Origin of the sequence: Massilia phyllostachyos, from assembly GCF_021044825.1 — a bacterium.
Classification (GTDB): domain Bacteria; phylum Pseudomonadota; class Gammaproteobacteria; order Burkholderiales; family Burkholderiaceae_D; genus Telluria; species Telluria phyllostachyos.
This window is the reverse complement of sequence record NZ_JAJNOC010000006.1, coordinates 221905-319718: the sequence shown is the minus strand read 5'-3', so window position 1 is coordinate 319718 and position 97814 is coordinate 221905. Positions and strand designations below refer to the sequence as shown.

Here is a 97814-nt window from a genome sequence, read left to right as displayed (position 1 = left end):
ACCATAGCAAGTCGGTCCCACCCCTTCCCATCCCGAACAGGACCGTGAAACGACTTTGCGCCGATGATAGTGCTGCAACCAGTGTGAAAGTAGGTTATCGTCAGGCTAGTTATATGAAAAACCCCGCAGAGTGATCTCTGCGGGGTTTTTTGCTTTGTGCGCGCGTTATCTCATCAAGCATACGCTTTCACTATTCCACGGAATTGGGTGAACGATGCCAGTGGCATCGTTCACGCCTTCGCCGGAGCAACGGCTTTGCGGGTAACGCAGGGAACCAGTGCGGCATCCCTTCACCACCAACCCCTGAACCGTCGCACCGGCGCAGGCCGGTGCCTAAGTTGACTTTGGCGTTCGCAGCATGAAAAAAGCCCGCTCATCAATCGAGCGGGCTTTTTTCAAGTATGTGAGTCAAACCCCGATCACACCCCCCACAACACATCCGTCTTGTTATCCCGCGCCGAGCGCAGCATTTCCAGCAGCGGATAAGCGCGCGTCGAGAAGGTGACGACCTCGATCGGCTCGTGCTCGTTGTCCTCTTTCTCGCCATGATGAGCGTGGACGTCGCGTTCCACCTGCTCCGAGATCTGGTGCTTGCGGCTTTCCTCGATCTCGCCCTCGAGCAGGGCGACGGCACGGGGGGCTTCCTCGGCGGTGATGACGCCGCGTTCCAGATCCTTATGCAGCAGGTCCAGGATGCGTTTGGCATGTTCCTGGTACATCAGGACCTCAGGATAGGATTTGCATTTGAAAGTAATCAGCATAGCTATTCCGTTCTTCAGTTAGTGACTAAACGATAACACGTCTTGAAAAACGGGTCATCCCGCGCACGCACTGAGCACCTGTCCCGGCAGGTTCTCAGGGGCGGGGCCGCCGCATCAACCACGCCATGCCCAGCACCACGCCCGTCCCCATGGCGGAAAATGCGGCGCCGACCAGATAAGTGTCGGTGTAACTTCCCCCTGCGATTGTACTCAAGCAGAATGCCAGCCCGCCCCACGCCAGGCTGTTCGCGCCCTCCATCACCGAGGTCAGGGTGTCGCTTTTTCCCCGTGTCGTCAACTCGCCGCGCGTCGCCGGCTTGCCGCACCAGTGCACGATGACGGCGGCGGTGCAGGTCGCGCCGCTCACCGTGAAGCAGGCGAGCAGCCCCGCCAGCGGCTCGCGCACGACCAGCCAGGCCAGGGGCAGGAAGGCGATCGCCAGCGCCGGCATCGCACCCGCCGCCAGCTTGGCGAAGCGGATCATGGCGGTGGACGCGGGCGCCATGGTCAGGAGGTCGGGCGCGTCTTCCGCCGACACGATGATCCACGCCAGCGCGGCGGTCAGGGAGGCGCACAGCAGCGTCATGCCGGCCGACACGGCCGGGTAACGGACATCGTGTTTGCCGAACACCACGAAGAAGATCGGCAGCAGGTAGATCAGTTGCAGCGCCACCTGCGAGATCAAGTGCGGATCGCGCCGGATCAGGCGCCACTCCTTGCGCACGATGGTGTCGAACAGGCTGGCCCCGAAGCGGTGGCGCAATGGGCGGCTCGGGCGCGCAGCGGCGCGCGATGACGATGCCGCCTGCTGCAGGCCGTGCACGAAAAAGCGATGCGTGCGTCCCGCCGTCAGCGCGAACGCCGCGCCGGCGAGCAGCACCAGGCCTGCGACCGGCAGCGGCTCGCCCAGCAGCGCGCGGCCCGGCAGCCACAGGGGACTGGCCGCGCCCAGCACCCCGCTGGAGGAAAACGCCTGGGCGAACGCCTGCGCCGCTTCCGCTTCGCGCGAGCCCGAGAAATAATTGAAGGCCTGCGCCAGGATGAACAGCAGCGCCCCGGCCAGGGCCCCGATGACCTGGGCCACCACGCGCGTCTTGCGCGCGCCGAGCAAGCGCACCAGCCCCAGCGTCAGCAGCATCGCCGCGCAGGCAATCACGGTCGCGCAGCCCAGCAGCACCGGATACACCGCCAGCCAGCCCACATGCCCCAGCAGCGCACCGGCATGCGCGAACGGCGTCAGCAGCAACAGGTACAGGGCCGCGGTGCCCGCCACCACGACGCCGAGGCGCACGGTGAAGATGCTGCGCGAGGACAGCGGCGACGACAGCAGCAGATCGAGGTCGCCCCGTTCGAACAGCACCAGAACGCTCGAGCTGAGCGCGGTCGACAGCATGAAGGTCATGCAGCCGTACAGCAGCGCCGTGACCGCGACCAGCACGCGCGGGTCGCTCGTATCGATGCCTTGCGTGCGCGCGACGATGAAGAAGGCGACGCCGTGCAGCGCCAGCCATGCCAGCGCGATCGTCGCCAGGCCACCGGCGCCGGGGCGCCGCATGGCCTTCGATTTTCCGGATCCAAGGTTGTACCAGGCCAGCTTGACCTCGTGGCGCAGCAGCCAGCCGATGCTGCCGGGCGCGCCCATCATGGCTGCGCGGTCAGCTGCAGGAACACGTCCTCCAGGCTGGCCCCACTGGTGCGTTCGCGCAGTTCAGCCAGCGTGCCCTCGGCGATCAGGCGTCCCTGGCGGATGATGCCGATGCGCTCGGCCAGGCGCTCCGCCACCTCGAGGATGTGGGTGGTCAGGATCACCGTGCCGCCCTTGGCCACGTGCGACAGCAGCAGGTCCTTCACCTGGCGCGCGGCGGCGGCATCGAGTCCGGTCAGCGGCTCGTCGAGAATGAGCAGTTCGGGATCGTGGATCAGCGCACCGGCCAGCGCCAGCTTCTGCTTCATCCCGCGCGAAAATCCTTCGGTCAGCTCGTGCGCATGCTGGCTCAGGTCGAGCCAGTCGAGCAGCGCGCGGGCGCGTCCCTCGGCCGCCCGTGCATCCACGCCCCACAGGCCGGCGACGAATTCCAGGTACTCGAAGGGCTTGAGCTTCCCGTACAACATGGGGTCATCCGGCAGGTAGGCCAGCCTGTGCTTGGCCTCCACCGGCGCCTGCGCCAGGTCGATGCCCAGCACCTCGATGCGGCCAATGTCCGGCGCCACCAGCCCGGACACCATGCGCAGCGTGGTCGTCTTGCCGGCGCCGTTGGGGCCGAGCAGCGCGTACAACTCGCCGCGCCGGACCAGCAGGTCGAGTCCATCGACGGCGGGACGGCCGTAGGATTTGTGCAGGCCGGCGATGCGCAGCGCGGGAGGAGCGTCGTTGGTCGTCATTGCGGTGCGAAGGAAGAGAGGAATTGTTCGGTTTGTTCAGGGGGCATCGCGTTCGGCTTGCCGACCACGATGACCTGGTAGACGCGCGCGCCCTTCGCCACGAAGCGCCCCACCAGGCGCACCGGCCCGCCGTTGCCCTTGCCGGTCGCGTCGACCGCGAGCGGCTTGCCCGGCTCCGGCGCGGGCGCCTCTGGGGTAGCGCCGATATTGCGCAGCAGCGCCTGGCGCATCGCGGGCAGGGTCGCCTGCGCCATGGCGGCATCCGGCGCCACCGCGGTGCCGACGGCGAAGGTGTTGCCCTCGACCTCGGCCGCCGTCATCGTCATCTCGACCCGGATGCCGCCCAGGTCGATGCTGCGCGTGTGCGTCGACGGCTTGGCCGGGAACAGGATGCGGTAGGCGCCGTCGGGGCTGGCGTAGTCGCGCCAGTTATAGGTCGGGGAGCATCCGCACAGCAGGGCGGCGGCGACGGAAGCGGTGAATAAGTGTCGGATGTGCATGTCCCCGATGGTAGCAGGAGGCGCGCGCCGTGCGTGCATCCCGGACCGCGATCATCCGCCCTGGATGGTGTAGATGTCGTAGGCCAGCGGACTGCTGCGCGCGATGCGTTCGCGCAGCAGGGGCAGGCAGGCGTCCATGTCGTCGACCGGCAGGCCACGCATGATCTCGAGCGGGTAGTTCCACCACTGCAGCGCCAGCAGCGCCGCGACCTGCTCCTGCGGGAAGCGGTAGCGCAGCACCTTCGCCGGCGTGCCCGCCACGATGGAGTAGGGCGGCACGTCCTGCAACACCAGGGAGCCGGCGCCGACGATGGCGCCGTCGCCGATCGTCACGCCGCGCGCGATCACGGCGCGGGTGCCGATCCAGACGTCGTTGCCGATGCTGGGTGAGTGCTTGATGACGTCCTGGGTGCGCGCCACGCCCATCCCGGGCGGATTCCACGGCGCGAACATGGCGGCGCTGCGGAAGAACAGCGGGTGGGTGCTGAGGTAGTCCGTCGGATGGTTGCCCAGGCCGATCGTCACGTCCGGCGCCACCGAGCAGAAACGCCCGATGCGCTCCAGGGTGCCGATCCGGCAGCCCTGGCCGAAATAGGAATACGCGCCGATCGACGTGCTGCTGGAAATCGACACCCCGTCCAGGTGCACCGGGGATTCGTAGCTGATCACGACCTCGGGCGGAGCCGAGCAGTTGAGAAAGGTCGCGGGGTCGGTCATGGGGCATCCTGGTATCGAAAACGAATCCACCGATTCTAGCGGCAGGTGCGCGTTCGGGCCAGATGCGGCCCCCTCAATGCTCCCGCAGCGCGCGCCGGTACTGGATCGCCTCGGCAATGTGCTCTCCCGCGACCTGCCGCGCCTGCGCGAGGTCGGCGATGGTGCGCGCCACCTTGAGCACGCGGTGGTAGGCGCGCGCCGACCAGTGCAGCTGCTGCATGGCCGTGCGCAGCAGCCGGTCGCCGGCGGCGTCCGGGCGGCAGTGCAGGTCGATTTCGCGCGGCGCCAGGCGCTGGTTGGGCTTGCCCTGGCGCGCCAGCTGCAGCGCATGGGCGCGCGCGACCCGCTCGGCGATCAGGCCGCTCGCTTCGCCTTCGAGCTGGGCCCCGATGCTCTCGGCCGGCATGGCGGCCACCGGCAGCTGGATGTCGATGCGGTCCAGCAAAGGGCCGGAGATGCGTCCCTGGTAGCGCTGCGCCGCTTCCGGGGTACAGCGGCATTTGCCGGACGCGTGCCCGAGCCAGCCGCAGGGACAGGGATTCATCGCCGCGATCAGCTGGAAGCGGGCAGGGAAGTCGGCCTGGTGCGCCGCGCGCGAGATCGTGATGTGGCCGGATTCGAGCGGCTCGCGCAGTACCTCGAGCACGCGCCGGTCGAATTCCGGCAGCTCGTCCAGGAACAGCACGCCGTGGTGCGCCAGCGAAACTTCCCCGGGCCGCGGCACGTTGCCGCCGCCGACCAGCGCCACCCCGGAACTCGTATGGTGCGGACTGCGGAACGGCCGCCGGCGCCAGCGCTCGGGAGAGAAGGTGCCGGCGATCGACTGCACCGCGGCCGACTCCAGCGCCTCGTCCTCGCTCATCGGCGGCAGCAGGCCGGGAAAGCGCGCCGCCAGCATGCTCTTGCCCGCGCCGGGTGGCCCGATCAGCAATACCGAATGGGTGCCCGCCGCCGCCACCTCGAGCGCGCGCTTGGCCGTCTGCTGCCCCTTGACCTCGGCGAAGTCCGGATAGTCGGGCGCCGCCAGCACCGCGCTACCCTGGTGGCGCGCCAGCCGCATATCGCCGGCCCCCTGGGCGAAGTGGGCGCACACCTCGAGCAGGGTGCGCGCCGGATAGATCGCCGCGTCGCTCACCAGCGCCGCCTCGTTCGCATTCGCGAGCGGCAGGATGAAGGCGCGCCGTGCGCCGCCGTCGCTGTGGCGGTGCATCGCGAACGTCATCGCCAGTGCGCCGCGGATCGGACGCAGCTCGCCCGACAGCGACAGCTCGCCGGCGAACTCGTAGCGCGCCAGTTGTTCGGACGGGATCATCTGCGCCGCCGCCAGGATGCCGAGCGCGATCGGCAGGTCGAAGCGGCCCGATTCCTTCGGCAGGTCGGCCGGCGCCAGATTGACGGTGATGCGCCGCGGCGGGATGGTGAAGCCGGAATTCTGCAGCGCCGCGCGCACCCGGTCCTTCGCTTCGCGCACTTCGGCATCGGGCAGGCCGACGATGGCGAACGAGGGCAGGCCGTTGGCCAGGTGGACTTCGACATTGACGGCGGGCGCCGCCATGCCGGCGAGCGCGCGGCTGCGCAATACGGCGAGGCTCATGGGATTCCTGTCAGTAGGGACTGGCAGGATGGTGGCATCGCCCGGCAAGCCGCTCCTTGAGCGCACCCAAGCGTGCGCCGGGTGGGGGAGGAATCAGACGTCGCGCAGCGTCACGACCGGCATCGTCAGCGCGCGCTTGTCCTTGAAGAAAGCGATATCGAACAGGGCCGCGGCGCCGACCACGTCCTTGCCCAGCCGGCGCAACAGGCTTGCCGCCGCTTCGATGGTGCCGCCGGTCGCCAGCACATCGTCGACGATCAGCACGCGCTGGCCCTTGATGCGCTCCGGCTGGATCTCGATGGTGGCGCTGCCGTACTCGCGCTTGTAGTCGATGCCGATCGCATGGCCGGGCAATTTCCCCGCCTTGCGCGCCATGGCGAAGCCGACCTTGTGCTCCAGCGCCAGTGCCCCGGCAAGCATGAAGCCGCGCGCGTCCATGGCCAGGATGAAGTCGAAGTGCAGCTCGTCTGTCTTGGCGTGCAAGGTGTCGATGGCAAGACGCCAGTGTTCGGGATTGTCGAAGATGCAGCCGACGTCGATAAAATTGACGCCAGGTTCCGGATAGTCCTGGAAAAATTCCAGGGGAACGTCGTTGAAATCGTTCATGTGCGTGGATGTGGGTGAGCCGAATGAAGGATTATCGCCGGTCTGCGCAAACGCTGCGCAAGCCACGATTGCGAGAATTGGAGACTTTCCCATCAGCATCGCCGTGCTACGCTTGTTTTTTTTTGCTGGAGAATGTTGTGGGACTGAAGTGCTTTCCCATCGCGCTGGCCCTGCTATGCGTGGTGGCTGCCGCCGATGGCCATGCCCAGGTCTATAAATGGGTCGATGCGGCGGGGCGGGTGCATTATGGCGACCATCCCGAACCCGGCGGTGCGAAAGTGGAACAGGTGAAAACCCCGCCGCCAGCCCCGGTGGCGGCCGCCCGCCAGCCGAGCTGGCAGCAGCGCGAAGCGGAATACAAGCGGCGCCAGGCCCAGCCCAAACCCTGGAGTCCGCCGCAGTTCCGCGGCGTGTCGTCATCGAAGCCGTACTACGGCAACGAGGTTGAAACCGACGCCAACCGCTGCCGGCTGGCGCGCGACGTCCTCAGCGGCGCGGCGCGCCATTCGAACGGCAAGCCCACCGACCAGAACGACCGCGACATCGCCCAGAGTGACGTCGGCAGCTTCTGCCGCTAGCCGCCATTCGTTCCACCATTTCCGCAACTGGCGACAAAGCCTGTGCCGGCGCCAGGTGGGGCCCGTAGATTGGAGATCGTCTACTCCAACCCGGGCCCACCATGCACCTCCCGCTGCCGCACCTCCTGAATCTCGCCCTCCAGGTCGGCGCCGGCATCGCTGCAATCGTCGTCGGCCTGGGGTTGCTGGCCAAGACCAAGGGCACGCCCACGCACCGCAGGCGAGGACGGATCTTCGTCGCCTTCACGCTGCTGGTCTGCGCCACCGGCATCATCGGCAGCGTGTTGTTCCGCTTCATCCCGCTGTTCGCCGTCCTGACCCTGCTGGTCACGTACCAGCTGCTGAGCGGCTGGCACGCGGTCCACACCAAAGCGGCGGGGCCGGACCGGATCGACGCGCTGTTGCTGGCGCTACGAGCATACCTACAAGATGGTGGCCTCGCTGTTCGGGATGCTGTCCTCGGCCACCGGCAACCTGGTGCGCGTCGGCCAGCCCTGGTCGCAGCTGGCGCCGTCCCTGCTGGGCATGGTGGTCATCACCGTGTGCATCTGGCGCGAGCACCATGCCAGTACAAGCGCCAAGCTCACCCCACCGGACGGACCGGCTTCGGCGACGGGGAAAGGATGCGCCGCGCGTTCGTGCGCACCCTGGGCAAGCCGCCCCAGGCCGTGCTGCGCGAGGCGCGCCAGCAGCGGCTACGACGTGCCGGAATTCGGCATGGCCATGTAACGCGGTATGTCCGTATGCATGGCGCATTGCGGCGCTTGCAAACCGCGGTTAGTATGGGCCATCATCCATTCATTGTGAGGGCGTCATGAAGAAACTGGTGGGCTTCCTGGTATTGGCAGCAGCGGCAAGCGCAGGCAATGCGGCGGAGCAGGACGCGGCATACTGGACGTCGAGCTATGCGGGGCCGTCCGCCGGCGCCCTGCGCTGCGTGGCGCCCGCCGTGCCCGCGGTGTCGGAAGTGAGCCAGCGCATCCGTCACGTGGCGCGCTCGATCAAGCAGTGGCAGAACTGCCACCGCGGCGTGCTGGCTTCGCTCGATCCGGCGCAGGCGGCGCAGCATATCCCACACGATAGCCTGGTTCGCATGTCGCCGGACGAGCGCGAAGCCGCAATCCGTCATGTGCGCGAAGTACACACGAAGCTCGCCGACGCCATCCAGCTGGAAGCCGTGCCGGTCATCGCGCAGCATGACACCTGGTTCGGTAATACGCTCGCCTATGTCGCCAAGCAGAACGGCCCTAGTGCCGGCGACCTTGCTGCCTACCGCAACGCGCAGATCGCCCGCCAGGAGCGAGCCGGTGAAATGCGCCAGCGGAAGCAGGCGGCTGGCCAGATCGTGTATTGAAGCAGCGGGGACGCGGCCCTCAGCCGCACTCTCCGACGTAATGGCACTCGCCGCAGCGGGTGCACCCATCCACCTTGCGCAGGGCCCGGGCGCCGCACTCCGGGCACTTGGCCCCGCTCACCGCGGGCAGGGCGCCGGCGCTGGTGGCCGGCTGCGGCGCCGTCTCCGGCGGCACCCCGTCGCAGCGCTCGGCGAAACGGCGCGCCAGTTCCGGCACCGCCACCTGGTTCCCCCACGCGTCCAGGAAACCGCGCCGTATCAAGACCCGCTGCAGCATGAAGGCGATCGCCGCCACTTCGGAATCGTGGTACACCGGCACCTGCACGCCATCTTCGCGGGTCAGGTGGCCGCAGCGCACCGGACCCTTTTCCCACACCACGTCGCGCATGTCCGCCAGCGCCCGCGCTGTTCCGCCGCCGGCGCGCGCCACCATCGACAGCAGGCGCATCGAGGCGGTGATCCATTGCTGGCCGTCGGTGCGCTGGTTCGAGGGCATGAAGAATTCGAAGGGCCGCTCGATGGTCACCGGCCTGCCCTCGTGGACGCCGTCGGCGCGGATGAAGCTCACCGTCAGGTAGGCTGTCCTGCGGCCTTCCTGGGTCGCGTACTCGATCTTCGACGTCACCGATTCCAGTTCGCCCAGCGGGCGCCGCTCGAAGCGCTTGCGCAGCGGGTCTTCGTCAAGCAGCGCGGCTTGCTGCGCCGCGCTCGAGGTGGACAGCACGCTGCCCAGCACCGTGTTCGGGCGGTAGGTCGCCAGGCCCTTCAGGCCCGCATGCCAGGCCTGGCTGTACAGGTCGCGGAAGTCGGCGAAGGGATAATCCTCGGGTACGTTGACGGTCTTCGAGATCGCGGTGTCGACGAAAGGCTGCACCGCCTGCACCATGCGCAGGTGCTCGATGGCGCGCATCTCGAGTGCGGTCACGAAAGCGGGCGGCAGCGCATCGACGTCGTAGCCCATCTGCCGGTACAGGCGCCAGGCATGGTCCTCGACGTCGTAGCTGCGCATCGAGCCGTCCGCCATGCGCTTCTTGCGCTGGTAGGTCCAGGAGTAGGGCGGTTCGATGCCATTGGACGCGTTGTCGGCGAAGGCCAGCGAGATGGTGCCGGTCGGCGCGATCGACAGCAGGTGCGAGTTGCGGATGCCGTACATGCGGATCGCTTCGCGCAGCCAGTCCGGCAACCGCCCCACGAACTGGCCGTCGAGATAGCGGTCCGCATCGAACAGCGGGAACGGCCCTTTCTCGCGCGCCAGCGCCACCGAGGTGGCATAGGCCGCATCGCGCAGGGTCTCGGCGATGCGTGCGGCCATGGCGCGGCCCTCGTCGGAATCGTAGCGCAGCCCCAGCATGACAAGGGCGCTGCCCAGGCCCAGGAAGCCGAGGCCGACGCGGCGCTTGGCCTGGGATTCGGCGGCCTGTTGCGGCAGCGGCCATTCGGTCGCGTCCAGCACCAGGTCGAGCATGCGCACGCCGACTGCCGCGACTTCGCACATGCGTTCGAAGTCGAAGGAAGGCTGCGCGCCGAACGGGTCGTCGACGAAGGCGGTCAGGTTCACCGAACCGAGGTCGCAGCAGCCGTAGGCGGGCAGCGGCTGCTCGCCGCAGGGATTGGTGGCGTGCAGCCGCTCGGCGTACCAGAGGTTGTTCTCCGCATTCATGCGGTCGATGAACAGCACCCCCGGCTCGGCGTGGTCGTAGGTCGACGCAATGATCCGGTCCCACAGTTCGCGCGCGCGGACCTGGCGGTAGGCCCAGCGGCCGTCGTCCAGCCGGCGGGCGGTCGCCATGTCCTCGTCCCCCGGCTCGGCGCGGTGCACCAGGTCGAACATGGCGTCGCTTTCCACCGCCCGCATGAAGTCGTCGGTCACGCCGACCGAAATGTTGAAGTTGGTGAGCCCACCCGCGTCCTTGGCGGCGATGAAGCGTTCGATGTCCGGGTGGTCGATGCGCAGCACGCCCATCTGGGCGCCGCGCCGCGCGCCGGCCGATTCGACCGTGCGGCAGGAGGCGTCGAACACTTCCATGTACGAGACCGGCCCGGAGGCGCGCGAGCGGGTCCCATGGACTTTGCTGCCATTGGGCCGGATGGCAGAGAAATCGTAGCCGACCCCGCCGCCGCGGCGCATGGTCTCGGCGGCTTCCGCCAGGGCGGTATAGATGCCGGGAAGCGCGCCGTCGTTGCCCGAGATCGAGTCGCCGACCGGCTGCACGAAGCAGTTGATGAGGGTGGCCTGCAGGCCCAGGCCGGCGGCCGAAGCGATGCGCCCGGCCGGCACGAAGCCCTGTTCCTGGGCCCACAGGAAGCGCGCCTCGAACTCGTCGCGCCGGTCCTCGGGTTCGAGCGCGGCGAGGGCGCGCGCCACGCGGCGGCGCACGTCGAGGATGCCGGCTTCAAGGCCCTTGGCGTACTTCTCGCGCAAGACGTCGAGCGAGACTTCCTGCGGCGGCAAGCCGCCCGGCGCGGTGTCGATTGCATTCATGGCATGAATGCGGGCGCCGGCTTATGGCTTGTCGAGGATGACGTGCGGCGCGGCAGGATCGGTGGCGCCCGGCAGCGGACCGGCGGCCGATGAGGTAGCCGCGGTGGCCGCGGACGCACCGGACTGGCCGCTCAGGCGCGCTTCCAGTTCCACCACGCGCAGCTCCAGCGCTTCCAGGCGGGCGCGGGTCTTGGCCAGCACCTGGGCCTGGATGTCGAATTCTTCGCGGGTGACCAGGTCGAGCTTGGAGAAGCCCTGGGTCATCATCGCCTTGACGTTGCGCTCGATGTCCTTGGCCGGACCGCTTTCCAGGGCCTGGTTGATCTTGCCCTGGATGTCGTTGAAGAGATTGTTCATATCCATTTCCTGATGTGACGGAGCGCTGCACCACGGTGGTGCGGCGCCATCCGCTTTGGTGCGTGACGCGATGGCGCAGGCCTCGCGCGCGGGTTTTTCGGTTGATCCACATCGCAAATGGGGCGAATGGTCGAGAAAACAAGCACCCGAGCCACCCCTTGCAACGGTTTTCATGCTGGCACGCATCCTGCTAAAGAGTTATCAGGCGTGCAGCAAACGAGATTGTAAACCGCAACCGCTCCTCCGGGAGCCAAGTTGACCATAAGGGGATGTCCATGAAGTACAAGACCAGTGCAGCAGCAGTGTGTTGGGCCATCCTGGCCCTGTCCAGCGTTCCCGCCTTTGCGCAAGAAGCAACGCCTGACCACTCGGTCAGCTACAACGCCTCGATCACCAGCGATTACCGTTACCGCGGCCTGTCGCAGACCCGCCTGAACGGCGCCGTACAAGGCGGCGTCGACTACACCCACAACCCGACCGGGGTGTACGTGGGCACCTGGCTGTCCACCATCCGCTGGACCAAGGACCTCGGCGGCGACGGCAATATCGAATGGGATGTGTACGGCGGCAAGCGCGGCAACCTCACCGAGAATCTCACCTACGACGTCGGCGGCCTGTATTACTACTACCCGTCGAACGACCTGAACCCGAGCGCCAACACCTTCGAACTCTACGCCCGCCTCGGCTTCGGCCCGGCCTACGTGAAGTACTCGCACTCGACCACCAACCTGTTCGGCACCGCGAACAGCAAGCGCAGCGGCTACCTGGACCTGGGCGCCGACATCGACATCGGCGACAAGATGCTGCTGAACCTGCATGCGGGCCGCCAGGAAGTGAACAACAACGGCATCTATTCGTACACCGACTACAAGGCCGGCATCACCAAGGACTTCGGCGTCGCCAGCGTGTCCTTCGCCTGGGTCCGGGCTTCCACCAAGGCCTACCTGAGCCCGGAAGGCAAGGACCTGGGCCGGTCGACGGTGGTGCTGAGCCTGTCCAAAACTTTCTGATCGTTTAAAGAGGTATCACCATGAAAATGATTACCGCCATCATCAAGCCCTTCAAGCTGGACGAAGTCCGCGAAGCGCTGTCGGAGATCAACGTGCAGGGCATGACGGTCACCGAAGTGAAGGGCTTCGGCCGCCAGAAGGGCCACACCGAGCTGTACCGCGGCGCGGAATACGTGGTCGACTTCCTGCCGAAGATCAAGATCGAGGCTGCCGTCGACGACGCCGTGGCCGAACAGGTCATCGACGCCATCTCCGGCGCCGCCCGCACCGGCAAGATCGGCGACGGCAAGATCTTCGTGGCCGACCTGAACCAGGTCATCCGTATCCGTACCGGCGAGACCGGCAACGACGCACTGTAAGAGGAACCCGATGAAATCCACCCTTACCAAAATCCTGGCCGGCGTCGCTTGCGCCAGCCTGGCGCTGCCGGCCCTGGCCGCTCCGAGCATCAACAAGGGCGACACCGCCTGGATGTTCGTGGCGACCCTGCTCGTCATCATGATGGCCATCCCGGGCCTGGCCCTGTTCTACGGCGGCCTGGTGCGCGCCAAGAACATGCTGTCGGTGCTGATGCAGGTGTTCATGGTGTTCTCCCTGATCATCGTGCTGTGGTGCCTGTACGGCTATTCGCTGGCCTTCACCCAAGGGGGCACCGCCTTCATCGGCGGCTTCGACCGCGCCTTCCTGAACGGCATCTACGACGCCGCCGCCGGCACCTTCAGCCAGGCCGCGACCTTCAGCAAGGAGACGATGATCCCCGAGTTCATTTTTGTGGCCTTCCAGGGCACCTTCGCGGCCATCACCTGCGGCCTGATCGTCGGCGCGTTCGCCGAGCGCGTGCGCTTCTCGGCGGTGCTGGCCTTCATGGTGATCTGGTTCACCTTCGGCTACCTGCCGGTGGCCCACATGGTCTGGTTCTGGGCCGGCCCGGACGCGATCCTGGATGCCGCCTCGCTGGCCAAGGTCACCGCCGACGCCGGCTTCCTGTGGCAGAAGGGCGCGCTCGACTTCGCGGGCGGCACCGTGGTGCACATCAATGCGGCGGTGGCCGGCCTGGTCGGCGCCTACGTGATCGGCAAGCGTACCGGCCTGGGCCGTGAATCGATGGCCCCGCACTCCCTGACGATGACCATGATCGGCGCTTCGCTGCTGTGGGTCGGCTGGTTCGGCTTCAACGCCGGCTCGGCGCTGGAAGCGGGCGACGTGGCGGCCCTGGCCTTCATCAACACCCTGCTGGCGACCGCCGCCTCGGCCGTGTCGTGGATGTTCGGCGAGTGGATCTTCAAGCGCAAGCCGTCGCTGCTGGGCGCGGTGTCGGGCGCGGTCTCGGGCCTGGTGGCGATCACCCCGGCGGCCGGCTTCGTCGGCCCGATGGGCGGCCTGGTCATCGGCCTGCTGGCCGGCGTGGTCTGCCTGTGGGGCGTGACCGGCCTGAAGCGCCTGCTGGGCGCCGACGACTCGCTCGACGTGTTCGGCGTCCATGGCGTGGGCGGCATCCTGGGCGCGCTGCTGACCGGCGTGTTCGCTTCGCCGCAACTGGGCGGGCAGGGCATCTGGGACTACATCGCGAATAAAGGTTCGCCGGATTACTCGATCGCCGGCCAGGTGTGGGTGCAGGCGCAGGCGGTGGGCATCACCATCGTGTGGTCGGCTGTCGTGGCGTTCGTGGCGTTCAAGCTGGTGGACGTGGTGATCGGGCTGCGCGTGCCGGTGGAGCAGGAGCGCGAGGGGCTGGACATTACCAGCCATGGCGAGTCGGCTTACCACTCGTGATTTGAATAACAACCGGCTTGATTCTCTGAGCCTCAAGTAGCACGTCATCCCGGCGCAGGCCGGGATCCAAGTTCTGCCAGCGTTATCGATACGCATGCAAAATTGGATCCCGGCCTTCGCCGGGATGACGGTTTTTAGGGTAGCAAAAGAATAGCAATGAATATCGGCGGGCGTTTCGACCAGCCTTTTGCGCCAGTCTCGATCATTCGTCTTTAAAATGGCAACATCGTCCCCACCTATGCGCGACGATATAATTCAAACAAGCCATCACTAGGACGTCCACCCCATGGTTCCGCACCTCGCCACCGCCCTGACCGGTCCTCTTCTCGACCTCGAAAAGAAAATCCTCGAAGCCACGCCCGCGATCGAGCGCTGGTTCCGGCTCGAGTGGCAGGAGCATACGCCGCCGTTTTATTGCTCGGTGGACTTGAGGAATGCCGGATACAAGCTGGCGCCGGTGGATACCAACCTGTTCCCGGGCGGTTTCAACAACCTGTCGACCGAGATGCTGCCGCTGGCGGTGCAGGCGGCGATGGCGGCGATCGACAAGTATTGCCCGGATGCGCGCAACCTCCTGATGATTCCGGAAACCCACACGCGCAACCCGATGTACCTGCAGAACGTGGCGCGCCTGATGCAGATCTTCCGCCAGACCGGCCTGCACGTGCGCCTGGGTTCGCTGTCGCCGGACGTCACCCAGCCGACGCCGCTGGCGCTGCCTGACGGTAACATGCTGGTGGTCGAGCCGCTGGTGCGCTCGCCGAACGGCCGCCGCGTCGGCCTGGCCGACTTCGACCCCTGCACCATCCTGCTGAACAATGACTTGAGCGCAGGCATCCCCTCGATCCTGGAAAACATCCACGAGCAGTCGCTGCTGCCGCCGGTCCACGCCGGCTGGGCGCTGCGCCGCAAGAGCAACCACCTGAAGGCCTTCGACGAGGTGGCGAAGAAGTTCGGCAAGCTGATCGAAATCGACCCATGGCTGGTCAATCCGCTGCACAGCAAGGTGGGCGAGGTCGACCTGCAGGAAGACGTGGGCACCGAGCAGCTGGCGGACGCGGTCTCGGCGCTGCTCTCGAAGATCAAGAAGAAATACAAGGAATACGGCATGAAGGAGCAGAAGCCCTTCGTGATCGTGAAACCGGACGCCGGCACCTACGGCATGGGCGTATTGAGCGTCAAGGACGCCAGCGAGGTGAAGGACCTGAGCCGCGCCCAGCGCGCCAAAATGACGGTCATCAAGGATGGCGTCGCCGTCACCGACATGATCGTGCAGGAAGGCGTGCCTACTTTTGAAAACATCAACGACGCGGTGGCCGAGCCGGTGGTGTACATGATCGACCGCTACGTGGTGGGCGGCTTCTACCGCGTGCATGCCGAGCGCGGCATCGACCAGAACCTGAACGCGCCGGGTTCCCAGTACGTGCCGCTGGCTTTTGCACAGCAGCACGCGGTTCCGGACCTGAAGGCCAAGCCGGGCACGGCGGCGCCGAACCGCTTCTACGTCTACGGCGTGGTGGCGCGCCTGGGCCTGCTCGCGGCCTCGCTCGAGATGGAGCGTACCGACCCGAACCCGGAGGTGTATTAAGCCTCAGGTATCGGTGCCGACGGCGTCCCAGTCGTCCTCGTCGCCGTAGCGGGTCATCCAGTTCACGGCGTGGTGCCATTCGAGCACCATGCCCGGGTTCAGGCCGGGCGGCGGCGCCTCGCGCTTCAGGTGGGCTTCGCGCACCGCCCAGTGCAGGCGGTAGAGCCGGTCGGCCCAGTCGAGGATTTCCTCCTTCGGCCGCACCCGGATCGCCTCGCGCAGCATCACGGCGTCGCCCAGGTCGTGCGGATACAGCGGCAGGATGTCTTCCGCGCTCGAAGGTTCCGAGGGCAGGCCGGGGTCGTCCACCAGCCCGGCGCACCAGGCCAGGAACATCAGCGCTTCCAGGCGCCAGGAAAACTGGATCCGGTCCTGCTCGTCCGGTTCGTCGTTGAACAGGAAGGCCGCTTCGTCGTTCGAGAGCAGGGCGCGCCGCTCGGGCGGGGTGAAATACTCCTTGAACCAGGCGTTCTCGCGCATCATCGCGGTGCCGACCACGCCCCACAGCGCCACCAGCCGGCCCCACAGTTCCTCTTCGCTGCGCAAGGTGACGGCGTCGCCGTCCTCGATCATCGGCAGGTGCGGGTTGATCGGAATCCCATGCTCCTGCAACAGCTTTTCGTTCGCTTCCCGGCGCGCTTCCGGCGTCATGTGTGCCTCCCTGGATGGTATGACCGGACAGTAGCATCGAATGCGAGCGAGCGCCCACCCCCCTGCAAACGGGGCCGCGGTCCGCGAGATTTCACGTTTCCGGCTAAAATCAAGGCATTCCCTGCTTTGGACCGCCCATGAAAATCGCCTTCCTCGCCGACCCGATCTCCACCTTCAAGATCTACAAGGATTCGACCTTCGCGATGATGCGCGAAGCGGCGAAGCGCGGCCATGCCGTGTATGCCTTCGAGCAGCGCGACATGGTGCTGGAAGAGGGCGTCGTCACCGCCGAAGTCACCCGCATCCACCTGACCGGCGAGAACGACCCTTGGTACCGCGCCGAGGCGCCGGAAATCGTGGAGCTGAACGTGTTCGACGCCATCATCGAGCGCAAGGACCCGCCGTTTGACATGGAATATGTCTACGGCACCTATCTGCTGGAACTGGCCGAGCGCCAGGGGGCGCGCGTGTTCAACCGCGCCGGCGCGATCCGCGACCATAACGAGAAACTGACCATTGGCCAGTTCAGCCAGTACACCTCGCCGACGCTGGTGTCCTCGAATCCGGCGCGCCTGCGCGCCTTCCACGAGAAGCACGGCGACGTGATCTTCAAGCCGCTCGACGGCATGGGCGGCGCCGGCATCTTCCGGGTCAAGGACGACGGCATGAACCTGGGCTCGGTGATCGAGTCGCTGAGCGTGAACGGCACCCAGACCATCATGGCCCAGAAATATATCCCAGCGATCAAGGAGGGCGACAAGCGTGTGCTGGTGATCAATGGTGTACCAGTGCCATTCACCCTGGCCCGCATCCCGCAGGGCAATGAAGTGCGCGGCAACCTGGCGGCCGGCGGCAAGGGTGTCGCCATGCCGATCACCGAACGCGAGCGGGCGATTGCCGAGGCGATCGGCCCGGAACTGGCGGCCCGTGGCCTGTTGCTGGTAGGATTGGATGTGATTGGCGATTTCTTGACGGAAGTAAATGTTACTAGCCCGACTTGCTTCCAGGAGATCGCCGACCAGACCGGATTCGACGTGGCCGCGATGTTCATCGACGCGGTCGAATTGAAAGCAAAAGAGAAGTAACGACATGGTAGGCATCCTGCTGATGACCCACGCACCGCTGGGCCAGGCATTCATTTCCGCGGTCGCCCACGTATTCCGTGGCCCGACCGAGCGTTTCGAGGCGATCGACGTGACCGCCGACCAGGACCTGGCGCAGGTGAACTGCCTGGCCAAGGAAGCGATCGCGCGCCTGGACGAAGGCGACGGCGTGCTGGTGATCACCGACATCAAGGGCGGCACGCCCTCGAACTGCTGCAATTCGCTGCACGACGCCGGCCATGTGGAAATCATCGCCGGCATCAGCCTGCCGATGCTGCTGCGCGCGATCACCTATCGCCGCGACACCCTCGACGTGGTGGTCGAGATGGCCCTCGCCGGCGCCCAGAACGGCGCCGTGCGGGTCGATAACCGGATCCGTGTCGGATCGAGTTGAAACGATTTATATTATTTATTTGGCCACGGGTTAATACAACGACAATATGATTCAACAAGAACTCGAAATCATCAACAAACTGGGCCTCCACGCCCGCGCCTCCGCCAAATTCACCCAACTGGCCGCCAGGTTCAAGAGCGACGTCTGGCTCACCCGCAACGGCCGCCGCATCAATGCCAAGTCGATCATGGGCGTCATGATGCTTGCCGCCGGCAAGGGCGCCAAGGTGCTGCTCGAAGCCGACGGCGAGGACGAAGAAGCATGCATCGCCGCGCTGGCGGGCCTGGTCAACGACAAGTTCGGCGAAGGCGAGTAATGCCGCGCGAAGCGGCCACCCCTCGCCACACGGGACCCTCCATGGCATCGTTCACGCTCCACGGCATTCCGGTTTCGCGCGGCATCTCGATCGGCCGCGCCCACCTGCTCACGCCGGCCGCCCTCGACGTCAAGCACTACCTGGTCCCGGAAGAGCAGGTCGAGGCGGAAGTGAAGCGCCTGCAGCACGCGATCGCCGAAGTGCACCGCGGCCTCCAGGCCCTGTGGACCGAGCTGCCCAAGGACGCCCCGACCGAACTGGGCGCCTTCATCGACGTGCACGCCCTGATCCTGTCGGACCCGATGATCTCGGAAGCGCCGCTCGACATCATCCGCTCGCGCCACTACAACGCCGAATGGGCGCTGGTGACCCAGATCGACGAGCTCTCGGCCCAGTTCGACGAGATCGAGGACGAGTACCTGCGCGAGCGCAAGCACGACATCCAGCAGGTCGCCGAGCGCGTATTGAAGGTCCTGATGGGCACCGCGCTCGCCATCGCCCCGGTGGCGGCCGACGGCGAGCAGGCGCTGCCTTCGATGATCGTGGTGGCCCACGACATCTCGCCGGCCGACATGCTGGCCTTCCGCGACCGCTCCTTCGCCGGCTTCGTCACCGACGTCGGCGGCCAGAACTCGCACACGGCCATCGTCGCGCGTTCGCTCGACATCCCGGCGGCGGTCGGCATGAGCCAGGCGTCGCGCCTGATCGAGCAGGACGACTGGGTCATCATCGACGGCGACGCCGGCGTGGTGATCTGCAATCCGAGCCAGCTGGTGCTGGAACAGTACCGCGCGCGCCAGGCCGCGATGACCAAGGCGCGCAAGCGCCTGCTGAAGCTCAAGAAGACCCCGGCGGTAACAAAAGACGGCACCGCGATCACGCTGCTGGCCAATATCGAGCTGCCCGACGACTGCCCGGCCGCGCTCGACGCCGGCGCCAACGGCGTGGGCCTGTTCCGTTCCGAATTCCTGTTCATGGGCCGCGGCGCCACCGTGCTGAAGGTGCCGGGCGAGGACGAGCAGTTCGAGCAGTACCGCAAGGCGGTGGTGGCGATGAAGGGCCGCCCGGTGACGATCCGCACGCTGGACGTCGGCGCCGACAAGCCGCTCGACACCACCGAGCACACCGCGCTCAACCCCGCGCTGGGCCTGCGCGCGATCCGCTACTGCCTGGCCGAGCCGCAGCTGTTCCTGACCCAGCTGCGCGCGATCCTGCGCGCATCAAGCTTCGGCAAGGTGCGGATCCTGATCCCGATGCTGGCGCACGCCTTCGAGATCGACCAGACCCTGTCCATGATCGAGCAGGCCAAGCTTCAATTGCGCGACGAGGGCGTCAAGTACGACGAGGCGGTGGAAGTCGGCGCCATGATCGAGATCCCGGCCGCCGCGCTGGCGCTGCCCATGTTCGTCAAGCGCATGGACTTCCTGTCGATCGGCACCAATGACCTGATCCAGTACACGCTGGCGATCGACCGGGTCGACTACGAAGTGGCGCACCTGTACAATCCGCTGCATCCGGCGGTCCTGATGCTGATCGCCCAGACCATCGCGGTCGGCCAGAAGGCCGGCCTGGACGTCGCCGTGTGCGGCGAGATGGCGGGCGACGTCAAGCTGACCCGCCTGCTGCTCGGCATGGGCCTGCGCGAATTCTCGATGCATCCGGCGCAGCTGCTGGCGGTGAAGCAGGAAATCCTGAACAGCGACCTGGCCGCCATCACCAGCCGCACGCGCCGCATCCTGCGCTCGTTCGAGCCGAACGAGATCGCCACCGCGGTGGAACAGCTGCAGTCCCTCTGATTTACCCGGCAGCCGCGCGCTGCCGCCATTACACGTACTACACGAACACCATCCATGGGATCGATCGGAACAGTCACACCGCAGGCGATGCACTTCGCCGAGCCGCTGCGCCTGCAAAGCGGCGCCAGCATCGGCGACTACACACTGATGTATGAAACCTACGGCACCCTGAACGCGGACAAATCGAACGCGGTCCTGATCTGCCACGCCCTGAACGCCTCGCACCACGTGGCCGGCACCTATGCCGACAAGCCGAAGAGCGCGGGCTGGTGGGACAATATGGTCGGCCCGGGCAAGCCGGTCGACACCAACCGCTTCTTCGTCATCGGCGTGAACAACCTCGGCTCCTGCTTCGGCTCGACCGGGCCGATGCACACCAATCCGGCCACCGGCAAGCCGTATGGCGCGGCGTTTCCGCTGCTGACCGTGGAAGACTGGGTGGCTGCCCAGGCGCGGCTGGCCGACCGTCTCGGCATCGACTGTTTCGCCGCCGTGATGGGCGGCTCGCTGGGCGGCATGCAGGCGCTCTCCTGGAGCATCATGTTCCCGGAACGCCTGCGCCACTGCATCGTGATCGCCTCGACGCCGAAGCTCTCGGCCCAGAACATCGCCTTCAACGACGTCGCACGCCAGGCCATCCTGACCGATCCGGACTACCACGGCGGCGACTTCTACGAACACGGCGTGGTGCCGAAGAACGGCCTGAAGGTGGCGCGCATGGTCGGCCACATCACGTATTTGTCGAACGACGACATGGCCGAGAAATTCGGACGCAAGCTGCGCAACGAAGCCGAGACCAACGACTACGCCTTCGACTTCGGCGTCGACTTCGAGATCGAATCCTACCTGCGCTACCAGGGCGACAAGTTCTCGGAATACTTCGACGCGAATACCTACTTGTTGATCACCAAGGCGCTCGACTATTTCGACCCGGCGCGCGCGCATGGCGGCGACCTGACCAAGGCCCTTGAAGGGACCCGCGCGCAGTTCCTGATCGCCTCCTTCACCACCGACTGGCGCTTCTCGCCGGAGCGCAGCCGCGAGATCGTGGAAGCCCTGATCTCGAACCGCCGCAAGGTCAGCTACGCCGAGATCGACGCGCCGCACGGGCACGACGCCTTCCTGCTGGAAGATCCGCGCTACCTGGGCGTGGTGCGCGCGTATTACGACCGGATTGCACAGGAGTTGGCAACCGAGCTGGCAGGGGAGGCCGCATGAATTTCGACGACCTGAACTCCCTGCGGCCTGACCTGGCCTTCATCGCCCACTGGGTGCGCGAAGGCTCGCACGTGCTGGACGTCGGCTGCGGCGACGGCGCCATGCTGCGCTACCTGGAACTGGGAAAAAACTGCAGCGGCTACGGCGTCGAGATCGCCGACGACAAGGTGCTGGAAAGCACCCGGCGCGGCATCAGCGTGATCCAGCACGATATGGAACAGGGACTCGACCTGTTCCGCGACAACGCCTTCGACATGGTGCTGTGCCTGTCCTCGCTGCAGATGATGCAGCACGTCGAGGCGCGCCTGCGCGACATCGTGCGCGTGGGGCAGGAAGCGATCGTGTCCTTCCCCAACTTCGCCTACTGGCCGCACCGCGTGGCCCTGATCCGCGGCCGCATGCCGGTCTCGCGCTCGCTGCCTTACCAGTGGTTCGATACGCCCAACGTGCGCTACGCGACCATCCACGACTTCAAGGACCTGGCGGAGAAGTGCGGGCTGGAGGTGCTGGAGTATGTGGCGCTGGCGGAGGGCAAGGTGGTGACCTTCCTGCCGAACCTGCGCGGCAGCTTGGCGGTGTTTCGTTTACGCAAGAAGGCGGGCGTGGTCGAGTGAGTGCTTATGTGCGGTGGCGGCTTGTCGAGCTGCTCGCCATCCGCGATAGTCACGCTGTCGAGAACCGTTCGAGGGTGAGAAAATGAGAAAACTGAAGCATCTGGCCGCCTGTGTGTCGATGTTTGCCGTGCTCGGCGCCGGGCATGCCGGCATGGCGGCGGCGCAGGACAGCCGCAATGCCACGGTGCAGGATGGCATCGCGGTGCGGCCGCTGTCGCGCCTGACCAAGTATGTTCCAGCGGAAACGATCAACGAAGCGGCGGCGCAGCAGTACACGCAGATGATGAGCCAGGCGCAGCAGAGGGGCGTGCTGCTGCCGCCCTCGCACCCGGAAGTGCAGCGCCTGCGCGCCATCGCCAAGCGCATCATTCCGCATGCATCGCGCTGGAACAAGGATGCGAGCCAGTGGCAGTGGCAAGTCAACGTCATCGATTCGAAGGACGTGAACGCATTCTGCATGCCGGGCGGACGCATCGGTTTCTTTACCGGCATCCTGACCTCGCTGAAGCTGACAGACGACGAAGTCGCGGCCGTGATGGGCCACGAGATTTCCCACGCACTGCGTGAGCACAGCCGCGAAAAAATGGCCAAGCAAACGGTGACCAACGGACTGGCCCGCCTGGGCGGCTTTGCGGCGTCCGCGATCTTCGGGGTCGACCCGAGTTTCTCCGACATGCTCGCCAGTTACGGCGCCCAGCTCTATGGCTTGAAGTTCTCGCGCGACGACGAACGCGAAGCCGACCTGGTCGGCCTCGACATCGCCGCCCGCGCCGGCTACGACCCGCGCGCCGGCGTCGTCCTGTGGCGCAAGATGGCCGCCCTGAACAAGCGCGCGCCGATCGAGCTGCTCTCGACCCACCCGGGTGGCGAATCCCGCATCGCCGACATGAATGCGCACATGAACCTGCTGCTGCCGGTGTATGCGCGCGCCAAGGGCACCACCGTCGCTCGGCTGCCGGCCTACCAGACCAACGTCGCCCTGCGTTGAATGGGAAGTAGCAGGAAAGGCCACCAGGCCGAAGCCAACGCCTACGTGCCGCTGCCGACCCGCGACGGCGTCGCCCCCAGCTACCTGTGGCTGACCGAGACCGTCGCCGGCGGCATGCTGCGCTTCCTGGTGGCGCGCTTCCCGGACGTGTCGGAAGCCGCCTGGGCCCAGCGCCTGGCGCGCGGCGAGATCGTCGACGCGAAGGGCGAGCCGCTGCACGCGTTCAGCCACGTGCGCCAGGGCATGCGCATCTGGTACTACCGTGAACTGGAAGCGCCCGAGACCCCGGTTCCTTTCAAGGAAAGCGTGCTGCACCTGGACGAGCACCTGCTGGTGGCCGACAAGCCGCACTTCCTGCCGACCATCCCGACCGGCCGCTTCCTGCACGAGACCCTGCTCGTGCGACTCAGGAAGCAATACGACCTGCCGCACCTGACCCCGATCCACCGCCTCGACCGCGAGACCGCCGGCGTGGTGATCTTCTCGCACAACCCGGCCTCGCGCGGGGCCTACCAGTCGATGTTCCAGAAGCGCGTGGTGACCAAGGTCTACGAGGCGCTGGCGGGGCCGATCGAGGGACGCGGCTTCCCCTTCACCTACCGCAGCCGCATGCAGGACGCCGAGCAGTTCTTCGTCAGCGAGGAGGTGGAGGGCGAGCCGAATTCGGAAACGATGATCGAACTGATCGCGCGCCGCGGCGACGTCTGCCACTACCGCCTGCATCCGCACACCGGCCGCAAGCACCAGCTGCGCCTGCACCTCTCGACGCTCGGCGCGCCGATCCTGAACGACGCCTTCTATCCGGTGGCGCTGCCCTGCAAGGGCGACGACTTCAGCGCGCCGCTGCAGCTGCTGGCGCGCTCGATCGCCTTCGACGACCCCCTGAGCGGGGAAGCGCGCCGCTTCGAGAGCAGCTTCCGGCTGGATTGGCCCTGAACGGGCTTACAGCTCGAAATCCCAGATCCCGAGACCGACGATGGCGGCGTTGCCGGCCAGATCGGTGACGCTGCCGTTATTCCACTGCATGCGCAGCAGGCCGCTCAGCGAAATGTTGAAGTTCAGGACCGACAGGTCGCCGTGGCTGTCCGCAGCGATGCTCCAGCCGCTGCTGCTGTTGCCCCAGAACGAATCGCGCTGGGCGCCGCCCTGGAACAGGTTGAAGCTGCCGCCCGGCTGGAACACGATGGCTTCGCTGAAGGGCAGGACGAACCTGGCGCCGCCGGCCAGGCTGATCGAGGCCGTGCCCGCGCTCGGGCCGACGTTGTCGACCGTGATCGACAGCGCGCCCGAATCGCCGCTCATGTTGCCGGCGAGGTCGAACTGGCGCACCGTGATCGCATGCACGCCGTCGGCCAGGGCCTTGGCGCCGGGGACCGTGGCGCTCCAGTTGCCCGCGGCGTCGGCGGTGGTGCGGACGATCTCGACGCCGTCCGCGAACAGCGCCACGCCGCTGTCGGCGAGCGCGCCGCCGCCGTTGAAGGTCGGCGTGCGCACGCTGGTGATGTTGTCGGTGTTCGAGACCCCGCTGTCGCTGGCGGCGGCCAGGTCGGGCGTGCCGACCGGCGCGCCGGGCGCGCTGCGGTCGAGCGTGAAGGTGAGCGGCGGCGAATCGGCGCTGACGTTGCCGGCCACGTCGACCTGGCGCACCGTGTAGGTGTGGCTGCCGTCCGCCGGGTTGCCGCCGAGGGCCACGCTCCAGTTGCCGCTGGCGTCGGCGCTGCCGCCGCCGACCACCACGCCATCGCGCATGATCTGGATCAGGGCGTTCGCTTCCGCGCCGCTGCCCTTGAGCGTCGCATCGCGGGTGATGCGGTCGGCCGCGGAGCTGCCGGTGTCGTTGGCCAGCACCGGCGCCGCCAGGCTGGCCGCTTCAAGGTCGATGGTCAAGGCATAGGCGGTGCCGGCGCTGTCGTTGCCGGCGCGGTCGGTCTGCTTGATGGTGAGGTTGTGCAGGCCGTGCGCCAGTGCGGCATCGACCGCCGCCGACCAGTGGCCTGCGGCGTCGGCCCGGGCGCCGCCCAGGTAGGTGCTGCCTTCGTAGATGCCGACCCAGGTGCGCGCTTCGGCGGTCCCGGTCAGGGTCGGCATGCGCTCGTTGGTGAGATGGTCGCCCAGGATGCCCGAGTCGCTGGACGTGGCGAGGGCAGGCGCGGCCGGTGCGTTCGGGGCCACCGTGTCGACCACGATGTCGACCGGCAGGTAGCCGTAGCCGTAGCCCGTGTACTGGTACTGCTCGATGCCGTCGAAGATGATGTGCGCGGCGTCGAGCGCGTTGGCGTCGAAGTCCTCGATGTTGGCGGTCAGTAGCGAGGTATCGGTGATGGTGAGGTCGTCGGTGTCGACGCCGGCGCCGGCCGCGACCACGTATTCGAATCCGATTTCCTTGTCGGAGACGTAGCTGACGATGGCGCGCTGGTCGTTGCTCAGGCCGACCGACAGGACCGCGTCCGATGTGATGCGGATCGCTTCGCTGAACTGGATGCGGAAGGCGATCGTGTCGCCCGCCTTGTAAAACAGGTTGCCGTCGACCAGGGCGTGGGTGGCGCTTGGCGCGCCGTTGTCGGCGCCCGTCCGGAAGGCGATGGTGGTGTCGGCGAGGCGGTTGCCGGCCAGGTCGGTCAGGTTGTCGGGCAAGGTGATCTCGTAGCGCTTGCCCGGCTCCAGGCCGAGTGCGCCCGGGTCGAGCGTGAGCAGGGTGCCGCCGCCGTCCATGAAGGCCGCGGCGCTGACGCTGACGTGGTCGATGGTCTCGTCGTCGAGGTTGGTGACCTTGATCGGCATGGTGCTGCTTTCCCAGTCGATCCAGTACATCTTCTCCTTGAAGGTGATCACGATGTCCTGGCTCAGGGGCAGCGCCGCGTCGCCTTCAGGGCTGGTCTCGAATTCTGGGCGGACCGTGTCGACCACGATGGTGGCGACATGCCCGGCGCTGCTGTGGTGGCCGGCGTCCACGACGCGCACCACGACGGCGTTGTTGCCTTCATCGAGGACCGGCGCGTCGTCGCCTTCGCCCGGCACGTAGGACCAGGTCCAGAGTCCATCCGCCTGGCTGACGGTGATGCGGGCAGGGTCGACCGCCTTGCCGTTGACGAGCACTTCGATGGTTTCGGACCCGCCCAGCGCGCCGGAGAGCGTGCCGGTGAGGGCGGGCGCGGCGTGGTTGATGACGTTGTCCTCGTCGGACGCGCCGGTATCCCAGGTGACGCCGGCCCCGGACACCCAGGCGCCGACCAGCGTGTCCACCGCATACGACGGCGAGGTCGCGACGCCGCTGCCGTGCACGCCGGGCGCGGTCTCGACCTTGGTCAAGTCCAGGCGCAGCACGTTCTCGGCGTCGGCCACGGGGCCGCTCCTGGTCAGCACGACTTTCCACTGCAAGGGATTCTCGGTTCGGGTCACGCTCAGCACCGACGCGTTCTCGGCGCTGAAGGCGTTCGGGGCCAGCGTGGCGACGGCTTGCGACAGGGTGACGAAGACGGTCAGGTCATGGCCGGACCTCAGGATGGCCTCCTCGACCGCGAAGCTGGCGCTCAGGCCGGGCGCCGGCGCGGCGGCCACGTCGAAGGCGACCTGGTTCGGCACGGTGTAGCCGGCGAAGGACGCGCCGCCGCTGGTCAGGGTACCGGCGCCCATGTAGATGTTGTAGTGCTTGCCTGCGGCCAGGCCGGTGGCGTCGAAGCTGACGTGGCTGCCGGTGATGGTCACTGCGTCGAGCGAAATCTCCCTGGTGACCGTGGCGCCGACCACGCGCAGCTTCGGCTCGCCGGTAACGCGGTCGATCACGGTCTGGACCGCGCCGTCGGTGACGAAGATGGTGCCGCGCCCCTTGGCCATCGCCGCCGAGAATGCAAGGTCGATATGGGTCACGCCGGCAGTGGTGGTGACGGTCTTGGAGAGCAGGGAGGTGGTCATGGTTGCTTGATATTCCGACAAGGAACATTCTGAATAGAAAGTTACCAGACGGATAGTATCAAGAAAACCTTTTGCCATTTCGCCAAAGGGCCGGGATGCAGCCAATTAGCATCACTTCTGAAGGCACATCCCCCCTGGGATGGGGGGGCGATATATAGGCTTTGCCAATAAAAGCAATGCTTCCATCGGCAAAGCTTATGGATGAGTTACAGCTTGTAGTCGATGATCAAGGGTGCGTGGTCGCTGAACTTTTCGTCCTTGTAGATCGACACCGCATGGGCGGTGGCGGCGATGCCCGGGGTGGCGACGTGATAATCGATGCGCCAGCCGACGTTCTTCGCGTACGCCTGGCCGCGGTTGCTCCACCAGGTGTAATGCTCGGCGTCCGGATGCACCTTGCGGTGCACGTCGACCAGGCCGATCTCGTCGAAGATGCGCGTCATCCAGGCGCGCTCTTCCGGCAGGAAGCCCGAATTCTTGAGGTTGCCTTTCCAGTTCTTGAGATCGATTTCCTTGTGAGCGATGTTCCAGTCGCCGCAGATCACCACTTCGCGGCCTTCGGCCTTGAGTTCCTGCAGGTGCGGCAGGAACACTTCCATGAAGCGGAACTTGGCCAGCTGGCGCTCGGGCGAGGACGAGCCGGATGGGCAGTAGACCGAGATGATGGTCAGGTTGCCGAAATCGCAGCGGGTGTAGCGGCCCTCGGCGTCGAACTCGAGGCAGCCGAAGCCGATGCGCTTGTTGTCAGGCGCGCTGCGGCTGTAGACGCCGGTGCCGGAATAGCCCTTCTTTTCGGCGTAGTGGAAGTGGCCGTGGTAGCCGTGCGGGGACAAGAATTCCTCGGTCATGTCGGCTTCCTGCGCCTTCAGTTCCTGCACGCAGATGTAGTCGGCGGACTGGGTGGCGAGCCAGTTGAAGAAACCCTTCTTGTGGGCCGAACGGATGCCGTTCAGGTTGGCGGAAATAATTCGTGGCATGGATCGTGGTGGACTAGGGATGGCGGCCGGAACGGCCTGGAAGTATCCGACAGTGTAGCGCGTTTTGTATCCACCAGGAACTTTGACGCTAGTCGAAAGTCCTGAAGGTAATATTGCTCCGCAATAGGGTACGCTGTTTATCCGTGTTGGGTAAGAAATTTCCGGTCACCGGCATGGCATTCGACAGACATTCATGGATACCGATACCCGCAGCGCGCGCCCCGACGGCGATGGCTCCAATGGTTCCCACAGCGTCCGCTTTTACGCGGACGATGCCGCCTTGCTGGATGAGGCAGCGGGTTTCGCCGACGCGGCCCTGTCCGTGGGCGGCGCCGCCATCGTGATCGCGACCAATGCCCACTGCGCCGGTATCCGGCGCCAACTGGCGGCCCCTGATCGCGCGCGCTTTCTCGATGCAGATTTAACCCTGGCGCTGCTGCTGGCGGACGGCTGGCCGGACGAAGCGCGCTTCCACCACGTGTTCGGGCCGCTGCTGGCCGAGGCCGGGCCTGGCCCGGTGCACATGTTCTGCGAAATGCCCGCGCTGCTGTGCGCCCAGGGACGCTACCAGGCCGCAGTGCGCCTCGAACAGCTGTCGCATGCGCTGTGCGCGGACCGGCGCGTCTCGCTGTTCTGCGCCTACCCTTGGCGCCTGTTCCCGGACGCGGCCCAGGCCCAGGCCTTCGAGGACATCTGCGCCGAACATGGCCGCGCCTGCGGCAGGACGGTGCACGGCGCCGATCTCGACCTGAAGGGACGCTCGCTGGCGCAGGCGCGCCGCGAACAGAAGGCGCCGGAGGGCGAGGCGTCGCGCCGGCGCGAACCGGCGCCGCACGTCGGACGCGAGCAGCGCCGGCAGCCGCGCGAGGCGGCCGACGGCGGCGCCCGTCAGGGCGAGGGCATGCACCGCGTGGGCCCCGACGGCACCATCCTGTGGGCCAGCCGCGCCGAACTGCAGATGCTCGGCTACCGCTGGGAAGAATACGTCGGCCGCCACATCGCCAACTTCCACGTCGACGCCGAGCTGGTCGACCTGATCCTGGACACCCTGCTGTCCGGCGGCAGCCTGGCCGGCCAGCCGGCGCGCCTGCGCTGCAGGGACGGATCGATCCGCCACGTGCGGATGCGCGCGAGCGCCTGTTTCGAGGACGGCCGGCTGCGCTACGGCGCCTGTTTCACGCGCGACGACCCCGCACGCCACGACGCCGCCGGCGCGCTGCTGCGGCGCGACAGCCAGCTGCTCAACGCTCCGGTGGCGGTGGCCCTCCTGATGGCGCCCGACCTGCGCATCCGCCAGGCCAACCGGCACTTCCGCGAACTGTTCGGCCGCCGCGAGCTGACCGGCAAGCGCCTGGTCGAAGCCCTGCCGCAGCTGCGCCACGGCGCCCTTGAGGCCGCGCTCGAGCAGGTGTTCGAGACCGGCGAACCGTACTGCGAACCGGCGCTGGGCCTGGTGCTGGCGGATGCCGCCGGCATGCCGGTCGAGCGCTACTTCACGGTCAACCTGGAAGCCCTGTACAACGCCGGTGGCGAGCGCCATGGCGTGATGGCGGTGGTGGTCGATGTGAGCACGCACCTGCGCGCGCGCCGCGCCGGCCCGGCGCCCGCGCCTTCGACTTCGTCTCGGGAGCAGGCCGCCGACGGCAAGGACGAGGGGCGCCGGCCCGGCCGCCAGTGAGCCGCGCGCTCCGGCATGGCCAGCCCGGGCAGGGGACTGCATGCGCCGGCCGGTTTACAATACGCGCTTTCGAACCAGTTCTAGGGGAAGCACGTGAGCGATCTGCGCCAGGAATTTATTGCATTTTCGGTCGAAGCCGAGGTTTTGCGTTTCGGTGAATTCACCACCAAGGCCGGCCGCCTGTCGCCGTACTTCTTCAACGCCGGCCTGTTCCACGACGGCGCCACGCTCGGCAAGCTGGCCCAGTTCTACGCCCAGACCCTGCTCGACTCCGGCGTCGCCTTCGACATGCTGTTCGGCCCGGCCTACAAGGGCATCACCCTGGCCTCCGCGACCGCCGTCGCCCTGGCCGCCAAGGGCCGCAATACGTCGTTCGCCTACAACCGCAAGGAAGCCAAGGACCACGGCGAAGGCGGCACCATCGTCGGCGCCAAACTGTCCGGCAAGGTCGTCATCATCGACGACGTGATCTCGGCCGGCACCTCGGTGCGCGAATCGGTCGACATGATCCGCGCCGCCGGCGCCGAACCGGCCGCCGTGCTGATCGCACTGGACCGCATGGAACGCTCCGGCAAGGACGGCGACCTGTCCGAGCACTCGGCGGTGCAGCAGGTATCGCAGGAATTCGGCATCCCGGTGATCGCGATCGCCAACCTCGACGACCTGTTCACCTACCTGTCGACCGGCGCCGCTGCCGCCGACCTCGGCGCCCATAAGGACGCCGTCGCCGCCTACCGCACCCGCTACGGCGTCTGACCCTAATTGGGGTCAGAGTCAAATTATTGAGCAATTACCTAAAGTTGCCTGCAATTCGACTCCGACCCTAATTATCCTGTCCCGCCGGTTCTTCCTTCCTAATTGGGTCAGAGTCGAATTATTTGCCAAAAGTTTTAAAGCTACTGGTCTCGAGCCATTTTTGATGGCTTTTAGATAGGTTCTGGAATCAATTGGCGAATAATTTGACTCTGACCCCATTTACCTTGGACCGAGCCGCATTGCTTGCGCTTGGATCAGTCAGGTTCGATCAAGGCGAATTTTGCCTTGCGCATCGCAGCGCCCGGCTTCCAGGGCGGGTTGATCACGGTGATGTCGCGCACGCCGAAGCGGGCGAAGCCTTCCAGCGAATAGGTCCAGCCGAGCATGTTCGAATCGTTCTCGTAACGTGCCTGATAGCGCTCCCGCTGGCCCAGCGTCGACAGGTCTTCGCGTACGCCGAGCCAGCGCAGAAAGGCGCGCTCCTGCTCGCCATCGAGCTTGATGGTCTTGTCGAGGTCGTCCATGAAGGCCTTGCGCTGGGCGGGCGGCATCGCATCGAGCATTTTCTTGGTGGCGTCGTCGAACTGGACTTGCCCGCTGCTTGGGCCGCCGTGGTAGCCGATCACTGCGAAATTGCTGACCACTTTCTGCCGCGCCGCGGGGAACACATAGTTCGCGCAGGAGGAGAAGCAGAATTCCAGCACCTTGATGTCGAGCTTGCGTTCGCGCACCCAGCGCCCGAGCGCCATGCCCGGGCCGACCGCGCCGCCCACGCTACGGATCGACAGCACCGTGGGCTTGTCCGCCAGGCTGTCGTAGAGGGCGAACAGGCGCTTGTTCGCGTCCTCGTTCACGCCACCCATGTAATTCAGTTCGCCATTGCCGAGGTAGACCTGGGTCGTCTCATCAACGGACTGGTCAAGGGGGCTGGCGGCGAGCAGGGACAGCAGGGCGAGAGAGGCGAGGTGGCGCATGATGGGCTTTACCAAGAGAAGATGCCCGATTATAAGGAGCCCGTCTCCCTGCAAATCTCACCGAAGTCCACACCCGGCGTCATGCCGCCCTGGGCGCCTGTCCGTACAGGGCCAGCTGATCGGCCAGCGCTTTCCCGAAGGCCGGGCGGTCCATGCAGCGGTCGCGGTAGGCGCGCAGCCTGTCATGGCGTTCGACCAGCTCCATGCCGTCCAGCAGACGCAGCACGGTCGTCATCAGGATGTCGGCCGCGCTGAACTCCCCCGCCAGCCAGCCGCGTCCCTCGAGCCAGTCGTCCAGGTCGCGCAGGCGCTTGCGCACCATTTCCTCGGCGGCGGGGCGTGCGCCGGCAGCCCAGTCCTCGTCGCCATGGAACAGATTCAGGGTGACGAGTTCGGCAAGGTAGGGCTCGACCGAATTGAGCGCGGCAAACATCCACACCGTCACTTGGGCGCGGGCGTGCGCATCCTGTGGCAAGAGAAGCGGGCAGCGCTGGGCGAGGTGGAGCAGGATCGCGCCGGACTCGAACAGCCGCAGGTCGCCATCCTGCAGCATCGGAATCTGGCTGAAGGGCTGTTCCTTGCGGTAGGCGGGCAGGGCGGCGTCCTGGAAATCGAGCAGGCGCAGTTCGTAGGGCAGGCCGGCCTCCTCCAGCGCCCAGCGCACGCGCAGGTCGCGCACATAGCCGGCCGCGAACGGCGGAACACTGCGGAAAGTGGTCAAAGTAAGCATCGCGTTTCCTCTTCGTGGTGTGGTGGAAGCGACGATACGCGTGACCATATTATGTTCAAGAACATAATATCGATCGGCGCATAATGCTTGTCCGAGGAGCGGACCTCCAGTCATGCCTTTGGTGTCTCACGCTACGTAAGTTGGCGTGTAGGCGCACCATCGAAATGACTCAGCTATGCCGCGAAAACCAAGCGACGGAGATGAGAATGATGAATGTGCATAACTTACAGGTAAGTAAGGAGGTGGTAGTGGGAACGCGGTTCGCCACCGACGCCCTCGCGGCGACAACGGCGCTACCCGTGGCGAGTCTGACGGCAACGTCAGGCACTGCCGCCGGCATACTGCTGGTGGGAGGCGGGAAAGTCACGCCTGTCAGATACGAGCACGGTCAACAAGACGGTTCGGGGCAGGAAGAGGACGCTGAGCACCTTTGTTCACGTCTCTGATAGCAGGATCCACATGCCCTACAGCAGCGAGCACAAGGCCCAGACCCGCGAGCGCATCGTCAGCGCCGCGCGCAGGCTGTTCAACCGGCACGGCTTCGAGCAGGTGTCGATCGACCGCGTCATGCTGGAAGCCGGCCTGACCCGCGGCGGCTTCTACCACCACTTCGGCAGCAAGGACGAGCTCTACGCCGCCGCCGTGGCCAGCTTCACCAACTGCAACCCCTTCCGCGCCGACCTCGAGCACAATCCGCTACCCGAGCCCGACGAGATGGCGCGCATGCTGCTCGACATTTATCTCAGCGACGAGGTGTTCGACAACGTCGACTTCCACTGTCCCCTGTACGCTCTGCCGGGCGACGTGGCGCGCGCCGGCCTGTCGCCGCAAAAGGCCTACACCCAGCTGATCCGCAACCTGACGCAGATCTACGCCAGCGCCCTGGCCGGTGAGCCCGACGGCGAAGAGCGGGCCCAGGCGATCGTCGCCCTCTGCGTCGGCGGCATGGTGCTGGCCCGCACCACCGACGACCCATCCCTGCGCCGCTCCCTGCGCGCCGCCGCCCGCCAGCAAGCACTGACTCTGCTGTCGCCCACCACCGCACACCCCATCCAATTAGGGTCAGAGTCAAATTATTGAGCAATTGCCCATAACAGGGGCGTAATTCGACTCCGACCCTAATTGCCGGAAATTAAATGCCCCGAAAATGAATGAGGGTCAGAGTCGAATTAATGGGAAATTTAACAAAGTTTCCCAACAATTCGACTCTGACCCTCATTGAGGGGCAATTCGACTCTGACCCTCATTGAGGGGTGGTCAAGGTTTAGACGGCGAGTTTTTGCTTCAGCAGCTCGGTGACTTGCGCAGGATTGGCCTTGCCCTTCGAGGCCTTCATGGCCTGGCCGATCAGCGCGTTGATCGCCGCTTCCTTGCCAGCGCGGTATTGTTCCACCGACTTGGCATTGGCGGCCAGCACCTCGTCGACGATCGCCGCCAAGGCGCCGGTATCCGAGATCTGCTTCAGGCCCTTCTGCTCGATCACGGCGTCGGCCAGGTTGACATCATCCGACTTGGCTTCCCACATCGCCGCGAACACTTCCTTGCCCGCCTTGTTCGAGATCGTGCCGTCGGCGATGCGCTTCAGGAGCAGGGCCAGCTGGGCCGCGCTCACCGGCGAAGCGTCGAGTTCCACGCCTTCGCGGTTCAGGGTCGACGAGACGTCGCCCATCATCCAGTTCGCGGCCGCCTTGGCGTTTTCCTTGCCGGCCGTGGCCACCACGGCTTCGTAATAGGTCGCCATCGCTTTCGACGAGGTCAGCACCAGGCTGTCGTATTCCGGCAGGCCGTAGTCGCCGGTGAAGCGTGCGCGCAGGGCGCCCGGCAGTTCGGGCATCTCGCCCTGGATGCGGTCGATCCAGTCCTGGCCGATCACCAAGGGAGGCAGGTCCGGGTCCGGGAAGTAGCGGTAGTCCTGCGCGTCTTCCTTGGTGCGCATCGAGCGGGTTTCCTTCTTGTCCGGATCCCACAGGCGGGTCGCCTGGATCACCTTGCCGCCGTCTTCGATCAGCTCGATCTGGCGCCGCACTTCGTAGTGGATCGCCTCTTCCATGAAGCGGAAGGAGTTCAGGTTCTTGATCTCGCAGCGGGTGCCGAATTCCTTCTGGCCCATCGGGCGCACCGAGACGTTGACGTCGCAGCGGAAGGAGCCTTCCTGCATATTGCCGTCGCAGACGCCCAGCCACACGACCAGCGAGTGCAGCGCTTTCGCATACGCCACCGCCTCGTTCGCGCTGCGCATCTCCGGCTCGGACACGATCTCGAGCAGCGGCGTGCCGGCGCGGTTCAGGTCGATGCCGCTCATGCCGGCATAGTCCTCGTGCAGCGATTTGCCGGCGTCTTCCTCGAGATGGGCGCGGGTCAGGTTGACGGTCTTGGTCTCCAGCTTGCCGTCCTTCTCGTAGGCGAAGCTGATGGTGCCGCCCTGGACCACCGGGTCTTCGAACTGGCTGATCTGGTAGCCCTTCGGCAGGTCGGGGTAGAAGTAGTTCTTGCGTGCGAAGACCGATTGCGGCGCGATTTTTGCGCCGACGGCCAGGCCGAAGCGGATCGCGCGCTCGACGGCGCCGCGGTTCAGGACCGGCAGCACGCCCGGCAGCGCCAGGTCGACCGGGCTGGCCTGGGTGTTCGGCTCGGCGCCGAAGCGGATCGAGCTGCCGCTGAAGATTTTCGATTGGGTCGTGAGCTGCACGTGGTTCTCAAGACCGATGACGACTTCCCATTGCATGATGTGTTCTCTCTTTTGTTCGCTTGCCGCCGCAGTGAGTTGCTGTTGTTCTGCGCGGCGGCTGGTTGAACGCGTGGGCGGGACCGCCCACGCTACGTTTTCGCGGCGTTACACGCCGTGCCGGTTAGACGCCTTCCGGGGCGCATTGGTGCCAATCGGTCACTTGCTGATACTGGTGCGCGATGTTCAGCAGCTTCGCCTCATTGAAGTAGTTGCCGATGATTTGCAGGCCGACCGGGCGCTTGGCATTCTTCTCGCCCTGGCCGAAACCGCAAGGGATCGACATGCCCGGCAGGCCGGCCAGGCTGGTCGACAGGGTGAAGATGTCGGCCAGGTAGTTCGCCACCGGGTCGTTGGATTTCGAGCCCAGGTCCCAGGCCACGGTCGGGGCCACCGGGCCCATGATCACGTCGCACTTGTCGGCGAAGGCCGCCTGGAAGTCGTCCGCGATCAGGCGGCGGATTTTTTGCGCTTGCACGTAGTAGGCGTCGTAGTAGCCGTGGCACAGCACGTAGGTGCCGACCATGATGCGGCGCTGGACCTCGCGCCCGAAACCTTCGGCGCGGGTTTTGCGGTACATGTCCTGCAAATCCTTGTACTCCGCGGCGCGGTGGCCGTAGCGCACGCCGTCGAAGCGCGACAGGTTCGACGAAGCTTCCGCCGGAGCGATGATGTAGTAGGTCGGGATCGACAGCGCGGTCTTCGGCAGCGAGATGTCGACCAGGGTCGCGCCCAGTTTCACGAACTGTTCCAACGCGGCGCGCACGGCTGCTTCCACATCGGCCGCCAGGCCTTCGCCGAAGTATTCGGTCGGCACGCCGATGCGCAGGCCGTTCAAGGGCTGGTTCAGGTCGCGCGTATAGTCTTCCGCCACGTTGCCCTGTTCGACGGTCAGGCTGGTCGAGTCGCGCTCGTCGAAGCCGATCATCTCGTTCAGCAGCAGCGCGCAGTCCTCGGCGGTCTGGGCGATCGGGCCGCCCTGGTCGAGCGAGGAAGCGAAGGCGATCATGCCGAAGCGCGAGACGCGGCCGTAGGTCGGCTTGATGCCGGTGACGCCGCAGAAGGCGGCCGGCTGGCGGATCGAGCCGCCGGTGTCGGTGGCCGTCGCCGCCGGCGCCAGGCGCGCGGCCACTGCCGCGGCCGAGCCGCCCGAGGAGCCGCCCGGCACCGCCAGCGGATCCCAGGGATTCGAAACAGCGCCGAAGGCCGAGTTCTCGTTGGCCGAGCCCATCGCGAATTCGTCGAGGTTGACCTTGCCGAGGGTGACCATGCCGGCCCTGGCGAAGCGGTCGACCACGGTGGCGTCGAACGGGCTGACATACCCGGCCAGCATCTTCGAGCCGGCCGTGGTGCGCCAGCCGCGGGTGACGAAGATGTCCTTGTGCGCGAGCGGCACGCCGGTCAGCGGGCCGGCGTTGCCGGCGGCGATGCGCGCGTCGGCGGCGGCTGCCTGCGCCAGGGTGCGCTCGCGGTCCACGTGCAGGAAGGCGTTGTGGGTGCTCGCCTCGATGCGGCCGAGGTAGTGGGTGGTCAGCTCGACGCTCGAGACCTGCTTCGATTGCAGGAGCGCGGACAGCTCTTTGATGGTCTTGTTATGCATGGGCGTAGACGTGTTGGATTCGTTGATTACTCGATGACCTTCGGCACCAGGTACAAGCCGTCCTGGGTCTTCGGCGCCGGCGCCTGGTAGTCCTCGCGGCGGTTCTCTTCGGTGACGACGTCGGTGCGCAGGCGCAGCGGCAGCGCCATGATGGCGGCCAGCGGCTGTGACAGGGGCGCGACACCGCTGGTGTCCACCGCCTGCATCTGTTCGGCCAGGGCGAAGATGCCGTTCAGCTCCGCCAGGGCGGTCTCGGCGTGTGCCTCATCCATCTCGAGCTGGGCCAGGTTGGCGATGCGTTTTACGTCTGAAAGTGTCAGGGACATGGCAAAAAGGCGCGGCGCGGGCCGCGTGCAAAATGTGGTTGAGCGAATAACGGAAGTTGGCAAAGCAGTCAGCGAACGGCATGCTACGTCCGATAAAACCTTGGAAACACCGTCGATCTCGCCTTGGAATTGGGGGTGAAAACCGCCCGTTTTCAGCATGTAATCGACAAATTATAAGGTAGAATGGCGGGCTAATGCGCTGTCGGGCCGAAAGCCGGTCCGCCGCAGGAAAGACCGCGATGCAGGCATCACACGAGAGCAGCAGGCGCGGCGAAGACAACCCGATCAATCTTCACGCGCACCCGGTGCGCAATCAGGACACCCATGTTTGGTTTTTTACGCAGCTACTTCTCGAATGACCTGGCGATCGACCTCGGCACCGCCAACACCCTGATTTACGTGCGCGGCCTGGGCATCGTGCTGGACGAGCCGTCGGTGGTGGCGATCCGCCAGGAAGGCGGCCCGAACGGCAAGAAGACCATCCAGGCGGTCGGCAAGGAAGCCAAGCAGATGCTGGGCAAGGTGCCGGGCAATATCGAAGCGATCCGCCCGATGAAGGACGGCGTGATCGCCGACTTCACCGTCACCGAGCAGATGCTCAAGCAGTTCATCCGCATGGTGCACGACTCGAAATTCTTCCGTCCCTCGCCGCGCATCATCATCTGCGTGCCGTGCGGCTCGACCCAGGTCGAGCGCCGCGCGATCCGCGAATCGGCCCTCGGCGCCGGCGCCTCGCAGGTCTACCTGATCGAAGAGCCGATGGCGGCCGCGATCGGCGCCGGCCTGCCGGTCTCCGACGCGACCGGCTCGATGGTGGTCGACATCGGCGGCGGCACCACCGAAGTCGGCATCATCTCGCTCGGCGGCATGGTCTACAAAGGCTCGGTACGCGTGGGCGGCGACAAGTTCGATGAAGCGATCGTCAATTACATCCGCCGCAACTACGGCATGCTGATCGGCGAACAGACCGCCGAAGCGATCAAGAAGGCCATCGGTTCGGCCTTCCCGGGTTCGGAAGTCAAGGAAATGGAAGTCAAGGGCCGCAACCTGTCCGAAGGCATCCCGCGCTCGTTCACCATCTCGAGCAACGAGATCCTGGAAGCGCTGACCGATCCGCTGAACCAGATCGTCTCGGCCGTCAAGAACGCGCTCGAGCAGGCCCCGCCGGAACTGGGCGCCGACATCGCCGAGAAGGGCATGATGCTGACCGGCGGCGGCGCGCTGCTGCGCGACCTCGATCGCCTCCTGATGGAAGAAACCGGCCTGCCGGTGCTGGCCGCCGAAGACCCGCTGACCTGCGTGGTGCGCGGTTCGGGCATGGCGCTGGAACGCATGGACAAGCTGGGCTCGATCTTCTCCTACGAATAAACCCATCGCCGGCCGATGTCGCAGCGGGCAGAGCGCACAAGTGCGCGTCTGCCCGCAATAGCATCGGCACGCGCCGCAGTCTTCCAGACCAGACGCCACACAGGACACCAACCAGGACATGGAATACAGTCCTCCGCCGCTTTTCAAACAAGGCGCCCCGGCGCGGGTCAAGGCGATCGTCTTCGCCCTGATCTCCATCGTGCTGCTGGTGGTCGACGCCCGCTACCAGACCCTGGCCTCGGTACGCCAGGTGGCCGCCACCGTCCTGTATCCGCTGCAGATGGCGGCCCTGATGCCGCGCGAGGCGCTCGGCAATATGGGCGGCTATTTTTCCTCGATCTCGACCCTGCAGCGCGAAGTGCGCGAACTCAAGACCCAGCAGCTGGCGCAGGCGCGCGTGCTGCAGCAGGCCCAGCTCCAGATGGCCGAGAACGCCCAGCTGCGCCGCCTGATGGACGCGCGCCAGCACCTGCCGCTCAAGGCCCAGCTGACCGAAATCCTGTACGACGCGCGTGATCCGTCCACCCGCCGCATCGTGATCGACCGCGGCTCGCGCGACGACGTCGTGCCCGGCCTGCCGGTGATCGACCATGCCGGCGTGGTCGGCCAGGTCACCCGCGTGTTCCCGTTTACGTCCGAAGTCACCCTGCTGACCGACCGCGACCAGGCGATTCCGGTGCAGGTGCTGAGGAGCGGCCTGCGCAGCATCGCCTACGGCCGCGGCCAGTCCGGCCTGCTCGACCTGCGCTTCGTGGTCGCCAACGCCGACATCCAGGTCGGCGACGTGCTGGTGACCTCGGGCCTGGACGGCATGTATCCGGCCGGTCTCGCAGTGGCCAAGGTGGTGCAGGTCGAGAACGTCGCCGCCGGCGCCTTCGGCCGCGTGGTGTGCCAGCCGCTGGCCGGCATCGACCGTAACCGCCAGCTCCTGATCATCATGTCGCAGTCCGACCTGCCGCCGCGCCCGGCGGCGGAAGTGGCGCCGCCCGCCACCACGGCGCGCCGCAAGCTGCCGGACATGGCGCCGATCCCGGCGCCGCCGCTGCCGGCCTCGCCGCTGCCGCCGCAGGGCGCGCCGATGACGGGGCAGGGCATCGCACCGAACACCGCGCCCGCCGCGGCGCCGGTGAATGACGCCGCGCCTGCCACGACTTCCGCGAACGGCGGCGCGAACGGTGTAACGCCGCCGGCCCGTCCGGCCGCGACCACCGCCGCCCCGGCCGCACCGTCGGCCGCCGCGCCGCGGACGCAGTCCGCAACCCCGCAACCAGGAGGACCGGCCAATGCCCGGTAACCGCCCGCACTACATCCTGCTGCCCGTCAGCCCGCTGTTCATCACCTTCAGCCTGGTGTGCGCCTTCATGCTCAACCTGCTGCCGATGGGACGCTGGGTCGGCGCGCCCGACTTTGTCGCGCTGGTGCTGGTGTTCTGGGGCATCCACCAGCCGCGCAAGGTCGGCATCGGCGTCGCCTTCGTCATGGGCCTGCTGATGGACGTGCACGACGCCAGCCTGCTGGGCGAGAACGCGCTGGCCTACACCCTGCTGTCCTACCTCGCCATCATGATCCACCGCCGGGTGCTGTGGTTCCGCCTGATGACCCAGGCCGTGCACGTGTTCCCGCTGCTGCTGCTGGCCCAGGCGGTGCAGGCCTTCGTGCACTTCACGGCTTCGGGACGCTTCCCCGGCCTGCTGCACTTCGCCGAAAGCCTGGTGGCCGTCGCCCTGTGGCCGGTGATCACCTGGCTGCTGCTGGCGCCGCAGCGCCGCGCCGTCGACCGCGACCACACCCGCCCGATCTGATCCGCAGCTTCATTCACATCTATCGAGTTTCCGCGCTGTGACCGAATTCAAGGACAACGACCGCGAGATCCACCAGTTCCGCATGCGCCTGACGGCGCTGGTGGGGCTCGTCTTCATCTGCTTCGGCCTGCTGGTCGCGCGCTTCGTGTGGCTGCAGGTCCTGCAGCACGACAAGTTCGCGCTGCAGGCCGAGGGCAACCGCATCGCGCTGGTGCCGATCGTGCCGAACCGCGGCCTGATCGTGGACCGCAACGGCGTGGTCCTGGCCCGCAACTACTCCGCCTACACGCTCGAGATCACGCCCTCGAAACTGCAGTCGAACATGGAATCCGTGATCGACGAGCTGGCCAAGCTGGTCACCATCGAGCAGCGCGACCGGCGCCGCTTCAAGCGCCTGCTGGAGGAGTCGCGCAGCTTCGCCAGCGTGCCGCTGCGCACCCGCCTGACCGACGACGAGGTCGCGCGCTTCACCGCCCAGCGCTTCCGCTTCCCTGGCGTGGAAGTGCAGGCGCGCCTGTTCCGCCAGTACCCGCTGGGAGAAACGGCCTCGCACGTGATCGGCTACATCGGCCGCATCAACCAGAAGGAAGCGGCGCGGCTGGAAGAAGAGGGCCTGGACGCCAACTACAACGGCACCGAACACATGGGCAAGGAAGGCGTCGAGAAGAAGTATGAAAGCTACCTGCACGGCACCACCGGCTACGAGCAGGTCGAGCGCACCGCCGGCGGACGCGCGATCCGCACCCTGTCGCGCACCGCGCCGACCCCGGGCAGCAACCTGATCCTGTCGATCGACATCGAGCTGCAGAAGGTGGTCGAGGAGGCCTTCGGCGAGAACCGCGGCGCCCTGGTGGCGATCGAACCCTCCACCGGCGACGTGCTGGCCTACGTTTCTCGCCCCGGCTACGACCCCAACCTGTTCGTGGACGGCATCGACACCCAGAGCTGGAACGAGCTGAACACCTCGCTCGACAAGCCGCTGATGAACCGTCCGCTGTCGGGCACCTATCCCCCTGGCTCGACCTTCAAGCCCTTCATGTCGCTGGCGGCGCTGGAACTGGGCTTCCGCAAGCCGTCGGACGCGATCCGCGACCCCGGCTTCTTCATGCTGGGCGGGCACCGCTTCAACGACGACAAGCCCGGCGGCCACGGCTACGTCGACATGTACCGCTCGATCGCCGAATCCTGCGACACCTATTACTACCAGCTCGGCAACGAGATGGGCATCGATAACATCGCGAACTTCATGGGCCAGTTCGGCTTCGGCCATCCGACCGGCATCGACCTGGAGCACGAGAAGACCGGCGTGCTGCCGTCCAAGGAATGGAAGGCGAAACGGTTCGCCAGGAACCGCGCGGCCCAGAAGTGGGTGGGCGGCGACACCATCTCGGTGTCGATCGGGCAGGGCTTCAACAACTACTCGATGATCCAGCTGGCGCACGCGGTGTCGACCCTGGCCAACAACGGCGTCGTGATGAAGCCGCACCTGGTCAAGATCATCGAGGACGGCGCGACCAAGCAGCGTTCGCTGACGGTGCCGAAGGAAACCAAGCGCATCCCGCTGAAGCAGGAGAACATCGACTTCATCAAGCGCGCGATGGTCGGCGTGACCCAGGAAGCCTACGGCACCGGCCGCCGCGCCTTCGCCGGCGCCGAGTACATCTCGGCGGGCAAGACCGGCACCGCGCAGGTGATCGGCCTGAAGGGCCAGAAGTACAACGCCCACGCGATCGACGAACGGCATCGCGACAACGCGCTCTACGTCGCCTTCGCCCCGGCCGACAAGCCGACGATCGCGCTGGCGCTGATCGTCGAAAACGTCGGCTTCGGCGCCTCGTTCGCCGCGCCGATCGCGCGCAAGGCGATCGACTACCACCTGCTGGGCAAGCGCCCGGCGCCGCCCAAGCCCAAGGATCCGGTCCCCGGTGCGCCTGCCGCGCCGGCCGCGCCCAAGCCCACAGCGCCCGCGGCGCAGCCGGCCGCGCCGATCATCCAGGCCGCGGCCGCAGTGTCCGCGCCCGCCCCCGCCACCCGAAAGGAATAAGCCGATGGCGCACATTCCAGAACGCCGCTCGCTGCGGCGCCGCCTGCGTCCCTATTTCACGGTCTTCGACTGGCCGCTCGGCCTGGTGCTGTTCGTGCTGATGATGACCAGCGTGATCACCATGACCTCGGCCGGCGCCGACTTCCCGGACCGCGTCGAGCACCAGATCCGCAACTTCCTGCTGGCCTTCGGCGTCATGTGGATCGCCGCCAACGTGCCGCCCCAGACCCTGATGCGGCTCGCCGTGCCGATCTACACGATCGGGGTGACCCTGCTCATCGCGGTGGCCCTGTTCGGCATCATCAAGAAGGGCGCGCGCCGCTGGCTGCACGTGGGCGTCGACATCCAGCCTTCCGAGATCCTCAAGATCGCCACGCCCTTGATGCTGGCCTGGTACTTCCACCAGCGCGCGAACCTGAGCAGCTGGAAGAACTACCTGGTGGGCGCGGTGCTGCTCTTGATCCCGTTCACCCTGATCGCCAAGCAGCCCGACCTCGGCACCGCGCTGATGGTCGGCGCCTCGGGCTTCTACGTGATCTTCCTGGCCGGCCTGCCGTGGAAGGCGCTGGTCGGGCTGGCCCTCACCGGCGCCGCGGCGCTGCCGGTGGCCTGGTCGATGCTGCACGACTACCAGCGCGAGCGGGTGATGACGCTGATCGACCCGACCTCCGACCCGCTGGGCAAGGGCTTCCACATCATCCAGTCCGAGATCGCCATCGGCTCCGGCGGCCTGATGGGCAAGGGCTACGGCAAGGGCACCCAAGGCTACCTGGAATTCATTCCGGAACAGACCACCGACTTCCTGTTCTCGGTGTATTCGGAAGAATTCGGCATGATCGGCAACCTGTTCCTGCTGTTCGTCTACCTGCTCCTGATCGGCCGCGGCCTGATGATCGCGGCGAATGCGCCGAACACGTTTACCCGCTTGCTGGCCGGCGCGATCACGATGATTTTCTTCACCTATGCCTTCGTCAACATGGGCATGGTGAGCGGCATCCTGCCGGTCGTGGGCGTTCCCTTGCCCTTCATGAGCTATGGCGGAACCGCCTTCATTACCCTGGGCCTCGGCGCTGGTATATTGATGAGTATCCAAAGACACCGTAAACTGGTGCAGACGTAAACGATGGAGGACCGCGTATGGCCGTTCCAAGAAGACAACTTCCCACGGTCATTGCACTGGCCACACTCCTCGCCGGCTGCGGCACCACCGAGACCGGCGAACACAAGAGTCTGATCCCGCTTCCCTGGAAGCACCATCCCACGGCGAAAAACACGGCCGTGCCCAAGCTGCCGCCGGCCAACTCCGGCCGCGGCGGCTACTACAAGGACGACGGCCCCGGCGACAATCCCCCGCCCGGCCTGATGGACCTGCCCGACGCGGTGGTCAAGGCCGAGCCCTATGCCAAATGGGCGAACCGTCCGTACTCGGTGTTCGGCACCACCTACACCCCGATCCTGCACGAGGACCCCTTCGTCCAGAGCGGCGTCGCCAGCTGGTACGGCGTGAAGTTCCACGGCCAGAAGACTTCCTCGGGCGAGCTGTACGACATGTACAAGATGACGGCGGCGCACCCGACCCTGCCGATTCCCTCCTACGCCCGCGTGACCAGCGTCGAAACCGGCAAGTCGGTGGTGGTGCGCATCAACGACCGCGGCCCCTTCCACGCCAGCCGCATCATCGACGTGTCGTACACGGCGGCCCTGAAACTGGGCTTGCTGGGCAAGGGCAGCCACCAGGTCGAGATCGAGCGCCTGTTCCCGAACGACCCGACCCGCATCGCCACGGTGCGCCGCGCCATCACGTCGGAGCAGCAGTCGGCGCCGCCGGAGATCGCGGCCCTGATGCTGGAAGACCGCGTGCAGACCGACAGCGCGGCCGTGGCACAAGTCGGCCCGCCGGTTGCCAAGCTGGTGCCGCGCAACGGCTTCTACGTGCAGCTCGGGGCTTACGGGCGCGCCGGCACCGCCGAAGCCATGGGCGAGCGCCTGAATGCCGCCGGGGTCGAAGTCGGCAAGCTGGAGGTCGTGAAGGTGGGATCGGTGAATCGCCTGTTCGGCGGGCCGTTCGAGACGCGCGAGGATGCTTCGGCGGCGGCGCGCGCGGTGCCGGCCTCGTTCGGGCTGAAGCCGATCGTCGTCAAGCGCTGACGCATTCAATGGTCCCCGAGGTTGAAATATCGCAGAGGGTCGCGAAGCGCGCTAACCGACCCGTAGCGATCAGTCCCACCAAAGGTAGAGCCCTTTTCTTTTCTGGATGTCTTGTTCAAGAGCCTTCTGAGAACCTGCACCCTGATCGACAATATCCGGGCAGAATTTGTACACCTCCTTCGCAAAGGACTGCACGTTGCTCGGCATACGAGTAAAGCGTAGTTGTATCGTGTCGGTTTCGGCCTGCCAGATATCTATGCCGTAAGCTTCATGCCAACGCGCTAATCTGCGTTTGAGATCCTCGTTGTTCATGTTGTAATTCACCGCGTCAGTCTGTGCGATGTGGAGGATGTCAAGTGGCCCGCTTCCTTTCCCGACGACGAGTTCGACTCCACGAGCAGATGGTTTCGTCAGGCTGCGCGTGGTACCGATAAATGCGACCAGCCCAGCAGGAAGTTCATTGCGTAGCGCAATGAGCATGGCTTCTGCTCTGGTTTCGTCTACCAAAGCTGAAATCGCTCCATCGTATCGATCTCGGCCGAAGTCTCGTGTGGAATAGGGCCGGACATGCGCACCAGAGATACGCTGCAGCAGCGTGGAGGCCTGTTCCAATGGCTTGCTCGGCTCCGCTCGGCAGCTTGCACCAGCCAGCACCATGAAAAACAACGCGATTGAGCGAGCAATTCTGAAGAGGTTCATATGTGTGTAGAACACTTATTAAGGGGGACAACCACTCGTTCGAGTGATCGTTTGTGACCAAACATGGCCGTTAGCGACGGACCGGATCCGACCTGAAGTGGGCGGTGCGTTTCTTCCGATGCTGACGAAATCCAAGCCGTTCTACTTAGGCGTGCCCGTCCACCATCCTAACTTTGACTGTGGCTTGTCTCGCTTATCGTGGGTCCGGCCTGTATGGCCTCACACCTTGGAGAGTCTGCTTTTAGCCGATGACTTCCTCTTAGCTCAGCATATCAGGTCGCCAGGGCGGGAAAATTCCGAAGCAATCGTGTTCACAGTTGAATCTATTTGCGGCGCGCGCCGAACAATCCTACAGTGTAGCCGGCGTCCTTCAAGAATCTTGTGGCTTTCCCGTTCAAAATCAGGAGGGCGACGAGACCCACATAGGGAATCCAAAGCAGAACTAGCCATTTCCCTCCGCCCCCTGTTGCAAAGCCATCCTTATGCGTTTGCAGCGCATCACCCAGGTTATATACCGCCCAGTAGGACAGGCCGACGCCTGCCAGATAAAAAAACCATCCAATATCTGGCACGATGCCGGCAATTTGCAGCATTACTGCAATGAGCAGTGCTTTTTGAGCGCGGACGACACTCCAGCCGTAACCAGGATTAGTATTGAAATCGATTGGACTACCTTGCACTGCTGTTGCTGGAGAGTAGGAATTTTCTTCTTTAATCTGAATTCCTTGCTATCGTTATCAAAGTTCCGCTTCTGGCCGAACATGGCCACCATGCTCAGCATAGCAGGTCGCCAGGGTCGAAAAATCGCAGATTGTCACGAAAGCAGGAACCCACCCGTAGTAGAGATTCACCACCATCCTACTGACACTCAGCGCAACATTACAAAGATGATGAGGAGAGCCACAGCAATCGATATCCAGTAGCAAATCTTTTCAAATTTCGATGACTCCGCGTACCGTTGATCTCTAGTCTTGGTGAAAGTTTCCTTCAGCTGCTGCTTGTAAGGCTTTTTCATGGCTTCTTCAATAAATCGTCGCTGATGACAGGAGCTATCAACATTCAACGTCCGCTTCTGGCAATCTCGGCCGTTGGACTCCGCTTGGCAAGATGGTCAGGTTGAAAGGTCGTGGACTGTGACGAAAGACCGGATCCGACCCAAGGCGGACTTGTGCGGTGATCAGAATTTGGTTTGACTCGGCGCCTTCTGCATGGCCGACTCGACAAAGCCGCAACGAGGACACTTCTCGACATCCAAGATCCATCCTAGCCAGGAACCCGCAGATTTTTTTGAGATGCCATACCACACTACACTCAAGCGGCAAGAAGGACAACGTAAGAGTATGCATCCAGCGCCCAGCGTAGTGAAACCGATGACTATCCCGCCTAACAAAACAAGCGACGGATCAGTATCGAGGTAGCTAGCGATCTTACTGTTCGCGAACAGCAAAAGCCCAGCGACCGCTGCCATTGCTCCGAGAAGCCAGAATTTCCACGGGTGTCGCGCCAGGAGGGCTGTATGACATGACTTGTCTGGTCTCACTATGACTCCACTGTGATTCCGGTTTCGCTGACTGAAAAAGGCAACGACTGGCCGGCTGCTTTGAACGAAGGCACCTTGAGGTCGGCATGGCAGGTCGCCACTGCCGGAAATCGCAAACTGTCACGATGGACTTGATCTGACCCGAAGCAGACGTAGATCCAGCTAGGTGAACGGCCTAGTTGTTGAGCTTGTAGATTCGCTCGATTTCTCCAGGAGACAGTTTCAACAAGTTTCGTTCGATAGTCTCAGGAGTGACATCGGGCGGAAAATACATGGTGACAATTTCCCCGCCTAGTCGTTCTTTTGTCGTTCGATAGTCATATGGCAAATCGCATTCATCGCCAAGGAAGTCGTCGATAAAGTCGAAAAGTTCATAATCCTCAACAACGACGATACACCGATTCTTGTCGTCCAACCCCACGCTGATATAAGGAAAAATCTGATTCACGATGGGATCCCAAGTAGGAAGAAAGTCTAGCGCACGGTGCCGGCCTTGTATGGCCTGAAGCCGATCGTCGTCAAACGCTGACGAAACGCATCGGGCCACGTCTTGTGTGTCTATCTCCCGATGCGCAACCGTTACGTGCTTATGTTGATTCAGCCGTACCAAGCCCGTTTTGCACGAAATGCAGTTCAGGATCCAGCTTCGGCCCATCTGGATCTTCGGCGATCTGCGAATATTCAGAAGGATCCCGCGGTGGCTTCAATGGTGGCGCCGGCGCCATGCCTGCAAATGCTGCCACCATCAGAAAGCCGAGCCAGCGATATCGCTCTCTTCACGGCGGTGGTTCAGGAATCGTATTCGAGGAAGGCTCTTCGTTGTCGTCATCCACCGGAAAGATCGCTTTCGTTTGAGTTCTGTCGCGTACCGATCGGCCCGCCCTGTAGTGATCAATCTGGTGATTATCCAAGCCGTTTCAATGATGCCGCGGAACGGAGCATCCTCACGGACAGGCTCGCACCTGCACGCCTGCGAAATCATCGGCAATGCCGGCGACGCGCTTGCGTTCTTCTTCGGTCAGATCCTGGAACTGCCACGCCGCACGCGTGGTCTGCGGCCCGCGCGGGAGCACGCGGGCGCCGCGTACGCCCTGCTTGCCCAAGGAGGTAATCAAGCTTTGCGCCGCCGCCTCGGTCTTGAACACGCCCAGCGAGACCGCCCATTTCATCGGCCCCTCGCCCTGCATCACGAAGAAGTTGGACACGCCCTTTTCCTTCAGGTCGGCCACGCGCTTGTCGGCGCCTTCCTTGCCGCCGTTCGGGGGCAGGTAGACCAGGTGGCTGGTGATCTCCTGGTAAGGCACGGTGATGCGCGACTGGCGTTCGCCGAAGCCGAGGCGCGCGATCCGATTTTCGAAGCGGCGTGCGTCGCCCGCCGCGAAGCTGCCGGCCTGGGTGCAGGCGATGGTCGCCACCGGGACCGGAGCCGGTTCGGGCGGCGCTTCGGGCGCCGCCGGTGCAGTTTCGGCTTCCGCGGTTTCCGCGGCGGCGCGCGCCTCGGCTGCGCTCATGAGCACCATGCGCTCGCTGGCCAGCTGGGTCTTGAGGCGCTGCGGCTCGCGCTCGCCGCCCCCGACCTTGCCGAGGTAGCCCTGGCCGTAGGCGAACAGCGCGGCATTGGCGGCGAGCAGGGCCCAGAATAGAAATTTCAACAAGAACGCTCTCCCATGGTCATGCAATGCGTCATGCAATGGCGGCCGCGTGCAGGCCGACCAGCACGATATTATCGACCACGCGGTGCGGGAGCTTGAGGGCAGGGGCGATGTATGGCGCGGCGCCGCCCGAGACGATGCAGGCGCGCGCGCCATGTTCGCTGCAGGCGCGCTCGATCGCTCCTGCCTGCGCCGACAGGATGCCGGAGACGATCGCGTCGTCGGTGTTGTCGCCGAAGACCGGCGGCGGGGCCGAGCCGGGCTGCACCTGCGGCAGCTGGGCGGTATTGCGCGCCAGCGAGGTCGCCATCAGGACCAGGCCGGGCAGGATCATGCCGCCGATGAAGCGGCCGTCCTTCGTGACCGCATCGACCGTGGTCGCGGTGCCGCAGGTAGCGACGATCACGTCTTCGCCGGGCGCCAGCGCGCGCGCGCCGATGGCGGCGGCGAAGCGGTCGCAGCCCAGCTGGCCGGGGTTGAGGTAGCCGTTCTGCAGCCCCGCGCGTTCGGGCGTGGAGGCGAACCATTCGACCTCGATCCCGTCCGGCAGCGCGGCGGCGATGCGAGCACGCACTTCCGGGCCGGCCACGTTCGAGACCAGGACCCGCGTCACGCCCGCCGCGCGCCAGCTCGCGGCCATGGCGTCGAGCTGCGCGTGCGGCGCCCCATCCGCGGCTTCCCATGCGCCGAGCGCGGCGTCGCTGCCCACGACGGCCCACTTGATGCGCGTGTTTCCCGCATCGATCAAGAGCAGCTTCATGCCTTCACCCGCAGCGACACGTCGCCCGCCATGACGGTGATGCGGCCTTGCTCGGTATCGAGCAGCAGGCGCCCGGTGTCGTCGACGCCGGCCGCGCGGCCTTCGTGCAGCACCGCGCCGTTGTCGAGGATGACGACGGTCTCGCCCTGCCATGCATGGCGCAGGTTCCAGCGCACGCAGAAGGCGCCGAAGCCGTGCTGCGCGAACTGGCGCAGGCCCGCGGCCAGCGCGTCGAGCAGGGCCGCCATCAGGACGTCGCGCTCCATGCGCGCCAGCCAGGGCGCGCCGGCGGCGCTGCGGCCCAGCTGGGCCTCGACCTCGTCCGGCATGATCAGGTTCAGGCCGATGCCGATCACGGCCCAGACGCCGCCGCCCGGCGCCGATTGGGTCTCGATCAGGATGCCGGCCAGCTTGTCGCCATCCTTGAGCACGTCGTTCGGCCACTTGAGGCGGACCTGCACGCCCAGGCGGTCGAGCGCGTCGCCCAGCATTACGCCCACCGCCAGCGGCAGCCCGAGCAGGGCCTGCGGGCCGCCGTCGAACTTCCAGACGAGGGAAAAGGTCAGCGAGTTCTCGCTCGACGACAGCCAGCTGCGGCCCGCGCGCCCGCGTCCGGCGGTCTGGTGCTCGGCCACCAGCAGCACCGGCGCCGGGAGCGATGCCGCGCGGCCGAGCAGATCGGCGTTGGTCGATCCGGTCTGCGCCACCACTTCGACGGCGACGCCGGCACCAGACAGCGCGGCGATGCGGTCCGCGTTCATGCCTTGCTCCCGGCCTGCCGGCGCCGTTTGGTGGGCGCGCGCGAGAACAAGGCATCGAACAGGACGTTGGGCAGCAGGCGCAGTGCCTTGGCGGCGACGCCCATCTGCCAGGGCAGCACGCGGAAGCTGCGGCCGCGCGCGATGACTTCAAAGGCTTGCGCGGCGAAGCGTTCGGCCGGCATCAGGAAAGGCATGGGAAAACGGTTGTTGCGGGTCATGGGGGTATCGATGTAGCCGGGGGCGATGGTCACCACCCGGATGTTCGAAGCGTGCAGTTCGAGGCGCAGCGCTTCGCAGTAGCTGTGCACGGCCGCTTTCGAGGCGCAGTAGGCGCCGGCGCCGCGCATGCCGCGCATGCCCGCCACGCTGCCGATGCCGACCAGGCGGCAGGGCGTGCCCTGCACCTTCATCTGGAAGATGAAGGGCGCGAAGGTCGAGACGGTGGCGTTCACGTTCGTGGCGAACACGGTGTCGAACACCGGCAGGTCTTCAGGACGCTCGGTCAGGGTGCCGTGCGAGATGCCGGCGCTGGCGATGACGATGTCGGCGCCGCCGTGCGCGGCGATGAAGTCGGCGGCAGCTGCGCCAAGCGCCTCGCGGTCGAGCACATCGACCGCGTAGATGCGGTGCCGCTCGGGATGGGGAAGGGTGGCGACCAGTTCGGCCAGCGCGTCGCGCCGGCGCGCCAGCAGGCCGAGGACGGCGCCGCGCGCCGCGTATTCGCGCGCCAGGGCCGCGCCGATGCCGCTCGAGGCGCCGGTGATGAACACCCGGTCCGCGCGGCCCGGCGTCAGGGTCATTTCTTGTCGGCCCGCGCCCGCGCGACCAGTGCGTCCATCACCGAGAGGGTGCCGCCCAGGGCCGCGTCGCCGCTCATGCCGTTGGCTTCGTTGACCATGCCGGGAGACGTCAGGAAGCGGCCGTCGACCGCGATCATCGGCCAGTGGGTGATGCGGTAGCCTTCCATCATGGCTTGTGCGCGGCGCACCTTGGCCTGCACGCCAAAGGAGCGGTAGGCGTCGATGAACTTGGCGCGGTCGATGCCGGCGCGGCTGGCCCAGTCGAACACCTGCTCGTCCTGCGCCAGCGGCAGGTGGTCGACGTGCATCGCGTTGAACACCTTGTCGTGGTACTGCTCCAGCATGCCGAGCGACTCGAGCGTGAAGAACAGGCGCTGCTGCGCCGCCACCTGTTCGCCACGCGGCACGTGCACGCGGCGGAACACGATGCTGTCGCCCTGCTTCTTGACCCAGGCCGCCAGCTTCGGCTCGAAGGCGTAGCAGTGCGGGCAGTAATAGGCGAAGAACTCGATGACCTCGATCTTCTTGCCGCTGTCGGTCGGCTGCGGGTCGGAAAGCGCCAGGTAATCGGCGCCTTCCTTCGGTGCGGTCGGGGACGCGCCAGCCAGGCCGGCGGCGGCAAAGAGGAGGGCGGCACAGGTCAGGCGGCGCAGTGGCTGCATGGTTTTCCTTAACGCTGGTTGCGAACGATGGCGACGTCGATGCCGCTGTCGAGCAGCTTGGCGCGCGCCTTGTTCATGGCTTCGACCTGGTTGTAGGGGCCGACGCGCACGCGGTGCAGGACGCCGCCGTCGGTGCTGCGGTCGCTGATCGCGGCCTCGAAGCCCAGCAGCGCCAGCTTGGCGCGGGTGTTCTCGGCGTCCGACATTTCGCGGAAGGCGCCTGCTTGCAGGTAGTAGATGTAGCCGTCGGCGCCGGCCGGCGCGGCCGCAACCGGTGCAGCCGGAGCCGGGGCAGCCGCCGCCGCGGGAGCCGGAGCCGCTGCAGGCGCAGTACCCTGCATGCCGGCGATCGCCTGCCCCAGTGGATCCGAATCCGGCGCCGGCGCAGGCGCCGGTGCTGGTGCGGGAGCCGGACGGTTGGCGCGTTCGGTGATCTCGCGGTTCGCCTCGCGCGCGGCGTCGCGGTTGCCGTACAGCGGCTTGTTCGGATCGTTGGCCTGGCTCGGCGCCAGGTCGGCCGGACGGCCCATCTTGTTGGAGCGGTCGGTGAAGGGCGACTGGCCCTTGGTGATCACGAGCGCGACCACCACCGCGATTCCCAGGCCGATGATCAGGCCGATGATGATGCCGGTCAGGGTGCTGCCGCGCTGGCGCAGCGGAGAGAAAGTACGAAGGGTGGTCATGTTGCGATTTACTCTGAAGCTTCAGTAGGGGCGCGTTCCATCTTGCTTGGCGCGGACACGCCGATCAGGGCCAGGCCGTTGCGCAGCACCTGGCGGGTCGCCAGGGCCAGCGCCAGGCGCGCCAGTTTGAGGGGCTCGTTATCGTCCAGCAGCCACTTGTGCGCGAAGTAGTAGCTGTGCAGTTCTCCGGCCAGTTCGCGCAGGTAGAAGGCGACGTGGTGCGGGCTCAGTTCGAGCTTGGCGCGCTCCAGCATTTCCGGGAAGGCGGACAGCTTGGACAGCAGGCTCGCTTCGTGCGGTTGGTCCAGCAGCGACAGGTCCGCGCCGACCAGCTGCGATTCGTCGCCGCCCCAGTTGGCCAGCGCCGAGCAGATGCGCGCGTGGGCGTACTGCACGTAATACACCGGGTTCTCGTCCGAGGTCTTCAGCGCGACGTCGACGTCGAACACGAATTCGGTGTCGGCTTTGCGCGAGATGAGGAAGAAGCGCACCGCGTCGCGGCCGCGCGTGATGTCGCCGTTGCCCGACCATTCGATCAGGTCGCGCACGGTGACATACGACCCGGCGCGCTTCGAGATCTTGACCTCTTCGCCGTTCTTCATCACCGTGACCATCTTGTGCAGCACATAATCAGGATAACCGCGCGGGATACCAATATTGACCGCCTGCAGGCCGGCGCGCACGCGCGCGATGGTGCCGTGGTGGTCACTGCCCTGGATGTTGATGGCCTGGTCGAAGCCGCGGCGGAACTTCTGCATGTGGTAAGCCACGTCCGGCACGAAATAGGTGTAGCCGCCGTCCGACTTGCGCATCACGCGGTCCTTGTCGTCGCCGTAGTCGGTGGTCTTGAGCCACAGCGCGCCTTCCTGTTCGTAGGTGACGCCGGCATCGACCAGCGCCTGCACGGCCGCTTCGACCTTGCCGTCCGCGTACAGCGAGGACTCGAGGTAGTAGTTGTCGAACTTGACGCCGAAAGCCTGCAGGTCCTGGTCCTGCTCGTTGCGCAGGTAGGTCACGGCGAAGCGGCGGATCGATTCGATGTCCTCGACGTCGCCCGAGCCGGTGGCCGGTTCGCCGTCGCTGGCCGAGACGGTTTTCTTCGCCAGGAAGTCGGCCGCGATCTCGGCGATGTAGTCGCCGTTGTAGGCGGATTCGGGCCACTCGGCGTCGCCCGGCTTGAAGCCGCGCGCGCGCGCCTGGACCGAGGTCGCCAGGGTGGCGATCTGCACACCGGCGTCGTTGTAGTAGAACTCGCGGGTCACCTGATGGCCCTGCGACTCGAACAGGGAAGACAGCGCATCGCCCAGCGCGGCCTGGCGGCCGTGGCCGACGTGCAGCGGGCCGGTCGGGTTGGCCGAGACGAATTCGATGATCGCATGGTGGCCCTGGCCGGAGACGCCGCGGCCGAATGCCGGACCCTGCTCGAGCACGGTGCGCACCACCGACTGCTTGGCGCTCGCGGCCACGCGCAGGTTGATGAAGCCGGGGCCGGCCACGTCGGCCGACTCGACCAGGCCTAGCGCGCCGGGTTCGGCCAGCAGGGCGGCGACCAGGCGGGTGGCCAGTTCGCGCGGATTGGTTTTCAGGGGCTTGGCCAGCTGCATGGCGATGTTGCAGGCGATGTCGCCGTGGCTGGGGTCGCGCGGGCGCTCCAGCACGATGTTGGGAGTCAAATCGGTGCCGGCGACGATCGGCGCGAGGGCGGCCTGGAACAGGGCAACGATTTCTTGTTTTTGTTGGGCAAGCATGAGGATGTCGGTCTGATAAAAGAGGGCGCCCGCGGGCAGGCAAACAGCGACCATTATACTGGTTTGCCGAGGTACGGAAACATGTTCCCTGGAGCAGGCCTTGACGTCCGCGGGTTTACGTTTGTTTAAGCGGCGCCAAAGCCGATACCGTTACAATGAGGGCCTTTTTTGCACCTGTAGCGACCCTGCCATGACCGACAAGCGCCCGACGCTCACCCTGAAACCGAAAGCCAAGCCGGCGCGTTCCACCACGACGGAAGGCGGGCGGCCAGCCGGCGCCCGCACAGGAAGCACCGCGCCTGCCAAGCCGGCGCCAGCTCCGGCCGCCAAGCCGGTCTACCGCCCGTCGGCGGAGCGCGAGGCCGCGGTCGACGCCAGGGCGCGCCGCGCGCAGACTGAAGGAGATGCGCCGCGCCGCGCGCCGTACAAACCGGAAGCCCCGCGCCTGCGCGACAGCCACCAGGTCAAGGTCGCCCCGCAGCGCGACTACCGTCCCGACCTGAAGTCCGATTCGCTGGCACTGAGCCTGCTGGGCGCGGCGAACGCCGTGGCGCGCGTGCGCGCCGGGACCGCGCTGCCGCAGGCGCTGGCCGCCGTGTTCACAAGCTACGACGTCACCCCGCAGGCGCGCGGCGCGATCCAGGACATCGCCTACCGCACCATGCGCCAGCTGGGCCGCAGCGACATCCTGCTGGGCCTGATGACGTCCAAGGCGCCCGAACCGCCGATGCTGGCGGGCCTCTTGTCGGCCGCGCTGGCCCTGCTCGATCCGCCGGAAGGCACCCAGCCGCCCTACGAAGCCTTTACCGTGGTCGACCAGGCCGTGAACGCCGCCGCCAGCCATCCCGACTTCGCCCACGCCAAGGCGATGGTGAACGCGGTGCTGCGCCGCTTCCTGCGCGAGCGCGAGGCGCTGGTGGCGCAGGCGCTGCGCGAGCCGCTGGCGCGCTGGAACTATCCGCAATGGTGGATCGACAGCACCCGCACCGCTTACCCGCAGCACTGGGAAGCCATCCTCGCGGCCGGCAACGCGCACCCGCCCATGACCTTGCGTGTGAACCGCCGCCGCCTCGAGGTCGACGCCTATCTGGCAACGCTGGCGCAGGCCGGCATCGAGGCCAGCCGCGTGGGCCCGAGCGCGGTGCGCCTGGCCCAGGCCGTGAACGTCAGCCAGGTGCCGGGCTTCCACGACGGCGTGGTGTCGGTGCAGGACGCCGGCGCCCAGCTGGCCGCGCCGCTGCTCGACCTGCAGGATGGCATGCGGGTGCTGGACGCCTGCGCCGCCCCGGGCGGCAAGAGCGGCCACATCCTCGAGATGGCCGACGTCGAGCTGACCTCGGTCGACGCCGACGCCCAGCGCCTGGCGCGGGTGGGCGACAACCTGGGCCGCCTCGGCCTGCAAGCCACCCTGATCGCGGCCGAGGCCCAGGACAATGGCTGGTGGGACGGCCGTCAATACGACCGTATCCTGGCCGACGTGCCGTGCACGGCCTCCGGCATCGTGCGCCGCCACCCGGATATCCGCTGGCTGCGCCGCAAGTCCGATACGCTCCAACTTGCAACACTTTCCACGAAAATACTCGACAATCTTTGGCAGATGCTGCTGCCAAATGGTAAATTGCTGTTCGTGACATGTTCGCTCTGGCCCCAGGAATCGGAGGCGCAGGCCGCCGCTTTCGCGGCGCGCCATCATGCGATCCGCCTCGACGCGCCGGGCCAGCTGCTGCCAGCCAGCGGTGCCGCGCAGGATCATGACGGCTTGTTCTACGCCCTGTTCCAGAAAAACGCGGCGTGATGCCTTCCCGGCATCACGTTTAACCCAAGGCCCCGCCCACCCGTGACGTTACGATTCTTCTGCCTACTCGCCTGCCAGCTGCTGCTGGTCTTCGCGTGCGCGCAGGCACGGGCGGCCGACGGGGTCGACATCACGCAGGCCGACATCCAGCTCAGCGACGACGGCTACCGGCTCAACACCCGCTTCTCGTTCGACCTCAACCACGAGCTGCAGGAGGCGGTCCAGAACGGCATCAAGCTGCACTTCACCACCGAGATCGAGATGACGCGCCCGCGCTGGTGGTGGCGCGACGAAAAGGCGGTGTTCTCGAAGCGCACCATCAGCATCTCCTACGACGTATTGACCCGCCAGTACAATGTGTCGAGCGGGGGCACCGTGCCCCAGAGTTTCCCGACGCTGGACGAAGCCCTGTCGCTGATCCGGCGCCCCGCGCGCTGGCTGATCGCGCCCAAGGGCGCGCTCAAGGCGGGCGAGTCCTACGAGGTCTCGATCCGCATGTTCATGGACCGCGATTTCCTGTCCAAGCCGCTGCAGGTGAACGCCATCAACGATTCCAGCTGGCGCCTCGCTTCCAACCGCAAGACCTTCACCTACAAAGCGGGGCCAAGTGCGGGTTAGGTCGATCAACCGGGCGCTGCGCTACTCCCTGGTGGTGGTGGGCGCGATCGTCTCGATCCTGCTGTTCCTGCTCTCGACCGCTTCCGAGAATTCGGGTTTCTTCGACCGTTACTACACTTGGCTGCTGGGCGTGAACGCCGGCATGGCGGGGCTGCTGCTGCTGCTGGTGGTCATCGCGCTGGGGCGCCTGTATTCGCGCTACAAGGCCGGCAAGTTCGGCTCGCGCCTAGTGGCGCGGCTGGTGCTGCTGTTCGCCGCCATCGGCATCCTGCCCGGCCTGATCATCTTCATGGTCTCGGTGCGCTTCGTCGGGCACTCGATCGAATCCTGGTTCGACGTCAAGATCGAGGCCGCGATCGAGTCCGGCCTGAACCTCGGGCGCGCCGCGCTGGACGAGGCGGTCGCCGAACTGAGCGCCACCGGCCAGACCGCGGCCGCCACCCTGGCCGGCCAGGACGCGGTGATGGTGCAGGGCGTGCTGAGCGGGCTGACCAACGACGTGCGCGGCATGCAGAGCGTGATGCTGGTCGCCGCCGACGGCACCGTGCTCGCCTCCAGCGCCCAGGACCGCAACGCCAATTTGGAGCCAGATCGACCCACGCCCGAGATGCTGAAGTCCGCCGCGCTGCCGGGCGGCTATGCGCGTCCCGAGGGCAGCAGCGAAGGCGTGGCCAATGGGCCGAACGCGCTCGACGCCGCCACCGGCCTGCGCCTGCGGGTGGTGCTGCCGGTGCCCGAGCCGACCGGCCTGGAGCCGCGCTACCTGCAGCTGCTGCAGGCGGTGCCGGTGAACCTGGCCTCGAACGCGGTGGTGCTCAGGAGCGCTTCCGACGAATACCGTTCGCGCGCCCAGGCCAGGTCCGGCCTGAAGAAGATGTACATCGAGACGCTGACCTTGACCCTGCTGCTGGCGATCTTCGGCGCCATCGGCAGCGCCTTCCTCATCGCCGGCAACCTGGCGCAGCCGCTGCTGGTGCTGGCCGAGGGCACGCAGGCGGTGGCCGAAGGCGATCTGTCGCCGCGGCCGACGGTCGAGACCAACGACGAACTGGGCACGCTCACGCGCTCCTTCAACGCCATGACCGGCCAGCTGTTCGAAGCGAGGAGCGCGGTCGAGCGCAACCGCGCCGCGCTGCAGAACGCCAAGGCCCACCTGGAGTCGGTGCTGGCCAACATGTCGGCGGGCGTGATCGTGCTCGACGCGGAAGGGCGGGTGGTGAACTCGAACGACGCGGCGTATCGCATCCTGCAGGTCGAGCCGGGCGCGCTGGCCGGGCCGCTGGCCAGCATCGCCGGGCTGGAAACCTTCTATAACTGCGTCACGCGCGCGATCTCGGCGCAGAGCGCGCAGTCGGCCGCCGCGCCGCCGAACGGCGACCGGCGGCGCCGCGCCCACTGGCAGCAGCAGATCGAGATCCCGCGCCGCGGCACGGGCGACGAGCAGGACCACGACATCACCCTGCTGGCGCGCGGCTCGCGCCTGCCGGTCGGGTCGAGCAGCGGCTTCATCGTGGTGTTCGACGATATCTCGGACGTGATCGCGGGCCAGCGCTCGGTGGCCTGGGGCGAGGTCGCGCGCCGGCTGGCCCACGAGATCAAGAACCCGCTGACCCCGATCCAGCTGTCGGCCGAGCGCCTGCAGATGAAGCTCGAATCGAGCCTGCCGCCGCAGGAAGCGGAACTGCTGAAGAAGAGCACGACCACCATCGTCAACCAGGTCGACGCCATGAAGCGCATGGTCGACGACTTCCGCGACTACGCGCGCACGCCGCCGGCGGTGCTCGAGCCGCTCGACCTGAACGGCCTGATCGACGAGATCCTCCAGCTTTACCTGGCCGAGGACGGCTCGGACGTGATCCACGCCGCGCTGGCGCCGAGCCTGCCGCAGGTGATGGGCGACCCGACCCAGCTGCGCCAGGTGATCCACAACCTGGTGCAGAACGCCCAGGATGCGCTGGCCGACCGCGGCCCGGGCGCGCCGCCGGCGCGGGTCGACGTGGTGACGGAGGCGATCCATTACGAGGGCGCGGACGGCGCCGCCGGCACCGCGGTGCGCCTGGCGATCACCGACAACGGCCCCGGCTTTTCGCCGCGCATCCTGGCGCGCGCCTTCGAGCCTTACGTCACGTCCAAGGCGCGCGGCACCGGCCTGGGGCTGCCGATGGTCAAGAAGATCATCGACGAACACGGCGGCCGGATCGACATCGGCAACCGGGCGGACGGATGTGGCGCGGCGGTATTCATTTTGCTGTTAAAGTTAGCTCCCGAGGCGAACTTGGCTGAAATATAAAACACGCATAAAATCTCACTAAACAGTGATGCCGTCTGCCTTGGCGCAACGGCATTCACCAAGCGGGTAAGAGATCAGGAAGGCAGACAGATGGCGAACATACTCGTAGTGGACGATGAAATGGGCATCCGGGAGTTACTCTCGGAAATCCTTGGCGACGAAGGCCATGCCATCACGCTGGCGGAGAACGCGCAGCAGGCGCGCGAGGCGCGCGCAGCAGGCGCGCCCGACCTGGTGCTGCTCGACATCTGGATGCCCGACACCGACGGCGTCACCCTGCTCAAGGAATGGCAGCGCGACGGCCTGCTCACCATGCCGGTCATCATGATGTCCGGACACGCGACCATCGATACGGCGGTCGAGGCGACCCGCATCGGCGCCCTGAACTTCCTGGAAAAACCGATCGCCCTGCAGAAGCTGCTGAAAGCGGTGCAGCAGGGCCTGACCCGCGCCCAGGAAGTGGCGCGCGCGCCGCTGGCGCCGCCGCGCCCGGCCGTGGTCCAGAACACCACCATGCCGGCGATGGAAGCCGCCAGCGCGGCTGCGCCGGCGCCGATGTACACGCCGCAAGCCGCGCCGCTGGCGCCCAACGGCGCGCGCCTGGTACATGCGATCTCGCAGGGCGAGGGCACCGGCTACACGCTGTCCTTCGACCTGCCGCTGCGCGAGGCGCGCGACGCCTTCGAGCGCATGTACTTCGAGCACCACCTGGGCCGCGAAGGCGGCAGCATGACGCGCGTGGCCGAGAAGACCGGCCTCGAGCGCACCCACCTGTACCGCAAGCTCAAGCAGCTCGGCGTGGAGCCGGGCAAGCTCGCCAAGAAAGGCGGCTGATTGGCTTTACCTGGCTCGCGCCTGCCGACCACCCTGGTCACGGGTGCGAGCGCGGCGGCGCGCGAAGCGGCCATCGCCGCGCAGCTTGCCGCACTTCCTCCGCCTCCTGATGCCGCCTTCAGCGCGGTCATCCTCGAAGGGCTGCCCTCCGGCAGCTCGCCCCTCGATGCAAGGCCTTCCGTAAGACTTGTCCGACTCGCAGCCGGGTGTCCGTGCTGCGCCGGCAGCCTGGTTTTGCGTGTAACATTAAATCGTCTGCTGCGCCAACAGCCCGAACGTCTCTTCATCGGCATGGCGAGCGGAGAACACCTTGATCAGTTGCGATCGTGGCTGCAGGAAGCGCCATACGATCAGCTGTTGGCACTGGAATCCGTGGTCCGCGCTTGATGTCCTTCGTTGTTCGGTCTGCAAGCGAACGGCCTTGAAATCGGTCCAGCCAGCCCCACCTCTTTACCGAAGTGATCAGCCAGGCGCCCGCGCCGAGCGCCTGGCGAACAACCCACTCTGATCGAAGGAGTCATCATGAACATGATCTATAACAGCGAGCAGTACAGCGTCGTCGAATTCGGCGTGGATCGCGACCTCGAAGCCCTGCGCTTCGGCGGGTACGAGATCGTCGACAAGGCCGGCCGGCGCGAAGCGTTCATCGGCGGCAAACTGGCGCAATCCTTCCGCCGCGATGTGAACAACCTCATCGCCAGCGAGCCGACCATGGAAGAAATCGACGATTTCCTCGGTTCCTATGACACGCTGATGAGCCAGCCGGTCGTGCTGCACTGATTCATCCGGAAGCGCCATTGCCCGTTTCGAGGGGGTAGTGGTCGCGACGTCGGCACCTCTGGCGTGGTAAGCTCTCGCGCATGTGCCAACTTCTCGGAATGAACTGCAACGTCCCCACGGACATCGTCTTCTCGTTCACCGGCTTCGCCCACCGCGGCGGCCGCACCGACACCCACCATGACGGCTGGGGCATCGCATTCTTCGAAGGGTCCGGCGTACGCCACTTCGTCGACCACCAGGCCGCCATCGATTCGCCGATCGCGGAGCTGATCAAGCGCTACCCGATCAAGTCCACCAACGTCATCGCCCACATCCGCAAGGCCACGCAGGGACAAGTCGCGCTCGAGAACTGCCACCCGTTCGTGCGCGAACTGTGGGGCCGCTATTGGGTGTTCGCCCACAACGGCGACCTGAAGGATTTCGAACCCGTGCTGCACGGCCCGTTCCGCCCGGTCGGAAACACCGACAGCGAGCTGGCCTTCTGCTGGCTGATGCAGGAGCTGCGCAACACCTTCGGCGATACTTCGCCGGCCATCGACGACTTGCGCACCGCGCTCGAACGCCTGGTGCCGCAGGTCGCCGCCCACGGCACCTTCAACATGCTGCTGTCGGACGGCACGGCGCTGTTCACGCACTGCTCGACCAAGCTGTGCTACATCGTGCGCCAGTATCCTTTTACCGCCGCCTGCCTGTCCGACGAAGACCTGTCGGTCGACTTCTCGCAGGTGACCACGCCGAACGACCGGGTCGCCATCATCGTCACCGAACCGCTGACGAATAACGAAACCTGGACCGAGTTCGCGCCGGGCGAACTCAAGGTATTCGTGGATGGGCTGCCACAGTAAAACGGTGCTTCGTAGCAGATTGTTATCGTTTCACCAATAAATTGATGCCTGGAAAGCCATGAAGGCGGCAGATACGGTAAAGTGAGCGGGTTCGCGAGACAATTCACACGCCATGACCGATTCCGCCAGCCTCGACCAGGCTTCCCAGCCACTAAAACTGCGCAACTTCTACCTCGGACGCCAGCCGGTGCTCGACCGTAACCAGGCGCTGTACGGTTACGAACTGCTGTTCCGCGGCAGCGCCCAGGGCCCGGCCGAGATCGAATCGGGCCTGTCGGCCAGCGCCGGCGTCATCCACCACGCTTCGCAACTGGGCCTGGCGCGCGCGATCGGCGACGCCACCGCCTTCCTGAACGTCGACGAAGAAGTCTTGAAGAGCGATATGTTCGCCTTCCTGCCGCGCGAGCGCACCGTGCTCGAGATCGTGCGCTCGGTCGAGCCGAGCGATGCCGTCATCGCCCGCATGACCGAGCTGTCGCGCCACGGTTTCCGCTTCGCCGCCGAGGCCTCGGCCCACGGCAACGCGCTGGCGCGCCTGCTGCCGGTGATCGACTTCGTCAAGATGGACCTGCGCGAATTGCCGGTCGTGACCCTGCTGTCGCTGGCCCCGCGCCTGCGCGGCACGGGAAAACGGCTGGTGGCCGAGAAGGTCGAGACCCACAGCGAATACCGCACCTGCCTAGACATCGGCTTCGATTACTTCCAGGGCTATTATTTCGCGAAACCCACCGTCATCGCCGGACGCAAGCTGTCGCCCTCGCAGGCGGCGGTGCTGGACCTGATGAACCTGGTGACCTCGGACGCCGACAACATCGAGATCGAGCGCGCGGTGAAGAAGGACATCACGCTCGGCCTGAACCTGCTGCGCCTGGTGAACACGCCGGCCGCCGGGGCGGGGCGCCGCATCGAGTCCGTCAGCCAGGCGCTGGTGCTGCTGGGCCGCCGCCAGCTGCAGCGCTGGCTGCAGATCCTGCTGTATGCCGAACCCGGTGTGCGCGGGCACAACCTCAGCCCCTTGCTGATGCTGGCGACCACGCGTGCGCGGCTGATGGAGCTGCTGGCCCAGCGCCTGCGTCCCGGGCAGCGCAACGTCGCCGACGTCGCCTTCACGGTCGGCATGATGTCGCTGATGGATACACTGTTCTGCATCCCGATGCAGGACATCGTGGAGCAGATCCCGGTGATCGACGAGGTGCGCCACGCGCTCCTGGTGCGCCGCGGCTTCTTCGGCGAGCTGCTGCGCCTGGCCGAATCGATCGAGCGCATGGAAGACGCCCAGGACGAGGTGATGCCGGCGCTGAACGAACTGTCGATGAATGGCGACGATCTCGCCGAGCTGGAAGTGTCGGCGTTCGAGTGGAGCGACAAGGTCGTTCGTTACGCGATTTGACCGGGTGGGCGGCCATGCCGCCCACGTGCCACCCTACAAATTCGGGGCGAGGTGGCGTTCCAACTCGGACTTGTCCATCCCGCGGCGCGCGGCCATGTCCACGACCTGATCGTCGCCGATCTTCCCGACCACGAAGTACTTCGACTCCGGGTGCGCGAAGTAGAAGCCCGACACCGCCGCCCCCGGGAACATCGCATACGACTCGGTCAGCTCCATGCCGATTTCCTCGGCCTGCAGCGTGCGGAACAGCTCCGCCTTCACGGTATGCTCCGGGCAGGCCGGATAGCCCGGCGCCGGGCGGATGCCCACGTACTGCTCACCGATCAGCGCCTCGTTCGACAGATCCTCGTTGCTGGCATAGCCCCACAGATCGGTACGCACGCGCTCGTGCAGGTACTCGGCAAAGGCTTCGGCCAGGCGGTCCGCCAGGGCCTTGAGCATGATCGACGAATAGTCGTCGTGCGCCGCTTCGAAACGCTGCTCGTGCTTCTCGATGCCGAGGCCCGAGGTGACCGCGAACATGCCGATGTAATCCGCAATGCCGGATTCCTTCGGCGCCACGAAATCGGACAGGCACTGGTTCGGACGCTGCACGCCGTCGATCACCGGCTTCACGCCCTGCTGGCGCAGGCCGTACCAGGTGAAGGCCACGTCCTGGCGCGATTCGTCCGTGTAGATCTCGATGTCGTCGTCGTTGACGCTGTTCGCCGGCAGCAGCGCGATCGCGCCGTTGGCGGTGAGCCAGCGGCCTTCGATGATCTTCTTGAGCATGGCCTGGCCTTCCGCGAATACGCGGGTCGCGGCTTCGCCGACCACCTCGTCGGTGAGGATGGCGGGGTAGGGGCCGGCCAGGTCCCAGGTCTGGAAGAACGGACCCCAGTCGATGTAGCGCGCAAGCAGGCCCAGGTCGACGTTCTTGAAGACGCGGCGGCCGATGAACTTCGGCTTCGCCGGCGCATAGTCCAGTTTCGCCTTGTTGGCGCGCGCCTGTTCGAGGGTGACCATCGGCAGCGCCTTCTTGCCGGCGTGCTGGATGCGGATGCGTTCGTAGTCCTGGGCCAGTTCGATGATGTAGGCGTCGCGCGTCTCGTCGGTTAGCAGTGACTGGCCCACCGACACCGAGCGCGAGGCGTCCGGCACGTAGACCACCGGGCCGTCGTAGTGCGGCGCGATCTTCACGGCCGTGTGCGCGCGGCTGGTGGTGGCGCCGCCGATCAGCAGCGGAATCTTCTTTTCGCGGAAGTAGGGGTCGCGCTGCATCTCGCGCGCCACGTGGGCCATCTCTTCCAGCGAGGGCGTGATCAGGCCGGAGAGGCCCACGATGTCGGCTTCTTCTTCCTTGGCTTTCGCCAGGATGTCGGAGCAGGGCACCATCACGCCCATGTTCACGATCTCGAAGTTATTACATTGCAGGACCACCGAGACGATGTTCTTGCCGATGTCGTGCACGTCGCCCTTCACGGTCGCGATCACCATCTTGCCCTTCGGCTTGGAGACGATGCCTGTACGCTGCTCTTCCAGCGCCTTCTCTTCTTCGATGAAGGGCACCAGGTGGGCCACGGCCTGCTTCATCACGCGCGCCGATTTCACCACCTGCGGCAGGAACATCTTGCCCTGCCCGAACAGGTCGCCGACGATGTTCATGCCGTCCATCAGCGGGCCTTCGATCACGTGGATCGGGCGGCCGTTCGCGTTCAGCACCTGCTGGCGCATCTCTTCGGTGTCCTCGACGATCCACTGCGTGATGCCGTGCACCAGCGCGTGCGCCAGGCGCTTCTCGACCGGGGCGTTGCGCCATTCCAGGTTCTGTTCCTGCTTGCCGCCGCCGGCTTTCAGCGTCCCGGCGAATTCGATCATGCGCTCGGTCGCGTCCTCGCGGCGATTCAGGACCACGTCTTCGACGCGCTCGCGCAGCTCCGCGGGCAGGTCGTCGTAGACGCCGACCATGCCGGCGTTGACGATCCCCATGGTCATGCCGGCCTTGATCGCGTGGTAGAGGAAGACCGTGTGGATCGCCTCGCGCGCCGGGTCGTTGCCGCGGAAGCTGAACGACACGTTCGAGACGCCGCCCGAGACCTTCGCATGCGGCAGGTTCTGGCGGATCCAGGCGGTCGCTTCGATGAAGTCGTTGGCGTAGTTGTTGTGCTCTTCGATGCCGGTGGCGATCGCGAAGATGTTCGGGTCGAAGATGATGTCTTCCGGCGGGAAGCCCACTTGCTCGGTCAAGACCTTGTAGGCACGCTTGCAGATCTCGACCTTGCGCGCGAAGGTGTCGGCCTGGCCGGTTTCGTCGAAGGCCATCACGATGACGGCGGCGCCGTAGCGGCGGCACAGCTTCGCCTGGCGCAGGAATTCCTCTTCGCCTTCCTTCAGCGAGATCGAGTTGACGATGGCCTTGCCCTGCACGCACTTCAGGCCCGCCTCGATCACGCTCCATTTGGAGGAGTCGATCATGATCGGCACGCGCGAGATGTCGGGTTCGGAAGCGATCAGGTTCAGGAAGCGCGTCATCGCCGCCTGCGAGTCGAGCATCGCCTCGTCCATATTGATGTCGATGACCTGGGCGCCGTTCTCGACCTGCTGGCGCGCCACCGACAGCGCCTCGTCGAACTGCTCGTTCAGGATCATGCGCGCGAAGGCTTTCGATCCGGTGACGTTGGTGCGTTCGCCGACGTTCACGAACAGCGACTCGTCGTCGACCGTGAAGGGCTCGAGGCCCGACAGGCGCATCGCGACCGGGATCTCGGGGACTTCGCGCGGCGCCTGGGTTTCCAGGATCTTCGCAATGGCCGCGATGTGGTCGGGCGTGGTGCCGCAGCAGCCGCCTGCGATGTTGACGAAGCCGGCGTCGGCGAACTCGCGCAGCAGGGCCGAGGTGTCGGCGGGCAGCTCGTCGAAGCCGGTGTCGCTCATCGGATTGGGCAGGCCGGCGTTCGGGTAGATGCACACATAAGTGTCGGCGATGCGCGAGAGTTCCTCGGCATAGGGGCGCATCAGCGCGGCGCCGAGCGCGCAATTCAGGCCGATGGTCAGCGGCTTCGCATGGCGCACCGAATTCCAGAAGGCGGGCACGGTCTGGCCCGACAGGATGCGGCCCGAGGCGTCGGTGACGGTGCCCGAGATCATCAGCGGCAGGCGCGGGGTGTCCGGGTTTTCCTCGAAATACAGGTCGATCGCGAACAGCGCGGCCTTGCAGTTCAGGGTGTCGAAGATGGTCTCGACCAGCAGCACGTCGGCGCCGCCCGCCACCAGGCCGCGCACCTGCTCGTGGTAGGACGCGACCAGCTGGTCGAAGGTCACGTTGCGCGCGGCGGGGTCGTTCACGTCCGGCGAAATCGACGCGGTCTTCGGGGTCGGTCCGAGGGCGCCGGCGACGAAGCGCGGCTTGTCCGGCGTACTGTATTTGTCGCAGGCGGCGCGCGCGAGCTTCGCCGCTTCCACGTTCATCTCGTAGGCGAGATGCGCCATGTGGTAATCGTCCTGGGCCACGCCGGTGGCGCCGAAGGTATTGGTCTCGATCAGGTCGGCGCCGGCGGCCAGGTAGCGTTCGTGGATCTCCTGGATGATCTGCGGCTGGGTGAGGGTGAGCAGTTCGTTATTCCCTTTCACGAACAGCTCGCGCTGGGCCGCGCCTTCGGGCGGGACGAAGCTTGCAAAGCGCTCGCCGCGGTAGGCCGCTTCGTCGAGCTTGTACTGCTGGATGATGGTGCCCATCGCGCCATCCAGGATCATGATGCGGCGCTTCAGGATACCGCGCAGCTGATGTTCTACCTTGGACATCGGGGAAATGTTTGGGTGGCGGGCGTTCATGATGGTGTTCTCGATACCGGCAGGGTGTGGAAACGGCGGGCCGTGTTGGCTGGACGACCTGAAATTATACGTCATGACGCCGCCTTCCTCTGGATGAGGCGGAAATGCGGTTTTGTGTATGTATCGTTATGTATGGAAATCGCAAACTGATACATGACGTTACAAAACCCGCCCGAATCGCAATCTTTACGTTACATACACGGACGACAATTACCCCATCGCCACAACGCTGGCGAAGTTTTTAACGGGATGATTGCATGAACAAAGAATATGTACCGGATTGGGATCAACCGGTGAACCGCATCGAGGAATCGGCAGTCGCCGTGAAGCCGCAGACGATCAACGGCGTGAAGCAAATCGTCACGATCCGCCTGGACGTGGACATGCTGGAGTGGTTCAAGTCGGCTGGCCCGGGTTACCAGACCCGTATCAACCAGGTGCTGCGCGAGTATATGGAAGCGCAGCGCGCCGCCAAGGCGGAGTAAGTATATATCGGGGCAATGCCCCGATTTTCTTTTGGGCGTGCGATGTCGATGTGGATGTCGCAGGGTGGTCGGCTCTGCCGACCGTCCTGGGAAAACCGTGGATTCCAGCGTTACGAGAAAGTCTTCCCACTGAGAGGGAAGCTTTTGAGGAATTCGGCGGCAGGCAGGCGCTTGCCACCCGGCTTCTGCAACTCCAGCAGGCGCAAGGCGCCTTCACCGCAGGCGACCACGATGCCGCCAGCATCGGCCGCCAGCAACTGGCCCGGCGCACCCTGGCCGGCCACCAGCTCCGCATTCCACAGCTTGACCGTCACGCCATCCACCAGTCCCTGCGCCCCTGGGAAGGGATTGAACGCCCGCACCCGGCGCCACAGCACCTCGGCCGGGAGACTGAAATCGAGCTTGGCTTCTTCCTTGGCAATCTTGGCCGCATAGGTCACGCCTTCTTCCGGCTGCGGCACGCTGTCCAGCTGCCCTTGCTCCATCTTGCGCAGCGCGGCGACGATCATCCGGCCACCGAGCGCGGCCAGCTTGTCGTGCAGGCTGCCGGTGGTGTCGGTATCATGAATCGCGACACGCTCCATCAGCATCATCGGCCCGGTATCGAGCCCTTCTTCCATGCCCATGATGGTCACGCCGGTTTCCACGTCGCCGGTTTCGATCGCGCGATGGATCGGCGCCGCCCCGCGCCAGCGTGGCAGCAGGGAACCGTGGATATTGATGCAAGGCTTGATGTCGAGGGTGCTGCGCGGCAGGATCAGGCCATAGGCCGCCACCACCATCACGTCGTAGTCGAGGCCCAGCAGGCGTTCGTGGGCGGCGCGCGCTTCCTCGGCGCGCTGCGGATCCTTGGCGTCCATGCGCAGGGACAGCGGCTGCGCCACTTCCATGCCATGCGCCAGCGCATACTGTTTCACGGCGCTGGCCTGCAGCTGCATGCCGCGCCCGGCCGGACGGTCCGGCTGGGTCAGCACCAGGGGAATCTCGAAGCCGGCCTCGTGCAGGGCGCGCAGGGCGACCGCCGCAAATTCGGGCGTACCCGCGAAAACGACCTTCATCAACGGCGCGCGCTGCGCTGGGCGGCGTCGCGTTCCATGCCGCGCTCTTCCTTCTGCAGCTTGGCCTTGATGCGGTTGCGCTTGAGCGGCGACAGGTATTCGACGAAGACCTTGCCCATCAGGTGGTCCATCTCGTGCTGCACGCACACGGCCAGCAAGCCGTCGGCGTCGAATTCGAATTCCTTGCCCTCGACGTCATGGGCCTTGACCTTGACGCGCGCCGGGCGTTCGACGCCGTCGTAGATGCCGGGCACCGACAGGCAGCCTTCGTCGTAGACCTGCTTCTCGTCGCTGGCCCAGGTGATTTCCGGGTTCACCAGCACCAGCAGCTGGTCGCTGGTCTCGGACACATCGATCGTGATGACGCGCTCGTGCACGTCGACCTGGGTCGCGGCCAGGCCCACGCCGGGAGCGTCATACATCGTGTCGGCCATGTCCGCGACCAGCTTGCGCAGGCGCTCGGTGCCGAATTCGGTGACCGGCTTGGCGACCTTGTGCAGGCGCGGATCGGGATAGCGGAGGATCTTCAGTAAGGCCATATCAGGACGGATTCAGGGGTAATAACAGTTCAATAAGGGATTCATGCACGAACGGAAATGCAACACTCGCCGGCCCTGCCGGGACGCGGTTTGTCTTGCTGTTTCGGGGATTTGTGTGCAGAATTTGATTCAGTACGGCAACCTTTGTCGATCAGGAAGCGATTCTTCGTGCTCCGAATCACTCGGAACGCGACGACGCACTGTCAGCGAATCGGCCGGCCATGCCGGTCCATCACGCAAAACGACGCAATAACGGACGTCTCAATGAAAAATTTTAGCACAGTCGTGAGCCGTGCTGCTGCCGCGGCGCTCCTGGCGCTCGCCGCGGCCGGCCCCGCCGCGGCCGCAACGTGCACATTCCGCCCGAACGCCCCCGACCAGCACGTCGTGGTCAAGGGCGATACCCTCTGGGATATTTCCGGCACCTTCTTGCAGAACCCCTGGTGCTGGCCGCAAGTCTGGGGCATGAACCGCGACGAGATCCGCAATCCGCACTGGATCTATCCGGGCCAGATCATCTATTTCGACCGCGCGCGCGGCCGCCTGTCGCTGAACCGCCCCGGCAGCGATGGCAGCGATGGTTCCAACCTGCCGCTGATCAAATTATCGCCGCAACTGCGCACCGAATCGCTCGACCGCGACGCCATCCAGGCGATCCCGGCCGGCCAGATCGAGCCCTACCTGACCCAGCCGCTGATCGTCGAGCCCGGCGTCATGGCGCGCGCGCCGCGTATCGTGGCCTCGCAGGAAGGCCGCGTCTACCTCGGCAGCGGCGACCGCGTCTATGTCGTGGGCCGCCTGAATGGCGTGCGCAGTTTCCAGGTGTTCCGTCCGGCCAGCGCGCTGCGCGACCCGGTGACCCGCAAGGTGCTGGCGCACGAAGCGACCTATGTCGGCAGCGTCAGCCTGGACATCGAGGCCAAGCCCGGCGTCGATGCGCATGCCTTCCGCGTCACCGAGACCAAGCAGGAAATCGGCGTCGGCGATTTGCTGGTGCCGCTGCCGCCGCCGCCCGTGCGCAACTACATGCCGCATGCGCCGGAAGGGACGATCGATGCGCGCGTGATGTCGATCTATTCGGGCGTGACGCACGCCGGACAGAGCCAGGTCGTGACTGTCAACCGGGGTTCGCTTGACGGACTCGATGTCGGCTCCGTGCTGGAGCTTTATCATCTCGGGAAGAAGGTTGCGGACCCGGCAGCGCGGGGCATGTTCCGCAGCCGCCAGCGAATCAAGCTGCCCGACGAGCAATATGGCAGCCTGTTCATTTTCCGCGTGTTCGACAAAGTCTCCTACGGCTTGATCATGCAAGTCACGGCGCCGGTGGAAGTCGGCGACGTGGCGCGTTCGCCGGAGCCCATTACGGAGTAACACCGCCGTGCACGACACGGACCCCATCCCGCCAGACGGTCATGCTGATCTCCTCGCCGACTGGATCCGCCTCGCCGAGGCGCCGGGCGTGGGGTGCCGGACCGCACAGCTCTTGCTTGAACGTTTTGGTTCGCCGGCATCCATCCTGCGCGCCGGCCGCGCGGCGCTCGCGGCCCACGTGCCGGCCGGCGTCGCCGCGGCGCTGTCCGCACCGCCGTCCGTCGAGATCGCGCGCCTGGTCGAGCAGACGCTCGACTGGCTGTCCCAGCCTTCACACCACATCCTCACGCTGCACGACGCCGATTATCCGGAGTCGCTGCGCCACATTCCCGATCCGCCGCTGCTGCTCTATATAAATGGGCAGCGCGAACGGCTGCAGCAATCGCTGGTCGCCGTGGTCGGCAGCCGCAACGCCAGCACGCAGGGCCGCGCCAATGCCGAGAATTTTGCGCGCGCCTTGTCGGAAGCGGGGCTGTGCGTGGTGTCCGGCATGGCGCTCGGCATCGATACCGCGGCGCACGAAGGCGCCTTGCAAGGCGCGGGTTCCACCATCGCCGTCATCGGCACCGGCATCGACCGCGTCTACCCGGCGCGCAACCGCGCGCTCGCGCACCGCATCGCGGAGCAAGGCTGCATCGTCAGCGAATATTCGCTCGGCACGCCGCCGGTGGCCAACAACTTCCCGCGCCGCAACCGCATCATCAGCGGCATAACAGCGGGCGTGCTGGTGATCGAAGCGGCGGCGCAATCGGGCTCCCTGATCACGGCGCAGATGGCGGCCGAACAGGGCAGGGAAGTGTTCGCCTTGCCCGGCTCGATCCATTCCGCCTTGGCCAAGGGCTGCCATCAATTGATACGCGAAGGTGCGCGCCTGGTCGAGACGGTGGACGAAGTGCTGGACGCGATGCGCGTGTCGCCCCTGGTGCGGCAGGCCGCGCCGCCCGTGCTCGAACCGGACAGCCCGCTGCTCGCGGCGCTCGGGCACGACCCGGTCGAACCGGATGCCTTGCTGGAACGCCTCGACGGCGATGCGGCAGCGCTGGCCGGCGAACTGCTGGCGCTGGAACTGGCCGGCCTGATCGAGCGCCTGCCCGGCGGCCGCGTGCAGCGCGTGGTGCGTGCCGCGTGCAGCGCGTGGTGCGTGCCGCGTGAAGGCGCGTAGCATGCGTATGCTTTGCACATGCCGCTTGCATGGGATGGTGCGAAAAAGAATTTCCTGATTGAGATGATCTAATGAAACGTATGGTCTTGATTTCATTGGAAATCGAGAAAACTGAATGAACGGATAAGGCCGCGATACAACGAAATCCGCGCACGGCGTGCGTACGTGCGTGCCAGACTTGTGCCGCGACGAGCTTAACTGCTACAGTAGCGTCACTATGTTCGACATCCTGGTCTACCTCTACGAGACGTACTATCGTCCTGACGCCTGCCCCGAGCCGGCAGCCCTGGCACGCAAGCTGTCCGCCGTCGGTTTCGATGATATCGAGATCTCCGAGGCGCTCGACTGGCTGACCGGGCTGACCGAAGCGGCAGTTTCCGATGCAATCGATGCCTCCACCAGCATGCGCTATTACGTGGATGAGGAGTACATCGAGCTGGGCAGCGCCGCGATCGGCTTCATCCAGTTCCTCGAAAGCGCCAAGGTGCTCAGCCCCACGCAGCGCGAGATCGTGGTCGAACGCGCGCTGGCCTGCGACGAATCGCCAGTCGCGCTGGGCAAGCTCAAGATCATCGTGCTGATGGTCCTGTGGAGCCAGGGCAAGGAGCCCGATGCGCTCATGTTCGACGACCTGTTCGGCGACGACGACGACCAGGAACCGCGCCTGCTGCACTGAACACACGCATCATTGAATACCGACGGGGCCGCAAGGCCCCGTTTGCATTTCAGCCCTGCTGCTTCACGAAGGCTGCCGCCGCCGCATGTTGTGGGTTGAGTTCGAGCACGCGCCGGTAGCTGCGCAGCGCCTCCGCCGTCTGCCCGGACTTCGCCTGCATCTCGGCCAGGCATTCGAGCAGGAAGGGCTGGTTCGGGTGCAGGTGGACGCCGAGGCGGAAGATCTCGCGTGCTTCAGCATAGCGTTCCAGCATGTCGAGGTCGGAGCCCCAGCCATGGATCTCGTCCGGCCCCAGCTTGAAGCCTGCGCCCTGCGCGATGAAGTCCTGGTGCAGCGGGATGGCGCGCTCGAAGCCTTCCGCCTTGAGACGTGCCACAAAATGCTCGAGGGTCGGCGGCGCCTTGCCGCCATTGCGGCGCACGTCGGTCAGCATGGTGTGCGGCGGCGCGCCGTTCGCGGCCGGAGTATTGTTCAGGAAGGCGAGGCTGGCGGCGTCCCCTTTGATATAGGCATCGAGGAAGCGCAGCGTGTAGCGCGCGGCCCAGCTGTGCGCGAGCGCGATCTCCGAACGCGTGTAGTCGCCGAAGCTGCCTTCGCGTCCCACGCGCACGCTGTAGGACGAGAAGTCCATGTGCTTCATCGGCAGCATGACCGAGATGTAGAGGTCCGAGTAGCGCAGCGTGTTCAGGAAGGAGAAGCGGGTGTCGACTTCCGAGCGGTTCAGCTCTTCGATCGTGGGCGGGCGGCGGCCCACGAACAGCATCGGGATCGCGACCCTGCTGGGCGTCACGTACTGCGCCGCGTCCTTGCCGCCGTCGACGAATTCGCGCGTGCCGCGCACCGAGCCGTCCAGGCTGACGATGGCCTTGATGCGGTCGTCCTTCGCCGCGGCCAGCACGTTCGACAAACCGCCCCAGCTGAAGCCCACCACCGCCACCCGCTCGGTGTCGGCGCCGGGCAGGGTGCGCGCGTGGCCGATCAGCCAGGCGATGTCGGCGACCTGGGTTTCCAGGCCTTCGAGGTCCGAGGTCATCGAGCGGGTATGCGCGCCCATCGAGGCGCTGGCCAGCACCACGTAGCCGTGGCTGGCCAGCAGCTCGCACAGGTCGCTGTTCTCCATGCCGTAGGCCGAGAAGCTCGGCGCGTAGATCACGACCGGGTAATTGCGGCCGTCAGGAAGATGCGGTTTCGCATCGCGTACCGCCAGCATCGGCTTGGCGAATTCGCGCAGCACGGCGTCGCGCCGATTGCCGAAGTGACCCTCGATGCGCGCCTCGAGCTGGCGCTTCACCGCGTCCGCATTGAGCGTGAAGTCGTCCTCGGTCGGGATGGTCGCCAGGTAGTCGCGGTAGGTCACCGGCTTGCCGCCGCGCGCCGCCGGATACCAGATGAGGGCCTGCATCGGACGCGCGCGTTCGCCGGAGGCCGGCTCGCCCGTGCGCATGTCGACGCGGGTCTTGTACTGGCGCGTGTAGTCGTACTGCTGCACGACCTTGAGCCCGACGCCATGGCGGCCGGGCTGGTTCGAGAAGGTGAATTCATCGGAAGCCTGCGCCGGCAGGACGGCGCAGAACAACAGGGCGATCAGGAGCTGCTTCATGAGATCCGGGGCGGTTGCGAGGGGTGCCAGTGTACCCGCCGCAAGCGCCCCGAAATCTCAGGAATTGTCACGCAGGTTTCAGTTGAAGCTCAAGCTGCTGCTGTTGGCGTTGTTGATCTTCTTGCCCTTCAGGTCGATCGTGAAGCGGTCGCTCGGTTTGCCCGAACCGAGGCCCTTGAAGATCGCGAACACCTGCTTGAACTGGTGCTGGAAGCCGACGTTCACCGGGTTCTGGTTCGATGGCTTGTCGCCGACCATGCCTGGCGCCGTGGTGGTAGCCGGGAAGGCCGCCATCAGGACCTTGTACTGGCTGACGCGCTCGGTGCCCATGTCGCGCAGGGCCAGTTCGCCGGCATAGACGGTGCGGTGGAAGTCGCCGTAGAAGTCGTACGGGGTGATCTTCGCGAACGAGTCCAGGGTCAGGCCGGCGCTTGCCGCCAGCTTCTCGGCGCGTGCGGTCGCGTCTGCCCAGTCGGCGGTCAGCTGGCTGGCCGCGACCGGCATGCCGGTCGCCGTCACGGTGGCGGCGCAGTTCGCGGTGAGCGGTACGACGCTCGCGTTGTCCTTCAGCTGGGCCAGCGTGACGCGGGTACTCAGCTGCGACAGGATCAGCATCTGCTTGCCATTCAGGTTCATCGCCGCTTCCTTCATCTCGCATGGCCAGTATTCGTCCATGAAGCGCAGGCGCGACAACTCGCCGAAATAGGTGCGGGTGAATTCGCCGTACGACAGGCTGCCGAGGATGCCGTTGTCCCAGCGCTTGGCGACGTCGGAGGCCACGGTGCTGCCCTTCAGGTAGTCGTTCTCGACCTGGTAGTAGGGGAACAGCTCGTTGAAGCGCGAGACCGAGTTCAGCGACACGGTCTGCACGTCGACCGTGTCGAGGTCCTTGTAGCTGATGATCTTGTAGGCAGCGCCATACACCGCCAGCGACGGCGACTGCACGTTGACCAGGTAGTTGCCGGCGGCATCGGCGTAGTCGTTGGTGCCGTTGAAGTGCATGTGGCCGCCCACGTGCCAGCGCAGGCCCGTGGCCGCGACGCCGGCCGCGGTGGCGGCATCCGGCACGCGCGCGGTCTGGAAGGCGCCCGGCTTGAAGGCCGCCTTCATGGCGTCGGTCTGGTTGGCGTAGAAGTCCATGGTCGGGTAGTGCGAGTAGGCCATCAGCTGCTTGCCCTCGGCCTTGGCGCGCGCGCTGACCGACTTGATCCAGTCGATCAGGTGCATCTTGTGGGTCAGCACCTTGTTCCAGCCCGCGTTGCCGGCGCCGTCGTAGCCGCTGAATTTCTTCGGATTGTTCGGATCGAACTTCGCGTTCGGCACGAACACGTTGGCGTCGATCGCCAGCAGCCACAGGCCTTTCACGGGTTCGACCAGGTAGCTGGCGTCGACCGCGTTGGCGCATTTCGTGTAGGCCTTGCCGAGCTTCGCTTCGCCCGCGGCCTTGTAGCTGCCGCCCGAACCTTCGGCGCAGATCTCGTATTCGCGCTTGGCGACAGCCGATTGCGCCGCCGCTTCTTCATAGCTGTACTTGTTGCCGGTGTACTTGCTGAACGGGGTCTCCCAGTGCAGGTCGGCCTTGTTCGGATTGAAGCCGAAGTCGCCCAGCTTGGCCATCAGCTTTTCATAGCCCTGCTCCATTAGCTGGTCGGTGCAGACCACGGTCGGGTCCTTGGCGACGCAGGCGGCGTTCGAGGTCGCGTACACCTTCTGCTCCTTGCCGTCCTTGGTGAGGAAGTCGTTCTTGCCGGCTTCCTGGTCGTCGAAGGGCTCGTTCGGATCGTGGTTGCCCGGCGCCAGGAAGAAGCGCATGCCCTTGGCCTGGTATTCCTTCAGGACCTCGGCGATGCCGTCGATGTTCATCGGCTGCGCGTCGTCCGAGTAGTCGCCGGGGAAGGCGACGTGGCGGATGCCCTTGGCGTAGGCGTCGTCGAGCGCGGCGCGGAAGGCGAAGTAGTTTTCGTTGAACAGGCGGGTCGAGGTCAGCTGCGCGTACATCGTGCGGATGGTCGCGTTCTTGCCGTCCTTGGTCGGGATGCCGGCGAACTGGCTGCTCTTGAAGTCGCCGTAGACGTTATGGAAGTGGACGTCGGACATGAAGGCGACGCTGGTGTTGGCGGCGGTCGCCGGTGGAGGCGGCGTAGTCTGGACGGGCGGCGGCGTGGTCTGGGCGGGCGCGTCGTGGTCATCGCTGCCGCAGGCGGACAGCAGGGCCAGCGTCGCAAGGCTGGCGCACGAGAGGAGGAAACGAGACATGCAAACTCCGGTCGTTGAAAAGTGCCGGGATGGTGGCACTCTTGCATGACCGGATGATTACAATGCCCGCTGCCTATCCTCTTCGGCCATCTGGCGTGCGACGACCTCACGCCCGATCGCGCCCGGCTCATCGAGCTCGCGGCGTGCAAACTCTTTCAGCTCGTCGGAGACGAGACCGTCCAGCAGCGCCGCGCGCAGGGCATCCGCGCCGGCAGGGTCGCCCAGGCCGCGCAGCACTGCCATGCCGATGCGGACGTCCTTGACCAGACTGCTCAGATCAGCCGACAGGCGCGGCGCCTGGCGCGGCCGCGGAAACAGCGGCAAGTCGCGCGCGGTGGCGTTGACGTTGGGAAGCTGGTCCAGCGGCGGGCGCCGATAGCGGTCCGCCAGCGCGAAGTCGCCGACCGCGATCATGGCTTCCAGGGCCTGCCACGCATGGGAACCGGCCAGCTCGGGCTGCCGCGCCGCCAGCTGGCGGAAGATGTCGTAGGTCGAGCGCGCATCGCCAAGATCGTTGTTCATGCCGACCACGAGCGAATAGCGGTCGGTGCGCTGGAAGGTGTCCTTCACCGGCGCCGGATCGGCGCCGGTGAACCGCTCGCCTGCCAGCAGCCGCGCGGCTTGCGCGTCGCGCAGCGCCATCATCGCCGCGCGCGCCGGCGGATACACGTCGAGCAGGAGCTTCAACTGAAACATCGGCATGAAATAGCGCGACCTGTCGGGCGCGGCTTCGCGCTCGATCTCGGCGAGCTGCTGCTCGATCAGGGCCAGCGCTTCGGCGTAGCGTCCGGCTTCATGGAGCGCGATCACTTTGTCGTAGCGCGCATGATGTTCGCGCATGATATGGCTCTCCTTTTTCCGGTCTTGCGCCGCGCAGAATGCGCCGTCGTCGTCCTGTTGGCTCATGGCGGTCACCACACCGTTGACGACGGTGATCTTCTGCTTGTGCGCGTAAGCCTGCCTGCCCAGGCGTGGATCGTGGCCGCAGGGGCCGAGGGCCAGCGTATAGCTGCCGGATAGCCAGTCCGCGAACGCCGGACTCGCGAGCGCCGGATAGACCTGACGATGATCGAAGGCGCCGCTGCACTTGTACAGGCTCGTGAGCCATAGCTTGCGGTCCCGGTACTCGAACACGCCGACCGGCCCGCCGATGGCCGAACAGCCGGGGAATTCCGCACGCTTCATCGCAGCGAGCTTGTCGGATGGCGGCAGCGGCATCCAGCAGCATTCGGACGGGAAGATATGGCCGCTGAGACTCCCGACGACGATCTGGTCGTGCAGCGGCTCGGTGGCCGAGGCCGGCGCGATGGACGCGAGGCATGACAGGAGCAGGCTGCTCCTGCCGAGGTGCTTGCGAAGAAGGTGGATGGCCATGGTGCGGTGCTCGCTGCGCTGGATATTCCGCTACTCTAGCACTGCGCGCGAGGCATCATGTACGCGGAAAGTCACCTGCCTTCCGCGACGGCTGCCAGGCTACTCCAACGTAGACGCACGCCCTAGTGCACCGTATGGTTCCCGTCGCCGTCCTCCCAGGTTTCCCAGTGTTCTTTCAAGGCTTGCGAGAACCGATAGAGCTTGATCATCTGTCTTCCTCCGATTGTCTTGCCGGTTCCGGCTCGTAAACGCCGGCGTCCTGCGTGAGCTTCACGCGCGCGGTCCGGATGCGTTCACCGAACGATTCTTCCTGCAGCGCCGCGATCGCATTGGCCAGCGTCTGCGACAGCGGGTAGGGCAGCTGCGCATCGAGGCCCGCCGCGGCGAGGGCCGTCGCCTTCCAGCACTGCTGCAGGCGCGGCAGCATCTCCCGTCCCGCATCGCTCAGCCGCACCATCTTCTGGCGCCCGTCCTGCTTGCCGGCGGAGGTGACGAGCAAGCCTTCCTTCACCATCACCGCCACGGTCTGCGTCGCGGCCGGCTGGGTGATGCCGGCCTGCGCGGCGATCTCGCCGATGGTGAGCGCATCGACGGTCGACAGCGCGCGCATCACGGGCGTGTAGCGCGGCCGGTAGTTGAGCCCCGCTTCCACGTAGGACGCTTCGACCGCGCCGTCGAGCAGTTCGATCAGGTGGCGCAATTGGGTGCCCAGTCCCGGCTTCAACTGAGTCATGGACGCGGCAGGATATGGCCGGCGCGGAGCGCACGGCGCAGCAGCAGGACGGTCGCGATGCCCATCACGATGAAGGTGAGCAGCGAGGCTTCCAGGCCGTAGGCGCCGCCGGTCAGCCATTCCGGGCCGGTCAGCCCGCCCTGCAGCAGGCCGCGCGCCGGGTGGCCCGAGGTCGGCAGCGAGAACAAGCCATCGGAGACGAAATTCCAGGCGAAGTGCATGCCGATCGGCAGCCACAGGCGGCGCGTGGCGAGGTAGGCGGCGGCGAACAGCAGGCCGGCGACGGCGGTGTTGGCGACGGCGATGAATGTCACGTTCTCGTTCGGGATGTGGGCCAGCGCGAAGATTACACCAGATACGGCGAGCGCGGTCCAGCTGCCCAGCGAGCGCTCGGGCAGGCGGAACAGCACGCCGCGGAACAGGATCTCTTCCACCACCGCGACAAACACCATTTCGGTCGCCGATTTCAGCAGCACCGCCCAGTCGCCGGTCCCGGTGAAGCGATACATGCCGGTCGCTGCGAGCATGCCGAGGACAGCCAGGAACAGGACCGCGCCCAGCGCCATCCCGGCGCCCAGTTCGCGCACGAACGGCCGGCCCAGTTCCGCCGGCGCGCGCGCTTCGATGCGGCGCACGTAGAAGGCATAGCCGCTATAGCTGACCAGGGCCGCGAGCAGCGCCGGCCAATAGGCGCGCAGCGCCTTGTCGGGGATCTGCTGGGTGAGCACCAGCAGCAGGCCGACCGGCACGCAGACGGCGAGCAGGGCGAGCAGGATGCGTACCAGCGTAAAGCGGGTAATGCCTTTATCGGTTGCGGCTGGCATGGCGGACGAGATAGCGGCGTTATCCATGGTGTCTCCTAAGTGATCAAGTAATCGGCAAGTCAATTTTATAAGCGCTTATATTTTTTTGAAAGAAATATTTTTCAACCGTTCATTACCACGTCACATACACTGATCAGCATAAGCTCGTCGCTTTTTTTTGCGCGAATACCGGATTTTCGTCCGCCCTTCGTCTATCCACGCAAGACATGCCCAACGACCTGGACGACTGGTTCATCCGCGAAGTGCTCGCCGTCGAGCCCGCCCTGATGCGCTACCTCAGACATAACTGGCGCGACGCCGGCGAATGGGCCGACCTGCGGCAGGAAGTCTACGCACGCGTGTACGATGCGGCGCGCGCCGGGCTGCCCGAACGCGCCGCGCCCTTCGTGATGGCCACCGCGCGCAACCTGCTGATCGACCGCGCCCGCAAGAGCCAGGTGGTGGCGATCGACGCCTATGCCGAACTCGACGACCTGGCGACCGACGAGCTCACGCCCGAGCGCCATGTGAGCGGCAGGCGCGAACTCGGCGTGCTGGTCGAGGCGCTGGAGGCTCTGCCGCCGCGCTGCCGCGAAGTGGTCATGCTGCGCAAGGTCGACGGCCTGTCGCAGCGCGAGGTGGCGGCCGAGATGGGCATCGCCGAGGACACCGTGGAAAAGCAGATCGCGAAGGGCATGCGCAGCCTCGCCGATGCACTGTTCGCCCGCGGCCTGGGCGCGGGAATCGCGAGGCTGGAACGCAAGCTGCGCAAACGAGGCACATGAGAATGAACGACAAGAACAGCGCTGCGGAGACAATCGAAGAAGCGGCGGCGCGCTGGCTGGCGCGCGAGGATGCGGCGGACTGGAACCCCAAACTGGAACGCGAGCGCGAGGACTGGCTGCGCGCCGACACGCGCCATCGGGTCGCCTGGCTGCGCCTGCACGCCGCCTGGCGTACAGCGGACGGCCTGCGCGGACAGGACGCCGTGACACCGGCCGCGCGTGCGGCCCTGCCGCGTTTTTCGACCTGGCGGATCGCGGCCGGCGTGCTGCTCGCGGTGGCGCTCGGCGCCTGGCTGGCGCCCCTGACGGGCGAGCGCGGAGAGCCCGTCGAGCGCTACGCCACCCGCATCGGCGAGAACCGCATCGTCGCCCTGGCCGACGGCTCGCGCGTCACGCTCAACACCGGCACCCGCCTGCGCGCGGCCAAAGGGCAGGGGCGCCACGTCTGGCTCGACGACGGCGAAGCCTACTTTGACGTCGCCCACGATCCGGCGTCTCCCTTCGTCATCGAGGCCGGCGCCAGCCGCATCACCGTGCTGGGGACCCGTTTCACCGTGCGCCGCGAAGACGGCCGGGTGCGGGTGCTGGTGGAGCAGGGACGTGTCAGGGTCAGCGAACGCGGCGCCTCGGTCGAACTCGCGCGTAATCAGGAAGCGCTCGCGCAGGACGGACGCATCGTGCGCTCAGCTTTCGATGCCGCCGCGCTGGACAAGCGCATGGCCTGGCGCGAAGGGCGCATCGTGTTCGACCAGGCCAGCCTCGCCGACGCCGCCGCGGAATTCAACCGCTACAACGAGCGCCGGCTCGTCGTCACCGGGCCGGCGGCGCGGATTGTCGTCGGCGGCAGCTTCGCGCCCACCAATGTGGATGGCTTCGTGCGCCTGCTGGAGCAAGGCTTCGGCTTGAAGTCGGAACGCCGCGGCAAGGATATCGTCATCTCTCGTTGACCGGCATACCGGATTTTCCGCGGCCGCGCGTCTTAGAGGGAAGCAGCACCATTCCTCCAACACGCAAGGATACACACACGATGGCGATTCCAAAACTGAGCGGGGCCCTGCCCCTCCTGCTGTTCTGCGGCGCGCTGCATGCCCAGAACGCGACCCTGGACATTCCGGCCGGCGAACTGAAAATCGCGCTCGATCAGTACGCGGCCCAGACCGGCGTGCAGCTGCTCTACCGCGCCGAGGACGTGCGCGCGCGCACCAGCCCCGGCGCCCGCGGCACCATGGACGCCGCGCGCGCCCTCGAAGCGCTGCTGGCGGGCACCGGCCTGTCAGTGCGCCGCGACGGCGCCGGCGCGGTGCTGGTCTTTCGCGACGCGCCCGCCGGCGCCCCCGCCGCCGCCGCCGAAACGGAACTCAACACGGTCACGGTGACCGCGCAGAAGCGCAGCCAGTCGGCGCAGGCGGTGCCGATCGCGATGACGGCGCTGTCGGCCAAGTCGCTCGACGTGCACCGCGTGCAGGGATTGCAAGACCTGGCCCGGCTCACGCCCGGCCTGCTGGTCTCGGCCTTCAGCCAGGCCAATCCGACCATCGCCATCCGCGGCATCAGCAACACCTTCTCGCAGATCGGCGTCAACAAGCCGGTCGGGATCTTCGTCGACGACGTCTTCATCCCGCGCAACAGCGCCGCCAGCTTCGAGCTGTTCGACCTCGAGTCGATCGCCGTCCTGAAGGGGCCGCAGGGCACCCTGTTCGGCCGCAACGTCACCGGCGGCGCCATCGTGATCAACACCCGCCAGCCGGACCCCGCCGGATTCGCCGCCGAGGCCGAAGTCATCGCCGGCAACCATGGCGAGCGCCAGCTGCGCGGCCTGGTCAACGCGCCGCTGGGCGAGGGGGCCGCGCTGAAGCTCTCGACCTCGGTGCGCCGGCGCGACGGCCTGGGGCGCGACCGCTTGAGCGGGGCCGAGCAGGACGACATCGACAGCCAGAACTTCCGCGCCCAGGCCTTCGTGCGCGTGGCGTCCAATCTCGACGCCACCATCAGCGCCGACTACAGCGACGACCGCAACGGCGGCCGCACGCTCTCGTCCGACACCCTGGGCGCCGACGGCGACGTGCGCACCTCGGAGCTGGGCGTCGAACAGCGTTTCGCGCGCATCATCTCGGGCGCCTCGGCCAAGCTGGTATTGCGCCTGCCCGCCGGTGAACTGACCTCGATCAGCGCCTGGCGCAAGTCGCAATCGGGCGAGGATTATTCCGGCGTCGGGGCCAGCTACACCTTCCTCACCAGCGGCAGCCAGAGCCTCACGCGCGACGCCGACCAGGTCAGGACCATCTCGCAGGAGCTGCGCTACGCCAGTCCGCGCTGGGCGCGCGGCGACTTCGTGGCCGGCCTGTATTACGCCGACGAAGACGGCGCGCGCCAGCTCGGCACGCGCGGCCTGGCCGCCAGGACCGGGGCGCTGACCAGCGCGACCCTGGCCGAGCAGACGGTCGACAGCCGCAGCGTCGCCGTGTTCGCCGACGGCGTGCTGCACCTGGCGCCGCGCTTGGACCTGACCATGGGCGCGCGCTACACGCGCGACCGCAAGCGCGCCTCGCTGGTGCGCACCGACCAGCTGCGCCCCACGGCCTCGTTCAGTGTGCAGGGTCTCTCGCATGAATGGAGCGAAGTCACACCGCGCGTGGTGCTGGGCTGGACGCCGCGCACCGGCCTGCTGGCCTACCTGAGCGCGACCCGCGGCTTCACCAGCGGCGGCTACAACGCCGACGCGTCGAGCAGCGCCGCCTTCCGCACCCCCTTCGATCCGGAAACCGTCAACAACTTCGAGCTCGGCCTGAAATCGCAGTGGCTGCAGAACCGCCTGCGCCTGAACGCTTCGCTGTTCCGGATGAAGTACCGCGACAAGCAGGAACTGGTCAACAATACCCTGACCGGCATCCTCACCATCGTGAACGCCGGCCGCGCCAGCGTCGACGGCAGCGAAGTGGAACTGGCCTACAAGGCCGCCAGCTGGCTCGACCTGTTGGCGAGCGCCGCCTGGCTTGACGGCCGCTACGACCGATTCGCCGTCGCCACCGTCAACAACACCGGCAACCCGCTGTCGAACGCGCCGCGGCGCCAGGCCGGCGTCGCGGCCAACCTGAGCTACCCGGTCTCCTTCGGCCACCTCGTCGGCGCCGCCAGCTATGCCTGGAAGGATAGCTACAACACCGGCGCGGCCAACGATCCGAACCTGCAACTGCCGGCCTACGGCCTGGCCAATATGTCGGCCGGCGTCGAGTCGCCCGACCGCAGCTGGCGCCTGCTGGCCTGGATCAAGAACGCGAACGACACCACGTATCTGCTGACCCGCTCGACCCAGGTGGTGCGCGCGCGCTACGCGGGCGAGCCGCGCACCTTTGGTCTCAGCCTGACGGGGCGCTTCTGATGGCGCCGCATGCGAAGCGCCGCCGACTGCTGGCAATGTTGCTGGCGCTGCCGGCGGCGCGCCTGGCGAGGGCCGGCAACGCGGATGGCGCGCCGGATCGGCCCGGCCAGGCGCTGGCGCCCTGGCAGCCCGGCTGGCTCGACATCCACCACATCGCGACCGGCCGCGGCAACGCGACCTTCGTGATTCTCCCCGACGGCAGCAGCCTGCTGGTCGACGCGGGCGCCTCGCAGAATGGCCTGGACGTGTCAGTGGCGCCGCGTCCGGACGCCAGCCGCCGCCCCGGCGAGTGGATCGGCCGCTATCTTGCCCGCCACCTGGGGCGCGCGGGGCTGGAGCGGCGGCTCGACTACCTGCTCGCCACCCACCTGCATCCCGACCACACCGACGGTGTGAGCGACGTCGCCGGGCAGATCGAGATCGGCACGCTGATCGACCGCGGCTATCCCGACTACGCCTATCCGCAGCGGATCGATGCGCCTTTCGTGCATGACTACCTGGCATTCGTCGAAGCGCGTCGGCGCAAGGGACTGGCGGTGGAGCGCTTCCGGGTGGGCAGCGCGGAGCAGATCGCGGGGCGCGGCCACCGCCAGTCGCCGTTCGCCTTCGAGGTGCGCAACGTGGCCGCCAACGGGGAGGTGTGGACCGGGCAGGGCATCCGCAAGCTCTTTCCCGACCTGGCCTCGCTGCCGCGCGCCGACTGGCCGAACGAGAACCAGTGCTCGGCCGCGATCCGCATCGGCTACGGCCCCTTCGGCTACTTCACGGCCGGCGACCTGACCGGCTACACCAGCGACGGCGCCTTGCCCTGGCAGGACGTGCTCGGCCCGGCGGCGCGCGCGGCGGGGCCGGTGACGGTCGCCACCGCCGACCACCACGGCATGTTCGACGGCCTGGACGGCGACATCGTGCGCAGCCTGCGTCCCAAGGTGTGGGTGATCCCGTCCTGGCACATCGCCCATCCGGACATGCTGCAGCTGGAACGCATGTTCAGCGAGCGCCTCTATCCGGGCACCCGCGAGGTGCTGGCGACCACGATGATGCGCGAGAACCTGCTGGCCAACGGCCGCCTGGCGCGGCGCATGCTGAGCCATGACGGGCACGTCGTGGTGCGGGTCCCGCCGGGCGGCGAGCGCTTCTATGTGGCGGTGACGGACAACGCCAGCGAAGGCGACATCGTCAAGCTGGCGACACCGCTGCGCCCATCGGTTTAGACGTGCAGCGGGCGCGCCAGCCAGGGCTGGCGCGCATGCCGGCGTTCCTCGAAGGCCTTTATTTCATCGGCGTGCGCCAGGCTCAGGGCGATGTCGTCGCTCCCGGCCAGCAGGTTGGCTTTCACGAAGGGAGAGATGGCGAAGGGCAGGCGCAGGCCGTCTTCCCCGCTCACGCACTGCTGTTCCAGGTCGACGCGCAAGGACAGCGGCGCCTCGAAGCCGGCGCGCGCGAACAGGCCGTCGACGGCGCCGTCGCCCAGCGCGATCGCGAGGATGCCGTTCTTGCTGCAGTTTCCCATGAAGATATCGGCGAAGCTGCTGGCAATGATGACCTTGAAGCCGGCCTGCAGCAGCGCCCAGGGCGCGTGCTCGCGCGAGCTGCCGCAGCCGAAGTTGCGGCGCGCCAGCAGGATCGATGCTCCCGCATAGCGCGGGTCGTTCAGCACGAAGTCCGGATTCTTCGGGCGCGCCGTGTTGTCCATGCCGGGTTCGCCGACGTCGAGGTAGCGCCAGGCATCGAACAGGTTCGGCCCGAAGCCGGTGCGCGCGATCGACTTCATGAACTGCTTGGGGATGATGGCGTCGGTGTCGACGTCGTCGCGGTCCAGCGGCGCGACGATGCCGGTGAAGGTGGTGAAGGGGGGCATGTTCAGGCTCCAGAATCATCGAGCGCGGCGACGTCCACCGCGTGGCCGGCCAGCGCGGCGGCGGCGGCCATCGCTGGGCTCATCAGGTGGGTGCGTCCGCCGGCGCCCTGGCGGCCCTCGAAGTTGCGGTTCGAGGTCGAGGCGCAACGCTCGCCGGGCGCGAGGCGGTCCTCGTTCATCGCCAGGCACATCGAGCAGCCCGGCTCGCGCCAGTCGAAGCCGGCCGCGCGGAAGACGGCGTCCAGCCCTTCGCGCTCGGCCTGTTCCTTTACCAGGCCGGAGCCCGGCACCACCAGCGCCTGTTTGATGGTCGGCGCGACCCGTCCACCCATGCGCCGCACGATGGCGGCCGCTTCGCGCAGGTCTTCGATGCGGCTGTTGGTGCAGGAGCCGATGAAGACCCGGTCGAAGACGATGTCGGCGAGCCGCTGGCCAGGCGTCAAATCCATGTAGTCGAGCGCGCGCTGCGCGGCGGCGCGGCGGCCCGCATCGATCTCGCATGCGGGGTCGGGCACGATCGACTCGATGTCGCCGCCCATCGCCGGCGTGGTGCCCCAGGTGATCTGCGGCCGCAGGCTGGAACAGTCGATGGTGACGACCCGGTCGAAACGGGCGCCCACATCGGAGACCAGTGTGCGCCAGTAGGAAGCAGCCGCATCCCACTCTTCACCCACCGGCGCCGAAGGCCGTCCCGCAAGGTAGGCGAGGGTGGTCTCGTCCACCGCCACCACACCGGCGCGGGCGCCCATCTCGATCGCCATATTGCACATCGTCATACGGCCCTCCATCGACATGCTTGCGACCACCGGCCCCGCGAATTCGGCCGTCATCCCGGCGCCGCCGTCCGCGCCCACGGTGCGGATCACCTGCAGGATCGCGTCCTTGGGACCGCAGCCCGGCGGCAGCGCGCCTTCCAGGCGCACCAGCAGGTTGCCGCTTTTTTTCATGAGCAGGGTCTGGGTCGCCAGCACGTGCTCGACCTCCGAGGTGCCGATGCCGAAGGCCAGCGCGCCGAAGGCGCCGTGGGTGCTGGTGTGCGAGTCGCCGCAGACCACCGTCATGCCGGGGAGCGTCGCGCCCTGTTCAGGGCCGATCACGTGCACGATGCCCTGGCGCCGGTCCTGCAGGGTGAACTGGGCGATGCCGTGGGCGCGGCAGTTCTCGCCCAGCGTGTCGACCTGCAGGCGCGAGAGCGGATCGGCGATGCCTTGCGCACGGCCGCTGGTCGGCACGTTGTGGTCGACCGTCGCCAGGCTCGATTGCGGCCGCCACAACACGCGAGACTCCTGCGCCAGGCCGGCGAAGGCCTGCGGGCTGGTGACTTCGTAGAGCAGGTGGCGGTCGATGTAGAGCTGGGCGGTGCCGTCGGGCTCCTGCCGCACGAGGTGCTCGTCCCAGAGTTTGTCGTACAGGGTGCGTGCTTCCATGCTGCGATTCTCCAACAAAACTTGATCAAAAATGAGCGCGCTCTATTTTTGCGAAGGGCGCCGCCTTATAATTCCGGCATGCCTACCCAAGAACCCCCCAAGCTCGGCCTGCGCGAACGCGGCAAGCTCGAGAAGCGCCGCCGCATCAAGCAGGCCGCGCGCGCCGTCTTCCTCGAAAAGGGCTACGACGACGCCACCACGCGCGAGATCGCCCAGGCCGCCGACGTCGCCATCGGCACGCTGTTCGTCTACGCCAAGGACAAGCGCGACCTCCTGATGATGATCGTGAACGACGACCTCGATGCGGTGAACGCCGAACTGGCCGAGGCCACCTGGGAAGGTCCGCTGATCGACCAGCTCAGCGCCTTCTTCGCGCGCCGCTACGCCTACTGGGCCAGCGAGCCGCGCATCGCCCGTCCCGCGGTGCAGGAGACCTTCGACTTCCTGTCCCTGAGCTCGGGCCAGGGTCCGGAAACCGCGCGCTTTTACGCGCGCCGCAGCACCATCAGCGAACTGCTCACCAGCCTGATCGCCGCCAAGCAGCGCGCGGGGCGCATCGGCAGCGACTACGCCGCCGCCGACATCGCCTCGCTGTTCATGACCATCTACCTCACCGAGGTGCGGCGCTGGCTGAACCAGGACGATCCGCAGGTGGAACAGGGCATGGCGCGCCTGCGCAAGCTGATGTCGCTGGCCCTGCACGGCGTGCGGCCGGCCGAGGGCGAAGCCGGCGCCCGGTAATCCCGGCGCCGGCCCATGCCGGTTCAATGCGAACCGGCGACGACTTGCAGGTCCTGCCCCTGGCGGATCGCTTCCTTGCGCAAGCGCAGCAGCATGAAGGACGCGATGCAGCCGACCAGCATCGGAGTCGCGCCCCACAGGAAGATCTGGTGCAGCGGCAGCTTCATCGCGATCAGCACGCCGCCCACGGCCGGGCCCATGATCGAGCCGATGCGGCCGATGCCCAGCGCCCAGCCCACGCCGGTCGAGCGGATGAAGGTCGGGTAGGAGCTGCCGGCCAGCGCGTTCAGGCCGAACTGGGTGCCGACCACGAACAGGCCGGCGCCGAACACGATCACTTCCAGCATCGTCTCGCTGCTGCTGAACATGCCGATCGCGGCGATCATCAGGGCCGCCATGGCGAAGAAGCCGACCAGCGGCACCAGGCTGCCGCGGTCGAGCAGGCGGCTGATGATGATGCCGCCCAAGGTGCCGCCGACCTGGAACAGCGAGGTCACGATCACCGCACGCTGCAGCGGCACGCCGGTGCTTTCGATCACGGTCGGCAGCCAGTTGGCGATGAAGTGCAGGGTCACCAGGTTGGCGATGAAGCAGATCCACAGCAGCACGGTGAAGGGCGCGCGGCCCTCCTTGAACAGGTGGCCCAGCGAATAGCCGGAACGCACCTCCTCGTGCATCACGAGCTGGGTGTCCTTGCCGATGCGGGCTTGCGGGAACCAGGCCTGCAGTTGGCGCCGCGCGGCGTCGATGCGGTTGCCGCGCAGGAGCTGGAAGCGCACCGACTCCGGCAGGTACTTCATGCACAGCAGCGCCACCACCAGCGGCGCCACGCCGCCGGCAATGAACACCGACGGCCAGCCGAAGCGCGGGATCAGGATCGCCGCCGCGGCGCCGCCGAGGGCCGCGCCGATGGTGTAACCGAGGAACATCACGGTAACCATGGTCGCGCGCAGGCGCTTCGGTGCATATTCCGTGTTCAGCGCGATCGCGTTCGGCACCGCGCAACCGAGGCCGATGCCGGCCAGGAAGCGCAGCAGCACCAGGCCGGTGAGGCCTTCGACCCAGGCGGTGACCAGGGTGAAGACGCCGAACCACACCACGCCGGCCAGCACCGTGCGCTTGCGGCCCAGGCGGTCGCCGAGCGTGCCGCCCTGGGTCGCGCCGATCATCATGCCGACCAGGCCGGCCGAGAAGGCCGAGCCGAAGGCGGCGCGGTTCAGGCCCCATTCCTTGATCAGGGAAGGCGCCACGTAGCCGATCGCCTGCAGGTCGAAGCCGTCGACCACCATGATCAGGAAGGACCAGATGATCAGCTTGATGTGGAAACGGGAGATCTTGGCGTTGTCGAGCAGCTCGACCACGTCCAGTTTGTTGAGCGTCGAATTCATATGGGTATCCTACGTCATGCGTTCAGAAGAGATGGTGCAGGCCGATGCGGCTCACCACCTGCTTGTCGGTGCTCGACGGCGCCAGGCCCTGGATCACCGCGACCCCGTTCTTCGCCTTCTGGAAGGCGACGGCGCCGTACAGGGTGGTGCGCTTCGAGAAACGATACATATTGATCACGTTGAACTGGTCCCAGCGCACCTCGCCGAACTTCGAGGTCGCGACCGACACGCCCAGCGTATCGGCGGGCGTGAGCGCGTAGTCGGTGCCGAGTTCCACGTTGCGCTGGGTCTCCGCGCCGGCGCGGGTCTCCAGCTTCACGCTGGACACCATCGCGTGCGGGGTGAAGCGTCCAATCGTGTAGCTGCCGGTGGCGCCGAAGCTGGTCACGCGGTCGGCGTTGAAGTTCGCGTACTTGGCATCCACGGCACTTGGGTCGCTCGACAGGGCCTGCCCCAGCACGCTCGGCAGGCCGAGGGTGGCGCCCAGGTTGAAGGCGCGGTCGCGCGACTTGGTGTAGGCCAGGTTGGCCTTCAGCGGGCCGCTCGCATATTGCGCGCCCAGGCTGTAGTGGCGGCCCTTGACCGACGATTCCGGCTGCTCGCCGGCGCCGACCATCGCGCCGAACTTGAAGCCGCGCATGACCGGGGTCTCGTAGCGCACCGCATTATCGATCTGGAACTGGTTGGCCTGGTTGTCCAGGTTCCCGGGATGGAAGAAGTAGGCCGAGCCCATGATCCCGTTGCTCTGGAAGCGCAGGTAGTCGTACATGAAGTCGGGCATGTGGCCCAGGCTGACAGTGCCGATCGGGCCGCTCAGGCCGACGAAGGTGCGGCGCTGGAACAGCTTGTTAGGGTTCTTCTGGGCGCCGGTGTCGAGACTGAAGCCGCTCTCTATGCCGAACAGGGCCTGGTAGCCGCCGCCCAGGTCTTCGCTGCCGCGAATGCCGAAGCGGTCGGGCGAGCGGTTGCCGCTGTCGACCAGGGTCTGGCCGTTGCCGCGGGCGTTGTTCACGTAGCTGACGCCCGCGTCCACGCTCCCGTACAATTCGACGCGCGTCTGCGCGCCGGCGGCGCCGGCCAGGACGGCGCACGCGGCGCCGATGGCAAGCGCGAGGGTGCTCTTGCTGTGCATTGTCGGATCTCCTCCATACTGCTGTTGTCATCCGCCTGCCCGGCGTCTTGGACGCTCTGATTGCAGGCGGTCGTTGTTACCACTACTGGATCTCGCTGGCGCGCCGCACGCTGTTGATCATCGAGGAGTTGAGCAGGTACTCGCGCGCCTTGACCGGATCGGCCGCCGTCATGCGCAGCTCGTCCAGGCGCTCGCGGCGCACCTCGGGATCGCGCTCTTCCAGCAAGCGCTTGTTGCGGATCGTGATCGCCTGCACGTACTCGATGTTGGTCAAGCGGCGCTGGCGCGTGTAGCGGTCCAGCAGTTCAAGCGAGGCGCCTTCCAGCACGTCGACCAGCTTGCCGGCGAGGTTGACGCCGTCATGGATGCCGCTGTTCAGGCCCATGCCGCCGAGCGGATTGTTGACGTGGGCGGCGTCGCCCGCGATCAGCACGCGTCCTTCGCGGAAGTCGCTGGCCACGCGCTGGTGCACGCGGTAGACGCTGCGGTAGGCGATTTCGTATTCGCGGCTTGGGTCCAGGAAGCCCTGGATGCGGCTCTGGACAAACGCGTCCGACAGGATCTGCTCTTCGCTCATTTCCGGATCGGTCGGGAAGGCGATGCGCCAGATGCCCGGCGGACCCTTGTGCGGCTGGATGAAGATCGCGCACCACTCGTCCGGATCGGCGATGTAGGCATTGCCGGTGAAGCCCTGTTCGCGCAAGTCGTAGGGCGTGGCGAACACCAGGAAGCGCTCGGGCCAGGTGAAGCCCTCGAACTCGACCTGCATCGCCTTGCGCACGGTGCTGCGGGCGCCGTCGGTGCCGACCAGGAAGCTGGCGCGGATCTCGTTATCGCCATCCGGCGTGCTGAGCGCCACCGTGACGCCGTCCGCGTCCTGGGTGAAGCCGGTGCAGCGGTGGCCGAACAGCACACGCACGTTCGGATAGTCCTGCAAGGCCTGGTAAGCGATGGTCGAGAGCTTGTGCTGCTCGCAGTGCAGGCGGAAAGGGTGGGACGTGACGTCGGCCAGCACGCCCAGGTCGAACTGGGCGACCACGCCGGTGCGGCGGTCGCGGATCTGCCACTCGGGCACCTTGATGCCTTGTTCCAGCAGCGGCTTGCCCAGGCCCAGCGCGTCGAGCATCTCGACGGTCGGCGGGTGGAAGGTGCCGGCGCGCAGGTCTTGCGGGATCGCGGCTTCCGATTCGAGCAGCACGACTTCGACGCCCTGGCGGGCCATGGCAAGGGCGGTGACCAGGCCGACCGGGCCGCCGCCAGAAATGACTACGGGGTGTTTTTTCATGATGGTGCTTTCAGATTCAGTTGCGCTGTTCCCGCCACAGGCCCAGTGCTTCCTGCACCGGGCGGTCGGAGAAGCTGAAGACCGTGGTCTCGCCTTGCGCCGTGAAACGGTGTTCGGCCCAGCTGGGGACGACGAAGACGTCGTTCGGCTGCGCCGTGAAACGCATGTCGCCAATCTCGACTTCGAGCGCGCCGTCGATCACGGCGAACACGGTGCCGCTCGAGCAGCGGTAGCCTTGCGTCGCCAAGCCATCCGGTAGCAGCTGGATGAAGGCGCCCATGGTCGGCATCGGATAGCCGCCCGTGACCGGGTTCGCATAGCGCAGCTTGTGCCCGTGGCAGGCGTCCGGCGCATTGCCTGCCGCGATGGTGCGCAGCGCGTCCAGCGCTTGCGCATACGGGTACTTGAACAGCGGCGACGCCGGCGTCGGGGCGACGTAATCGACCGGCAGCAGGTTGCTGCCGAAGCGAGCCTTGCTCTCGCCGCCGTTGCGCTTTTCCTTCGGCGCCTGGTCGGCGTTCTGGGCGAAGCTGGCGTCGAGCATGGCGACCAGCGGCACGTCCAGGCCGTCGAGCCAGACCATCGGCGCCTCGGTCTCGTTGCCGTGTTCGTGCCAGTGCCAGGCCGGGGTGATGACGAAGTCGCCGCGCTGCATCAGGGTCTTCTCGCCGTCGACCGCGGTATACGCGCCTTCGCCTTCCAGGATCAGGCGGATCGCCGCCTGGGTGTGACGGTGCGGCGGCGCGATCTCGCCCGGCAGGATCATCTGCAGGCCGGCGTACAGCGAAGTCGTGGCCGCGGCCTGGCCGCGCAGGCCCGGGTTCTCGAGGATCAGCACGCGGCGCACCGCTTCCTCGGCCGTGATCAGGCGGCCGGCTTCGTCCAGGTGCGTGCGCACGGCCGCATAGGACCAGTGCACCGGGCGGCAGGCCGACTTCGGCGTCGGGGTCACCAGGCTGTGCAGCTGTTCCCACAGCGGCGCCAGGTGTTGCACGTCGATGCGCTTGTAGAAGTCCTGGCGCGCGGCGAGGTTGGTGTTGTCTGGAGCGTTCATGGCGTTCGCCTCAGTCGCGCACCGCGACGTCCATGTGGCCCAGGCCTTCGATCTCGGCGTGCATCACGTCGCCGCCGACGATGCTGTTCACGCCTTCCGGGGTGCCGGTATAGATGATGTCGCCCGGGTAGAGGGTATAGGCGCGGGAAGCCACTTCGATCAGCTCGGCCGTCTTGGTGATCAGGTCGCGCGTGTTGGCCTTCTGGCGCGGCTCGCCGTTCACCGTGATCGAGAAGTCCAGGTTGTCCGGGTCGGCGATCTCGTCGCGGGTGGTCAGGTAGGGGCCCAGCACCGAATAGGTGTCGGCCGATTTGCGGTAGCTGCGGTCTTCCGGGCCGCGCACCGTCATGTCCAGGCCGATCGCGTAGCCGGCGATCACGCCGAAGGCATCCTCGCGGCTGACGTCCTTGCACTGCTTGCCGATGACGACGGCCAGCTCGACCTCGTGGTCGTTGCGGCGGCCGGGGTAGGCGATCTTCACGCCTTCGCCGGCGCCGACGATCGAGGACGGCGACTTCAGGAACACGCCGAACTTGGCCACCGGCGACGCGAAGCCTTCGTAGGACGGCAGGTGCACGCCGTTGTGGATGCCGCTGTCGGCAGCCGATTCGGCCACGTGCAGCTGGTAGTTCAGCGGCGCGGCGATGATCTTCGACGGGTTGGCCACGGGGCTGAGCAGCTTCACGTCCGCCAGCGCCAGCGGGGTGGCGCGTTCGCGCAGCGCCAGCATCTTGTCCTTCAGGCCGTCCAGGTGGGCGATCAGGACGTCGCCCGGCGCCACCGGCCACGTCAAGCCCGGCAGCTCGGCGGTGATGGCGGTGACGTCGTACACGCGGTCGCCTTCGACCAGGCCGACGCGGTTGTCATTGAAACGGCAGATCTTCATGTTGTGCTCCTCACACTCTCAACTTAAACATTGAGCGCGCTTTATTCTTATAACGCGCTCATTTTTGAACTGATTCATTATTGGTCGGTGAAAAGGCAAAGTCAACGGAAATTTATGTGCACTTGCGGCATTTATTTCGTGCACGATCAGCGCCCCATGAGAGGGCGGCGACGGGAAAAGGGAGGGGAGAAGGGAGAGGACGGGCCGAAATGGTGCAGGTGTGTGCACTTGCGGGAGGCGCGGCATCGCGCTTATCATTGGCCGCTTAATCCAGATTGTTACTATTCGGACACTACGGCTTCACGACGGTCCGGCCCGCAAGCATGTATGATGCGCGGGAAAAAGCCCCTTATATATAGAGCACCCGAGAATCACTATGACCAAATCCCTCATCATCGCCGAGAAGCCGTCGGTCGCGAACGACATCGCGAAGACGCTGGGCGGCTTCACCAAGCACGATGAGTACTTCGAGTCGGACCAATACATCCTGTCATCCGCGGTCGGCCACCTGCTCGAGATCGCGGTGCCGGAAGAGTACGACGTCAAGCGCGGCAAATGGAGCTTCACGCACCTGCCGATGATCCCGCCGTACTTCGCGCTGAACCCGATCGCCAAGACCGAATCGCGCCTGAAGGTCTTGAACAAGCTGATCAAGCGCAAGGACGTGAGCACCCTGATCAACGCATGTGACGCGGGACGCGAAGGAGAACTCATCTTCCGCCTGATCGCCCAGAACGCGAAGGCCAAGCAGCCGGTGAAACGCCTGTGGCTGCAGTCGATGACGCCGGGCGCGATCCGCGAAGGCTTCGCCAACCTGCGCAGCGACGAAGAGATGCTGCCGCTGGCCGACGCCGCGCGCTGCCGCTCGGAAGCCGACTGGCTGATCGGCATCAACGGCACCCGCGCCATGACCGCCTTCAACTCGAAGGAGGGCGGCTTCTACCTGACCACCGTGGGCCGGGTGCAGACCCCGACCCTGTCGATCGTGGTCGAGCGCGAAGAGAAGATCAAGAAGTTCGTCCCGCGCGACTACTGGGAAGTGCGCGCCGAGTTCGTGTGCGCCGCCGGCGTCTACGAAGGGCGCTGGCTCGACCAGAAATTCAAGAAGGACGAGAACGATCCCGAGAAGCGCGCCGAGCGCCTGTGGAGCCGTGCTGCCGCCGAATCGATCGTCGCCGCCTGCCGCGGCAAGCAGGGCGTGGTCACCGAGGAATCGAAGCCGACCACCTCGATGGCGCCGGCCCTGTTCGACCTGACGTCCTTGCAACGCGAGGCCAACGGCCGCTTCGGCTTCTCGGCCAAGAACACCCTCGGCCTGGCCCAGGCGCTGTATGAGAAGCACAAGGTGCTGACCTACCCGCGTACCGATTCGCGCCACCTGCCGGAAGACTACATCGCGACCGTGAAGAGCACGATGGAGTCGCTGAACGACACCAACAACTACCAGCAATTCTCGAAGCAGGTGCTGAAGAACGGCTGGGTCAAGCCGAACAAGCGCATCTTCGACAACACGAAAATTTCGGACCACTTCGCCATCATCCCGACCGGCGTGATTCCAAAGAACCTGACCGAGCCGGAACAGAAGCTGTACGACCTGGTCACGCGCCGCTTCCTGGCCGTGTTCTTCCCGCCGGCCGAGTTCCTGGTCACGACCCGCTTCACCGAAGTCTCGGGCCACCAGTTCAAGACCGAGGGCAAGGTGATGACCAACCCCGGTTGGCTGCAGATCTACGGCAAGGAGTCGCAGGACGACAAGGACGGCGCGAATCTCGTGCCGGTGCAGAAGGGCGAGAAGGTCCTGGCCGACAAGGTCACGCCGAACGGCCTGGTCACGAAACCGCCCGCACGCTATACGGAGGCGACGCTGCTCTCCGCCATGGAAGGCGCGGGCAAGCTGGTCGACTCCGACGAGCTGCGCGACGCCATGGCCGGCAAGGGCCTCGGCACGCCGGCCACCCGCGCGGCCATCATCGAGGGCCTGCTGACCGAGAAGTACCTGGTGCGCGAAGGCCGCGAACTGATCCCGACCGCGAAGGCGTCGCAGCTCATGACCTTGCTGCGCGGCCTCGGCGTGAACGAACTCACCGCGCCGGAACTGACGGGCGAGTGGGAGTTCAAGCTCTCGCAGATGGAGAAGGGCAAAATTTCGCGCGACGAATTCATGCGCGAGATCCAGCAGATGACGCAGATTATCGTCAAGCGCGCCAAGGAATACGACAACGAGACCATCCCCGGCGACTACGCGACCCTCTCGACGCCGTGCCCGAACTGCGGCGGCGTGGTCAAGGAAAACTACCGCCGCTTCGCCTGCACCAAGTGCGACTTCTCGATGTCGAAAACGCCGGGCAGCCGCCAGTTCGAGATCGAGGAAGTCGAGCAGCTCCTGAGGGACCGCACCATCGGCCCGCTGCAGGGCTTCCGCTCCAAGATGGGCCGCCCGTTCGCGGCGATCCTGCGCATCGTGCGCGACGAAGAGATCAAGAACTTCAAGCTGGAGTTCGACTTCGGCCAGGACCAGGACGAGGGCGAAGAAGGCGAGGGCGTCGACTTCACCGGCCAGACCCCGTTAGGGCCGTGCCCGAAGTGCAACGGCGGCGTCTACGAGATGGGCCTGGCCTATGTGTGCGAACACCAGGTCGCGAAGCCGAAGACGTGCGACTTCCGCAGCGGCCGCATCATCCTGCAGCAGGAAATCCTGCCCGAGCAGATGGCCAAGCTGCTCAACGAAGGCAAGACCGACCTGCTGCCGGGCTTCGTGTCGCAGCGTACGCGCCGTGCGTTCAAGGCCTTCCTGGTGCGCGGGAAGGATGGCAAGATCAGCTTCGAGTTCGAGGAGCGCAAGGCCAAGCCGGGGGCGAAGGGCAAGGCGGCTGAAGGCGATGGCGCCGAGGGCGCCGAGGGCGCGGCAGAGCCGGTGAAGGTGGCGCGCAAGGCGGCCGCGAAACCGGCAGCCAAGGCCGCGGCGAAGGCGCCGGCCAGGAAGGCGGCGGCGAAGTCGGCGGTGAGGAAGCCGGCGGCGAAGAAAATCGCCTGAGCGGTGGTCGAGAAGTAAGCTGCTGCTGCCAAATGAAAAACGCGAACCCGAGGGTTCGCGTTTTTCATTGCGCCTCCGGTTTACTTGCAAAGCGGAGACGACAAGGATTCCGTTGTAGGCAGTCCACCAGCGCTGGGAAGCGGTTGATACCAATTAAATTCTCCTTGGCAGTGCCAGGGTATGGTGTCCGCTGACCTTTTCACACGCGATGGCCAAGGTCCATCGGACACAATCAATGAACGACAGCCAGATCATCGCGGCCGCAGCCGCACTCTCGGCGTTCAGCGGCGCATCGCAACACAATCGCCTCATGCGGCTCGACTTTCCCCACAAGGACGGTCCTTCAGCCATTCTGCTACCGAACAAGCTGACCGCTCATGAAGAAGTTTCGCGTGGCTTCCGCTTCGACCTTGAGGTGCTGTCGGACGACCCGCGCATTCCGCTGAAAACGTCGATGGGCCGGATGGTGACGATCTCCCTGGTGCGCGAAGACGGATCGCTACGCTACTTAAGAGACGATGGAAGCAAATTTGCAGCAAAAACTTCATTCGCAACCGATGACCGGCTTCCTGCTGCCACTCCAGGACAATCGCAGCGCCACACTGCGGTTGGGCTGACGATGGAACGTTCCATGCTCCGTCAGTTGTCCACCGTCCTGTTCGCGGCATTGTCCATATTTTGTCTTTTCAAAGGGTTCAGCGTGGTACACGACCAATACAGAACGATCCAGGACCTGCCTCGTAACGAAGAGCTGCCCCTCTTCGATCCGCACCGGGCCAGCTTCACCTGCGAGGTCGAGGCGGCTAAAGTGCCGCCGATCGACGCGCAGGCCGACGCGTGGTTCCGCGAAGCGCAGGCGCTGGACGATCCCGACATGTGGGAAGAGGACCGCGACTATAAAAAAATCGTCCAGTTGACGCGGCAGGCGGCCGACAGGCGGCACTGGAAATCCATGCTCAATCTCGCCACGCTGTACCTTGAAAAGCGCGATCCGCCGCACGGGGAAATGGAAGCGCTCGCGCTGGTGGAGCAGGCAATGCAGCTCGGCATCCCCGCCGCCTACGACCGGATGGGAACCTATTACATGAATAGTGTCGGAGTGCCGGGTGACGCGACCAAGGCCTTCGCGTTCTGGCAGAAGGCAGCGGAGATGGGCAATCCGCATGCCATGGGCTACCTGGGCGAAAAGATGTCCTCGACGTGGGATATTCCAAACGAGGGGTATTGGGCAAACATTTCGGTCGCGACCAAGGTGCTGGAGTGTGCATTGACTCAAGGTTACGGCCCAGCTGCTTACAGGCTGGCGAACCTTCGAGGATGGCCGCGTGCAGCGGACGGCAAAATCGTAGGGCCGCGTACAACCGAGACCAGAGCGTTAGCACTGGTCACTTTACACACAGGGGTGAAGCATGGCTGCTCCGACTGCGCTAGAAGTTTATCGGTCGAGTTCCGTAATCCCCACGACCTGGCCGACATGATTGTTCCGCATCTCGACAGGGTCCGATCCGAGCGCTATGGGATACTCAACGATGCTCTCGATAGCAATCCTCTGCTCCGTTTCCCCAACCTGGACAAGGTGCTCCCATTGCCGCCCGCAGCGCTGTCGCCTTGGGATGGCGACAAGCAGACGCTGCTCGAGGCCGCAAAAGGCGTGACGCCCGAGGTATCGGATCGTAAAGCGAGCACCGCCTCGCAGCGACAAGGCCGGCCGCACCTCGACGCCGCCTATGAGCTGCGTCCCAGCGACGACAAGACGACTGAAGCGGAAGCGCCGTTCGCCGGATACTGGCAAGCGACCGCGCCAAACGAGCCGGAGGAAGTGCAAGCATGGCTCGCCGGCATCCCGCCCGGCCTCTACCGGCCGGGAGAAGTATTCGACCTTCCACCTTATCCGCAAGAGATGGGCCGCAGGGCGATCCAGGGACTGGTGTGGAAGCACTTTCTCACCGTCCGCCACAACCACGGCGCGGTCGAACCGCCGGCCGCTGCCGGCATGGCGCGCGAAGTCGTACCTGTAGAAGCGCACCGAGCCTGCGATGCGCGGACACCATGCCCTTCGACCGGCACCTGGCAGCCATGGCTACCAATCGAACATCCATTGCGACACGCAATCAACCAGCCGTGGCGTCAGGCTTGGGTAAGGGCCGGCGAAACATTTCCCGGTCTGCACAATGACGACCAGCTTCACATCGATCCGGATGTCTTGAAGTGGCACCTGCTGGATCGTACGCAAGCCATCATGACATGATCGGCAATTTGCTTGCCTTCACCGATTCCTCTATCCGGCTTTGGAACACAATAGGGAGCAGCCATGAAGCATATGGGCCGCGGCGTCATCCGACTCAACGACACAACCGATCACGGAGGTCAGGTTATCTCCGTTTCATCCGGCACCATCGTAATGGGTACCGAAGCAGCGCTTGCCGACGACATGACCTTTTGTCCCAAATGCAAAGGAAAATTTCCTATAAAACCCGACGGCACCGGCGCCAGGCACAAGGGTCGAGCCTACGCCTACGACAACGATCTCACCGCTTGCGGAGCGAAGCTTATTTCCTCGATATGAGACATGCATAAGTACTTCGACAGGCTTCCATCCCGGCCGCGAACCGGGTCCATGCCTGGTGTGATCGGTGTGCACGAAATCAAGGGAAGCGGATCTGCGTGTATGATGGCTGGCACATTCGCCACCTGAGGGAGACCGGACATGTTCAGCCTCGACGAGTTCGCGCAGTTGCAGTTCCTGGAAGGCCGCTGGAAGGGCGAGAGCCCGGACGGCAAGGAGTTCTTCGAGCAGTACGATCGTCCCGAGCCGCAGGCGTTCCGCTCGCGCCGCTTTCCCGATGCCGGCTTCACCGAGCATAGCGACGGCGCCACCATCTCCTATAAGGACGGCGAGGTGGTCTCGCAGTGGAACGAGTTCACCTGGAAGGCATCCGCCATCCGCGCCGATGGCGCCGACTTCGAGCCGGTGAACGCGCCGAGCCGCTTCAGCTGGCGCCGCGTGGACGACGGCACCCTGGAAGCGACCCAGCACTGGAACGCCGAGGGCAAGGAACAAACCTACACGCTGCGCATGACCCGCGTCGCCTGAAGGAGACGCGGCGCCCGATGCAGAAAACCCTGACCATCCTCGTCATGCTGGCGCTCGGCGCCTATGCGGCGGCTTGCCTGGCGCTGTTCCTCATGCAGCGCTCCCTGATCTATTACCCGCCCAGGGCCGCGGCGGTCCCCGCGCCGCAGGTTTCCACGCTGGAGGTGCCGGGCGCTTCGCTCAAGGTGTCCGAGCGGCCCGC

Annotated in this window: 87 protein-coding genes, 1 rRNA gene and 1 pseudogene (1 of these 89 running past the window's edge); 47 read left to right on the top strand and 42 right to left on the bottom strand. The window is 66.0% G+C overall.

Translation table 11 applies throughout. From position 1 onward, the window contains the following. Window positions 1-106: ribosomal RNA gene (rrf, locus tag LQ564_RS18750) — 5S ribosomal RNA — on the top strand; the annotation flags it as partial. Window positions 107-419: 313 nt separating this feature from the next. Here rrf and LQ564_RS18745 read toward each other — a convergent pair. The 7 genes from LQ564_RS18745 to LQ564_RS18715 all read right to left on the bottom strand — a co-directional run bounded on the left by LQ564_RS18745 (window position 420) and on the right by LQ564_RS18715 (window position 6560). Beyond that, window positions 420-761, bottom strand: coding sequence for a DUF1840 domain-containing protein (locus LQ564_RS18745; RefSeq protein ID WP_231059631.1), 342 nt, complete (start codon window positions 759-761; stop codon window positions 420-422). 94 nt (window positions 762-855) lie between these two features. After that, window positions 856-2406, bottom strand: coding sequence for a hypothetical protein (locus LQ564_RS18740; RefSeq protein WP_231059630.1), 1551 nt, complete (start codon window positions 2404-2406; stop codon window positions 856-858). Further along, on the bottom strand, window positions 2403-3143 hold the full coding sequence (locus LQ564_RS18735; RefSeq protein WP_231059629.1) for an ABC transporter ATP-binding protein: 741 nt from the start codon (window positions 3141-3143) through the stop codon (window positions 2403-2405). The genes LQ564_RS18740 and LQ564_RS18735 overlap by 4 nt, the downstream gene beginning before the upstream one ends. After that, window positions 3140-3643 (bottom strand): hypothetical protein, encoded by a 504-nt coding sequence (locus tag LQ564_RS18730; RefSeq protein WP_231059628.1) that lies wholly within the window; start codon window positions 3641-3643, stop codon window positions 3140-3142. Before LQ564_RS18730 ends, LQ564_RS18735 begins: the two co-directional genes overlap by 4 nt. A 51-nt stretch (window positions 3644-3694) precedes the next feature. After that, window positions 3695-4360, bottom strand: a complete 666-nt coding sequence (locus LQ564_RS25920) for a CatB-related O-acetyltransferase (protein WP_272492125.1) — start codon at window positions 4358-4360, stop codon at window positions 3695-3697. Between the two features lie 73 nt (window positions 4361-4433). After that, entirely contained in the window at window positions 4434-5954 is a 1521-nt protein-coding gene (locus tag LQ564_RS18720; RefSeq protein ID WP_231059627.1) for a YifB family Mg chelatase-like AAA ATPase, read from the bottom strand. Window positions 5955-6047: 93 nt separating this feature from the next. Further along, window positions 6048-6560, bottom strand: a complete 513-nt coding sequence (locus LQ564_RS18715) for an adenine phosphoribosyltransferase (RefSeq protein ID WP_231059626.1) — start codon at window positions 6558-6560, stop codon at window positions 6048-6050. A gap of 137 nt (window positions 6561-6697) precedes the next feature. Here LQ564_RS18715 and LQ564_RS18710 point away from each other — a divergent pair, with 137 nt between their 5' ends. From LQ564_RS18710 to LQ564_RS18700, 3 genes are all read left to right on the top strand, one after another. Continuing rightward, window positions 6698-7138 (top strand): DUF4124 domain-containing protein, encoded by a 441-nt coding sequence (locus LQ564_RS18710; protein WP_231059625.1) that lies wholly within the window; start codon window positions 6698-6700, stop codon window positions 7136-7138. A 101-nt stretch (window positions 7139-7239) separates the two neighbouring features. Continuing rightward, entirely contained in the window at window positions 7240-7956 is a 717-nt protein-coding gene (locus LQ564_RS26035; protein WP_371873514.1) for a DUF2306 domain-containing protein, read from the top strand. Beyond that, window positions 7953-8492, top strand: coding sequence for a hypothetical protein (locus LQ564_RS18700; protein ID WP_231059624.1), 540 nt, complete (start codon window positions 7953-7955; stop codon window positions 8490-8492). The genes LQ564_RS26035 and LQ564_RS18700 overlap by 4 nt, the downstream gene beginning before the upstream one ends. Window positions 8493-8511: 19 nt before the next feature. Here LQ564_RS18700 and LQ564_RS18695 read toward each other — a convergent pair whose 3' ends face one another. Together LQ564_RS18695 and LQ564_RS18690 are read right to left on the bottom strand one after the other, a co-directional pair. Next, the gene (locus LQ564_RS18695; RefSeq protein ID WP_231059623.1) at window positions 8512-10974 is read right to left on the bottom strand and encodes an adenosylcobalamin-dependent ribonucleoside-diphosphate reductase; all 2463 of its coding nucleotides are present in this window, start codon (window positions 10972-10974) and stop codon (window positions 8512-8514) included. A gap of 135 nt (window positions 10975-11109) precedes the next feature. Beyond that, window positions 11110-11337: pseudogene (locus LQ564_RS18690) on the bottom strand (accessory factor UbiK family protein); the annotation flags it as partial. A 269-nt stretch (window positions 11338-11606) separates the two neighbouring features. On the opposite strand from LQ564_RS18690, the gene LQ564_RS18685 reads away from it, so the two are divergent. The 4 genes from LQ564_RS18685 to gshA all read left to right on the top strand — a co-directional run bounded on the left by LQ564_RS18685 (window position 11607) and on the right by gshA (window position 15702). Next, complete coding sequence (locus LQ564_RS18685; protein WP_231059621.1) at window positions 11607-12341, top strand: TorF family putative porin; 735 nt, start codon at window positions 11607-11609, stop codon at window positions 12339-12341. Window positions 12342-12361: 20 nt separating this feature from the next. Beyond that, window positions 12362-12700 (top strand): P-II family nitrogen regulator, encoded by a 339-nt coding sequence (glnK, locus tag LQ564_RS18680; RefSeq protein ID WP_231059620.1) that lies wholly within the window; start codon window positions 12362-12364, stop codon window positions 12698-12700. A gap of 10 nt (window positions 12701-12710) precedes the next feature. After that, a complete protein-coding gene (locus LQ564_RS18675; RefSeq protein WP_231059619.1) occupies window positions 12711-14114 on the top strand; it encodes an ammonium transporter in 1404 nt (467 codons plus the stop codon). Window positions 14115-14400: 286 nt separating this feature from the next. Next, window positions 14401-15702: a glutamate--cysteine ligase gene (gshA, locus tag LQ564_RS18670; RefSeq protein WP_231059618.1), complete on the top strand. Its 1302-nt coding sequence runs from the start codon at window positions 14401-14403 to the stop codon at window positions 15700-15702. Between the two features lie 3 nt (window positions 15703-15705). On the opposite strand, the gene LQ564_RS18665 is transcribed toward gshA, so the two are convergent. Then, window positions 15706-16353, bottom strand: coding sequence for a DUF4272 domain-containing protein (locus tag LQ564_RS18665; protein WP_231059617.1), 648 nt, complete (start codon window positions 16351-16353; stop codon window positions 15706-15708). Window positions 16354-16490: 137 nt separating this feature from the next. On the opposite strand from LQ564_RS18665, the gene gshB reads away from it, so the two are divergent. From gshB to LQ564_RS18625, 8 genes are all read left to right on the top strand, one after another. Continuing rightward, complete coding sequence (gene gshB / locus LQ564_RS18660; protein WP_231059616.1) at window positions 16491-17438, top strand: glutathione synthase; 948 nt, start codon at window positions 16491-16493, stop codon at window positions 17436-17438. 4 nt (window positions 17439-17442) lie between these two features. Then, window positions 17443-17850, top strand: coding sequence for a PTS sugar transporter subunit IIA (locus LQ564_RS18655; RefSeq protein WP_231059615.1), 408 nt, complete (start codon window positions 17443-17445; stop codon window positions 17848-17850). A 46-nt stretch (window positions 17851-17896) separates the two neighbouring features. Beyond that, on the top strand, window positions 17897-18166 hold the full coding sequence (locus LQ564_RS18650) for an HPr family phosphocarrier protein (RefSeq protein ID WP_231059614.1): 270 nt from the start codon (window positions 17897-17899) through the stop codon (window positions 18164-18166). Window positions 18167-18207: 41 nt separating this feature from the next. Then, window positions 18208-19962, top strand: coding sequence for a phosphoenolpyruvate--protein phosphotransferase (gene ptsP / locus LQ564_RS18645; RefSeq protein ID WP_231059613.1), 1755 nt, complete (start codon window positions 18208-18210; stop codon window positions 19960-19962). A gap of 54 nt (window positions 19963-20016) precedes the next feature. Beyond that, window positions 20017-21180: a homoserine O-succinyltransferase MetX gene (gene metX, locus LQ564_RS18640; protein ID WP_269143594.1), complete on the top strand. Its 1164-nt coding sequence runs from the start codon at window positions 20017-20019 to the stop codon at window positions 21178-21180. After that, the gene (gene metW / locus LQ564_RS18635) at window positions 21177-21794 is read left to right on the top strand and encodes a methionine biosynthesis protein MetW (protein ID WP_231059612.1); all 618 of its coding nucleotides are present in this window, start codon (window positions 21177-21179) and stop codon (window positions 21792-21794) included. Before metX ends, metW begins: the two co-directional genes overlap by 4 nt. Window positions 21795-21876: 82 nt before the next feature. Beyond that, a complete protein-coding gene (locus LQ564_RS18630) occupies window positions 21877-22782 on the top strand; it encodes a M48 family metallopeptidase (RefSeq protein ID WP_231059611.1) in 906 nt (301 codons plus the stop codon). Next, entirely contained in the window at window positions 22783-23718 is a 936-nt protein-coding gene (locus LQ564_RS18625) for a pseudouridine synthase (RefSeq protein WP_231059610.1), read from the top strand. A gap of 6 nt (window positions 23719-23724) precedes the next feature. On the opposite strand, the gene LQ564_RS18620 is transcribed toward LQ564_RS18625, so the two are convergent. Next, the gene (locus tag LQ564_RS18620; RefSeq protein WP_231059609.1) at window positions 23725-26694 is read right to left on the bottom strand and encodes an Ig-like domain-containing protein; all 2970 of its coding nucleotides are present in this window, start codon (window positions 26692-26694) and stop codon (window positions 23725-23727) included. A 206-nt stretch (window positions 26695-26900) separates the two neighbouring features. After that, on the bottom strand, window positions 26901-27671 hold the full coding sequence (locus LQ564_RS18615; protein WP_231059608.1) for an exodeoxyribonuclease III: 771 nt from the start codon (window positions 27669-27671) through the stop codon (window positions 26901-26903). 193 nt (window positions 27672-27864) lie between these two features. Between LQ564_RS18615 and LQ564_RS18610 the strand changes: the two genes are divergently transcribed. Both LQ564_RS18610 and pyrE read left to right on the top strand, forming a co-directional pair. Continuing rightward, a complete protein-coding gene (locus LQ564_RS18610) occupies window positions 27865-29349 on the top strand; it encodes a PAS domain-containing protein (RefSeq protein WP_231059607.1) in 1485 nt (494 codons plus the stop codon). Between the two features lie 93 nt (window positions 29350-29442). Continuing rightward, on the top strand, window positions 29443-30105 hold the full coding sequence (gene pyrE / locus LQ564_RS18605; RefSeq protein ID WP_231059606.1) for an orotate phosphoribosyltransferase: 663 nt from the start codon (window positions 29443-29445) through the stop codon (window positions 30103-30105). A gap of 254 nt (window positions 30106-30359) precedes the next feature. On the opposite strand, the gene LQ564_RS18600 is transcribed toward pyrE, so the two are convergent. Both LQ564_RS18600 and LQ564_RS18595 read right to left on the bottom strand, forming a co-directional pair. Beyond that, window positions 30360-31079: a hypothetical protein gene (locus LQ564_RS18600; protein ID WP_231059605.1), complete on the bottom strand. Its 720-nt coding sequence runs from the start codon at window positions 31077-31079 to the stop codon at window positions 30360-30362. Between the two features lie 79 nt (window positions 31080-31158). After that, the gene (locus LQ564_RS18595) at window positions 31159-31809 is read right to left on the bottom strand and encodes a glutathione S-transferase family protein (protein WP_231059604.1); all 651 of its coding nucleotides are present in this window, start codon (window positions 31807-31809) and stop codon (window positions 31159-31161) included. A 459-nt stretch (window positions 31810-32268) separates the two neighbouring features. On the opposite strand from LQ564_RS18595, the gene LQ564_RS18590 reads away from it, so the two are divergent. Further along, on the top strand, window positions 32269-32889 hold the full coding sequence (locus LQ564_RS18590; RefSeq protein WP_231059603.1) for a TetR/AcrR family transcriptional regulator: 621 nt from the start codon (window positions 32269-32271) through the stop codon (window positions 32887-32889). 184 nt (window positions 32890-33073) lie between these two features. Here LQ564_RS18590 and gatB read toward each other — a convergent pair whose 3' ends face one another. From gatB to gatC, 3 genes are all read right to left on the bottom strand, one after another. Beyond that, window positions 33074-34534 carry an Asp-tRNA(Asn)/Glu-tRNA(Gln) amidotransferase subunit GatB gene (gatB, locus tag LQ564_RS18585; RefSeq protein ID WP_231059602.1) on the bottom strand — a complete coding sequence of 487 codons (1461 nt, stop codon included), beginning with the start codon at window positions 34532-34534 and terminating at the stop codon, window positions 33074-33076. 124 nt (window positions 34535-34658) lie between these two features. Further along, window positions 34659-36134, bottom strand: a complete 1476-nt coding sequence (gene gatA, locus LQ564_RS18580) for an Asp-tRNA(Asn)/Glu-tRNA(Gln) amidotransferase subunit GatA (RefSeq protein WP_231059601.1) — start codon at window positions 36132-36134, stop codon at window positions 34659-34661. Between the two features lie 26 nt (window positions 36135-36160). Continuing rightward, window positions 36161-36460, bottom strand: a complete 300-nt coding sequence (gene gatC / locus LQ564_RS18575) for an Asp-tRNA(Asn)/Glu-tRNA(Gln) amidotransferase subunit GatC (protein ID WP_231059600.1) — start codon at window positions 36458-36460, stop codon at window positions 36161-36163. 324 nt (window positions 36461-36784) lie between these two features. On the opposite strand from gatC, the gene LQ564_RS18570 reads away from it, so the two are divergent. The 6 genes from LQ564_RS18570 (at window position 36785) to LQ564_RS18545 (ending at window position 43822) form a co-directional block, all read left to right on the top strand. Then, window positions 36785-37828 carry a rod shape-determining protein gene (locus LQ564_RS18570; protein ID WP_159696538.1) on the top strand — a complete coding sequence of 348 codons (1044 nt, stop codon included), beginning with the start codon at window positions 36785-36787 and terminating at the stop codon, window positions 37826-37828. Window positions 37829-37946: 118 nt separating this feature from the next. Beyond that, a complete protein-coding gene (gene mreC / locus LQ564_RS18565) occupies window positions 37947-39122 on the top strand; it encodes a rod shape-determining protein MreC (RefSeq protein WP_231059599.1) in 1176 nt (391 codons plus the stop codon). Beyond that, entirely contained in the window at window positions 39112-39630 is a 519-nt protein-coding gene (gene mreD, locus LQ564_RS18560) for a rod shape-determining protein MreD (protein WP_231059598.1), read from the top strand. The genes mreC and mreD overlap by 11 nt, the downstream gene beginning before the upstream one ends. A 37-nt stretch (window positions 39631-39667) precedes the next feature. After that, complete coding sequence (mrdA, locus tag LQ564_RS18555; RefSeq protein ID WP_231059597.1) at window positions 39668-41674, top strand: penicillin-binding protein 2; 2007 nt, start codon at window positions 39668-39670, stop codon at window positions 41672-41674. Between the two features lie 4 nt (window positions 41675-41678). Continuing rightward, window positions 41679-42794: a rod shape-determining protein RodA gene (gene rodA, locus LQ564_RS18550; RefSeq protein ID WP_231059596.1), complete on the top strand. Its 1116-nt coding sequence runs from the start codon at window positions 41679-41681 to the stop codon at window positions 42792-42794. Window positions 42795-42811: 17 nt separating this feature from the next. After that, entirely contained in the window at window positions 42812-43822 is a 1011-nt protein-coding gene (locus LQ564_RS18545) for a septal ring lytic transglycosylase RlpA family protein (protein WP_231059595.1), read from the top strand. Between the two features lie 69 nt (window positions 43823-43891). Here LQ564_RS18545 and LQ564_RS18540 read toward each other — a convergent pair whose 3' ends face one another. The 10 genes from LQ564_RS18540 to argS form a co-directional block, all read right to left on the bottom strand. Beyond that, window positions 43892-44521: a DUF4253 domain-containing protein gene (locus LQ564_RS18540; RefSeq protein WP_231059594.1), complete on the bottom strand. Its 630-nt coding sequence runs from the start codon at window positions 44519-44521 to the stop codon at window positions 43892-43894. A gap of 323 nt (window positions 44522-44844) precedes the next feature. After that, window positions 44845-45201, bottom strand: coding sequence for a hypothetical protein (locus LQ564_RS18535; protein ID WP_231059593.1), 357 nt, complete (start codon window positions 45199-45201; stop codon window positions 44845-44847). Between the two features lie 1035 nt (window positions 45202-46236). Next, the gene (locus LQ564_RS18530) at window positions 46237-46509 is read right to left on the bottom strand and encodes a hypothetical protein (protein WP_231059592.1); all 273 of its coding nucleotides are present in this window, start codon (window positions 46507-46509) and stop codon (window positions 46237-46239) included. A 496-nt stretch (window positions 46510-47005) separates the two neighbouring features. Then, window positions 47006-47716: an SPOR domain-containing protein gene (locus LQ564_RS18525; protein WP_231059591.1), complete on the bottom strand. Its 711-nt coding sequence runs from the start codon at window positions 47714-47716 to the stop codon at window positions 47006-47008. A 28-nt stretch (window positions 47717-47744) separates the two neighbouring features. Then, entirely contained in the window at window positions 47745-48473 is a 729-nt protein-coding gene (locus tag LQ564_RS18520) for a type III pantothenate kinase (protein WP_231059590.1), read from the bottom strand. Next, window positions 48470-49234, bottom strand: a complete 765-nt coding sequence (locus tag LQ564_RS18515; protein WP_231059589.1) for a biotin--[acetyl-CoA-carboxylase] ligase — start codon at window positions 49232-49234, stop codon at window positions 48470-48472. Before LQ564_RS18515 ends, LQ564_RS18520 begins: the two co-directional genes overlap by 4 nt. After that, on the bottom strand, window positions 49231-50034 hold the full coding sequence (locus tag LQ564_RS18510) for an SDR family oxidoreductase (RefSeq protein WP_231059588.1): 804 nt from the start codon (window positions 50032-50034) through the stop codon (window positions 49231-49233). Before LQ564_RS18510 ends, LQ564_RS18515 begins: the two co-directional genes overlap by 4 nt. After that, on the bottom strand, window positions 50031-50696 hold the full coding sequence (locus tag LQ564_RS18505) for a thiol:disulfide interchange protein DsbA/DsbL (protein ID WP_231059587.1): 666 nt from the start codon (window positions 50694-50696) through the stop codon (window positions 50031-50033). The genes LQ564_RS18510 and LQ564_RS18505 overlap by 4 nt, the downstream gene beginning before the upstream one ends. An 8-nt stretch (window positions 50697-50704) precedes the next feature. Then, a complete protein-coding gene (locus LQ564_RS18500; RefSeq protein WP_231059586.1) occupies window positions 50705-51379 on the bottom strand; it encodes an SPOR domain-containing protein in 675 nt (224 codons plus the stop codon). 8 nt (window positions 51380-51387) lie between these two features. Continuing rightward, a complete protein-coding gene (gene argS / locus LQ564_RS18495; protein WP_231059585.1) occupies window positions 51388-53127 on the bottom strand; it encodes an arginine--tRNA ligase in 1740 nt (579 codons plus the stop codon). A gap of 190 nt (window positions 53128-53317) precedes the next feature. Between argS and rsmB the strand changes: the two genes are divergently transcribed. The 8 genes from rsmB (at window position 53318) to LQ564_RS18455 (ending at window position 61679) form a co-directional block, all read left to right on the top strand. Beyond that, window positions 53318-54922 carry a 16S rRNA (cytosine(967)-C(5))-methyltransferase RsmB gene (rsmB, locus tag LQ564_RS18490; protein ID WP_231059584.1) on the top strand — a complete coding sequence of 535 codons (1605 nt, stop codon included), beginning with the start codon at window positions 53318-53320 and terminating at the stop codon, window positions 54920-54922. A gap of 42 nt (window positions 54923-54964) precedes the next feature. Beyond that, complete coding sequence (locus LQ564_RS18485) at window positions 54965-55540, top strand: DUF4390 domain-containing protein (protein ID WP_231059583.1); 576 nt, start codon at window positions 54965-54967, stop codon at window positions 55538-55540. Further along, window positions 55530-57830: a sensor histidine kinase gene (locus LQ564_RS18480; RefSeq protein WP_231059582.1), complete on the top strand. Its 2301-nt coding sequence runs from the start codon at window positions 55530-55532 to the stop codon at window positions 57828-57830. Before LQ564_RS18485 ends, LQ564_RS18480 begins: the two co-directional genes overlap by 11 nt. Before the next feature lie 90 nt (window positions 57831-57920). Beyond that, window positions 57921-58664, top strand: a complete 744-nt coding sequence (locus LQ564_RS18475) for a response regulator (RefSeq protein WP_231059581.1) — start codon at window positions 57921-57923, stop codon at window positions 58662-58664. Next, window positions 58665-59051, top strand: coding sequence for a P-loop NTPase family protein (locus tag LQ564_RS18470; protein WP_231059580.1), 387 nt, complete (start codon window positions 58665-58667; stop codon window positions 59049-59051). Window positions 59052-59186: 135 nt separating this feature from the next. After that, window positions 59187-59444, top strand: a complete 258-nt coding sequence (locus LQ564_RS18465) for a BTH_I0359 family protein (protein ID WP_027865841.1) — start codon at window positions 59187-59189, stop codon at window positions 59442-59444. Window positions 59445-59524: 80 nt separating this feature from the next. Next, a complete protein-coding gene (locus LQ564_RS18460; RefSeq protein WP_231059579.1) occupies window positions 59525-60289 on the top strand; it encodes a class II glutamine amidotransferase in 765 nt (254 codons plus the stop codon). Window positions 60290-60401: 112 nt separating this feature from the next. Next, a complete protein-coding gene (locus LQ564_RS18455) occupies window positions 60402-61679 on the top strand; it encodes an EAL and HDOD domain-containing protein (RefSeq protein ID WP_231059578.1) in 1278 nt (425 codons plus the stop codon). A gap of 33 nt (window positions 61680-61712) precedes the next feature. Here LQ564_RS18455 and metH read toward each other — a convergent pair whose 3' ends face one another. Continuing rightward, the gene (gene metH, locus LQ564_RS18450) at window positions 61713-65459 is read right to left on the bottom strand and encodes a methionine synthase (protein WP_231059638.1); all 3747 of its coding nucleotides are present in this window, start codon (window positions 65457-65459) and stop codon (window positions 61713-61715) included. Between the two features lie 287 nt (window positions 65460-65746). On the opposite strand from metH, the gene LQ564_RS18445 reads away from it, so the two are divergent. Continuing rightward, window positions 65747-65974: a BrnA antitoxin family protein gene (locus LQ564_RS18445; RefSeq protein ID WP_231059577.1), complete on the top strand. Its 228-nt coding sequence runs from the start codon at window positions 65747-65749 to the stop codon at window positions 65972-65974. A 110-nt stretch (window positions 65975-66084) separates the two neighbouring features. Here the strand turns inward: LQ564_RS18445 and fmt are convergent, their stop codons facing one another. Together fmt and def are read right to left on the bottom strand one after the other, a co-directional pair. Beyond that, window positions 66085-67032, bottom strand: a complete 948-nt coding sequence (gene fmt, locus LQ564_RS18440; protein WP_231059576.1) for a methionyl-tRNA formyltransferase — start codon at window positions 67030-67032, stop codon at window positions 66085-66087. Further along, window positions 67032-67571 carry a peptide deformylase gene (def, locus tag LQ564_RS18435; RefSeq protein ID WP_231059575.1) on the bottom strand — a complete coding sequence of 180 codons (540 nt, stop codon included), beginning with the start codon at window positions 67569-67571 and terminating at the stop codon, window positions 67032-67034. The genes fmt and def overlap by 1 nt, the downstream gene beginning before the upstream one ends. 264 nt (window positions 67572-67835) lie before the next feature. Here def and LQ564_RS18430 point away from each other — a divergent pair, with 264 nt between their 5' ends. The 3 genes from LQ564_RS18430 to LQ564_RS18420 all read left to right on the top strand — a co-directional run bounded on the left by LQ564_RS18430 (window position 67836) and on the right by LQ564_RS18420 (window position 70780). Beyond that, window positions 67836-68942: a LysM peptidoglycan-binding domain-containing protein gene (locus tag LQ564_RS18430; protein WP_231059574.1), complete on the top strand. Its 1107-nt coding sequence runs from the start codon at window positions 67836-67838 to the stop codon at window positions 68940-68942. Between the two features lie 7 nt (window positions 68943-68949). Beyond that, window positions 68950-70104 (top strand): DNA-processing protein DprA, encoded by a 1155-nt coding sequence (dprA, locus tag LQ564_RS18425; protein WP_231059573.1) that lies wholly within the window; start codon window positions 68950-68952, stop codon window positions 70102-70104. 217 nt (window positions 70105-70321) lie between these two features. Beyond that, window positions 70322-70780, top strand: coding sequence for a Smg family protein (locus LQ564_RS18420; RefSeq protein WP_231059572.1), 459 nt, complete (start codon window positions 70322-70324; stop codon window positions 70778-70780). A gap of 49 nt (window positions 70781-70829) precedes the next feature. Here the strand turns inward: LQ564_RS18420 and LQ564_RS18415 are convergent, their stop codons facing one another. From LQ564_RS18415 to LQ564_RS18395, 5 genes are all read right to left on the bottom strand, one after another. Continuing rightward, window positions 70830-72380, bottom strand: coding sequence for a dienelactone hydrolase family protein (locus LQ564_RS18415; protein WP_231059571.1), 1551 nt, complete (start codon window positions 72378-72380; stop codon window positions 70830-70832). A 78-nt stretch (window positions 72381-72458) separates the two neighbouring features. Then, window positions 72459-74636, bottom strand: coding sequence for a metallophosphoesterase family protein (locus LQ564_RS18410; RefSeq protein ID WP_231059570.1), 2178 nt, complete (start codon window positions 74634-74636; stop codon window positions 72459-72461). Window positions 74637-74693: 57 nt separating this feature from the next. Next, complete coding sequence (locus LQ564_RS18405; protein WP_231059569.1) at window positions 74694-76010, bottom strand: hypothetical protein; 1317 nt, start codon at window positions 76008-76010, stop codon at window positions 74694-74696. Window positions 76011-76215: 205 nt separating this feature from the next. After that, window positions 76216-76743, bottom strand: a complete 528-nt coding sequence (locus LQ564_RS18400) for a MarR family winged helix-turn-helix transcriptional regulator (RefSeq protein ID WP_231059568.1) — start codon at window positions 76741-76743, stop codon at window positions 76216-76218. Continuing rightward, a complete protein-coding gene (locus LQ564_RS18395; protein WP_231059567.1) occupies window positions 76740-77594 on the bottom strand; it encodes a CPBP family intramembrane glutamic endopeptidase in 855 nt (284 codons plus the stop codon). The genes LQ564_RS18400 and LQ564_RS18395 overlap by 4 nt, the downstream gene beginning before the upstream one ends. A gap of 179 nt (window positions 77595-77773) precedes the next feature. Here LQ564_RS18395 and LQ564_RS18390 point away from each other — a divergent pair, with 179 nt between their 5' ends. From LQ564_RS18390 to LQ564_RS18375, 4 genes are all read left to right on the top strand, one after another. After that, window positions 77774-78331 carry an RNA polymerase sigma factor gene (locus LQ564_RS18390; RefSeq protein ID WP_231059566.1) on the top strand — a complete coding sequence of 186 codons (558 nt, stop codon included), beginning with the start codon at window positions 77774-77776 and terminating at the stop codon, window positions 78329-78331. A 2-nt stretch (window positions 78332-78333) separates the two neighbouring features. After that, window positions 78334-79278, top strand: coding sequence for a FecR family protein (locus LQ564_RS18385; RefSeq protein ID WP_231059565.1), 945 nt, complete (start codon window positions 78334-78336; stop codon window positions 79276-79278). A gap of 80 nt (window positions 79279-79358) precedes the next feature. Then, window positions 79359-81710, top strand: coding sequence for a TonB-dependent receptor (locus LQ564_RS18380; protein ID WP_231059564.1), 2352 nt, complete (start codon window positions 79359-79361; stop codon window positions 81708-81710). Further along, window positions 81710-82924 carry a ComEC/Rec2 family competence protein gene (locus LQ564_RS18375; protein WP_231059563.1) on the top strand — a complete coding sequence of 405 codons (1215 nt, stop codon included), beginning with the start codon at window positions 81710-81712 and terminating at the stop codon, window positions 82922-82924. The genes LQ564_RS18380 and LQ564_RS18375 overlap by 1 nt, the downstream gene beginning before the upstream one ends. Here LQ564_RS18375 and leuD read toward each other — a convergent pair. Further along, window positions 82921-83571 (bottom strand): 3-isopropylmalate dehydratase small subunit, encoded by a 651-nt coding sequence (gene leuD, locus LQ564_RS18370; protein WP_231059562.1) that lies wholly within the window; start codon window positions 83569-83571, stop codon window positions 82921-82923. The genes LQ564_RS18375 and leuD overlap by 4 nt on opposite strands. Window positions 83572-83573: 2 nt before the next feature. Continuing rightward, window positions 83574-84998, bottom strand: coding sequence for a 3-isopropylmalate dehydratase large subunit (leuC, locus tag LQ564_RS18365; RefSeq protein ID WP_231059561.1), 1425 nt, complete (start codon window positions 84996-84998; stop codon window positions 83574-83576). 78 nt (window positions 84999-85076) lie between these two features. On the opposite strand from leuC, the gene LQ564_RS18360 reads away from it, so the two are divergent. Next, the gene (locus LQ564_RS18360) at window positions 85077-85739 is read left to right on the top strand and encodes a TetR/AcrR family transcriptional regulator (RefSeq protein WP_231059560.1); all 663 of its coding nucleotides are present in this window, start codon (window positions 85077-85079) and stop codon (window positions 85737-85739) included. 23 nt (window positions 85740-85762) lie between these two features. Here the strand turns inward: LQ564_RS18360 and LQ564_RS18355 are convergent, their stop codons facing one another. From LQ564_RS18355 to LQ564_RS18335, 5 genes are all read right to left on the bottom strand, one after another. Further along, the gene (locus LQ564_RS18355; RefSeq protein ID WP_231059559.1) at window positions 85763-87127 is read right to left on the bottom strand and encodes an MFS transporter; all 1365 of its coding nucleotides are present in this window, start codon (window positions 87125-87127) and stop codon (window positions 85763-85765) included. A gap of 22 nt (window positions 87128-87149) precedes the next feature. Beyond that, a complete protein-coding gene (locus LQ564_RS18350) occupies window positions 87150-88259 on the bottom strand; it encodes a porin (protein ID WP_231059558.1) in 1110 nt (369 codons plus the stop codon). An 82-nt stretch (window positions 88260-88341) separates the two neighbouring features. Continuing rightward, window positions 88342-89544, bottom strand: a complete 1203-nt coding sequence (locus tag LQ564_RS18345; RefSeq protein WP_231059557.1) for an FAD-dependent oxidoreductase — start codon at window positions 89542-89544, stop codon at window positions 88342-88344. Between the two features lie 16 nt (window positions 89545-89560). Then, on the bottom strand, window positions 89561-90598 hold the full coding sequence (gtdA, locus tag LQ564_RS18340; RefSeq protein WP_231059556.1) for a gentisate 1,2-dioxygenase: 1038 nt from the start codon (window positions 90596-90598) through the stop codon (window positions 89561-89563). A 10-nt stretch (window positions 90599-90608) separates the two neighbouring features. Further along, window positions 90609-91484: a fumarylacetoacetate hydrolase family protein gene (locus LQ564_RS18335; protein ID WP_231059555.1), complete on the bottom strand. Its 876-nt coding sequence runs from the start codon at window positions 91482-91484 to the stop codon at window positions 90609-90611. Window positions 91485-91860: 376 nt separating this feature from the next. Between LQ564_RS18335 and LQ564_RS18330 the strand changes: the two genes are divergently transcribed. From LQ564_RS18330 to LQ564_RS18310, 5 genes are all read left to right on the top strand, one after another. Next, window positions 91861-94518, top strand: a complete 2658-nt coding sequence (locus tag LQ564_RS18330) for a DNA topoisomerase III (protein ID WP_231059554.1) — start codon at window positions 91861-91863, stop codon at window positions 94516-94518. A gap of 235 nt (window positions 94519-94753) precedes the next feature. After that, window positions 94754-96766 (top strand): SEL1-like repeat protein, encoded by a 2013-nt coding sequence (locus LQ564_RS18325; RefSeq protein ID WP_231059553.1) that lies wholly within the window; start codon window positions 94754-94756, stop codon window positions 96764-96766. 63 nt (window positions 96767-96829) lie between these two features. Continuing rightward, window positions 96830-97084, top strand: coding sequence for a PAAR domain-containing protein (locus tag LQ564_RS18320; protein ID WP_231059552.1), 255 nt, complete (start codon window positions 96830-96832; stop codon window positions 97082-97084). A 141-nt stretch (window positions 97085-97225) separates the two neighbouring features. After that, window positions 97226-97612 carry a hypothetical protein gene (locus tag LQ564_RS18315; RefSeq protein WP_231059551.1) on the top strand — a complete coding sequence of 129 codons (387 nt, stop codon included), beginning with the start codon at window positions 97226-97228 and terminating at the stop codon, window positions 97610-97612. A 17-nt stretch (window positions 97613-97629) separates the two neighbouring features. After that, window positions 97630-97814: the 5' end (the start) of an alpha/beta hydrolase gene (locus LQ564_RS18310; protein WP_231059550.1), read on the top strand. It continues 580 nt past the right edge of the window; 185 of the gene's 765 nt are visible here — the first part of the coding sequence; the start codon lies at window positions 97630-97632; its stop codon lies off the right edge, out of view.

Bases quoted from the DNA above. Each gene is read 5' to 3' on its own strand.
- LQ564_RS18695 (WP_231059623.1), bottom strand. From the start codon at position 10,974: ATGAATGCAATCGACACCGCGCCGGGCGGCTTGCCGCCGCAGGAAGTC.
- LQ564_RS18700 (WP_231059624.1), top strand. From the start codon at position 7,953: ATGAAGAAACTGGTGGGCTTCCTGGTATTGGCAGCAGCGGCAAGCGCA.
- LQ564_RS18720 (WP_231059627.1), bottom strand. From the start codon at position 5,954: ATGAGCCTCGCCGTATTGCGCAGCCGCGCGCTCGCCGGCATGGCGGCG.
- LQ564_RS18380 (WP_231059564.1), top strand. From the start codon at position 79,359: ATGGCGATTCCAAAACTGAGCGGGGCCCTGCCCCTCCTGCTGTTCTGC.
- LQ564_RS18335 (WP_231059555.1), bottom strand. From the start codon at position 91,484: ATGAAGATCTGCCGTTTCAATGACAACCGCGTCGGCCTGGTCGAAGGC.
- LQ564_RS18420 (WP_231059572.1), top strand. From the start codon at position 70,322: ATGTTCGACATCCTGGTCTACCTCTACGAGACGTACTATCGTCCTGAC.
- LQ564_RS18570 (WP_159696538.1), top strand. From the start codon at position 36,785: ATGTTTGGTTTTTTACGCAGCTACTTCTCGAATGACCTGGCGATCGAC.
- LQ564_RS18375 (WP_231059563.1), top strand. From the start codon at position 81,710: ATGGCGCCGCATGCGAAGCGCCGCCGACTGCTGGCAATGTTGCTGGCG.
- LQ564_RS18540 (WP_231059594.1), bottom strand. From the start codon at position 44,521: ATGAACCTCTTCAGAATTGCTCGCTCAATCGCGTTGTTTTTCATGGTG.
- LQ564_RS18600 (WP_231059605.1), bottom strand. From the start codon at position 31,079: ATGCGCCACCTCGCCTCTCTCGCCCTGCTGTCCCTGCTCGCCGCCAGC.
- LQ564_RS18625 (WP_231059610.1), top strand. From the start codon at position 22,783: ATGGGAAGTAGCAGGAAAGGCCACCAGGCCGAAGCCAACGCCTACGTG.
- LQ564_RS18410 (WP_231059570.1), bottom strand. From the start codon at position 74,636: ATGTCTCGTTTCCTCCTCTCGTGCGCCAGCCTTGCGACGCTGGCCCTG.
- mreD (WP_231059598.1), top strand. From the start codon at position 39,112: ATGCCCGGTAACCGCCCGCACTACATCCTGCTGCCCGTCAGCCCGCTG.
- rodA (WP_231059596.1), top strand. From the start codon at position 41,679: ATGGCGCACATTCCAGAACGCCGCTCGCTGCGGCGCCGCCTGCGTCCC.
- def (WP_231059575.1), bottom strand. From the start codon at position 67,571: ATGGCCTTACTGAAGATCCTCCGCTATCCCGATCCGCGCCTGCACAAG.
- LQ564_RS18430 (WP_231059574.1), top strand. From the start codon at position 67,836: ATGAAAAATTTTAGCACAGTCGTGAGCCGTGCTGCTGCCGCGGCGCTC.
- LQ564_RS18320 (WP_231059552.1), top strand. From the start codon at position 96,830: ATGAAGCATATGGGCCGCGGCGTCATCCGACTCAACGACACAACCGAT.
- ptsP (WP_231059613.1), top strand. From the start codon at position 18,208: ATGGCATCGTTCACGCTCCACGGCATTCCGGTTTCGCGCGGCATCTCG.
- LQ564_RS18505 (WP_231059587.1), bottom strand. From the start codon at position 50,696: ATGCAGCCACTGCGCCGCCTGACCTGTGCCGCCCTCCTCTTTGCCGCC.
- LQ564_RS18325 (WP_231059553.1), top strand. From the start codon at position 94,754: ATGAACGACAGCCAGATCATCGCGGCCGCAGCCGCACTCTCGGCGTTC.
- LQ564_RS18515 (WP_231059589.1), bottom strand. From the start codon at position 49,234: ATGAACGCGGACCGCATCGCCGCGCTGTCTGGTGCCGGCGTCGCCGTC.
- LQ564_RS18400 (WP_231059568.1), bottom strand. From the start codon at position 76,743: ATGACTCAGTTGAAGCCGGGACTGGGCACCCAATTGCGCCACCTGATC.
- gtdA (WP_231059556.1), bottom strand. From the start codon at position 90,598: ATGAACGCTCCAGACAACACCAACCTCGCCGCGCGCCAGGACTTCTAC.
- LQ564_RS18675 (WP_231059619.1), top strand. From the start codon at position 12,711: ATGAAATCCACCCTTACCAAAATCCTGGCCGGCGTCGCTTGCGCCAGC.
- gatA (WP_231059601.1), bottom strand. From the start codon at position 36,134: ATGCATAACAAGACCATCAAAGAGCTGTCCGCGCTCCTGCAATCGAAG.
- LQ564_RS18415 (WP_231059571.1), bottom strand. From the start codon at position 72,380: ATGAAGCAGCTCCTGATCGCCCTGTTGTTCTGCGCCGTCCTGCCGGCG.
- glnK (WP_231059620.1), top strand. From the start codon at position 12,362: ATGAAAATGATTACCGCCATCATCAAGCCCTTCAAGCTGGACGAAGTC.
- LQ564_RS25920 (WP_272492125.1), bottom strand. From the start codon at position 4,360: ATGACCGACCCCGCGACCTTTCTCAACTGCTCGGCTCCGCCCGAGGTC.
- LQ564_RS18665 (WP_231059617.1), bottom strand. From the start codon at position 16,353: ATGACGCCGGAAGCGCGCCGGGAAGCGAACGAAAAGCTGTTGCAGGAG.
- LQ564_RS18590 (WP_231059603.1), top strand. From the start codon at position 32,269: ATGCCCTACAGCAGCGAGCACAAGGCCCAGACCCGCGAGCGCATCGTC.
- LQ564_RS18520 (WP_231059590.1), bottom strand. From the start codon at position 48,473: ATGAAGCTGCTCTTGATCGATGCGGGAAACACGCGCATCAAGTGGGCC.
- metH (WP_231059638.1), bottom strand. From the start codon at position 65,459: ATGTCCAAGGTAGAACATCAGCTGCGCGGTATCCTGAAGCGCCGCATC.
- LQ564_RS18735 (WP_231059629.1), bottom strand. From the start codon at position 3,143: ATGACGACCAACGACGCTCCTCCCGCGCTGCGCATCGCCGGCCTGCAC.
- gshA (WP_231059618.1), top strand. From the start codon at position 14,401: ATGGTTCCGCACCTCGCCACCGCCCTGACCGGTCCTCTTCTCGACCTC.
- LQ564_RS18500 (WP_231059586.1), bottom strand. From the start codon at position 51,379: ATGACCACCCTTCGTACTTTCTCTCCGCTGCGCCAGCGCGGCAGCACC.
- LQ564_RS18360 (WP_231059560.1), top strand. From the start codon at position 85,077: ATGCCTACCCAAGAACCCCCCAAGCTCGGCCTGCGCGAACGCGGCAAG.
- LQ564_RS18355 (WP_231059559.1), bottom strand. From the start codon at position 87,127: ATGAATTCGACGCTCAACAAACTGGACGTGGTCGAGCTGCTCGACAAC.
- rsmB (WP_231059584.1), top strand. From the start codon at position 53,318: ATGACCGACAAGCGCCCGACGCTCACCCTGAAACCGAAAGCCAAGCCG.
- LQ564_RS18595 (WP_231059604.1), bottom strand. From the start codon at position 31,809: ATGCTTACTTTGACCACTTTCCGCAGTGTTCCGCCGTTCGCGGCCGGC.
- leuC (WP_231059561.1), bottom strand. From the start codon at position 84,998: ATGGAAGCACGCACCCTGTACGACAAACTCTGGGACGAGCACCTCGTG.
- LQ564_RS18315 (WP_231059551.1), top strand. From the start codon at position 97,226: ATGTTCAGCCTCGACGAGTTCGCGCAGTTGCAGTTCCTGGAAGGCCGC.
- mreC (WP_231059599.1), top strand. From the start codon at position 37,947: ATGGAATACAGTCCTCCGCCGCTTTTCAAACAAGGCGCCCCGGCGCGG.
- LQ564_RS18655 (WP_231059615.1), top strand. From the start codon at position 17,443: ATGGTAGGCATCCTGCTGATGACCCACGCACCGCTGGGCCAGGCATTC.
- gatC (WP_231059600.1), bottom strand. From the start codon at position 36,460: ATGTCCCTGACACTTTCAGACGTAAAACGCATCGCCAACCTGGCCCAG.
- argS (WP_231059585.1), bottom strand. From the start codon at position 53,127: ATGCTTGCCCAACAAAAACAAGAAATCGTTGCCCTGTTCCAGGCCGCC.
- LQ564_RS18630 (WP_231059611.1), top strand. From the start codon at position 21,877: ATGAGAAAACTGAAGCATCTGGCCGCCTGTGTGTCGATGTTTGCCGTG.
- gshB (WP_231059616.1), top strand. From the start codon at position 16,491: ATGAAAATCGCCTTCCTCGCCGACCCGATCTCCACCTTCAAGATCTAC.
- LQ564_RS18715 (WP_231059626.1), bottom strand. From the start codon at position 6,560: ATGAACGATTTCAACGACGTTCCCCTGGAATTTTTCCAGGACTATCCG.
- LQ564_RS18545 (WP_231059595.1), top strand. From the start codon at position 42,812: ATGGCCGTTCCAAGAAGACAACTTCCCACGGTCATTGCACTGGCCACA.
- LQ564_RS18465 (WP_027865841.1), top strand. From the start codon at position 59,187: ATGAACATGATCTATAACAGCGAGCAGTACAGCGTCGTCGAATTCGGC.
- metW (WP_231059612.1), top strand. From the start codon at position 21,177: ATGAATTTCGACGACCTGAACTCCCTGCGGCCTGACCTGGCCTTCATC.
- LQ564_RS18620 (WP_231059609.1), bottom strand. From the start codon at position 26,694: ATGACCACCTCCCTGCTCTCCAAGACCGTCACCACCACTGCCGGCGTG.
- LQ564_RS18730 (WP_231059628.1), bottom strand. From the start codon at position 3,643: ATGCACATCCGACACTTATTCACCGCTTCCGTCGCCGCCGCCCTGCTG.
- metX (WP_269143594.1), top strand. From the start codon at position 20,017: ATGGGATCGATCGGAACAGTCACACCGCAGGCGATGCACTTCGCCGAG.
- LQ564_RS18610 (WP_231059607.1), top strand. From the start codon at position 27,865: ATGGATACCGATACCCGCAGCGCGCGCCCCGACGGCGATGGCTCCAAT.
- LQ564_RS18460 (WP_231059579.1), top strand. From the start codon at position 59,525: ATGTGCCAACTTCTCGGAATGAACTGCAACGTCCCCACGGACATCGTC.
- LQ564_RS18330 (WP_231059554.1), top strand. From the start codon at position 91,861: ATGACCAAATCCCTCATCATCGCCGAGAAGCCGTCGGTCGCGAACGAC.
- LQ564_RS18475 (WP_231059581.1), top strand. From the start codon at position 57,921: ATGGCGAACATACTCGTAGTGGACGATGAAATGGGCATCCGGGAGTTA.
- leuD (WP_231059562.1), bottom strand. From the start codon at position 83,571: ATGCCCCCCTTCACCACCTTCACCGGCATCGTCGCGCCGCTGGACCGC.
- LQ564_RS18405 (WP_231059569.1), bottom strand. From the start codon at position 76,010: ATGGCCATCCACCTTCTTCGCAAGCACCTCGGCAGGAGCAGCCTGCTC.
- LQ564_RS18740 (WP_231059630.1), bottom strand. From the start codon at position 2,406: ATGATGGGCGCGCCCGGCAGCATCGGCTGGCTGCTGCGCCACGAGGTC.
- LQ564_RS18385 (WP_231059565.1), top strand. From the start codon at position 78,334: ATGAACGACAAGAACAGCGCTGCGGAGACAATCGAAGAAGCGGCGGCG.
- LQ564_RS18345 (WP_231059557.1), bottom strand. From the start codon at position 89,544: ATGAAAAAACACCCCGTAGTCATTTCTGGCGGCGGCCCGGTCGGCCTG.
- LQ564_RS18390 (WP_231059566.1), top strand. From the start codon at position 77,774: ATGCCCAACGACCTGGACGACTGGTTCATCCGCGAAGTGCTCGCCGTC.
- LQ564_RS18350 (WP_231059558.1), bottom strand. From the start codon at position 88,259: ATGCACAGCAAGAGCACCCTCGCGCTTGCCATCGGCGCCGCGTGCGCC.
- LQ564_RS18615 (WP_231059608.1), bottom strand. From the start codon at position 27,671: ATGCCACGAATTATTTCCGCCAACCTGAACGGCATCCGTTCGGCCCAC.
- LQ564_RS18455 (WP_231059578.1), top strand. From the start codon at position 60,402: ATGACCGATTCCGCCAGCCTCGACCAGGCTTCCCAGCCACTAAAACTG.
- LQ564_RS18685 (WP_231059621.1), top strand. From the start codon at position 11,607: ATGAAGTACAAGACCAGTGCAGCAGCAGTGTGTTGGGCCATCCTGGCC.
- LQ564_RS18395 (WP_231059567.1), bottom strand. From the start codon at position 77,594: ATGGATAACGCCGCTATCTCGTCCGCCATGCCAGCCGCAACCGATAAA.
- fmt (WP_231059576.1), bottom strand. From the start codon at position 67,032: ATGAAGGTCGTTTTCGCGGGTACGCCCGAATTTGCGGCGGTCGCCCTG.
- LQ564_RS18650 (WP_231059614.1), top strand. From the start codon at position 17,897: ATGATTCAACAAGAACTCGAAATCATCAACAAACTGGGCCTCCACGCC.
- LQ564_RS18445 (WP_231059577.1), top strand. From the start codon at position 65,747: ATGAACAAAGAATATGTACCGGATTGGGATCAACCGGTGAACCGCATC.
- gatB (WP_231059602.1), bottom strand. From the start codon at position 34,534: ATGCAATGGGAAGTCGTCATCGGTCTTGAGAACCACGTGCAGCTCACG.
- LQ564_RS26035 (WP_371873514.1), top strand. From the start codon at position 7,240: ATGCACCTCCCGCTGCCGCACCTCCTGAATCTCGCCCTCCAGGTCGGC.
- LQ564_RS18745 (WP_231059631.1), bottom strand. From the start codon at position 761: ATGCTGATTACTTTCAAATGCAAATCCTATCCTGAGGTCCTGATGTAC.
- LQ564_RS18510 (WP_231059588.1), bottom strand. From the start codon at position 50,034: ATGACCCTGACGCCGGGCCGCGCGGACCGGGTGTTCATCACCGGCGCC.